The sequence below is a fragment of the Brucella sp. MAB-22 genome, from assembly GCF_025908475.1.
In the GTDB taxonomy this organism is placed as follows: Bacteria; Pseudomonadota; Alphaproteobacteria; order Rhizobiales; family Rhizobiaceae; genus Brucella; species Brucella anthropi.
The window spans coordinates 629,306-744,648 of record NZ_CP109782.1 but is presented as its reverse complement, the minus strand read 5'-3'; the positions used below and the strand labels follow the sequence as shown (position 1 = coordinate 744,648).

Below are 115,343 nucleotides of genomic sequence, written 5' to 3'. Positions count from 1 at the left end.
GCATGCCAAGCCCCGAATACTGTTTGCGAACAGCCGAACGGGTCGCTCGGCGAATGGCTGCGCGCGCCTTACCGGTTGCAACAAGCGACTCCCATGCCGCAGGGGGAACCTGCGCCTTGGAACGGATGATATCGACCTCATCGCCGTTCTTCAGTTCGGTCATCAACGGCATGATGCGCCCGTTGACCTTCGCACCGACGCAGCTGTCACCGATATCGGTGTGAACGGCATAGGCGAAATCGATCGGCGTCGCACCACGCGGCAGAGCAATGAGGCGGCCTTTGGGCGTGAAGCAGAAGACCTGATCCTGAAAGAGCTCAAGCTTGGTGTGTTCGAGGAACTCTTCCGGATTATCGCCTTCTGAAAGCTGTTCGATTGTCTGGCGCAGCCATGCATAAGCATTGGTCTCGGTCGACATTTTGTGCGGATTATTGGCGCTGCCACGATCCTTGTAGATCGAGTGGGCTGCGACACCAAATTCCGCAATCTCATCCATTTCGCGTGTGCGAATCTGCAGCTCGATACGCTGGCGCGACGGACCGATGATGGTGGTGTGGATCGACCGGTAATCGTTCTGTTTAGGCGTGGAAATATAATCCTTGAACCGGCCCGGAACCATCGACCACGTCGTATGAATGAGACCGAGCGCCCGATAGCAATCCTGCGTGGTGTCGACCATCACGCGGAAACCAAAAATGTCGGAAAGCTGCTCAAATGAGAGACCCTTGGTTTCCATCTTGCGGAAAACCGACCACGCTTTCTTTTGGCGGCTCTTCACACTGGCCTTGATGCCATGCTTCTCGAAAATCTCGGACAGGTCCTTTTCGATCTTCTGCAGCAGGCCGCGGTTCTTTTCCAGAAGCTCGGCCAGGCGATCCGTCACGGCGCGCCATGCATCCGGATTAATATAGCGGAAGGCCAGCTCTTCGAGCTCTTCCCGCATATCCTGCATACCCATGCGGCCAGCAAGCGGCGCATAGATATCCATCGTTTCCTCGGCAATACGCAGGCGCTTGTCTTCCCGCATCACGCCCAGTGTGCGCATATTGTGCAGACGATCCGCAAGCTTCACCAGAAGCACGCGGACATCTTCAGAAATCGCCAAAAGCAGCTTGCGCAGGTTTTCCGCCTGCACTGCTTTTTTTGAAACGAGGTCGAGCTTTTTGAGCTTGGTCAGTCCCTCGACGAGCTTGCCGATTTCAGGGCCGAAGAGCTGATCGATTTCCTGCCGGGTGGCTGTCGTATCTTCGATCGTGTCATGCAGGAGCGCGATTGCAATCGTCGCTTCATCCAGATGCATATCGGTGAGGATCGCAGCGACTTCGAGCGGATGGGAGAAATAGGGATCGCCGGAAGCACGTTTCTGACTGCCATGCTTTTGCATGGCATAGACATATGCCTTGTTGAGAAGCGCCTCGTTCACGTCAGGCTTGTATCGCTGAACACGCTCCACAAGCTCATATTGGCGCATCATCTACGAGAACTCCCTTTCGAAACCGATACTTGTACTTGCACACATATCGGGCATTGTGACCCAAAATCGCCGAAAATCGAATAGTTCTCGACGTTTAGGCTTAACTTTCTGCCGACAATATTAATTTCCGACAGAAATCGCTCGTCATCTGGCCGTTTCAATCAGCAACAAGCGTTCCAAACCGTCGCCACCGGTCAGCCGACAGGACCGTCGTCGGCGCATAAAAACATGCGCCGCGACTGGAAAGTCGCGACGCATGCAAAAGAGACATAATTCGAACGACGATTAGAAGTCGTCGTTCTTCTCTGGTGCGACGAGGCCTTCGATACCGGCGAGCAGCTCTTCTTCCGACATACGGTCGAAAGCAACCACGTCTTCCTCAGCAGCGTCTGCAATGCCTTCTGCAACTTCTTCCGAAGAAGAAGCAATCTGTGCAGGCGCAGCGGCTTCCGGCTCGTCGACTTCCACATGCTTCTGCAGCGAGTGGATGAGATCTTCCTTCAGATCATCTGGCGACAGGGTTTCATCAGCGATTTCGCGCAGCGCAACAACAGGATTCTTGTCGTTGTCGCGGTCGATGGTGATCTGTGCACCCTGGGAAATTTGGCGAGCACGGTGACCAGCCAGCAGAACCAGTTCAAAACGGTTCTCGACCTTATCTACGCAGTCCTCAACAGTGACGCGGGCCATGCGCGGTCCCTTTCATTTCTCGAACTTTATTGGATTTTTCCCCACATAACGCTTGTGGAGCCAAATTACAAGCAAAAGCGGAATTGCTCGTGCCTCACCTCATGAAATCTGCCAAAAGAACGTCAATTTCATGGATTCACCCGATAAAACACGGTGGCGCGTCAAAACGGCACAATATTTTGCAAGCCAGAACGGGATTACTGAGACAAGACTCACTTATAGGTAATTTAGTGCAGGCAAATAACAACCCATGGTTGCTTGTTTTTCTGTGATATATCCTTAGAAGGCAATAAACGCATTGGTAAAATTTGATACCACCCGCCGTTTAGAAAACAAACTGATAAGCGGTCGTCGGTCCACTCCCGTCCGGCCGTAGAGTGGATATATTGCACGATGTTCGATTCTCGTGAAAAAATTGCCCTTTTTATTGATGGCGCCAATTTATACGCCGCCTCGAAAACTCTGGGGTTCGATATTGATTATCGGAAGCTTTTGAAGGCATTTCAGAAGCGTGGCTATCTGCTTCGTGCATATTACTATACAGCATTGGTTGAAGATCAGGAATATTCCTCGATCCGCCCGCTGATCGACTGGCTGGATTATAACGGCTACAAGGTCGTCACCAAGGCTGCCAAGGAATTCACGGATTCCACCGGGCGTCGCAAGGTGAAGGGCAATATGGACATCGAACTGACAGTCGATGCCATGCAGCTCACCGATACAGTCGACCATTTTGTGATTTTCTCCGGCGACGGCGATTTCCGCTCACTTGCCGAAGCTCTTCAGCGCAAGGGCCGCAAGGTTTCGGTTGTCTCGACCCTCACCACCCAGCCGGCCATGATTTCCGATGAACTGCGCCGCCAGGCCGATCATTTCATCGATCTGGTCTCGCTCAAGGCTGAGATTGGCCGCGATCCGTCGGAACGCGCACCGCGCCGTCAGGATGACGATCTCGACGACAGCTATTGACGCCGTCGTCGAGCCGGTTCATGCAAGGGCATGATTTCCGAACCATCTCCCAACTGTGATATCTGCCCAAGGCTGCACGCATTCCTGCAGGAATGGCGCCGCAAGGAGCCTTCGTGGCATAATTCACCGGTTCCACCGTTTCTGCCAGCGCATGATGACGATGTTCGGCTCCTGATTGTGGGGCTGGCGCCAGGTTTGCGCGGCGCCAATAGAACCGGACGCCCCTTCACCGGCGACTATGCCGGTGATCTGCTCTACAGCACGCTGTGTGAATTCGGTTTTGCTACTGGCAAGTTCGAGGCTCGTCCTGACGATAGTTTGCGCCTGCTGGATGCCAGCATCGTCAATGCGGTGCGCTGCGTGCCGCCGGAAAACAAGCCCATCGGCGCCGAGATCAACAATTGCCGACAATTCCTGCTGCCGATGCTGACCCGGTTTCCGAACCTGCAGGCAATCGTCACACTGGGAACGATTGCGCATCAGTCGACGGTTCGTGCACTTGGTGCGCCGGTTGCGCGACATCCCTTCGGTCACGACCGGGCAAGCGACATTGGCAGCCTGCGCATTTTTTCCAGCTATCACTGCTCGCGCTATAACACGAATACCGGGCGGTTGACGGATACCATGTTCCGAACCGTATTCCGGAATGTACGCGACTATCTGAATCAAAAGAGCGCCTGAGGCGCTCTCATACTTTGCTGATCTTTATCCCTTATCCCGCATCAAGCGGGCCTTTTCACGATTCCAGTCGCGCTTCTTTTCCGTCTCGCGCTTGTCGTGAGTCTTCTTGCCTCGCGCCAGCGCCAGTTCCAGCTTCGCGCGACCCCGATCATTGAAGTAAAGCTTCAATGGCACCACGGTCATCCCGTCGCGTGATACCGAGTTGAACAGGCGGGACATTTCGCGTTTGCTGATGAGCAGTTTGCGCAAGCGCCGCGGCTCGTGGTTGAAACGATTGCCCTGCGTATATTCCGGGATATAGGAATTGATGAGCCAGAACTCGCCATTCTCAAAGCTCGCATAGCTCTCCGCTATGTTGGACTGATTGGCGCGCAGCGACTTGACCTCGGTGCCGGTCAGGACGAGACCGGCTTCGAGCGTATCTAGAATTTCAAAATTGAAGCGCGCCTTGCGGTTTTCCGCGATGATCTTGCGCACAGGAGAATTCTTGGGCTTGTTCATGATGGCACCATATAATGTGCAATGCCTGAAATGAAAACGCTCCCGAAGCTACGGGAGCGTAAAAATCAGCGAAAGCGGTAAACTTGACGGGTCAGTTGACCAGACCTGCATGCTTCATGGCCTGATCGATCTTCTCTGCCGTCGCGGCTTCCACAGTCACCATCGGCGAGCGCAACGCATTTTCCACGCGGCCGAGGCGCGACAGCGCATATTTCGGGCCTGATGGGTTTGGCTCGATGAAGAGTGCCTTGTGCAACGGCATGAGGCGATCCTGCAATTCGAGCGCCTTGGAGAAATCGCCGGCCTGACATGCATCCTGGAATTCGGCGCAAAGACGCGGCGCAATATTGGACGTCACCGAAATGCACCCCACCCCGCCATGGGCGTTGAAACCAAGAGCCGTTGCGTCTTCACCGGAAAGCTGGATGAAATCCTTACCGCAGGTTGCGCGCTGTTCGGATACGCGCTCGATCTTGCCAGTCGCATCCTTGACGCCCACGATGTTCTTGTGATCGCGAACGAGTGTGCCCATCGTTTCCGGTGTCATGTCGACGATTGAACGACCGGGAATATTGTAGATGATGAGCGGGATCGAAATGGAGCGGGCCACACGCGAAAAATGTTCGTAAAGACCACGCTGGTTCGGCTTGTTATAGTAAGGTGTGACGACGAGAACGGCATCAGCGCCAGCCTTTTCGGCATGTTGCGCCAGCTCGATCGCTTCCACAGTATTGTTGGAACCTGCACCCGCGATCACGGGAACGCGACCAGCTGCAACCTCAATGCAAACCTCGATGACGCGCTTGTGCTCGTCATGCGACAGGGTCGGTGTTTCACCAGTCGTGCCGACTGGGACGAGCCCTTTGGTGCCTTCTTCGATCTGCCAGTTTACAAATGCGCGAAAGGCTTTCTCGTCGAACGCTCCTTCGGAATCGAATGGCGTGACAAGCGCGGTAATTGAGCCCTTCAGCATTAGTGAACTCCTGAAAAAAGAAAGACTGAACCTCATTCCACCGACCAGCTTGGGATCACCCTGGGGCTTCTGACCGGGTTGAGGCGTTGCACAATAGTCTTGCCACACGAGTGGAGCAAGCGGGGTATACAGGCAAAACAAGGGCAATACGGCAGTTTTGCGACAAAATTTAAAGCGATCCCCAAGCTCCACCGGCTATTCGCTCGATTGCCTTTAGAAACATCGGCGGCCCGAAACAACCAAGATGCGGTAACACCGAAGCGATAACGCTTTATTAAGGATAGATTCATTCCTTGAGCCTATCCTCATCATTGAAATCGCCAGTCAAAAACCGGGCTAAGAAAAGCCGGATTTCAACAACATATTGCACATCAACCAAGTCTTTGTTCTAGTTAGCCAATGTCAAAACAAGTCGCAGCGATATCCCTGAAAAGAAAAGCTCTCCTCGCGAGTTGCTTTGTTGCGGTTGCTCTGCAGCCGGTGATTTCGCTCGCGCAATCCTCGCTGCCGTCCGGCGTTCCCACCCCGCTTGCGCGTCCCTTTGCACCGACGACGACACACCAGTCACCGATGAATCTGGTGACACCGAAACCGCGTCCGGCCACGCCTGATCCGGTCGTGACGTCAGCAGTCAGCCGCATGGAAAACCCGGCAGCAATTGGCGGAACGCTGAAAAGCGGGCTTGATGCCCTTTCCTCCCGCGACACTGCAAGTGCTATCGCATTCCGCAACGGGATGCCTCGTGGTTCGCTTGACCGCCAGATTCTGACGTGGGCTATCGCGACATCCGGTCTTGATGGTGTGCCGAGCGCTGAAATCGCAGCGGCGGCAACAGATTTGCGCGGCTGGCCGGGGACATCGGTTCTGCGCCGTAACTCTGAACGGGCCTTGTTCAAGGAAAATCCGGCTCCTGCGACCGTAATCGCAACATTCGGTAATACGCGCCCGCAGACTACAGAAGGCATGATTCTTCTTGCCCGCTCCTATGTCAGCACTGGAAATGCGGGCAAAGCGCGCGAACTGCTTTCACCATGGTGGGCTACACAGCGCTTATCAGCCGATGACGAGCAAAAGATCCTGAAAGAGTTCTCTGGCGTTCTGACGCGCGAAGATCATCAGCGCCGTATTCTGCGTTCTCTTTATAATGACCGTATGCAGTCCGCAAAACTGCTTGCAGGTCCGGCACAGGCCCAATCGCTTTACAACGCCTTTGCGGCAGTAGCACAGAAGTCTCCGAACGCCGCCAAGGCGATAGCGGACGTCGACCGCACGTGGCAAGGAAACGCCGCCTATCAGTTCCTGAAAGTTCGCTATCTGCGTCGTGCCGAACGCTATAACGAGGCGACGGACCTCATGCTCAAGGCACCACGTCAGGCGTCGGCGCTTGTCGATCCGGATGCTTGGTGGGTCGAACGCCGCATCCTGTCACGGGAACTGCTCGACCTTGGCAAACCGCAGCTCGCCTACAAGCTGGTTTCGGCCCACGCCGCCGAATCGCCCACAATGGCCGCCGAAGCGGAATTCCATGCCGGATGGTATGCGCTGCGCGCCCTGAACCAGCCGAAGACGGCTGCGCCACATTTTGCCAAGATCGCAGAAATCTCCTCGCGTCCAATTTCGGCGTCTCGTGCTTTCTACTGGCTCGGACGGTCGGCCGAAGCAGGTAGCGGTGGCGATGCGCGCGACTATTATCGCCGCTCCGCCCATTTCGGCACGACATTTTACGGACAGCTTTCGGCAGCCAAACTGAACGAGAAAGCACCCGAGCTTATCTATCCAAGACCAACGGAAGCGGATCGCTCGCGGTTTGCGGGCCGTCCCGCCGTGCAGGCAATCAAGCGGCTGGAACAAGTCGGATATAGCAGTCGTGCAACGACGCTCTACAATCAGCTTTCGCAGGAACTCGACAGTGTCGGCGAACTGGCTCTGCTGGCGGTCATGGCCGAGCGCAACGAGAACCACTATCTGGCGCTGCGCGTCGGCAAAAATGCTGCATTGCGAGGTCTTGATGTTGGTGCTCTCTCGCATCCGCTCGGCGCAATTCCCGCCAATGCCAATATAAGCGGATCAGGCAAGGCTCTAGCCTATGCTATTGCCCGGCAGGAAAGTGAATTCAACGTCGGCGCGGTTTCGAAAGCTGGCGCACGCGGTCTGCTGCAACTTATGCCAGCAACGGCCAAAAGCGTGGCGACCCGCAACGGCATGAGCTTCTCCGCGCCACGCCTCACGACGGATGCAGGGTATAATGCGACGCTTGGCGCCCATTTCCTCGGCGAGCAGCTTGACCGTTTCAATGGGTCTTACGTTCTTACCTTCGCCGGTTACAATGCAGGCCCTCGCCGCGCATCGGAATGGGTCGAGAAATATGGCGATCCACGTGGCAAGCCTATCGATCAGGTCGTCGACTGGATCGAACGTATCCCCTATTCCGAGACACGCAACTATGTTCAGCGCGTGATGGAAAACTACGAAGTCTATAAGGCCCGCCTGACCGGAAGTGCGGATATACAGACCGATCTGATTTACGGTCGCCGCTAGAGCGGTTCCGGTTAAAGCGGAGTCGCTAGAACCGCTCTATCTCTTTGTTTTCACGCATGTCTTTATCCCAAAACCGGTTCCCACTTTTGGGAGACATGTTCTAAAACATCTCTCGCTTATATTGAGATGGTGGAAATGCTCTGAAATGAAAAAGCAGGCTATTCGCCTGCTTTTTTTGTCCGTCGCGATTTTGGTTTAGCGGCTGTTTTGCCGGGCTTTTCCGATTTCCTTGCGCTGGCTTTATTTGCTGCATTCGCCAGTTTCGTGGCTTGTGCGATCCAATCCTCGCGCTCCACGCGGCGTGGAAAACCTATACTCCGTTCGATCCAGCGTGATTCGTCATCGTTCCAGCTGGCAATCTGGTCGTAGTGAAACACGCCGATCCCATTGAGCAGCCCCTGAACTGCCCCGCCAACGCCCTTGATGACTGTGAGATCATCAGGCTTTCCAAGGCGTGCAGCATCCAGAAGCTCTGGACGCCCCGGATCCTGATCCGGTTCCGTATTCACATCCGGCTTTTCCGTTTGCGAAGGCCAATTTCCGACGACTTCCGCGTCCGGCACGGCTTTCATTTGAGGCTTCTCTGGCTCGTTCGGCTGGGGCGAAGCCTTGGGTTCTGCAACCTTCTCCGGTATTTTGGTCTGCTTCACCGCTTCCGGCTTTTGATCGACAGGCAATGTAGCATGCGCCGCTGCAATGATCGTGCGCTCACGGTCTGGCATCGACGCACCTCTGCGCCGTACGAACCGGCCCAAAAGACAGCCTATAACGAAAGCGATGGCGACAAGAACAGCCAGTTGAACAATCAGCAACGGCATATGGTTTCCTCGTACTCCAAATTACTCAAACCCGACGAACATATTCGCCGCCAATTTTCCCCGCCCCAATTTGCCGCCAATACTTCGGACCGGTCAACCAGCCCACGCCCGCACCGATAAGAACCGCCGCAACGAGAACCGGCCAAAACGATATGGCTAGATAAAGCATTGTCAGGTCCGCCTTCTGTTCCGGAAACGGAAGATATGATCCGCTATGCCTATTCATAAAGAGAAAGGAAAGGCCCGAACAGGCGGACTGTCAATTCCGAACAGAAAACTAACGGGGGATGAGGATCCAAATCTGCTCGGCCCTCGCCGCGATTTAATCTACGGTTCGCGAATTTCGGCTCGTTCCAATTTCAGGCCAAAGGGCAGCGGCTGGGTCAATTGGGATTGTATCTTTCGATAGCCGGCATTGTCTGCAGCCTCGCCCTTGATCGAGATGCTGAGATCAGACATCTCGATCTCCCCATTCGTCAGCACAGATGCGAGCTGCAAAGCAAACCCCACCGAATCAACAAAGTTTGCGGGACTGCCTCGCCCTACGGCCATTTCGTCATCGAGCGGAATGCCCGGAGCCGCGCTTTCGGCCATTGTCATGATACGGTCTCTAACGTCGTTGTCCGGCACAGAACCGGACAGGACTATGCCGTCGGCACTCTTCTTTATCTGTAGCTGGTAGGGCGAAACGAGCGGCAGAACACTCGTCAGGTCGGTGATCTCCCGAATCCCTCTTACCTTTTCAAGCGCATCCCGCGCAGCGGATTGCGTCTCTGGATCGGGCGCTATGCCTTTCAGCGTGACGTCGCGACCATCGACGTCGAAGCCGGTCCATATAAAAGGAGTGAGTGCTTCGCCAGTACGTGTTGCGATGTCCGTCTCGACCCGGTCTGCACCAAACCAGAGCGCAAGCGCTGTCAGCGCTGCGGTCCACGTTACACCGGGCCAAAACCATTTGAACATATCGTGGCGTCTCCACGCTGGAAATCATCGGATGCAAGGCGGCGAACACGTCCCGCTTTCTATTCGTACAAAGACCGAGTTTCCCGCAAAGGCAAGATCACAAACGTAAAAATCGGCAAACAAAAAACCCGGCAGCGATGCTGCCGGGTTCTTTTTGAACAATCCCAGAGGGATTAGAACGAGCGCTGGAAGCGGATCATGCCCTGGAAAGCATCTTCGCCGTCGAGGCTGATGTTTTCGTCATCCCACTTGGTGTAGGAAACTTCCGGGGTGATCGTGAAGCCAGGAACCAGTTCGTAAGCAACGTTTGCGGTTGCTGCGAAGGTCTTGGTGTCGTCATAAGCGAGCTGCAGGTTGAAGGTAGCCTTTTCGGTTGCCTTGAATGCAGCGCCACCCCAGACAGCCCAGTCGCCGCCCCACGTGCCGTAGAACGAGTCGATTACGCGGTAGGAATAACCAGCGCCGTCAACTGCATAGGTGTCGTCGTTGGACTTGTAGCCGCCCTGTACCCAAACCGAGAAACGGTCCGTGATGTTAACGTCGCCGCGAACCTTACCGGCCCACTCTTCGTTACGAGCGTCGTAAGCTGCAACAGCTGCGATCGAGCCCCAGCCACCAGCGTACTTCAGACCGCCAACGATGTGCGGCGTGTAGTCGTTCAGCGTTACGTCAACGTCGGAGTCGCCGTTGCCGCCTTCTTCGAGCGACAGGATGGCCGAGAAGCCGTTGCCGCCGGTGAAGGTGTAGCTGATGAGGTTGGTGCGGTAGCCGCCAGCGAGGATCACGTCGTCGTTGATGACGTTGCCGAGGTAACCAGGGAAGGTTACGAAGGCCGATTCATCGAGACCAACGCGCAGGCCGCCGAGCTGGATGTAAGCATAACGCAGCGAGCTGTTTTCGCTCGAGCCGTATGCGTCTTCTTCGCCGTCGCCGCCGCCGTTCCAGTTGTAACGCAGTTCGGTGAAGGTCTTCAGAGTGCCGAGTTCGGTTTCCGAAGCGGTCGAGAAGCGGAGCGTTGCACGGGCGTTCTTGCCCCAGGTGTCACGGTCCAGATCGCCAGGCGTACGAGCGTAAACGCGATCACCGCCCGAAGCGTCGTAACGAACATAACCATGGATACGCAGGCAGGTTTCGGTGCCTGGGATGTAGAAGTAGCCAGCGCCGTAAGCATCGCAGACGCGGACATATTCAACGGCTTCTGGCTCTGGCGCGACGATTGCGTCGGCAGCCTGAGCGCCGGAAGCTGCAACCAGAGCTGCAGCGGAGCCAAGGAGAAGGCTCTTGATGTTCATTTCTGACCTCCAGTCAAAGTTAAAAATGGGTCTGGGCATTCTGATTTGGCTGAAGGACAACCTGTCCCCATCCCCTTTTGAAAAAGTCGCCCCGAAGCGCTCCTTCTTCTGGATGTGAAGATACTCGCCCGTTCCTTCGTTTCAACATCGAATACACTCTCCCAACCTTTCTGGTGCTTCTATGAGGGAGGGTTGTTGCAGAAAAGACACGAAATTGCCCGTTTCAGGGTGGGCTATTTAGGGTTTATTAACATGAGTGAACGCGAATTAACGGGTCTTAACGCTTGAAAACACGCGATATTTGGCATCGTCGCGGTTTTCAGCCCGCGAATCCATGACTTCCCGTGCTCCGAGTGGAGAATATGTCAAAGCACCGTCACGTACTGCCACATTAGCTGATTTGGGTGCGAATCTTTCTTGGTGTACAGCTCGAAATGAGGCTGCCGACGCCTGGTGAAAGCGGCCGATTCCACGCATATTCCTGATTGCGTATATATAAAGTGCGATAATTCGCAGGAAATTTTACCAGTTGGCGCGCAATTCGCTTGAAATGACAAAGCGTACCGGCTATCTCGCCCTTACCGGAGAGGTGGCCGAGTGGTCGAAGGCGCTCCCCTGCTAAGGGAGTAGACCTCATAAGGGTCTCGTGGGTTCGAATCCCATCCTCTCCGCCAGCTGCCTCAAGCAAATCTCTTCATAAAAATCAGATCCAGATTGCCTCGCGATGTGCGATTCCGTGCTTTTACGCACCGTATTCGACGCATGTCGGATCACTTCCGATTTGCTGACTTTTTGAGTTCTGAATCCAGAAATTCTATAACACATTGAAAATACTTATTTATTTCGAAATCCTCCGATTCTTGACTGGAGGTCAGAAATGAACATCAAGAGCCTTCTCCTTGGCTCCGCTGCAGCTCTGGTTGCAGCTTCCGGCGCTCAGGCTGCCGACGCAATCGTCGCGCCAGAGCCAGAAGCCGTTGAATATGTCCGCGTCTGCGATGCTTACGGCGCTGGCTACTTCTACATCCCAGGCACCGAAACCTGCCTGCGTATCCATGGTTATGTTCGTTACGACGCAGCTGCTGGCCGCGACGCCTACGACGGCTCGGATGCCAAGACCTGGCGTAAGAACACGCGCTTCACGCTGCGCACCTCGACCGCTTCGGAAACCGAATTCGGCACCCTCAAGACCTACACTGAAAACCGCTTCAACTTCACGGACGGTTTCCAGGGCGGTCACACGCTGAACTTCGCTTATATCCAGCTCGGTGGCCTGCGCCTCGGTCTCGATGAGTCGGCCTTCCACACCTTCACCGGTTACCTCGGCGACATCATCAACGACGACGTGGTTGCTGCTGGCGTCTACCGCACCAACCTCATCAGCTACACCTTCACCGGCGGCAACGGCTTCTCGGCTATCCTGTCGCTCGAACAGGGTGGCGACGCATACGTCAACCACGACGACTTCATCAATGAAGAAGACCGTCTCATCTCGAACCGCATCGACGACTACATGCCACACGTTGTTGGTGGTCTGAAGTTCGCTCAGGGCTGGGGTTCGGTCGCTGCTGTTGCAGCTTACGACGCCAACCTCGAAGAGTGGGCCGGCAAGGTTCGCCTCGACGTAAACGTTACGGACAAGGTTTCGGTCTGGGTACAGGGCGGCTACTCGTCTTATGAAGACGACATCGGCATGTACGGCAACTGGGGCGGCGATTGGGCTGTCTGGGGTGGCGCGAAGTTCGTCGCTTCCGAAAAGGCGACCATCAACGTTCAGGCTGCTTACGAAGACTGGGGCAAGACCGCAGTTGCTGCAAACGTAGCTTATCAGCTGGTTCCTGGTTTCACGATCACCCCGGAAATCAACTACACCCGTTGGGATAGCGATCATCCGGCTCGTCTGGCCGGTGGCAACAAGGATGCCTTCGGCGGCATCATCCGCTTCCAGCGCTCGTTCTAATCAGATCGACGCTTGAGCGAAATGCGCCAACGGGAAACCGTTGGCGCACATCCATTTGAAACATAGCTCACGAATGCGTGAATTTTGATCCTTCAGAAATGGGGATTTCGAAAAGGGTCAAGAACCGAGGGGAGTTGCGGGGGACGACAAAAAGCTGGGGGCAAACATTGGTCTTTTGAAAGGATCTAAACATGTCTCCGCATAAAGTTAGCTCACTTATCTTGTGTTCAGAGAATTATTTCATTAGTTGTGCGTCTCATATATCTATGGGGGGCGTGCAATGATCGTCGTTGGGGAAACGAAGATCGACATAGGCGACAAGTTTGCGCCGATAGTCGACTACAACTTACAGTACACATCCAGCAAAAGTCCGAACCACCGGCTTGTCGAACAATTTTCGGTGGCGGAACTGACGGGGAAATATATCAACATCCTGTGGGATGACGGGTCACACAAGTATAATGTGAAGTCGTTTCTCGGCGAAATTGACGAAATTCTGAAGGGTGAGCGCTTTTCAGGCTTCGATCAGGAAATGCTTGATTCCGTTATCGGTTCGCTTCGTGAGCGTGGCAACAGCAATGCAACCATCAATAGAAAGATGGCTGCGCTGAGCAAGCTGCTGCGAAAGGCGCACAAGATGGGAGATATCTTCAATCTACCGGAATTCATCCGGCAGAAGGAGCGAGTCGGACGCATTCGATTCCTTGAATATGAGGAAGAAAAGCGCCTGTTCGCCGCGATCAAGTCGCGCTGTGAAGATAGTTATCGGCTCTCTCTTTTCCTTGTTGACACGGGCTGCCGCCTCGGAGAAGCAATCGGCGTTACCTGGAACGATATTCAGGATCAGCGGGTTACGTTCTGGCTCACCAAATCGAATCGCAGCCGCACCGTCCCCCTCACCCGTCGCGCCCGAAAGGCAGCGCATATCTCGCACGAGAAGCTCAAAGGCCCCTTCTCCATGCTCAATCAGGTCCGGTTTCGCCAGATCTGGAATGATGCAAAGATGGAAGTTGGTCTTGGTACGGATGATCAGGTCGTTCCGCACATTCTGCGACATACATGCGCGTCCCGTCTGGTTCGTGGCGGGATCGATATCCGTCGTGTTCAGATGTGGCTGGGGCACCAGACACTCCAGATGACCATGCGTTACGCCCATTTAGCGACACACGATCTCGATTCATGCGTGAAAGTGCTCGAAGTCCACTAAAACGCGTCCCGAAACGGTAAACCGGTTTCGGACAAGATGCGCATTTGGATGAATGCTTGGAACGTCGATCTGATTCCGTCAGATCGAAAGGCGTTTTAAACGGCTTCGACACTGCGAATTGGGGGTTCTAATTGCAACCCACTGCCGGTGTGGCTGCGATTATGATGTTTGTCGATATTCGGGTCCAGGCCCGAATAGTCTCATTTTGCGTAACCCTATCGTTTAACTTGATTGACGGCCTCAAGTCGGATCGTTCGCTCACGTGGTTCAATCGACTAGAATCATTGTGATGGCACCAGTCGGTACAAGTTGCTATGCCTTTCCCAGCGGGACAGGCGTAGGTGGCTAAGATTTTCTCCAGCTCTTCGACTGCCCTCCTCACATGTTACTGGACTGAGAATCGACTGGAAATCGCCATGGGATCGCCTCGCCTTACACCACTCGTCGCAAGCTTGCCTTCCACTGTTCCTTTTACCGGCCCCGAAACACTGGAGCTACAGCGCGGAAAGCCTTTCAAGGCACGGGTCGGCGCGAATGAAAGCAGTTTTGGACCAGCCCCGTCTGTTCTGGAAGCCATTCAGACCGAGGCGAATGAAATCTGGAAATATGGCGACCCTGAAAATTACGAACTGCGTCAGGCTATCGCTGCGCATCACGGCGTAAAGCCGGAAAACATCATGCCGGGAGCAGGTGTCGATGCCTTGCTCGGGCTGATAGTCAGGCAATATGTTCAGGAAGGTGACAGGGTCATCAACTCGCTGGGCGGCTATCCGACCTTCAATTACCACGTTGCAGGTTATGGCGGAGAACTGGTCACTGTTCCTTATATCAACGACAAATCCGATCTCGATGGCCTGCTCGATGCCGCACGCAAAGAGAATGCTGCGATTTTGTATCTCGCCAATCCGGATAATCCGATGGGAACCTGGCATGCGGGTTCGGATATTCAATCTTTCATCGAGCGCGTTCCGGAAACCACCATGCTCATTCTGGATGAGGCCTATTGCGAAACAGGGCCTGCGTCCGCCTTCCCGCCTTTTGAAACCGACCGTCCGAACATTTTGCGGATGCGTACTTTCTCCAAGGCCTACGGTCTGGCAGGAATCCGGTGTGGTTATGTTGTCGGCAACGCCGAAGCCATCAAATCGTTCGACAAGATTCGCGATCATTTTGCAGTGAACCGTCTTGCGCAGGCAGCAGCTATTGCGGCCCTCAAGGATCAGGCATATCTGCACGATGTGGTCGCTAAAATAATTGCCGGGCGAGACCGCATTGTCGCAATCGCCGAAGCGAACGGCCTTACAACCGTCCCATCTGCCACGAATTTTGTTGCCGTCGATTGCGGTAAGGACGGAACATTCGCCACGGCAGTTCTCAACGGGCTGATCGCGCGTGACATCTTCGTGCGCAAACCCGGGGCACCGATTCTCGACCGCTGTATTCGCGTGAGCGTCGGCATCGATGATCAGCTCGATCTCTTTGAAGCTGCCCTACCCGCCGCTTTGGAGGATGCGCGCAAACACGCGGATACTCGCGAAACGGCCTGAACGGTGGAGCCTTAGATGCAGATTCGATCCGATAGCCGGTCTCACAACATTCTTTTCAGCACGCTTGCCGGACTATGCGGTGCGCTTGCAATCGCTGCCTATGCGGGAGCGGCCCATGGCGGTGACAATCATCTGGCCAACATTGCTCCGCTTCTTCTCGGCCATGCGCCTGCATTTCTGGTGTTGTCACTCATCGTACCGGCCAGCCGCATCGCTTATCTGGGCGGTGCATTAATTGCGGTCGGTCTCGCCTTGTTCTGCGGCGACCTCTTCATGCGTGACATGACAGGTGACCGACTGTTTCCGATGGCTGCACCGACAGGTGGATCGTTGATGATCCTCGGCTGGCTCTCAGTCGCGGTTACGGGCTGGTTCTCACGAACCAAATAAAAAGGGGCCGAAAGGCCCCTTCTCTTTAGAATTGTCCTGATTGGATCAGGAATTGCCCTTCAGGCGTGCATTGCAGAGGCTGTAGTAACCGCCACCCTTCTGCACCCACTTCAGGCCGCCCAGTGCATTGGCGTCCTTCAGAGCGTGGTACTGCTCGAGGCAGGTGTGCATACGAGCCTTGCCAGCCGACTCATTCGAGAACTTGGAGGAAACGGCGGTTGGGAACTTCATGCCTCTTGGCGCCGCAGCCGTTGGTGCTGCAGGTTCGCTATTGCCGTCCGTGCTAAGTGCTACCGGATCCGCACCCGCGCCGCACTCGGCTTTGCGGAAATCATTCCACTTAACGCCATTGTCCGTACCGGCATCCTTGGCGGCCTGATACTTCGCGCTACACTGCTTCATCGTCAGGCCTTTGGCGCTGTCATCTGCCGCGGGAGCAGCCGCAGTCTTGGCCGCTTTCTTGGCTGGAGCAGCAGGCGCTGGAGCCGCGGCGGCATCTGCATCATCACCGCATTGCGCCTTGCGGAAATCATTCCATTTCATGTCACCAAGCGTGCCAGCATCTTTGGCAGACTGATATTTTGCGCTACATTCTTTCATCGTCAGCGCATTGGCAGGCGATGAAAAGGCAAATGCAGCAGCACTCATGATGATGGCTGTGCCGGCCATGGCGGTGATGGTTCGAATTGACATCTTGTCACTCCCTATCGAATGCAGCTCTTTCGATCACTCGGCACCTTTTGCGCCTTGCGATCTTACTAATATAGAGGAACGGTAGATGTCATTGTTGCTCTGACCCGTTCCGTTTATACGCCAACATTGCGCTCCGCAAAGTTGACTGTCAATCATTTGGTCAATATTACCTTCAGCTCCAATACAAATTTTCTAACGGGCTTTCTTTGCTCGTTATGGTCATGCAGGTGCCATGAAGTAAAATTATAGTACTTCCTGCCTCATGTCCGATTTTTATTCGAACAGAGTTAAAAACCGGAGACGATGCAGGTGATAGAGCGGATCATGATCATAGGCGGCGCCGGTTCGGGAAAATCAAGCCTGGCACGTGCGCTCGGCGAGATTACCGGCTTACCGGTCATTCATATCGATACCCTCTACTGGCAGCCGGGCTGGACGATGCGCCCGCGTGACGAGATCGGCCGTCTCACCAACGAAGCAGCAGATCAGGACACATGGATATTCGAAGGCAATCATAGCGAAACTATGATTTATCGTGCATCGCGAGCCGATACGCTCGTTTTTCTCGATATATCGACCGTACGTCGCCTGTGGCGCGTACTCAAAAGAACCGCAATCCATTACGGACGCTCACGCCCTGATATGGCGGAAGGTTGTGTGGAGCGTTTCGACTGGGACTTCCTGAAATGGGTGGCAGGCTATCGCAAGAACGGTCGCATTCGCGCGCTGGCCTTTCTGGAAAGTGCGCCTCAGCATCTCGCCAAGCGTCATTTGCGCAGCCCGCATGACGTCAAACGCTTCCTCGCGCAGATGACGCACGAAATAAATCAAAACAAACAGCCTTCGCAATTGCGATAAATCTACAAACACGACCGTGAAATAACAATCTTTCAAGCCGTGCGAAGCGTCGAAACGGCTGTTATATTTAACCGTCTCCCAAGACTTGACGCCGCGTGCTTTGACCCAACCTCTGCACAGCGCGAATGCATGACAAGCCGGAATTCAGTCCGGCACCGTAATCTATTTGCCGGACTACCGGCTTCTCGCTGTTCTGGAGTTTCTACGTGGCCGATATCGCTGATAACGCCGCCCCGCTCATCGACGCGTCGAAAGCTGCCGCATTCGACCGTCACCGCCTCTACGAAGATGCGATGGCAATGCTGATCGGCACGTCCTTCATTGCGCTCGGCATTACGCTTTATAGTCAGGCTATGCTGATGACCGGCAGTACCGCTGGTATCGCCCTTCTCATCCAGTATGCAACGGGCACGGAATTCGGATTGCTCTATTTCCTGATCAATCTGCCATTCTATTATTTCGCCGTGCGTCGAATGGGTTGGGCGTTCACTATCAGAACCTTCGTCGCCGTGGCCATGATGTCGGGCTTTGCTCGACTGATGCCCATGAGTGTCGATTTCTCAAGCGTCAATCCGCTCTTCGCAGCACTCATGGGTGGCACCCTGATGGGTATGGGTGTGCTGGCACTTTTCCGGCACCGCTCCGGCGTCGGCGGTGTCAACATATTGGCGCTCTATCTGCAGGACGCTTATGGGATAAGAGCCGGCTGGTTTCAGCTCGGCCTCGATATCCTTATCATGCTGATCTCGCTGTTCTTTATCCCGTGGGAAAACATGGTGCTTTCCCTGATCGGGGCGATTGCCATGAACCTCATCATCGCAATCAACCACAAACCGGGCCGGTATCTCGGTATAAGCTGAGAAAACAAAAAAGCCGCCTTGAAGGCGGCTTTTTTCATAACGACTATCTTGCCAGTCAGTGGGCAGTCATCCACTCACGCGCACCGCGCAGCGCTGCTGCCAGTTCGCCCTTGCTCATCGTCGCTGCCACCTGATTGCGCATACGGGCGGCCTTCTCGCTGCCGCGGATGGCGGCAATGTTCAGCCACTTGTGGGCTTCCACCACGTCGATCTCGCAATCACGGCCGATGGCAAATTTCATGCCCATTTCCAGAAGAATGCGATCCTGTGCGACTGCGTTGTGCGTATTCGAGAAGCTCTGAAACTGTGCCATTTTTCTCTGTCCCTGTTAAATCCCGAGAACCGTCCGGTCTTTATTTTCAAAGCCTGATTTCACTGCTTTGAAACTGCCGTCTCTGTCGTTCCGTTCATGCTCTTAAATCTACGGGAAAGGGTTGAAATGCGCGTTAAACCAGATGCTTAACGAGCAACCAACAAAATCCGAACAAGGGGTAAACTTGGGATTTTGTTAAACATGCAAGTGCCGCCGATTGCTGGATTTTTGCAAAAATTCGATTCAAATCCGCGCGGTCGAACGAAACCAGTTGCTAACTATAGACAACATTCAAAAGCGGCTGTGTGTGTAAAAAGGGCAGTATTTCAGGTGCCAAGCGAGACACAAATATCCCTCTTCCGCTTCGCCAAAAACTGGTTTACGTTTACGTTTGCGTAAGTTTGACGGATGGTCGAGGAGGCTTCTGTCTCAAACTTCAAAGCGCATCACAGCGGTTTCATCGTTGCGACCGGCAAAGCCGGGACTGGCGGTGATTTGGGAGGAAAGAATGATCCGCACACTTATTCTTGGAATGACGCTTGCAGCCACTTTTGCCGCCCCTGCCCTTGCCGACGAAGGGATCGTCGGCACGTGGAAGCGCCCGAACGGCACGATCATCAGCTATGCGTCCTGCGGCGCCAACAAGTTCTGCGGTACGGTGCAGACCGGCGAGTACAAGGGCAAGTCCATCGGCACGATGTCAGGCACGGGCGGCAGCTACAAGGGCGAGGTCAATAAGCTCGACGAGGGCAAAACCTATACCGGCAAAGCCAGCGTCAAGGGCAATACGCTTTCACTCTCTGGCTGCGTGATGGGCGGCTTGATCTGCAAGAGCGAGAGCCTCACGCGCCAGTAATATCCAGTGGCATCCAGAATAAGAAAGGGCAGCCTCGAAGCTGCCCTTGCTTTTTAGCGTTTGTTCAACGTGCCTTTTGGCCAAAGAGAATTTTCTGGGCTTCCTTGTCCGTCGCCAGATTGGATTTTTCTCGCTCTTCTTTCCCGACAAGCAGACCACGCTGAACCGCCGGACGTGCATTCATTGTCTCATGCCAGCGCTTCAGGTTCGGGAAGTCATCCAGGTTCTGGTCGTAGTTCTTATGGGCATTGATCCAGCCGATCGAAGCCATGTCGGCAATTGAATATTCACCTGCAATGTATTCCTTGCCTTCAAGCTGCTTGTTCAACACACCATAGAGACGGTTGACCTCGTTGGTATAGCGGTCGATGCCGTACTGAACCTTTTCCGGCGCATAGACACGGAAATGCCCGGCCTGCCCGGACATCGGGCCGAGGCCACCCATCTGCCACATCAGCCATTCGTCAACTGCGACACGCTTGCGTTCGTCGGTCGGGTAGAACTTACCGAACTTCCGCCCGAGATACTGCAGGATTGCTCCAGACTCGAACACCGAAATCGGCTGGCCGCCCGGCCCTTCCGGATCGATGATGGCGGGCATACGGTTGTTAGGAGCAATCTTCAAAAAGTCCGGCTGAAACTGATCGCCCTTGCCGATATTGACATACTTGACCTCGTAGGGAACGCCCAGCTCTTCCAGCATGATGCTGATCTTGAAGCCATTCGGTGTCGGCCAATAATACAATTCGATGGGCTTGGTCTGTTCGGCCATGGGCTCTCTCCCGCTGATCCTGACGTTGAGCGGGACATGTTCCCGCATTCCAATGATGGGAAACATAAGTCCCTTTCGAGCAGGCACAAGAGCCACGCACCGCAATAAACGGAACATCAATATTTTTGAACGCCGCATGAACGACGCTCTCAGGGAGGGTTCAGGCGCAATGGCTAAATTGACGAGGGAGAACAGAAATCAGAACGGCTTTGGGGGCCAACCGGTATGCTTCGGCGTTTAACAATAGTCTGCCTGATGATCGCTGGCTTTGCCGCAGTCGCCAGCATTTTCGTTGACCAGAGGTATAACGTCTACCGGGACCAGCCGGTGATCGGGCCTGTCGCCGCATTCACCCAGAAGCCTGTCGGAGAGCGGCCATGAAAAGAACCCGGACTATCGCCGCAATTGCCCTTCGGGTTTTCCTTTTTACAGCCATTTTCACCGGCCCGGCAGCGACCTTTGCCTATACACAGATCGGCCAGCATTCCCAGATGAGCGGCGTCGGCCTCGTACTTTATGTAAGCCTGCAGCGCGCCGCATAAACTGGGTCATGTAACGGTTATCGGTTTTGCTATACTAGTGTCCTGATTCTGAAATTTGCATTGAGAATGATATCAAGCGAGATGCAAATTTCAGAATCAAAAGGACACTAGCAGCTTGGTTTCCTAGTGTCGTTTCGATCTCGAAGTTCGCTTACGACTACGATATCGAAACACAGGCGAACTTCGAGATCACGACACTAGGCCATGACACAGCGAATCGAACATCCATTTTTAACCGAGATCAAAACACCTCCCACCGTTGACCCGGAGGTTTTCAACGACGCCGAAGCGGCGGTTGCCGCCCTGCAAAAACTATATGATCGCAATACCGCCTTCCTGCGCGATGCGTTCGAGAAAGTTGCGCGCGGCGAAATTCCGCCGCAGCGTTACCGCGCTTATTACCCCGAAATCTGCCTGTCCACATCCAGCTTCGCGCATGTGGATTCACGGCTGGCCTATGGCCATGTCTCGACGCCCGGCGATTATTCCGCAAATATCACACGGCCCGACTTGTTCGATCATTATCTGAACGAGCAGATTCGTCTCCTCATGCGCAATCATGGTGTGACCGTGACGGTGAAAGAATCTTCGACCCCGATCCCGATCCATTTTGCCTTCAAGGAAGGCACTTATGTAGAGGCATCTGTCGCCAATGCCTTCACGCATCCCCTGCGTGACCTCTTCGACGTGCCCGATCTGGCGGCAACCGACGACAAGATCGTCAATGCCGACTTTGAGCCCGCACCAGGTGAACCGATGCCACTTGCGCCATTCACAGCCCAGCGCGTCGATTATTCGCTGCATCGGCTGGCGCACTACACGGCGACAAGCCCGGCGCATTTCCAGAACTTTGTGCTTTTCACCAACTACCAGTTTTATATGGACGAGTTCTGCGCCTATGCCCGCGATCTGATGGCAAAAGGCGGTGGCGGTTATGAACAGTTTGTGGAACCGGGCAATCTGATCACCCGCGCGGGCGAGACCGAGCCAAGCAGCGGCAGTCCTCTGCCACGCCTACCCCAGATGCCGGCCTATCACCTGCAGCGGGCCGACCATTCGGGCATCACGATGGTCAATATTGGCGTGGGACCGTCCAACGCCAAGACCATAACCGACCATATTGCGGTGCTTCGCCCCCACGCCTGGTTGATGCTTGGTCACTGTGCTGGCCTGCGCAACAGCCAGCAGCTCGGCGATTATGTTCTGGCGCACGCCTATATGCGCGAAGACCATGTTCTCGACGACGATCTGCCTGTCTGGGTGCCATTGCCAGCACTTGCGGAAATTCAGGTTGCGCTGGAAGAGGCCGTTGAGGAAATCACCGGTCTGGAAGGTTATGATTTGAAACAGATCATGCGTACCGGTACGGTCGCGACCATTGATAACCGCAACTGGGAACTGCGCGACCAGCGCGGCCCGGTGCAGCGCCTTTCGCAGGCGCGTGCTGTCGCACTTGATATGGAATCAGCGACAATTGCGGCCAATGGTTTCCGTTTCCGTGTGCCTTACGGCACCCTGCTCTGTGTTTCCGACAAGCCGCTGCACGGCGAACTGAAACTGCCGGGCATGGCTACCGAGTTTTACAAGAGGCAGGTGGCACAGCATCTGCGCATTGGCATCCGCGCGATGGAAAAGATCGCCGCCATGCCGGATGAGCGGCTGCATTCCCGCAAGCTTCGCAGCTTCTACGAGACGGCTTTCCAGTGATGTTAGGCGCATAGGGCAGTAAGGCAATCTGCCCTATTGCCTTCACCTCCATCATCGCGCCGCAATCAACACCTATGGGAAATTTCATGTCGAAAAGCCGTGAAAACCTTTCATTCCTGTTGCTGCTGGCTGCTGTCGCGCTGTCGGTTCCGCTCGTGCTGGGATTTCTTGGAGCGGTGCACCCGGCTCTCGATTCCTTTTCGCATTTTCGAACTCATCTATCCGTCCTGCTGGCAGTGCTGACCATTCCCTTGCTTTTCACCAAGATGCGGCGTGAGGCGGCGATGCTGCTACTCTTTGCCGTCATGGCTCTAAGCACGACTGTTGGTGCTGCACGCGATTTCCTGAGCGGCTCCACGGGCGCCCATGCGCAGGAACAAGGTGGCGCACGCTACCGTCTCGTCCAGATCAATTTGCGCGAAGACAATCCCGAACCGAAACGCATTCTCCAGATGATCGCGCGGGAGAAGCCGGACGTCATCACCTATGAGGAAGCAAGCGACCAATGGACCAAGTGGCTCACCATTCTCCAGGGCTCCTATCCCTACCATCTCAATTGTGCTGACGATCCCAACACATGGGGCGTGGGCATCCTGTCGAAGCGGCCTTTCAGCGAAGATGCACAGACGGCCTGTGTCGGCGATGGTTTGCTCGCAATTGCGCCGATCAATTTCGGCGGAACGACCGTGCATGTCGCAGCACTGCACTTTTCATGGCCATGGCCGCGCTGGCAGCCTTATCAACTCCGCTACATCGAGCCGGAACTACAGAAGCTGAAAGGTCCTCTGGTCGTCGCCGGTGATTTCAATGCGGCACCGTGGAGCAATGCCGTTCGTCGTGTCGAACATGCCTCCGGCACCCGTCATATGACCGGTATCGGCGGCACGTGGATGACGCACCTACTGCCTGTTAAGCTCGCTCCTTACATCGGCCTGCCGATTGATCAGATACTCGTAAGCCCTGAAATCGGAGGGGCGAAGGTTTCGGCTCGCGAAGATGCTGGCTCCGATCATCTGCCGGTGCGGCTCGATTTTTCCGTTCCGCCACCCGTTCGGCCAGATGAAGAAGAACCGGAAACCCAGTCCGTCATGCTTCAATAAAAAAAGGCGGTTCCAGACCGCCTTTTTCTTTTACATGTTCACGTAAACAGGTCCCTCGCCGCCTTGTGGCGGCACCCAGTTGATATTCTGGTTCGGGTCCTTGATGTCGCAAGTCTTGCAGTGCACGCAGTTCTGCGCGTTGATGACAAACCGCACATCCTTTGCCTGCGGATCGGCTGCGGAGTTGCCGTCGGCATCCACCCATTCATAAACACCCGCAGGGCAGTAACGCGTCGACGGACCAGCGAAGACGTCGTGTTCGGAAGTCTGCTGCAATTTCATGTCGCGAACCTGAAGATGCACAGGCTCGTTCTCGTCATGGTTCGTGTTCGACAGGAACACCGACGACAGACGATCAAAGGTCAGAACGCCATCCGGCCTCGGATAATCGATCTTCGCGTGTTTTGCAGCCGGCTCAAGCGACTGCGCATCAGTCTTGCCATGCTTCAGCGTCCCGAAGATGGAGAAGCCGAAAAGCTGGTTAGTCCACATATCGAGACCACCGAGCGCCACGCCGACAATTGTGCCGAACTTCGACCATAGCGGCTTGACGTTGCGCACGCGCTTCAAATCCGTGCCGATCAGGCTTGAACGCCAATTGTTCTCGATCTCGACCGGCTCGTCATTGGCGCGTCCTGCGGCAATTGCCTCGGCGATCTTGTCGGCGGCGAGAATGCCGGAAAGAACCGCATTGTGGCTGCCCTTGATGCGCGGCACGTTGACCAGACCAGCCGAGCAGCCGATGAGCGCTCCACCCGGGAACGACAGTTTTGGCACCGACTGGAAACCACCTTCGGTAATCGCACGAGCGCCATAAGAAAGACGCTTACCACCCTCGAAGACGTCCTTGATGGCCGGATGCGTCTTGAAACGCTGGAACTCTTCAAACGGCGACAGATACGGGTTCTTGTAGTTGAGATGCAGCACGAAGCCGACCGCAACCATATTGTCTTCCAGATGATAAAGGAACGAGCCGCCGCCAGTCTTCATATCGAGCGGCCAGCCGAAGGAGTGCTGGACCAGACCCGGTTTGTGCCTGGAAGGATCGACCTGCCATAGTTCCTTGAGGCCGATACCGTATTTCGCCGGTTCACGACCTTCGTCGAGCTTGAACTTGGTGATCAGTTGCTTGGCAAGCGAACCGCGCGCGCCTTCACCGACCAGCGTATATTTGCCGAGCAGCGCCATGCCGCGCGTGTAGTTCGGACCATGCGTTCCGTCGCGCTCGACGCCCATATCGCCAGTGGCAACACCAATGACCGCGCCCTCGTCATTGTAGAGCACTTCGGTTGCTGCAAAACCCGGATAGATTTCTACGCCAAGTTCTTCGGCTTTGGTGCCGAGCCAGCGACAGACATTGCCAAGGGACACAATGTAATTGCCATGATTGCTCATCAGAGGCGGCATCGCGAAATTCGGCAGGCGCACTGAACCTGCTGGCCCCAGTACGAGGAAATGATCGGCAGTAACCGGCGTCTTGAAAGGGTGCCCCTCTTCCTCACGCCAGCCCGGCAGAAGCTGGTCGATACCCACCGGATCAACGACAGCGCCGGAAAGAATATGCGCGCCGACTTCCCCGCCCTTTTCGAGGACGACGACGGACAGCTCGGGATTCGCCTGCTTCAAACGGATTGCCGCAGCAAGGCCAGCAGGGCCTGCGCCGACGATCACAACGTCGAATTCCATGCTCTCGCGTTCGGGAAGCTCCTGGTTTGCATATTCTGGGGCTTCAGACATTCATCCCTCCGTCCGGTGTAACATCGTCTTCTCACTAAGATAGCCCAGACGACGCATCCAATTGTTTTTGTGCATGATCTAATCGCGAATACCCATGAACCAACTGCCCGTCAGCACTGGCGGTACGAAAAGATCGCCGTTTCCCCGTATTCTGCCTTACCCTGTCGCAGAGTTGGAGACTGTCGCAAATGCGTCCAATTGTCCAAAACAGGCGTCCTACGTCCTCAAATTGATTTACCTTAACGTAAACGTCAAATTCATTCCATTCAAGAAGCCGCGATGAAGATTTGTTTGTGATGGTAGAAGCAGCACGTCCGCATGTCATGTCAGGACCATGTTCGCACCCTGCCAGGCTATATGCGCATCAAACAGGGTATGAACTGTCACTAACAGGCCAAACGAACCCTAAATCTAAACCGGGCTCTTGCATTCACCTGCAAAATTCGCCACCTCAGAGGTGAGGTAGATAATGGCTGATAATCGCGAAACGCTGGATATTGAAGGTTTGCTCCGCTTCTATGCGGAGGCAGGCATTGACATGCCGCTTTCCGAAACGCCGATAGACCGGTTTGCAGAGCCTCAACGCCCTGCCTCTTCGCAGCCAACGGCGCAGATGCCGAATTCGCCTGAGCGCGCCCGGCAGCAACAACCGCGCCCAGCGCCAGCCCCCGCCCCCACCAGCAAGCCTGTTCAAGCCGCAGCCGACCTTCCCGATACGGCGCAGATTGCGCTCGCACGCGAAGCGGCGGCACAGGCTTCAACGCTGGAAGAATTGCGGGAGAAGCTTGCGGCATTCGACGGCTGCAACCTGAAATTCACGGCGAAGAACCTTTGTTTCGCCGATGGTGATCCGTCATCCGACATCATGTTCATCGGTGAAGCGCCCGGACGGGATGAGGATATGGAAGGATTGCCGTTTGTCGGAAAATCCGGACAGCTTCTCAATCGCATGATCGAATCCATCGGCCTGAAGCGAGAAAGCGTCTACATCGCCAACACGATCCCGTGGCGTCCGCCCGGCAACCGCACGCCGACACCGCTTGAGACGGAACTTTGTCGGCCATTCATCGAACGACAGATCGAGCTTGCCTCACCGAAAGTTCTGGTTGCCCTGGGCGGTCCTGCGGGCAAGGCCCTCACCGGCGCGACGGAAGGCATCCTTCGCCTGCGCGGCAACTGGAAAATTCATCATACGCCCAACGGCCTCGAAATTCCTGTCATGCCGACCCTGCACCCGGCCTATCTTCTGCGAACGCCGGCACAAAAGCGTTTTGCATGGCGCGATTTTCTGGCTGTGAAGCTGAAATTGGCCGAATTGATGAGTTGAAATCTTTTTAGTTCAGTGGCATCGGCAGGCGACGCGGGCGGCATTGTCACCAACATGCCGCAAACTTGTTCTATTTCGCCGCTTGCCAAACCGCCTTTCGGCGACAAGTAGCCCTAAATTCAGTTTCCCCATGGGATTTCACTGTGGAGTTTTTCATGGCTGGCCAGCTCCTGCCCATAGCCGCTTTGCTTGCAAGCACCTTTCTGATGCTGCTCGCCGGTGGCCTCGCGGGTATTCTTCTGCCCCTGCGGGGCGGCATGGAAGGCTGGTCGACCACGACCATCGGCTGGATGGGTACGAGCTATTCCCTCGCCTTCACGATCGGCTGCATTGTGGTGCCGCATCTGGTGCGGCGCGTCGGGCATGTTCGCGTCTTCTCTTCGCTTGCGACGTTGCTTTCGATGGCGCTGCTTTTCCACGCACTGGTCGTCAATCCTGTCGCATGGATGATCTTCCGTGGCGTTGCGGGCTTTTCGCTCGCAGGCAGCTATATGATTATTGAAAGCTGGTTGAACGAGCGCGTAACCAATGAATCGCGCGGTCGCATCTTTTCGATCTATATGATCATCACCATGCTCGGCCTGCTCTGCGGGCAGTACATCCTGCCGTTCGGCGATGCGGGAACGCAGACGCTCTTCATCATTTGTGCCATCATCTATGCAAGCGCACTGCTTCCAACCGCCCTTTCAAGCGCGCAGTCACCCAATCCGCTGACGCAGGTTTCGCTCGATTTGAAGGGACTTTATCGACGGTCACCTGCTGCGGCTGTCGGCTCGTTGATTGCAGGTATCGTTGCAGGTACCTGGAACTTCCTCGCCGCGATTTACGGTGAGATGAACGGCCTCTCCACCTTCGGCATCGCCACAATGCTTGCCTGCGCCATGATCGGTGGCGCTATCTTCCAGTACCCGCTCGGACGGGGATCGGACTTTGTCGATCGTCGCTATGTCATGGTGATCGCCGGTGTCATCGGCTTTGCCTTGTCGATGGTGATGGTGCTGTTCCACCCCACCTCGCCCTATGCGCTTTACGCGATGATGTTTCTGTTCGGTTCGGTGATTTATCCGATCTACAGCCTCAACGTCGCTCACGCCAATGACTACGCAGATGCCAGCGAATTCGTGAAGGTCTCCGGCGGGTTGCTGATTATTTACGGCGTGGGCAGTGTCATCGGGCCTGCCCTTTCCGGCCCGTTGATGGATCTGATTGGCGCATCGGGTTTCTTCGTAACCATGGCCATCGCCTACGGCTTATACGGCCTGCATGCCTTCTGGCGTATCCGCCGCTTCGAGCGCCCGGCGATCAGCGACCAGAAGACCGAGTACAAATTCCATACGCCGGACGGCCAGTCCACGCCGGAGACCATGCAGCTCGATCCCCGTGCAGAAGGCACACCCGGTCAAAACTGAATTCATTGCGTCTGTGGTGCGTTGACCTTGTGGGGCGCAATCGAAAGCTTGTGCTCGCGGTAAATGATGAAACCGCCTGCCGCCATGACGATGGCGCTACCGGCCAGCATTTCGAAGGTCGGAATATCGCCGAACAGCAGAAAGCCGATGGCTAGTCCCAGCAGCATCGACGTGTATTCGAATGGAGCAATCGTCGACATCGGCGCATGGCGATAGCACTCGGTCAGAAGAATCTGGCCGACGCCCCCGGCAAAACCAGCACCGACCAGCATGGCAAGCTGCGACCAGTTCGGCACGATCCAGCCAAAAGGAAAGCTCACCAAGGAAATGACGCTCGCGGATATGGAAAAGTAGATCACGATGGTCGAGGTGCGTTCCGTCTGCACGAGGCGACGTACAAGCATCATCGCCACCGCAGACAAGATAGCCGCACCAAGAGCGGCGAACGCACCCATAGCCTCGTCATGCCCCATGTTACCGCCGGAAAACACTGTCAACCGCGGCCAGATGATAACCATCACGCCACCAAGCCCGATGAGAACCGCGCTCCAGCGATAAAACCGCACGACTTCATGCAGGATGACCGCGCCAAGAATGACGGTAATCAGTGGTGAAGCGTAGTTGATCGCGATTGCTTCGGGCAGCGGCAGCTTGGTGAGAGCGAAAAAGCTCATCGACATGGAACAGACACCCACCAGTCCGCGCCAGAAATGGCTGAAACCGTTCTGGGTGCGGAACACGCCAGAAAGCTGCCCGCGCCACCCCAGATAGAGCAATATAGCGAAGATTGCGAAGAACGACCGGAAGAAGATCAACTGTCCGACAGGCACGCCTTCAGCCGCCTTCAACAAGGTGGACATGGCGACAAAAACGGCAACAGAAGCGATTTTGAGACCGATGCCGAGCATCGGGTTGGTTTCAAGATGGGCAGCCTCGACAGGCGCGCTCGCATGAGCGTTCACAACGCAATTCCTTAAAAACACAAAGCGCAGTTCGCCCAAAATATTCGAGCGCCTGTTTTCTTATTCCTGTTTGTGAGACAGCACCAGTAGCACAAAGGTCCCGCTGAAAATTATTTGGCAAAGCGCCTGTCGTTTGTTTGTCGCATTATCCGACGCATCGAAGCGGGAATAGAAATCAATCCAGTGAACTGATTTCCCCGCGCAGACGCTTCGCAGTTTTGCTGGAAATGCTCCGGTCATAAAAGGCCAGTTGGTTGTTCTGGAATTGAGTTTCCCTTGGCGGCAATTTTAGGTACGAATCCAACATCGTGAGTTCAATGAGAGTTCAGGGAGAGAGTTTCGCTATGCGTACTGAAACCGGCCAGACATTTCGTCTCGAAGATTACCGTCCGACCCCTTACGCCATACCCGAGACGAAACTGGACTTCTCCCTGGAACCGGAAAAAACCATCGTCCGTGCGACCCTCACGATTGAGCGTCGCGATGGCACTGCAGCTGGTACGCCATTGATTCTCGATGGTGACGAACTGAAACTCGTCAGCATCGCCATCGACGGGAAGCAGCTCGCCGACAACAGCTATATCGCAACGCCCGATCAGCTCGAAATCAGCGACCTGCCGGAAGGCAAGCGCTTCACGCTTGAAGTCGTGACGGAAATCAATCCAACTACCAACCGCCAGCTATCCGGCCTCTATCGTTCAAGCGGAATCTATTGCACGCAGTGCGAGGCAGAAGGTTTCCGCCGCATTACCTATTATTATGATCGCCCGGATGTTCTGTCAGTCTATACCGTACGGGTTGACGCCAACGAACAAGCCGCTCCTATTCTTCTGTCCAACGGCAATCCGGTCGAGAGCGGATCGGTCGAAGGCACGCCGGACCGGCATTTCGCCATCTGGCATGATCCGCACCCAAAACCATCCTATCTCTTCGCGCTCGTTGCCGGATCGCTCGGCGTCGTGAAGGATCACTTCACCACGAAGTCAGGACAACCGGTCGATCTGGCGATCTATGTCGAGCATGGCAAGGAAGGCCGCGCCCTCTACGCGATGGATGCATTGAAACGCTCCATGCGCTGGGACGAAGAGAAGTTCGGCCGCGAATATGATCTCGACGTCTTCAACATCGTTGCCGTTTCCGATTTCAACATGGGCGCGATGGAGAACAAGGGGCTCAACGTCTTCAACGACAAATATGTGCTGGCCGACCCTGAAACCGCTACCGACGTTGACTATGCGGGCATCGAAGCGGTCATCGCACATGAATATTTCCATAACTGGACCGGAAACCGCATCACCTGTCGCGACTGGTTCCAGCTCTGCCTCAAGGAAGGCCTGACAGTCTATCGCGATCACGAATTCTCCGCCGATGAGCGCTCGCGCCCGGTTAAGCGCATCGCCGAAGTGAAAATTCTCAAGGCGCAGCAATTCCCGGAAGATGCCGGACCACTCGCTCATCCCGTGCGCCCGCGCGAATATCGCGAGATCAACAATTTCTATACGGCGACCGTCTATGAAAAAGGTTCGGAAGTCGTGCGCATGATCCGCACGATCATTGGGCCTGAGCTGTTCCGCAAGGGTATGGACCTCTATTTCGAGCGCCATGACGGGGAAGCAGCCACTATCGAGGATTTCGTCAAGGTTTTCGCCGATGTTTCCGGCCAGGATTTTTCACAGTTCGCGCTCTGGTACGATCAGGCAGGAACGCCGAAAGTAGAAGCTGCTTTCTCCTACGATGCTGCGAAGGAAACCTTCTCGATTGAACTGGCACAGTCGCTGGGGGCAACGCCCGGACAATCGGTCAAGAAACCGATGCATATCCCGATTACCTACGGTCTTATTGGGTCAGACGGCGAGGATATGGTTCCAACATCCGTCGAAGGTGGGGACGTGCGCGGCGACGTCATTCATCTGCATCGTCCGTCCGAAACGATCACCTTTCATGGCATCAAGGAACGCCCTGTTCCGTCGCTGTTGCGCGGGTTCTCTGCTCCCGTAAACCTGTCGGCGCCCCTATCGGACGATGATCGCGCATTCCTGGCCCTGAACGACAGCGATCCGGTGGCGCGCTGGCAAGCATTGACCGGAATTTTCAACCAGGTTCTGCTCGAAGGCGCCAAGCGTATTCGCGGCGGTCATGCACCGGCGGTTGACGATAAAATCATCGAACTTGCCGGAAACGTTGCTTCCGACGAAACGCTTGATCCAGCCTTCCGCGCGCTCTGCCTCACGCTACCGAGCGAAAGCGACATCGCGCGCGAAATGGGCAGCAATGTCGATCCGGATGCGATTCTCGCCAGCCGAAACCACTTCGTGGACGCCATTGCCGCCCGTTATGCTGGCGATTTCACCAAGCTCTACGATGCCCTGAAACAGGACGGCGCCTTCTCGCCAGATGCAGGCGCGGCAGGCAAACGTGCCTTGCGGAACGTGCTGCTCGATTATCTGAGCCGTCACGAGAAAAGCCAGAAACGAGCCACCAGCCAGTTCGCCAATGCGGATAATATGACCGACCGCTTCGCGGCCCTGGCCGTGCTGGTACACCGCTTTGGTGATACGAACGAGGCAAAGGACGCACTGGCAAGTTTCGAACACCAGTTTGGTAAGGATGGTCTTGTGATGGACAAGTGGTTCAGCGTGCAGGCGAGCCGTCCCGGCGACGAAGCCTTGCAGGCCGTGCGCGATCTTACGAAACACGCCCTCTTCTCGCTCGACAATCCAAACCGCGTCCGCTCCGTGATCGGCTCGTTCTCCGCATCCAATCCAACCGGCTTCAACCGCAAGGATGGTGCAGCCTACGATTTCTTTGCAGATACGATCCTGTCCATCGATCCGGAAAATCCACAGCTTGCCGCACGGCTTCTGACGGCGCTTCGCTCCTGGCGTTCGCTTGAAGATACCCGCCGCGAACATGCAAGGGCAGCGCTGGCGCGTATTTCGGGCGCGGGCAAACTGTCTACCGACCTGCGCGATATCGTGGACCGCACTCTCGCCTGATTCGCGACCTATCCTGATCGACGTGATGATTTGCTCGTTCTGGATGCTTTACCGGCAATCGGAACGAGCCTTTTCATGCTGATGAACGCAGAGGCAGTGGATGGTCAGCTTTCATGAGTCTTTTCATGCCTTTAGGCGAATCAGATGCAATATCGATTCTACTTAAGAGCTTGAGATTCATGAATAAATCGGCTGATAAAAACCCCGATTTTTACGCCTCGTTAACGAATTCGCTGGACAGCGCGAATCACTTTTGATTCATTGATGACATTCGGAGGTGGCGTATTCCGAATCACTTCACTCGCAGGGAATTCACGAGGGACCATTATATGGCGAGCACCGACGCGTATGGCGCGCCGGCGGGGACGCATTGCGAATCCGGTCGGAAAAGAAGGAAAGGCAAGCTTTCGGGCCATGTCAGTCTTCTTGCTGGTCCGGCCTATGGCAAGTTCATCTCAATCGAGCCTATCCTGCGACGCCTCGTTCCAGCGCTCATCATTATCTTTCTGATTATTCTCGGCGTAGCGCGCGTCTTTTCGATGCTGGCGTGGCGGGAAGATATCGAGCAACAGCATAAGGCATTTCTGTCGGCTGCAACCGCCAATCTTGCACAGATGATCGAACGTGTTGCCAACGGCACCGACGCGGGCGCACAGATCGCCGCGAAGGATATTCAGGACACAATGGCGGAGTTTCGCTCGCGTGGGCTGTCCTCGTCCGGCATGACGCTTGCCGTCATCGACCCGCAATCCTCCGTGGTCGCAATATCCGGCCCGATATCCGATCTGTCCGGCAAGCCGGTCGATACGATCCTTACCGAAGTGCAGCCGTTATTCCTGTTTGCAGAACGTGCAGGCGTGCTGAAAGTCATGCTGCAAGGTGAACCGGCTTTCGGCGCCTTGTCCAAGCCGATGACCCTGCCCTATTCCGTTATCGCCGTCGAACCGGAAAGCACGATCTTTGCGGAATGGCGCCGGGCAGTGTCGCTCAATGTGACACTCTTCGCAGGCACGACCGGCGTGATGTTCGCCATCCTTTACGCCTATTTCAGCCAAGCGGCGCGAGCTCGCGAGGCCGACGACCTTTCCGGCCAGATCCAGCGCCGTATCGATCTGGCGCTGGGGCGCGGTCGCTGCGGCCTGTGGGATTGGGACATGGCACGCGGTCGCATTTACTGGTCGCGCTCCATGTATGAGATGCTGGGCTACGAAGCGCAGGATGCAGTGCTGCCTTTCGGCGATGTGGCTGCAATCATCAACACGGAAGATGGCGACCTCTATTCCATCGCCGAACAGGCCGCCGCGGGCGATATCTCGCACGTTGACCGCGTCTTCCGCATGCGCCATGCCGATGGTTCATGGGTGTGGATGCGCGTTCGCGCCGAAATCGCCAGCGAAGGCGATCTTCATCTGGTCGGCATTGCTTTCGATGTCAGCGAACAGCACCGCTTTGCGCAGCAGACGGCCGAAGCCGACATGCGCATCCGCGAAGCCATCGAGAACATTTCTGAGGCCTTCATCCTGTGGGATTCCAACAATCGCCTCGTCATGGCGAATTCCAAGTTCAGTGAATATGCTGGCCTTCCCGTCTGGACGCTGAAACCCGGCGTGCCGCGCAATGAAGTTGATGCCCATACGCGCCCGTTCACCTTCGAGCGTCGCATGGCCAATGAACACAATCGCGCCGGTGGCCAGACCTTCGAACGTCAGCTCAGCGACGGACGCTGGCTTCAGGTCAACGAACGCCGCACGCAAGATGGCGGGCTTGTTTCCATCGGCACCGACATTACCCAGCTCAAGCTGCATCAGGAACGTCTGGTCGACAGCGAACGCCGCCTGATGGCGACTATTCACGACCTGTCGATTGCGCGCAAAGGCGAACGGGACCGCGTGCGCGAGCTGTCCGAACTTGCCCGCAAATACGGTCAGGAAAAGGAACGCGCCGAGGCTGCGAACCGTGCCAAGTCAGAATTCCTCGCCAATATGTCCCATGAGCTGCGTACGCCGCTCAACGCGATCATTGGTTTCTCGGAAATGATTCAGGCAGGCACATTCGGTCCGCTCGGTTCCGACCGCTATGAGGAGTATATCAACGACATCCATACGAGCGGCAACTTCCTGCTCAACGTCATCAATGATATTCTCGACATGTCGAAGATCGAGGCCGGCCATTTCTCGCTGGACCGTGAGCAGATCGATCTCTGCCCGCTCATAAATGAAACGGTACGTATGATTTCGCTGCAGGCGGATGAGAAGAACATTGCGGTCAATACGCGCATTGAAGAAGCAATGCAGCTCTATGCAGACCGACGTGCGATCAAGCAGGTGCTGATCAACCTTCTCTCCAATGCGGTGAAGTTCACATCCTATGGCGGGCAGATCACGGTGCGGGCACGCAAGACCGGCTCGGCTCTTTTCATGACGATTCAGGATACCGGCGTCGGCATCCCGAAATCGGCAATCAAGAAGATCGGCCAGCCCTTCGAGCAGGTGGAAAACCAGTTCACCAAGACCCATACCGGTTCCGGCCTCGGGCTTGCCATCACCCGTTCACTGGCTGAGCTTCACGGCGGCTGGCTTCGCATTCGCTCGACCGAAGGCGTTGGCACTGTGGTTTCGGTCTGCATCCCTGATCGCAAGCGCGGTCACGTTGGACATGGTGCGGAAATCCACGCGGCCTGATTAGAGCTGCTCCAGTTAAAACTGAGTAGCCGGAACTGCTCTAAATATTCAAAAGCTTCTCGAAACTTGTCCGCACTTCAACGGCGACTTCCGCCAGGTGATGCTCGACACGTTTTATATCGGGCATGTCAGCCGCACGGCATAGCAGGTCGATCATGCCAGGTATGAATTCTTCACGCTTGGCATCGCCTCCAAGACACAGACGGATCGTCTGGCTCAGATTGGTATAAAGGCGATGGGCGCCGACAAGATTATCGGCGAGCGCCGGATCAGCAAAGGACGGGTCGAGGGCTGACAGGATTTCTTCTGTACCCAAGGGACGCGGCTTCCGGTCGAGCTTGTTGGCCAGCACGGCAAACTGAGCGATGAATTCCAGATCGACAATGCCACCGGGCTTCAGCTTGAAATCCCAATCATCGGCAGGTGGCTTTTCCTGATAGATGAGGTCGCGCATCTCGCGCACATCCTTGGCAATCTTCTTCACATCGCGTGGTGCTGAAAGAACCTCATCAATCTCGCTTTTGATATGCCGTATAAAGGATTCGTCGCCGTGGATCGGGCGCGCGCGGGTCAGGGCCATATGTTCCCATGTCCATGCTTCGCTGCGCTGATATTTGCCAAAGGATTCGATATGGGTCGCAACCGGCCCCTTGTTGCCGGAAGGGCGCAGGCGCATATCGACTTCGTAGAGCACGCCTTCCGCCGTTGGTGCGGAAAGTGCCGCAATGAGCCGCTGGGTCAAGCGGATATAATATTGCGAGGGAGCCAGTGGCTTTTCGCCATCGGATTCGTCCGTCTCCTTGTCGTGATCGTAAAGCAGGATCAGATCCACATCGGAACCCGCAGTGAGTTCACGACTGCCGAGCTTGCCCATAGCCAGAAGAGCCACCTTAGCGCCCTTAACCTTGCCGTGGCGTCGCTCCAGTTCGGCTTCGACAACCTCGAATGCCCTGCCGATCATCAGTTCGGCCAGATCGGAAAATGCGCGACCAGCGCGAACACCGTCAATGGCGCTTGTCAGCAAGCGGATACCGATCAGGAAGCGATGCTCGGCAGCGAAGATGCGCAGCCGGTCCAGCACTTCCTCATAATCGGTCGCAGGTCCCAGAAACACGCGAAGGCGTTCTTCCAGATAGGCGCGTGTCGGCATTTCCGAGAAAATCGCCGGATCAAGCAAACCGTCAAAAACATGCGGGTTACGGGTGATGATTTCAGCAAGCCGAGGTGCGGCGCTCATGATCATAACCAGGAGGCTCAGGAGACGGGGATTGGATTGCAACAGGCTGAAAAGCTGGATGCCCGCGGGCAAGCCCTTTAGAAAACCATCGAAACGCAAGAGTGCTTCATCCGCACGCTTGGTTTCGGCAAAGGCTTTGAGCAGAGCGGGCGTAAGCTCGGTCAGACGCTCGCGCGCTTCTGCCGATTGTGTGGCACGATAACGCCCGAAGTGCCACGTGCGGATCACGCGACATATATCGCTCGGGCGTTCATAGCCCATGGCTGCAAGCGTCTCCAGCGTGCCCGGATCATCCACATCGCCGGTAAAGACCAGATTGCCGGATGAGCTTCCAAGTTCGGGAGCCTGCTCGAACAGGGCCGCATAGTGCTTTTCAACGACCTTGAGCGCATCGAGAAAAACATCGGAAAAGGCCGCCGGATCGGCATAACCCATCATATGGGCAACACGCGCAAAGCCCTCATCGTCTTCCGGCAGAATATGCGTCTGCTCATCGGCAATCATCTGGATGCGATGCTCGACGTCACGAAGAAAATAATATTCCTTTGCCAAGGCATCGCGCGCCTTCTCGGTGATCCAGCCCCGCTCCGCCAGTCTTGCGAGCATCGGCACCGTCTGGTTGCCGCGCAATTCGGGAAATCGTCCGCCAGCGATGAGCTGCTGCGTCTGAACGAAGAATTCGATTTCGCGGATGCCGCCGCGTCCGAGCTTCACATTATGCCCGCGCACGGCAATATCGCCATGGCCCTTGTGGGCGTGAATCTGGCGCTTGATCGAGTGCACGTCTGCAATGGCCGCATAATCGAGATACTTGCGCCAGACATAGGGGGAGAGCTCCGCCAGCACCTGCTTTCCGGATTCGCGATCTCCGGCAACGGGCCGCGCCTTGATCATGGCTGCGCGTTCCCAGTTCTGGCCGCGCCCTTCGTAATAATGAAGTGCTGCACCGACAGGAATGGCCAGCGGCGTGGAACCGGGGTCGGGACGCAGGCGAAGATCGACGCGGAAGACATAGCCATCGCCGGTACGGTCCTGCAGGATGCGGACAAGGCGGCGCGTCAGCCGTGAAAAAGTTTCGACGCATTCATACGGATCACCGATAGCCGGTCTAGTTTCATCGATGAAGACGATCAGATCAATATCGGACGAGTAATTGAGTTCCCGCGCGCCAAACTTGCCCATGCCGAGAACAATCCAGCCACTGTCCTTGTCGGGCTGGTTTCGGTCAGGAAGTTTGATCTTGCCCACACTATCCGCATCGAGCAGCAGAAACCGGATGGCAGCGCCGGTGCAGGCCTCGGCCAGATCGGTGAGCCAGCCTGTCGTTGCTTCCGTATTGAAAATGCCAGCGAGATCGCAAAGTGCGATCAGGACATGCGCCTCGCGTTTCAAAACGCGCAGGCTCGTCATGAGGGAGGCTTCCGTCACGTCCGCGCTTGCAGCACTGGCGGAGATTTCCGCCAGAATATCCTGTAGTGCAGCCTCCGGCGCTTTGGCGACGATGCGATCAAGAATACGCGGATGACGGATCAGCGCTTCGCGAATGAATGGAGAAAGATCGAGAACGGCGGAGAAGAAACTTACAGCTTCCGCCTTTTTCAACAAGGCTACGACACCTTTAAGTTCCTCTTCTCCGGCGCGCGCCGCAAGGTCGGCCAGGAAAATTTCCGCCCTTGCGGGATCAAGCGGCGTCAAAGCACGAATCTCTCTCTCGAAGAATAGTGCCGTTGCGTTTTCTGCCGCCATGATCCCCTCTTAAGTCACGCCATTATTCGACCTTGCCCGATGGCAATGGAAACTCCAGCACAGCGCGCAGGCCCGGATCATTGCCTTCAAGACGAAGTGCGCCACCGTGCAATTTCATCACAGCCTTGGCAAGACTTAAACCGAGTCCCGAGCCGGGCTGTGTGCGGCTTTCCTCAAGACGGACAAAACGTTCCGTTGCCTGTTCGCGTTTTTCTTCAGGAATACCGGGACCGTTGTCGGCAACGATGATGCGGGCCCAGTTCGGATCACGTTCCATCGAAAGACTCACGGTCGCGGTCCGCTCATCGCCACCGGCATATTTAATTGCATTGTCCACGAGATTGGAAATCGTCTGCCCGACCAGTTCGCGATTGATATGAAGCGCAACTTCATCGAGATCGCCAAGTGTCAGGTTCACGCCCACGTCCTCGGCAACAGGTTCATACATTTCGGCCACGTCGCGAAGGATCGGCGCTACCGGCATATTCTCTAGGCTTTCGGACGAATAACCTGCTTCAAGACGCGAAATCATCAGGATCGCGTTGAAGGTCCGGATCAGTTGATCCGACTCGCCAATGATATCTTCAAGCGCTTCACGATATTCAGGCCCCGCCTTCTTGCCGGAAAGAGCTTCTTCCGCGCGGTTACGCAGACGCGTCAGCGGCGTTTTAAGATCATGTGCGATGTTATCGGAGACCTGTTTCAGCCCCTCGTTCAATTCCAGAATTTTGCCGAGCATGACGTTGAGATTGCTTGACAGGCGATCGAACTCGTCACCGGAGCCATTGACCGGAAGCCTCCCGGTCAAATCACCATCCATAATGCGCTGCGACGCCCGCGAAACCTCATCAATGCGCTTCAATGCACGGCGCCCGACTACCAGCCAGATCAAAAGCGCGCCAACGCCCATGATGCCCAGCGCCAGCATCAGCGACCGGCGAATAACATCGCGGAACCGTTCTGGTTCACCCAGATCGCGACCGACCAGAAGCCGCATGCCGTTCGGCAATGCAATCACGACTGCAATGGCGCGATGTTCCGTTTCCGTGCCCTGCTCGCCATAGCGCCGATATTTGAACCCGCGCTCGATAACGCCATCGGTGTCCAGAACACCGGGTTCTACGCTTTCCACATTGCCTGCAAGGATGCGGCCTGTCGGGTCGGCCACCAGATAGAGGTAAGCGCCTGGCTGGCGTGAACGATAGTCGATTGTGCGCACGAGCTGCGGGATGCCGCCTCGCGCATAGCTTTTGCCGATGCTGCCGACTTCTTCGCCCAGCGACTGCTGGGTCTGCGCTGCCAGCATGGAGGCAGATAAATTGGTCATGTAGAAAACCAACGCTATCGCACCCACGATGAAGAGCAGCAGATAGAGCGTTGATAGTCGAACAGCGGTTGTGCGCATGAGCGCTGAGAAGCGGCTCATCAATCCACCTTGGCGGCTGCAGATTGTTTCGCTCGCCCTGCCTTCAGCATGTAACCGGCGCCACGCACAGTATGAAGCAGCGGACCGTCAAAGCCCTTCTCGATTTTCGAACGCAGCCGCGAGATATGCACGTCGATCACATTGGTCTGCGGATCGAAGTGATAATCCCAGACGTTTTCAAGCAACATCGTGCGCGTGACGACCTGTCCGGCATGGCGCATCAGATATTCGAGAAGACGAAACTCGCGGGGCTGAAGCGTGATATCTACATCCTGACGGCGCGCAGTATGCGCAAGCCGGTCAAGCTCCAGATCACCGACGCGGTAGATCGTGTCCGCCTCACGCGGGCTGGAACGACGTTGCAAAACCTCGACACGGGCCAGAAGCTCGGAAAATGCATAGGGTTTGGTCAGGTAGTCGTCACCACCGGCGCGCAAGCCCGTGACGCGGTCATCCACTTCGCCGAGCGCGGAAAGGATCAGGACCGGGGTTTCCATACCCCTGGCGCGCAGACCAGCCACGACGGACAAGCCATCGCGCTTTGGCAGCATACGGTCGACTACGAGGACATCGTAGCTTCCATTCTCGGCCAGCGTATAGCCGGTTTCGCCGTCTCCGGCGATATCGGCGGAATGTCCGGCCTCGGTGAAGGCCTTCTCCAGATAGCGGGCCGCTTCGCGGTCATCTTCAATAACGAGAATCTTCATGGCGCTACTTATAATACCGTTTGATGATAAGGCGATGCCAGGCGGAGAACCGCCTGGCATCGAATTGCTCAGAGCCTTAAGGGGCTGCCGGTCATCATCCCTGATCGATCGGCAGGGCCACGAAGCGGCTCTGATCGTTGCTCTGCAATTGCAGCAGCACTGCCTTGCGACCCGACTTGGCGGCTTCGCTGATGGCGTTGTTGATATCCTTGGCGCTCTTTACCGTCTGGTTATTGACGCTCATGATGATATCGCCGGAACGGATACCGCGATCGGAGGCATCGCTGTCGGGATCGACATCGGTTACCACCACGCCGTTACCGTCTTCGGACGGGGTCACGGTCAGGCCATAGGAGTCGAGGGTCTCGTTCTGACCGCCGCCATTGTCGCCCAAGGCGCTGGCCGCCTTGCCAAGATCGCCCGGCATCGCTTCAATGGTGATATCGACTTCCTCGGCCTTGTTCTTGCGCCAGACGGTGAGTGCCGCCTTTTCGCCAGGAACAATGCCAGCAACCTTGCGTGCCAGATCGCGCGGATCCTGCACGGTTTCGCCGTTGACAGCCGTGATCACATCACCGGACTGGATGCCCGCCTTGGCAGCAGGACCGTCCTTCTGCGGCGACGCAACGATTGCACCCTTCTCTTCGGCAAGGCCGAGCGAAGCAGCAATATCCTTCGTCACCGGCTGAATCTGGACACCGATCCAGCCACGTTCCACCGAGCCCTTCTTGATGAGCTGATCAACAACCTGCTTCGCGGTCGAGGCCGGGATTGCGAAGGCAATGCCCACGCTGCCGCCCGAAGGCGAGAAGATGGCGGTGTTGATGCCGATCACCTGACCAGACAGGTTGAAGGCCGGACCACCGGAGTTACCCTTGTTCACAGCCGCGTCGATCTGGATGAAGTCATCGTAAGGGCCGGCGCCGATATCACGGCCACGAGCCGATACAATACCCGATGTCACCGTGCCGCCAAGGCCGAACGGGTTGCCGACAGCGACGACCCAGTCACCGACGCGAATCTTGTTGTCATCGCCGAATGCAACATAGGTGAACTTCTGCTTCGGATCGTTGACCTTCAGCACGGCCAGATCTGTGCGCGGATCGGTGCCGATCAGCTTCGCGTCGAGTTCCGTGCCGTCATCCATGACAACGCTATATGCATCGCCATCGGAAACGACGTGATTGTTGGTTACGACATAGCCGTCTTCGGAAATGAAGAAGCCGGAACCCTGAGCGACCGGACGTTCATGACCGGGGCGCGGGCCACGCTTGCCGGGGCCGCGGCGATCCGGGCGAGCGTCGGGACGTGCATCGCCTCGCGGGTCCATGCCGAAATCACGGAAGAAGCGCTTCAGCGGATGATCGTCCGGAAGCTGATCAAATCCGGGAGGGCCCGAGAACTGGCCACTGCCACCGCGATCAGCAGTTTGCTGCACGTCCTTCTTTACACGAACGCTGACGACAGCCGGACGAACCTTCTCAACAAGATCGGCAAAACCCGCAGCCTGCGGTGGTGGCGTTACCTGCACGGCTTCCGCGCGGGCGTCATTGAGCGCACCGAGCGGGCCGGTCGCGACAAAACCACCGGCGAGAACAGCCGATAGTGCAATCGCGGCAACGCCTTTGCGATAGTTGGAAATCCTGGCTCTGGACATTTATTTCTCCTTACGAGCAGCAATCCGGACGTCCCTGATCCTTCAGGAAACGTGGACCTGTGAAACCTTTATAGAGCGTAAGATAGTCAGGGCTACCTTACCGCTCCGTTTCCACAACATGAAAGTTTCGTAAGGTTACGAATAACAACGGCAGGCGACCAGCGCTTATTTTCCGTCCAGCAGACGCGCGAGTTCCGCCTTTTCGCTTTCGGTCAGCGGTTTAGGCGCTTCGCCTGCCTGTTTGCGTCCGCGAAAGGCAACGGCCAGCGCGACCGCTCCGATCAGAAGCACGACGACAGGAAAGCCCCACAGAAGCACTGTGCGCGCATTAAGACGCGGCTTCAGAAGCACGAATTCGCCGTAGCGGTCGACGATGAAATCCATGACCTGTTCGTCGCTATCGCCTTCTTTCAGCCGGTCACGGACGAGAACGCGAAGATCGCGGGCAAGCTCGGCATTGGAATCGTCGATGGATTCGTTCTGGCAGACCATGCAGCGCAGTTCGCCGGAAATGGTTCGGGCGCGCTTTTCAAGCGCCGGATCGGACAGGACTTCATCCGGATTGACTGCGAGCGCCGCCGTCCCTTGAATAGCCAGAGCAGCACCGAGCAGGAGCGCCGCAAATGCCGAGCGCTTTCTCATGCTGTGGCCTCCGCTTCTTTCGACGCGGACTTGCGACTGCGCGAAGGTGCGCCAACCCGCAGGCGACGATCTGCAAGGGAAAACAGCGCCCCCACCATCATCACGAGAGCGCCATACCAGATGAGTGTCACGTCAGGCTTCCACCAGATGCGAACGACGGCCGATCCATCGCCCGGTTCATCACCAAGCGCGACATAGACCTGACTGAACCACAGGGTTTTGATACCCGATTCAGTTGTTGGCATCTGGCGTGCTGGGAAAAAGCGCTTGGACGGCTCAATCTGCCCGAGACTGCGCGAACTGGAATCGAGCAGCGTGAAAGTGCCGCGATTTTCGGTGAAGTTCGAACCGGTCAGCGGGCGCAGACCCTCGAAGCGAAGTGTGTAATTCTGCACCTTGGCCGTGTCGCCCGGACGCATGATCAACACATTCTCAGTGCCAAACGTAGTCACGCTCACAATGCCCAGCAGCGTTACGCCAAGCCCGATATGGGCGAGCGCCGTGCCGAAGACCGAACGTGGCAAACCCTTGAAGCGCGCAACTGCCTTGCCAGCGGACACCTTGCCGATGCCGGCCTTGAGAACAAGATCCGTCAGACTGCCGAAAATCAGCCATACGGCAAGTCCGATTCCACAGGCAGCGAGAACAGATTTCGCCGATGTGCTCCACAATACGATTGCCGCCGCCACTAGCGAGAGCGCGAAAGCTGTCATCAGCCGCTGCGACACGCCGTAAAGATCACCGCGTTTCCAGGCGAGCAGCGGGCCGAAGGGAACCGCAAAAAGAAGCGGGATCATCAGCGGACCGAACGTCATGTTGAAGAACGGTGCACCGACGGAAATCTTGTCGCCGGTCATCACTTCCAGCAGCAGCGGGTAGAGCGTACCGATCAGCACAGTTGCGGCAGCGGTCGTCAGAAACAGATTGTTGAAGACGAGCGCGCCTTCGCGCGAAATCGGGTGGAAGATGCCGCCTGCCGTCAGGCTCTGCACGCGAAATGCGAAAAGCGACAGCGATCCGCCAATGAAAATTGCAAGGATCGCCAGAATGAAAAGACCGCGCCCCGGATCGGTGGCGAAGCTGTGAACCGAGGTCAGAACACCGGAGCGGACAAGGAATGTACCAAGCAGCGACAGCGAGAAAGTGAGGATCGCAAGCAGCACGGTCCAGATTTTCAGCGCCGAGCGTTTTTCCATCACGAGAGCCGAATGAAGCAATGCGGTGCCGACCAGCCATGGCATGAACGAAGCGTTTTCAACCGGGTCCCAGAACCACCAGCCGCCCCAGCCAAGCTCGTAATAGGCCCAGTAAGAACCCATGGCGATGCCACCAGTCAGGAACATCCAGGCCACGAGGGCCCACGGACGTACCCAGCGCGCCCATGCAGCATCGAGACGCCCCTCGAGCAGTGCCGCTACGGCAAAGGAAAAGCATACCGAAAAACCGACATAGCCGAGATAGAGCAGCGGCGGATGGATCGCGAGGCCGATATCCTGAAGGATCGGATTGAGATCGCCGCCCTCCATCGGAGCCGGAAAAATGCGGGTGAACGGGTTCGAAGTGAACACAATGAATGCCAGAAATGCGACACCGATCCAGCCCTGCACGGCAAGGACATTGGCGCGCAATGTTTCAGGCAGATTGCCAGAAAATGCAGCGACCAGCGCACTGAAAAAGGTGAGAATGAACACCCACAGCAGCATTGAGCCTTCGTGATTGCCCCAGACGCCCGTGATTTTGTAGAGGAGCGGCTTTTGCGAATGCGAGTTCTCAACCACGTTCAGGACCGAGAAATCCGACACGACATAGGCATGGACAAGCACCGCCGATGCAAGGCAGATCAATGCGAAGACTGCAATTGCCGTCGGCGCCGCGACTGACATGAGCTGCGTATCCCGGCGATGCGCACCAACCACCGGCACGATCGATTGGACAATCGACAGGGCCAGTGCCAGAACCAGAGCGAAATGGCCGATCTCGACACTCATCTGCAGTCTCCATCAAGCATCTGCCAGACCACCGGTCCGATACGAAATGCCCTAGTTTTTATTTGCCTTCCCAGACGCCCTTTTCCTTCAGGCTGTCGGCAAGGTCCTTGGGAACGTAATTCTCATCGTGCTTCGCCAGCACATTATCGGCGCGGAACACGCCATCGTCTCCGAAGCGCCCTTCAGCAACGACGCCCTGCCCTTCGCGGAAGAGATCGGGCGGAATACCCTCGAACACGACCTTCACGGTCTTGATCGTGTCGGTCACCGTAAAGCGCAGCTCGCTGCCCTCGCGGCTGACGGACCCTTCCTCGACAAGGCCACCGAGACGGAACCGCGAGCCGGAGGCCATATCCTGTTCCGTCAGGTCGGCAGGTGTACGGAAGAAGCGAATGTCCTGACTGAAGGCCATCAGCATCAATCCAACCGCTATGGCCAGAACTGCCAGTGCGCCGCCGATCAGGAACAGGCGCTTGCGCTTTCTCTGGCTGACGGTTCGGGCAAAATTACCCGCCGGTTTGGCACCACGTGCGTTGTCTTCTGCGGTCGCGCTCATTTTTGTGCGTTCCCTGTCTCCAGTCCAAGACCGGCTGCGAAACTCTGCAAGTTCGTCCGGCTTTCGCCCTGAAGGGCTGTCATGCCGCGATTGAGAGCGTCCAGCGCTGCATCGCGACGGTTGAGGATCATATAGGAGCGCACGAGACGCTTCCAGCCTTCGACATCCCCACTATTCTGGCGAAGACTTTCATCAAGACGTTGAACCATGCCTTCGATCATCGCCTGCCGGTCCTCCGGGCTGAGCGACGAAGCAGCGTCGACATCGTCCGCCGTTGGCCCTTTCGGCTGCTGTTCACCGCTGGAAGCAGGGTTACGAAGCCGGGCGATAGCCTGTTCGATCTGACCGCGCCACGGCGCATCGGCCGGCGCCTTGTCGAGGAACGCCTGCAGGCGATTGGCGGCCATATCCATACGACCGTCCTGCATCTCGCCTTGTGCGAGGTAGAACTGCGGGCGAACATCATTCGGTTCGAGATCGGCAGCTTTCTTGAAAAAGCCTTCAGCCTCGGCGGTCACGGTGCCGCCCGAAGCGGTTGCCAGTGCTTCACCCAATCCCAGAACGCGTGGGAAATTCTCACCGGCGATGCGAATGGAGCTGCGATAGGCATTGACGGCATCAGCGGCGCGACCAAGCCGCAGATAGATCGGCGCCAGCACGTCCCATCCACGCACATCGCCCGGATTTTGCGCCAGATGCGCTTCGGCACGCGCTACCAGTTCATCGACAGAGCCGCGATCCGCACTGGCCGAAAGCCGTTCGGCGAGCGGCATGGAAGGCATGTCCGGTTTGCCGAAAAGCGGATAGATGCCCCAGGCGATCAGCGGGACTGCAAGCACGGCGATGAAAGCCAGCATTCGGCCCGGCACTGCCTTGCCCGCGGCTTCCGCAGCTTCCTTGCCGGACTTTTCAGCATTCAAAATGCGACGCGAGATTTCGATGCGTGCCTGTTCGGCGCTCTGCGGGTCGATCATGCCGCGTGCAGCGTCGGCTTCGACCTCGCGCAACTGATCCCGATAGACCTCAAGATCGTTCTTTTCAGCGGGCAAGAATACCTGCTTGCGCCGCGTGAGAGGCAACAAAACAGCCAGAGTGGCTGCCAATGTCAGTAATGCTGCAATAAGCCAGAATCCCATGGCTACGACTTAAGCGCAGCCAAGGGAAAAACCAACTACTACCTGCAGTAAGTTGCTACCTAGGGCAATTCGCCGCAAAGGTAGGACGCGGGAGTTAAGTCAGAGGCGTCCAGCTGCCGTCTGGATTGCGACATGCTGTTCCACGGGAAGTCTGCTGCGACCCGCCGATGGTGAAACTGTGCGAATACTGGCGGCAATTCTGAGAGCCAACCTGATAAGGCTGCGCCGCCGTCACATCGCCGGAATTCGATCCGCTCCCGCTCCACGATACTGCCTTACCCGCCGGTGAATATTCAAGCGCACGATATTCAGCCTCAAGGGCCTTCTTGCGGTCGGCTGCGTTCAGCTGATTTGCGGCGCTGCCAAGGAGACCGTTTCCAAGAGACGTCAACAGGCTGGTTTCGGGCTTCTGTGCCGTAGAACCACCGCCCAGCGAAGCAAGACCAGTGCCCTTGCCGGTCGTGCCACAGGCTGACAATGCAAGCGCCACGGCAAGCATCATCGAAGCGACTGAAACTGGGTGAGAAAACCTGGATACCATCATCATAACAACCGGCCTTCATAAACAATTAGCATGCATACTATATCGGCATGTGACTTTTTCAATTTAACTTCTAGTTGGCTTTCGGCCAAAAACAACCGTCAATCTTCCGTCAGCGGCAACACGACCCGGACACTCAATCCACCGAATGAACTCTGGCCCAGATGCAGGCTGCCGCCATATTCGCGAACGGTATCCTGCACGATTGCCAGCCCAAGCCCGGTTCCCGGCTTCGTTTCATCGACACGGCTGCCGCGCTTCAGCGCCGCTTCGATCTTGTCCGGTGCCAGACCCGGGCCATCATCTTCTATCAGGACTTCGAACTGTCGTTGCTCCCCAGAAATAGGGGCGAGCCTGATATTGATATGTTTGCGTCCCCATTTGCCCGCATTCTCCAGCAAGTTGCCGACGATCTCTTCAAGATCTTCCCGCTCTCCGGCAAAGACGGCGTTGGGCAGGTCATTCCTGAAGTTAACGCTGAAAGCCGGATTGAGTTTCGCCGTCACGCGCTGCATGCGTTCGAGAACCGGCGTCACAGGTGTTCGGAACACCACACTGTCACGCTGCGCGGCAATGCGCGCGCGCTGCAGATAGTGCTGTATCTGCACCTGCATCGCCTCGCTCTGTTCCTGAACGATGCGTCCGTGTTCACCACCCATGCTCCGTGCTTCATTGACCAGCACGGAAAGCGGGGTTTTGAGAGAATGGGCGAGATTGCCGACCTGTGTTCGCGACCGTTCGACAATACGGCGATTGTTTTCGATCAGCGCATTCATTTCACTGGCGAGCGGCGCAATTTCGACGGGCAGCGATGCGTCGAGCTTTGACGAGCGCCCCTCGCGAATATCGGCCAGCGCCTGACGCACCTTGTCGAGCGGACGCAGGCCGAACAGGATCACAGCCGCATTGATGAGGATACTACCGATGCCGAAGATCGCCAGATAGGTCGCAAGACTGGTTCTGAAATCGGATATCTCCTTCAGAACCTCGCTGAGATTGCCCATGACGCGAAAACGCGCAACGCGATTGGCAGTATCCAGAACCACTTCGGTTTCAACGATGAAAAGCTCCTCGCCGTTGAGGCCGGGCAAGGTGTAGCTGCGCATGAAGGAACTGTCGAAGGGTACCTGCGAGACCGGCATTTCCGGCACGATGCGCCCGATCAGCGATGGCGATTGCAATTTTCCGGTCAGGTTCGGCGTGACGGGATCGACGGACCAGTACCAGCCGGAGAGCGGGCTCGAATAACGCAATTCGCCCAGCTCCGGGCGCCCCTGCAAGGAGCCCTCGCCCGACGTGCTGACGGCACCGACCAGACTGAACAGGTGGGCGGTCAGCAGGCGTTCAAAATTGCTGCGCGCAGCTTCGCCATAAAGTGAGCCGATGAAAGTCGCCACCACCACAAGTGCTACGATGACCCAGATCGTTGAAAGGGTAACGACGCGGACCGCGAGCGAACGCAGGGGAGGAAAGACGCGAAGAAGCTTCAGCTGTCGTCGCCTTTCGTTTCATTCCCGCCCTCTTCGGAGCGGATACGGTAGCCCATGCCGCGCACGGTCTCGATCAGGTCAACGCCCATCTTCTTGCGAAGGCGACCGACAAAGACTTCAATCGTATTGGAATCGCGGTCGAAATCCTGATCGTAGAGATGTTCGACCAGTTCGGTACGCGAGACCACCTCGTCCATATGGTGCATCAGATAGGACAGAAGCCGATATTCGTGCGAGGTGAGCTTGAGCGCGACGCCGTTAACGCTCGCCTTCGACGTTTTCGTATCGAGATAGAGCGGCCCGCAGGCGAGTTCGGACGAAGCGTGTCCCGCAGCACGGCGGATCAGGGCGCGCAGCCGCGCCAGCACTTCCTCGATATGGAAAGGTTTAGCCACATAGTCGTCGGCCCCGGCGTCGATACCGGCAACCTTGTCGCTCCAGCGATCGCGAGCGGTAAGCATAAGAACGGGCATAGTGCGCCCGCTGCGCCGCCAGCGTTCAACGACGCTGATACCGTCAATACGCGGCAGGCCAATGTCGAGCACCACGGCATCATATGGCTCGGTATCGCCGAGATAATGCCCTTCTTCGCCGTCATAGGCGCGGTCGACCACATAACCGGCAGCAGCCATTGCTTCGGAAAGCTGCCGGTTCAGGTCCTTGTCGTCTTCAACGATCAGGATACGCAAGCGGACATTCTCCCTCAATTCATGAAAAACAGCAGCAAAAAGCCGTTGTTATTGAGCGGGAACGGCCACTTCAACGCGGCGCGGACGCTCGCCATCGCGGCCCGGCACAAGCACCACGACCACACACATGGGGCGACCGTTCTGAGTCGTGGCAGTTGCCTTGGCAAGCTGGCCACCCTGCTGGGCAGCCACCTGTTCGCCGACCGCCGCGCAATCTCCGGCGGCAGCGACTATGAGATTGGACTTCTGCGGCGCAGTTATCGGCAGGGCACCGGCATCGACCGGCAGCAAGCCAATACTAACCGCGAGAAGCGCGAAAACTTTGAGTGCAGAATTTTGTTTCATCATGCCGCCTTATATAGCGCCCCACAGCTGAACGATGCATGAACAACCATTCCTCTTCCGGGCCCAAAGGAAAATTCAGCCTCTGACTATCACGCTTTGTGAAATTATGAAATGCGTGAAGTTGCCCCGATACGCCCGATTATCGTAACAATTCCGGCAATTGCAGTCGCCAGTTGTAGCAGAACATCCGTTAAGGCACCCTGATCGATCAGGTCGGTCGCCACGCCAAAAACGCCCGCAAGCGACAGAAAAAGCGCAACCAGACCGGCCCAGACCGTTCGCGAAAGATACCATGATTTATCGATGTTCATATTTTTTCCTTTCAGTTGATTATTGCCGGGACATCGAGACGCGCAAAATCACCCGGCCCGCTTTTTGCTCCGATCATTGCAACGCGAAACAGGAATTCCGCCTCGCCAATATCGGCCTGTCTTTCGGATGATCCATATGTCCATGACGCCACCGACGTCTGGTTGCTTCGTACCAACGTTCCATCCCGCCAGATTTCGATGCGATAAGCCTCACGCTCCTCGCCAAGCGGGATATCTTCGCCAAGCCAGTCATCGGGCCAGTCATCCGCATCGATCCGCCCGCGCCTGATCCAGTTGAAGGAAAGATCGCCATTCGCCAACCGCACCACCTTCGGATGAACCGGGCTGAGTGGACGTAAGCCGCGCATACCGCCGCTCGACCGGATCGTATCGAAAAACTCGTCTGAAAAGGCCTTGCCTGCCGTTCCAACGCGCCAGTTGAGTTCGAGTCCGATTTCCGACGCCTGCAGGCCGACGGGAGCAATGGAACCATCCAGCAATATGAAAGGCGTCTCGACTGCCTTCAGGACAGATGCGGCCTGCTCGGTCCCCAACTGCCCACGTAGAAGGCGGCTAAGCTTCCAGCGGTTGAGACCGATTTCCTCCGCGTCCAGAAACTGCAACACTTCCCATTCGCCATCAGGCAAACGCAACAGAGCCGTGTTGGCTCCGTTCAGTATCTGCGCCATTGGCCGTGATTGCAGCTCACCCGAATAAAGCACAACCTCAACCGACTGCCCCTCGATCACGCGTCCGCTCGGAGCGCCTTCAAGTGGGGCGGTCAGTTCACCCATGATTGCCCGGTCCTGCACGATGGTGCGTTCCGCAAAGCCATCCTCTGAAGGTGACGAGAAAACCGCTGCTCCGCGCCATGGCTTTGCATGACAGGCGATGCGGAATTGACCGACAGGCTCTTCTGCACCGGGCCAGAGCGGCAAATCGATGAGGTGGAAGATCGGCTTCATATCGAGAGCCGGACCGCCACCGGGGCTGGTCGGCGTTTTGCCGTGGTCGGCAAAGGCGATGTTCGGTGCCAGCGCGATTGCGCGGACAGTGCGGATTTCTCCGTCTTCCAGTCCAGTGACAACATAGTTGCGTTCACCGCCCAAAATGCCAAGCCGCACGCGGTCTCCGACATGAAGTGCAGCCATCGACCATGGCAGTGCGAAATCCACCGAGCGCCGCTCCGCATAACGCCGTGCCATCCATGCTTCAGCAAGCACCGTTGCCTGCCCCTGTTCCATAACGCCAGAAAGGCTCAGCGTTTCCGTGCCCTGCCCCTCCTCGCGACGGACCGAAGCGCCCGAGATCTGGAAATCCCGCAGCGGATCGTTGCAATAAAGCTCGGCCACGGATGGCAGATCGCCTCGATCTTCGATAGTAACCGTGAGAGCTTCCCGGTCATCCGGCTGAACGAAATCGGGCAATTCGAGCACTGACCCTGCGCGCATAATGCTTTTGAACACGAAGCGCCCGGCCTGTTCATAACCATGAACGCCAAAGATATTCAGCAGTGGCTCCAGCACGCCCCGCGCGCTCGATGGCTCACCTATTACAAAACCGGAAAGATAACCGTCCACTCCGGTACAATCGGCTTCCGGTAAGCCGAAATCCTTGAGGATGCTTGCAATCAGCTCATCCAGCGACACGCCGCTGATGCGTCCGTTCAGCCAATGACCGAGACGCCAGTTTTCCGTATCGCCCCAGGTATCGGCAGCAAGCGGAAATTCCGGAAACGGCCTCGTATCCCACGACCAGAGATAGATGCGATCCATATCCAGCATCGGCCCGCTATAGAGCGGGGAAACGGGATTATTGTTTTGCCAGTGGCGATAATGGGCGCGCAGAAAGCGGTCCATGCCGATATCCGCGCGCGACCCATTTGAAAAATACGGCGTCGCATTTTCCGACGATTTCGGGTCCGGGAAAACATTCGGCTGGTTCGGCCCCTTGTCGACCGCTGGACAACCAAGTTCCGTGAACCAGAACGGCTTCGACTGCGGTATCCATGCCGTCGGCTGCGCAGCTTCAGCCCCTGCGATGCGGTTATAATGCTGGTTACTCCACCAACCTTCGAGGTCCTTGTAGCGATAGACCCACGGCTTACCTGAAAGACCGTCCGTAATAAGCGAACGCCTGCGAGCCTCACGGTCTTTAGCGTTTGCGTAATACCAGTCATAGCCCTCGCCCGACGCCACATGGTCTGTGAGGCCATCCAGATCATAGGCCGTCTCGAACCCATCCAGATTGCCATCGTCGAGATCATGATCGCGCCAGTCGGCAAGCGGCATGTAATTGTCGATCCCGATGGCATCGATGGCCGGATGCGACCATAACGGATCGAGATTGAAATAGAGGGCGCCGCTGCCATCCTGCGCCTGATAGCCGAAATATTCCGACCAATCGGCGCCATAGGTGATCTTGCAGCCGTTGCCGAGCTTTGCCCGCATTTCGGCAGCGAGCGTGCAAAGATGCGCGACGAAGGGAAAGCTCTCCTGTCCATCGCGAATGCCGGTCAGTCCGCGCAACTCCGATCCGAGTAGAAACGCATCCACACCACCGGCCCGCTGCGCCAGATCGGCGCAATGGTTGAGAAAACGGCGATAGCCCCATTGTCCATCAACAAAAGCCTGCACCTGTTCGCCTGCAGCAATCGTCTTGTCCGGCGACCCGGTGACCCCGATGGCGGGGTGGCAGGTGATGCGCCCGCGCCATGGATAGGCAGGCTGGCCAAGGCCGCCATAAGGCGATGGCAACTGATTGCCCTCCGGCACATCCATCATGATGAAAGGGTATAAAGTTACCTTGAGCCCACGCACCTTCGCATCGCGAATGGCAGCAATCACAGTTTGATCGGATGGCGTTCCGCCATAGGCTGCACCCTCTCCGCTTGTGGAAATGAGATGCGCGTCGGCTCGCACCATATTTTCCACTTTCCAGACATGGCTTGGCTTGCGCGCTGAAAGCGCGGCAACACCGGGGCGAATACGGCAGGAACCGGCGCGCAGATCGTCGCCAAACCATGGCAGCACAATCGCAACGTGGTGCAGATCAGGACAAAGCGCCTGCAACTCGTCCATCGAAGCGGTCCAGTCGCTGCGCGCACGCAGAATATTGCGATTGATCCAGCGGTTCTGACCGGCGAGCGGTTCGTCATTCACCGGATCAGGCGACAGTCCGAACTCCGTCGAACCGGGGATCAGTGCCACCGCCCGGACAGATTGCGCAACCTTGCCGAGGGGACGCATCACTTCGAACTGGAACTGCGGCAGACGATTGCCGAACCTGTCGAGCGGGATGCGCTCGAACACCACATGGGCGGTGCCGCGATAGGCGGGCGCGTTGCCGGCTCCCTGCTTCGCTTCGATCAGCGGATCGGGAGCTTGCGTGTCCGTACCGCGATAGATACGCATTTCAATCTCGGTGAGATCCAGTTCCTGCCCATCGGCCCATATGCGGCGAATACCGGCTATCGAACCTTCCGCGACGGCATAGGCGGCGTTGCCGAAATAGCTGTAACTGGTGACTTTCGGCCCGCCCTTGCCGCCCTGACGTTCAGTGGTCTTGTGTTCCTCGAAGCGTGTCGCCCAGATGAGCGTGCCGGAAACCCGGACCGTACCGTAGACAAAGGGCAGAGCCGCACCTTCTTCGGCAGTGGCGACGCGCCCGCCGTTCAGTCGCGCACCTTCGACATGACGTGTGGAATTGATGAGCGCATTGTCGATGGCATAGCCGCCCATCGCGCCAAGACTGGCACCAATAGCGGCACCAACAGGCCCGAAGATGCCGCCGACCGCAGCACCCACCGCCTGCAAAACGATTGTGGCCATGAATCAGATTTTCCGTTCGGGAAAGATGAAAATTCCGACGATACGATTTCGCCATTGCGGCACCAGCGCCGATGCCATCACGCTATGCCCCTGATAGGCATGGATGAAACGGTTATCATGCGCCATGATCCCGAGATGCTTGGCCGCAAGACCAGCCCGCCAGCGAAAAACGACAAGGTCGCCGGGCATTGGCACAGGAGAACCTCGCCGGTTCATATGGCGGGATGCGGCCTCCAGCATGGGATCGCCGGTCGAGACTTCGGCCCAGTCGGGCGCATAGACGCCGGGTGCTTCCGGTTCGTCCCCGTAAAGCGCTCGCCACACACCGCGCACCAGACCGAGGCAATCGCAACTGACGCCGCGCGTGGAAGCACCATGGCGATAGGGCGTACCAAGCCACCGTTCCGCCTCGGACAGAACTTCCTCGGCGATCATCATGGAACGAGCGCGCTCCCGTCATATTCATTGCCGCCGTTGACATAGGCATAGGCCGCGTCATTGCCCGGCAGATGCGGGAAACCACGAAAATTCGCACCATTCGCGAATCTGGCCTTGCAGGTCGCAAAACTCTTGTCGCAACCGGCAATGATGCGAAACGCATCGCCTTGCGCGACAGGCAGCACCGGCGGTTCGCCAAGTTTGAGAACCTGCCCGGCATGAGCTGTCACACGGATGGACAGACCGGCATTCGCACCGCCAATCCAATTCAGCATTCCGCCTGAAAACCAGCCCGACGCAAAGCCGTCCAGACCTGCCACGGTCAGGCTTAGACCGTCCGCCGCCAGCACCGTGCTTTCGGCAAAGTAACGCGGATCACCGACATCGACGCCGCAACGGCTGTCACCCAGACTGGCATCGCAATGGCGCAGAACGCGACGTCCGCGAACAGCATCAAACGCTGCCGCAGCCCCTTTCAGTTCCATCACAAACCGGCTGCCAGACCTGCTGATCTTGCCAGCCGTCCAACGACGCAGGAGCATTTGTTGTGCCGGTGCCGACCAGTTCATCAAATAGGCCTCGATGGAGGCGCCGTCATAGCGACCCTGCTCGATATCCATATCGCTGATCTTCGCTGACGACAGAACACCCTCGACCTCGCCGCCTGCCACTGAAAGACCAAGCGCAGTCGAGGCTTCGCTGCTGTTGAGGCCGGTCAAAGGTTCGCAGGCAATTCCGCCCACCTGCACCGGGCGATCATGATCAGTAAAGCCCAGAACAATGCCATCGCTTCGCCTGATAAGCCAGGCGAAGCAATGACTTGTCACCTCGCCCTGCAAATGTGATTCAAGTTCTGCCGGAACCGGGATCATATCTTCACCTCTATGATCGGGATCGAGGGAATTTCACCCGCCTGAAACGAGGCAATGCTTGCCGTCAGGCGATCCGTGTCGAAACGAACCGGCACATCGAACAGGAATCCGGCAGTGATGATTGCACCCGGCGCTGGCACGTAATCCAGTGAAAGTGTCACCGTTCCAGTTCCATGATCGACCGTGAAAGATTCGCCTTCCGGCAAGGTCACGCCATTTGTCGCCACCAGCACGGAACCGGCAACCGGACGTGTAATCGGGCGGTCATAGCTTTCATAGTGTTTGACGAGCTGAAAGCTGACCTTCGCCCCATCGCCGACACCGATCCGCTGATCGGTCGCCTTGGGCGGTGCGCTGCCGATAGCAGACGAAAAATCGAACGGGTCGCGAAACCGGAATGCATGAAGCGATCCGCGCCGCGCTTCGAAGAAGGCCAGCACCTGCCTCAGATCATCCAGCGAACGCAAACCGGTTCCGGCATCGAAATGACGGCGCGAATGCGCCCAGCGGGCATTACGCTTTTCCATGCCGGAGGTGAGCGTCACGATTTCGTTGCGCCATTCCGGCCCGCCCGTCGAACCGAAGGAAACGCCGAGCGGGAAGCGTACATCATGAAAGGCTTCTATCATGGTCTTGTTTCCTCACGCATGATCAGGTCTGGAAACCGGTTCCCACTTTTCAGGATCATGCTTAAAGCCTCCGTGCGCCGCGGCGCACCGCGCCTGCCAACATCGTCGAAAGCTGCGCTTCCGACTTGCGGAAAGACGACGCATCCGGCGACGTCATGTTGAAGACAACCTGCACCGGCTTGCCGCCGCCACCCGTCGCAACACCCAGGCGACCATCCGCGCCCCGCGCGAGCGGCAAAATGGCTTCGGCACCTGCCTCGCCGGTCAGGCCAAGCGAGCCGTTGCCCATGCCGAAATAGGTGGGGCTCGACACAACGCCGCCCTTGGCAAACGGCATGATGCCGCGAATGCCGCTGAAAAGTCCGCCCATCATGGATGAGGTAAGACTTTGCAATGGCTGCATGCCTGCTGAAAGTGCAGTTCCGGCCAGATTGCTGGCGAGGCCGCGCAGCACGTCCTCCAGCCCCTTGCCGGACGTGATTGCGCCTTTCAAAGCCGAGGTCAGGCTGTTGCCGAAGCTCGACGAGCGCTTTTCGAGATCGGTCAAAGCGCGATCGAAGGCGCTCGTATCCGCATTGACGGATACGGTAACGGTTTCATCTGTCATAATTCACCTGTCGGGAAAGGCGCGCATCAGTGTTTCGAGTGACTGGCGCGAAGGCGCGTCGAAAACTGGCGCGGCGGAGCCGAGCGCGGCGTTCAGTTCACGCGGCGTCATCGACCAGAATGCCTGTGGGGAAAGCCGCAGCAGACCGAACCCCGCCCGCATTGCCTCATCCCAGGGAAATGGTCCGGGAAAACGCTTTTGCGGCGGAGGTTTCGATTCAACTGCGGCACTCAAGGGTTTGGCGCGGAATCCTTTTCAGGCGATCCGAAAGTAACTGTCAGCAGCGAGGCGACAATGCGGGCAAAGCCCGCGGCCCCGCCTTCTGCGCGCATGTCGGCCACGTCGTCCACGCTGACCGTATGCCCCCCGCCTCGAAGCCCGGCGCAGAGAATGCGCTGCATGTCGCGCGCCGACAGCCGCCCCGTTGAAAAGCGCGCTGTCAGGTCCGACAGGTTATCGACTTCAAATGCCGATTCCAGTTCCGCCAGCGCGCCCAGCGTCAGGCAGAGCGTCCAGTCGCGATCATCCAATCGGGCCGCGACTTCGCCGCGATAGCGATTGACCATCATAGCGCCTCACCGAAGGTGATAAGGCTCGCAGATTCCAGTGCGATCTCGAAAGTCACTTCCGCATCGTGATTGCCGCCATATTCCAGCGCCGTTATCTGGAACGGCCCGCTGATCGTGCCGAAATCCGGCAGGACGATCTGCCAGTCGCGGATTTCGCCGTCGAAGAATATCCGGCGGATCAGTGCGTCGGACGCGGCATCCTTGAAGATGCCCGATCCGCTGACCGATGCACGCTGAACCCCGCTACCAGCCAGCAATTGCCGCCAGCGCCCGGCAGCGTCGGCGTCCGTTACATCCACGGTTTCGGCGTTGAACGCGATACGCTTGGTGCGCAAGCCCGCGCAGGTTTCAAACGTGCCGTCATCGCGCGCCGTCTTGAGCAAGATGTCCTTGCCTCTCTGTGCTACCATTCAAATCTCCCTGAGTTTCAATCTGCGGGTTCGGTCACGGCGCGATAGCGCATGGTGCCAAGATAACTTCCCAGTCCGTCGGTATTGCGCGCCAGAACTTCGGTCAGCATCAGATTCACCAGACGATGTCCGTTCACCTCGACCGGCTTTTCGTCGAGCACCGTTGCGATCTTGGCGGCAATGTCGAGCACGCGTTTACGCCCGCTTTCCTTCGCCCAAATCTGAATGTTGAGAAAATGCTCGCCGCCCTTTTCGGTCGACGTATCCCAGTCGCGGCTGGCGGTCTCGCCGAGCGTCACATAGGGAAAGGGTGTCTTCGGCGGAACATGGTCGTAGATGCGCTCCCCGCCAATCGATTCAATGAGTTCGTCATCCTTCTTCAGAGTCTCAAACAGAGCCTTCTGCAATGCTGCCGCGCCATTCCTCATGCTTGCCCCCGCCCGCATTTCTGGTTGTACGAATGCCGGTATCGCCCGATGCCGACGCCTGTTGAACCGCGATGGTTTCCCGGACCGACAACGCTTTCCAGCGTAGCGCCCGGACAAGACCATCGAATGTAAGTTGCATTGAGATATTCATCGCCCCTGCTCGCTCGCCAGACAGACGAGATAGCGTTCGCTTTCATCGGGATCGTGGATCGAGCGGAGCGAAAAGACCCGTCCTGCCTTGCGCAGTCGCATGGCGGTCGAAACATCGGAACGGAACCGCAGCAGGATGCGATGCGTCACTTCCGCTTGCGGGCGTGTGCCGAAATCCTTCTGCGATGTGGAAAGCGGTTCGATCCGCCCCCAGACCATGCCGATCTCGGACCAGCTTTCGGCATAGCCGCCCATGCTGTCCGCCACCGGTTGCATCGCCTCCAGCACCAGCTCGGAAGTGAGCTGACCCGGATCGATGAAAAGCACGTTGTTCATAGAGAAACCCTCTTCCAGCTGTCGATCATCTGGTTGATGACCGGCGGGAAAGAGCCCGATGCGGCATCTGCATCGACACCGGCGCGCGACTCGTAAAGATGCGCGACGAGCGTCAGAATTGCATGTTTGAGCGCATCCGGAACCTCGACGCCGCTTTCCCCAAAACCGGCGACGAAATCGACTTCGAGGCCGATGAATTCCGCCGCATCCGGATATTGCGCCATATAGAGACGCTGTGGTCTGCGGCCATGATGGAGGACGAATTCTTCCGGCGAGAAGCTGATTGCGGTTCCGTCCTGCCTGTATGCCACCACAGCCGCCACCGATTTGACGGGATATTTGAACAGGGCAAGACGGCCCGAGCGCGGCCAGCGATCGACACGCAGACGCCATGTCTGATCGATCAGCGACAGGCCGGTCTCGGCTTCGATGATCTCGCGGGCAGTCGCGATGAGACGACGCAGGATATCGTCTTCGCTATCGGTGGAAATTCGTAAAAATGCGCGCACGTCTGCTATCGTCACCGGCTCCAGCACCGGTGGCGTGACAAGAAACATTGTCATGGATTTTCCTCTAAATGATAACTTTCAAATCAGACAGTTAAACACGAACTCCGTACGGAGCTTCACTTGCTTTGGAGCAGGAAACTACCTGCCAAAACCGGCAGGATAGCTCCGAAATTCCCAGAGAAAATTGACAGGTTCAAAGTGATCGAAGGCGTCAGGCAGAGAATTTCAGCAATTTGATTGCCTCGAAATCCTGCACGCCGCCCCCGACGCGTTTCGTGGTGTAGAAGAGCACGTAAGGCTTGGCGGAATAAGGATCGCGCAGCACACGCACGCCGATGCGGTCCACCACCAGATAGCCGCGTCCGAAATCACCGAAGGCGATGGCCGGGCTGTCGGCTGCGATGTCCGGCATATGTTCGGCCTCGACCAGACCGAAGCCCATCAGTGAGGCCTTTTCGCCGACAGCGGATGGCGGCTGCCAGAGATAATTGCCATCCTTGTCCTTGAGCTTGCGCAACACGCTCTGCGTCTTGCGGTTCATGACGAAGTTGGCATTCTGGCGATAGCCAGCACGCAGACCATAGATAAGCTCGATCAACTTGTCCGATGGGTCTTCTTCCGGCAACGCACCCGCAACACCGGTTGCGATATGGCCGATCTTGCCCCACACCCAGGCATTATCCGCAACGCTCTCATAGTTCAGAAAACCGCGCGGCTTGTTGACGCCATCACCATTGACGAAGGCAGCACCTTCCTGTTCGGCGAAGGCTGCTTCCACTTCCTCGGCAATCCACTGTTCGACATTGATCGCCGCATCGTCGAGGAGCGAGGAAGTCGCTGCCGGCATGGCGTAGATTTCCATGGTCGGAAACTGCAGTTCGGCCAGCTTTGCCGATGCGGTCTGAGGACGTGCATCGGTTTCACCAACCCAGCCCGTGGCCGGGCCACTGACCGAAAACGGCTTTTTCAGAACAGCACCGGAAACCTGGCGCACGCTGGAGATGCCGCGGATCGGCGACAGGATGGCAAGCCTGCGTCCAATCTCGGTTTCCAGTTCTGCAGGCACCAGATAGCCGCCATCCGGACCGGATGCGTAGGAATGTGCCTTCTGCTCGATCCCGCGCAGCGTCTGTTCGTCGCCACGGCGAACATAACCGTCGAAAGCCTGCTTGTGTTCCATATTGGCAAGCGGTGCGCCGCCGCCCAGCGGCGGACGCGCCTGCTTGAGAACATACTGGTCGAGCGCTGTCTTCTGCTCGTCAAGCGCGCGGTTGATGCGGTCAACCTTGTCGCGCAGCAGCACATCGGCATCCGCACCCTTTTCGACCTTCTTCAGCCGTTCGTCATTGGCCTCGCGGAACGCCGAGAAGGCCGTCATGAACTCGTCGAAAGCCTCGGATACATCGCCATCATTGTGGCCAAGCGCCTTCGTTTCCACGCTCTTGATTTCGAGCGGGATGGTCTGGTTTTCTTCCATTTAGGTCCTGTGGTTTTCGTTGTTTCAGATCATTTTTGCAGCCGCGCGCATACGCTGCGCGAGGCCTTCATCCTGAGACGACAGGTGAGCGTCCCGCCCCTGCCCCTTCCCTTGGCCTTGCCCCTGAGCGGCAAGTGCTGCAAAGCCCTTGGCTATGACCTTCTTCGCAGCAGTTCGGCTCAGCCCCGCATCCCGCGTGAGCCAGCGTTCGAATTCGCGGATCGTCGGCAGTGTCGCCTTGACGCTGCTGACACGCGCCTGCGGCAGCATCGGAAAGGTGACGACCGAGATTTCCCAAAGATCGGCTTCGATGATATGACGCAGACCGGTGCGCGCATCCTTGCGCGCCTTGACGGTGCGAAAGCCGATGGACAGGCCATCCAGCCCACCGCCGCGCATCAGTTCCAGCGCATCGCGTGCCCGCGCCACACCCTTGGCCAGCCTGCCTTCGACATAAAGGCCACGCGCATCCTCGCGGATCGCGGTCCAGACACCAATCGGCTCGCTCGCATCATGCTGCCAGAGCATACGCACGCCCGACACGCCGCCCTTGGCGAGCGAACGGGCGAAAGCGCCCCGCTCAATGACGTCATTGCCAAGATCGGGCAAACCAAAGACACTTGCATAGCCGGAAAAGCTTCCGTCCAGCTCCACATCTTCGATGGCAAGAGCGGCCTGTTTCGTTTCCAGCCGCATATCATGCATCGCCATTGCGCCCCCTTTCCTCTGGAAGAATTCCGGGGATGGGTGCGTGCTTCAGCCGCTCGGAAAAACGCTTGAAGATGCCGAGCGCCGACCAGGCGGCAAGGCTTGCCGCTGCCGATCCCATCAACATCAGTTCCGCCCGACCGAGCAATCCGCCAAGGGCCAGTGTTTCGGAAATCTTGACGCCTGCAGCGCCACCGAAAACCATGCCGCAGATGATACCGACAGCGAAGCGGATTGCCGCCTCGCGCTTTCCGTATGGCAGCATATAGGCAAGCGATACGGCTGAGCCGGCCACCGCGCCTGCCATCTTGGCGAACCATATCCATGTCGCCTCAGAGGCAAATACTGCATCGTTGAGGTTGGTCATGACGGTCTCCTTCCTGAATGGGGCTGATAGCCCACCGCATCACGCTTTTCTTCGTCGGTGAGAAACGACGCATCGGAAATGCGCCGCCACAACGATTCCCGTTCGGAAGACAGCCCGTCTATGCGGTCGATATCGTGATCGAGCCGAAGATCGTCGCCAAAATGCGGGCCCAGCCATCCGGAGAAGGCCTTGGCGGCACGGCCTATCAGCGGCAGCACCGTCAGCCGATAGAAGGCGCGATTGGCCTCCGCATAGTTGGCGTAGGTATTGTCGCCCGGAATGCCGAGCAGCATCGGCGGCACACCGAAGGCAAGCGCGATGTCACGGGCGGCACCGTTCTTGGCTTCGATGAAATCCATGTCTTGCGGGCTGTAGCCCATCGCCTTCCAGTCCAGACCGCCTTCCAGAAGCAGCGGACGCCCGGCACCGGAAGCGCCGGTATAGCCCTCCTCCAATTCCTCCTTCAGGCGGGCGAACTGCTCTTCCGTCAGATTGCCGCCATCCTTTGGCGCATAGACCAGCGCTCCGGAAGGCCGGGCTGAATTGTCGAGCAGCGCCTTGTTCCAGGCGCCTGCCGCATTGTGAAGATCAAGCGCCATCAGGGCTGCTTCCAGCGGCGGAAACCCGTAATGGTCATCCAGCGGATGAAACAGCTTGAGTTGCAAGGCAGCCGCGCCATCGCTTCCAAGCGACAGCCGCCTGCCCGCATTTCCGGAGCGATAGACCAGCCCCTGTGGCCAGCCGTCCGTGTCGGTTTCGACACTCACCCGCTCCGGGCGCAGAAGATGCAGTTCCATGCGACCGCTCGGCAGATCGACGCGCTCGACATAGGCATTGCCGGAAATCAGCAGATGCCCATAAAGCCGCTCGAAGAATGTCGCCCCGTCCAGCCCGCACTGGGGGCGGGCAACCAGCGCAAGCAGCGGATGCGTTTCATGTTCGGTCGTGCCTTCATACAGCAGCCAAGGCACGCTGCTTGCCGCTTCCGCAATCATGCGCACACAGCGATGGGCGACCGGATTGCGCATGAAGCCTTCGCGCGCCAGCGACGTATAATCCCGCGCAATCCACGATGCGCCGTGATCCATATGCAGCGCGACAAAGCCGTTCGCCATTTTGGTCTGACGCGGGGCGTCGGACTTTATGGCAGATACGGGCGTGCTTCGTCGCCCCGGCCATTTTCGGACCCAGTTCCATGCCATTTGGTGGCTTCTCCAATTACTTATAGTTGTTCAGCCGAAGCGGCGGATACGCGGTTTGCGTTCAGCGCCCAGCAACAGTTCGCCCAGCGCCCAGACAAGTGCGTCGAGCCGGTCCGGCGACCGCCCGCTGGAAAGACCGCCCGGTGCGAAGTCGCACATTTCGTCCTCCAGCGCCGGGAATCGTCCGGCATGACGGATGCGCCCCTGTTCATAAAGTGCGGCCACAGGCTCGGCCCGCAGCCATTTGCCTCTGGACGCATGGCGCTTGAGAACCGGCACGCTTGCATCTTCCGCAGCCAGCACCGCCGCCACCATCTCGCCGCCCTGATTGACCTCGGCGATAATCGCATCGGCCTGATGCGCATGGAAAAGCGCAATGGCCTTTCGTGCCCATTGATGCGGCTTCGCGGCGCTCATGCTGGCATCTGCCAGCACGTGGCCGTTTCCTTCATCATCGATACCGGCAACCACAATGCCACAGGCATCCGACGCCTTCCCCGACGAGGCAGGCGGGTCGATGGCCACGACAATGCGCACCAGTTCCGGCATTTTGGTCTCGAAACATCGCTCGATGAGGTCACGCGACCATAGGGCATCGGCACGCTCCTCGATCAGTTCACCGTCAAGCTCCTGCCTTCCGAGACGCGTACCGGCATAACGATGGTTGATCATCTGCATGAAACCTTGTGCCAGATTTGCCGCGTTTTCGTCCGTCCGCATATGCGTCATCGAAACCGAGGCATCGCCGATCAGCGCTTTCAAAAGCGGAACCGCGCGTGGCGTCGTGGTCACGACCTGCCTTGGAAAAGTTCCCAGACGCAGGCCGAATTGCAGCATATCCCAGGTTTCCTGCGGGTTTTTCCATTTTGCCAGCTCGTCGCACCATGCCGCATCGAATTGCGGGCCGCGCAGACTGTCGGGGTCTTCGGAAGAATAAAGCGACGCTACCGCGCCGTTCTCCCATAAAAGCCTGCGGCGGGTCGCTTCATAGCGGGGGCGCGCCAGCCGCGACACCGCCAGAATGCCGGATGGTCCGTCCACCATCACTTCGCGCGCATCGCTGAAAGTTTCGCCGACCAGCGCGATATGCCCGCAGGCTGTCTTGGCAAAGGGCGGCAGCCCCAGCGCCATGCCGGAAGCCCATTCCGCCCCTGCCCGCGTCTTGCCGGAGCCGCGTCCGCCCATGATGAGCCATGTGCGCCAGTCACCATAAGGCGGCAATTGCGCGTCACGCGCCTGAAATAGCCACTCCGCCTCTGCTGCTTCCACGTGCTGCGGCGTCAGGCCTGCTGTCCATGATCTCCCGCGCCCGACTTTCTGCAAGTTCGTCGATCCTCCTGCTTATACGCATTAGCGCCTTGCGTGTTTCGCCCAACGAAGCGACGGCGATGCCCGAAGGCGGCTGGCTGACCGGCTTCTCCTCGGCGGTCAGTTCGCCGACGGATTTCACCGCGCGGGCAAGCGCCATCAGCGCTTCCGACTTGCTTTTGTCAGGCAGATCCTCGCCATCGAGCAGTCGTTTCAACTCGGCCTGCAGACGCTCCAGAATGGCATCGCGTGTTCTCTTCTCCGAATCAGCCGCTACGGATGAACAGGCCAAATTCAGGCGATTCAAACGGTTGAGATATTGGCTTATCGAAACAGACAGCAATTCCGCCATATCCGCGGGGTCGATGCCGTGTGCAATCTGCAATTGATGCGCCAGGCGAATGCGCGCTTCTCCGCGCGGCAGTTTTTCCACAATTTTAGGGTGTGATTTCACAATCTTCACAATTGCTTTGAAAGACATAACCCTGAAAGACCGCTATAGCCTTTCAGGGTTATGCACACCGGCATCGGCTGGGGGTATATAGCGTAACCGGTGACAGTCACAATTTTTCGACTGTACATAAACCTAGCAAAGCACCGTTACGCAGTCAAGGACTATTTTCCTATTGTCTGATTTTTTTCCTACAATCAAAAAGCTATCTGCGTCTTAACCATTTCACATGAGCTGTGGCTTATTTATCTGCTATGATGAACAGGCAAGTTCCGCCTGTCTCCGAAATCAACCGTGCCGAAGTCAGTGTTCATGCGTAAAACGGCAGATAAAGAACCCGGAAGCGAGAAGCGCAAACCCTTCAGGGCGTCGCGCCTGATCGGACTCGACGCGTGGATCGATTCCACTCTCTACAGCCTGCGCTACAATCTCGGCGAGTGGTGGGAAAACATCACCATTTTCTCACGGCGTTTTCGCGTGCGCGGCTTCCGGCGTTTCGTGGTCGAAGTTCTCGATGAAGGGTTTACGCTCGGCGTTGGCGGTGCGGTGCTGATGCTCGTCCTGGCCCTGCCCGCCTTCGAGGAAACCAAGAAGGACTGGCGCGCGCAGGACGATTATGCCGTTACCTTCCTCGATCGCTACGGCAATGAAATCGGCCAGCGCGGCATTCTGCATCGCCAGGCAGTGCCAATTGATGAATTGCCGGATCACGTCATCAAGGCTGTGCTCGGCACCGAGGACCGGCGCTTTTTCGACCATTACGGCATCGATTTCTGGGGCCTGACCCGTGCACTCAGCCAGAACATGCGCGCCAATGGTGTCGTGCAAGGCGGCTCGACCATAACCCAGCAGCTTGCCAAGAACCTTTTCCTCTCCAACGAGCGCACCATCGAGCGCAAGATCAAGGAAGCCTTCCTCGCACTCTGGCTGGAAAGCAATCTCAGCAAGAAGGAGATCCTGCAGCTATACCTCGACCGCGCCTATATGGGCGGCGGAACCTTCGGTATCGCTGCCGCTTCGGAATTCTATTTCGGCAAAAGCGTGAAGGATGTCTCGCTGGCAGAAGCCGCGATGCTGGCCGGCCTTTTCAAGGCGCCCGCCAAGTTTGCGCCGCATGTCAATCTGCCCGCAGCGCGTGCGCGTGCCAATGTCGTGCTTTCCAACATGGTTGAAAGCGGCTTCCTGAGCGACGGACAAGTGGCCGTTGCACGCCGTCATCCAGCAAGCGTCATCGACCGCGCCAAGAATGAAAGTCCCGATTACTTCCTAGACTGGGCTTTCGAGGAGGTGAAAAAGGTCGCCGCCAAAATTCCACAGCACACATTGATCGTGCGCACGACGCTCGACCGCAACCTGCAGAAGGCGGCAGAGGAATCACTGGAGTATCATCTGCGCCAGTTCGGCAAGGATTATAATGCTGCAGAAGCTGCGACCGTGGTCATTGCCAATGACGGATCCGTCCGTGCACTGGTCGGCGGGCGAGACTACGGCGAAAGCCAGTTCAACCGCGCCACCAAGGCATTGCGGCAGGCCGGTTCGTCCTTCAAGCCCTATGTCTACGCGGCAGCGATGGAAAAGGGCCTGACGCCCAGCACCATCGTTTCGGATGGTCCGATCAGCTGGGGTAACTGGTCACCGCGTAATTATGGCCGCAGTTTTGCCGGTCGTGTGGACCTGACGACCGCACTTGTCCGCTCATTGAACAGCGTACCGGTGCGGCTGGCGCGCGATTATCTGACCACAGCACCCATCGTAGCCCTCACCAAGGCGATGGGCGTGGAATCGCCGATCTCGTCACACAAGACCATGGTACTCGGCACATCGGAAATGACGGTGATGGATCAGGCCACCGGCTTCAACGTGTTTCCGAATGCGGGCATGGCCGGTAACCGTCATGCATTTACGCAGATCGTTTCGTCGGAAGGCAAGGTTTTGTGGGACTTTGGTCGCGATGCACCGAAGCCGCACAGGGCGCTGTCGGAAAAGGCCGCACTCGAAATGAATTCCATGCTGGTGCAGGTGCCCGAACGCGGCACCGGACGCCGGGCGGCATTGCCGATGACGCGGGTGGGCGGCAAGACCGGCACGACACAGAACTATCGCGATGCATGGTTCGTCGGCTTCACCGGCAATTTCACGGCGGCTGTCTGGTTCGGCAATGATAATTTCACGCCGATGAAAGACCTGACCGGCGGCATCCTGCCAGCCATGGCCTGGCAGCGCATGATGGCCTATGCGCACCAGAATATCGAGCTGAAGCCAATACCCGGCGTTACTCCACCTTTCCCGGCGCCGCCCAAGAAGAGCGAGCCGCAAGTGGCAAATGCCAAGCCGGAAGAAACCATGGCAGCACCGCCGCGCGTACTCTCGCCCATGTCGACAAAAGTTATCAAAGAACTGCATGACCGCTTCCTTGCGGCTCCGCCTCTGCCTAAGATCGCCGAACGCACGAAAATATCGGTACTCTGAGGGGCGATGTTCAAAAGGATATTCAACACGGCGATTGTGCTTGTGCTGGCGCTTGGCGGCGGCATCTGGAGCGTCGATAAGGTTCTCGACCGGTTTGAGGGTTTCGGAGAACTTCGTGTCGGGGTCTGGAGCGCCTATCCGGCGGCAGGCACCCCCGATGCCGACCCCTATTCCAAGGCTCGGGCTGCTCGCAAAGCCTATCTGGCGCTTGGAACGGCTGAAGGCCTGCCCTTCTATGCGCGCAGCGACAATAGCGGGCGCACCCTCCGGCGCGGCTGCACCTATCGCCTGAGCGGCTTGACGCCACCAGCCCGATTCTGGACCGTCTTTCCTGCCTCGCCTGATCTCGAGCCGATCACGCCGCGCGAAGGACTGCAGGCAGCGTTGCATTCCCGCGAAGTGCTTTATGACGATGACGGCAGCGTCACGATCACCATCGGCCCGGACGCAGCTTCCGGCAACTGGTTGCCAGTGGAAGGAAGCGGCGATTTCGTTCTTGTCATGACGCTCTATGATACGCCTGCGGCATCATCCTCCGGCCTCTCCGATCTGGTGATGCCGGGTCTCGCCCGTGTTCCGGGTGCAAACAAGGGGGCGTGCCGTGGCTAGAATTCTCCACCTCGTTCTCCTCGGCATCGTCGGTGCCGCGATTGTGCATATCGCAGTTCTCTTCCTCGTTCCCTTCTATTCCGACAAGAACGCCTGGTCGCGGATCGAAACCGGAAGCGAGCCATACCGTTTCCACAGGCTGGACGAAAAGACCGGCCCGGTCAGCGACAGCGACCCGCTGGTACAGGAAGCCACCTGTCGCTTCGATCTTGCCGATGGTCCCGTGCACATCACGACCGGGGCAAATGTGCCTTATTGGTCGCTCTCGATCTATGCGCCCAACGGAGACAATCTCTATAGCCTCAACGACAGCGTTTCCAACGAACGCAAGCTCGATCTGATCCTTGCCGATCCCATCGGCATGGCAAGTCTGCGCTCGGATGGTTCGCAAGCCGATGCCCGTTCGATCCTGATTGAGCAGAATATCGGCGAAGGTGCCGCCGTGCTGCGTGTTTTCGTGCCTGACGCGACGTGGAACACGGAAGTGCGGCGCTTCTTTGCGGAGGCGGAATGCGCTCCGTTTGAAGGGCTCTAATTGCCTGCCCCAAAAGTCGTCAGGCATTACCCCAGCCAAATGCTGTTTCTTTATGGCACGGTTAATGAGTTGCTAAGGCTTCAACGCTACTATCCGGAATACCGATCCATGCGGGGAGCACTTCCGCATTAACCGGCTGCTGCCGGATGCGCGATCTGCAATTTGGACGGGTGAGTTGTGTGCCTACCGGAGTATTCTGCGTGACAAATGATCAGTTCCGCGCCCTGGAGGATATTTCAGGCCACCGGAGCCCGTCGAATTCAAAAGCGGGGAGCAGCAAGGCGGACGACCTTCTGGCGGCCGCGATTTCGGCGTTCGCGGGTATCACGCGCCCCGGACGGCAGGACATGCAACAGCTTGAAGATCTCGCCATGCCGCTACTGCAATGCGCGTCCACCCGCGGCAAGCGTCATGCAGCCAATGCGCTGGCACAATTGGAAGACGCACCGCGCCGCCTTATTCTGACGCTGGCCGACGACCCCGTCGAAATCTCCGCACCGATCCTGTTGCGCTCTCCCCTTCTGCGCCCTTCCGACCTCATCGAGATCATCGGCAAGAACGGTCTTGCCCATGCGCGCGCCATTGCGCGACGCCAGTCCGGTGACGTTCTTTTGCAAGGCGTGCTGCGCAGTTTCGCCGATCCGGTCATCGATCGCACGCTGACCCTTCAGGAAAATCTCGCCAATATCGAGGCCGAACCGCTCGAAAGGCCGGATGTACCTGACCTTTCTGCGGCCAGAGCGCCGCTGATGAAGGAAGACAGTTCCGAACGACTGGCGCGCGCGCTGCAACAGCCTTTCTTCGAGGCTGGCGCAACTACCGGCTCACAGCATCTCATCGATACCGCACTGCTGATCGACAGCCAGTTTTTCCGCAATGCGCTGGCCGATACGCTCGACCTGTCCTTTGAACGGTCCGACGCGATCATCGGACAGTGGCCGGATTCGCACCTGCCGATTGCACTCAAGGCGCTCGGATTGTCGCCTGCAGAATGCTATCTCGTCATGACTGCCATTCTGGGGCCTATCGACACCAACCGCGACAGCCTGCGTGAGTTTGTGCATATTTATCGCTCCATCGACCGCGAAAAAGCGATGGCGCTCGTGCGGCGCTGGAAGGCGGAAGACATGTCGGCCATGCTGCGTGGGAAATTGCGTGAAATGGCCGAGGACGACACGCCACTCGCCGACGCCGCCAATTCCGATCACCCGTCGCTTCAGCGATTGGTGAAATAGAGTTCATCAGGAAGAAGTTTTAGAAGGCTTCTCCGTCCTGCGAAATCGAGAACAGTGCCGACGCATCGGCTATATCTTCCAGTTCGACCAGCCATAGGTCCGGGTCGAAGCGGGTTTCCCGCGCCATACGGTCACTTGCCGCCATGTCATCGGCATCGTGCAGAATGCGCAGAAACATGCGCTCGCCGTCATTATCCTCTTCATAAGAAGTTTGCGGCGCAGGCGAATATAGATCGCAGGTGCCGAAGCGTGAGCTTACCTTGATGAAGATTGCGCCCGCCTCCGGCGATCCGCGACGGGCAAGATAGGCAAAGCCGCCCTCGCCCTGAACCTTGCGGATCAAAGCCGAAACCCAGAAGTCGGATGTCAGGCGCATCGGAAACCCATCAGCTTATCAGGCCGATCTCGCGCATCTTGGTGATGAGCGTCGCATCGATTTCGCCGGTTACCGGCATACTGAACAGTTTCTGGAATTCGCGCACCGCTTCCTGTGTCGTCTTGCCCGGCTGTCCGTTCACCGGCACGGTGTCATTGCCGAATGCTTTCAACCCGGCCTGTACGCGGATGATATCCTGCGAACTCACTTTCACCGATTGCACGGCGGGCGTTGCCGCCACCTGCTTTTTCGGTGCGGGCTTTTCATAGGAAGCGAGAGCGGGTTTCGGTTTTGAAACCGTTTCCGTCTTCAAAACGGCGGGCTGCGGGCGCGGCGTCGGAACCGCTACCTCGATGACTTTGGCAACATCGTCCTGAGCCGGGGCACTGTTTTGGGCATCGGCCTGCAACTGCGCCGGAATATTTGCTTCCTGCACGCCGAGCTTCTGCTGCAAAGCGCGCCAGCGTTCCACCGCTTCGCGGGTCTGCGGCCCGGTGAAACCATCCACCGGTCCCTTGTAAATTCCAAGCGTCGAAAGACGTTGCTGCAGCCGTGCGATTTCGAGATCGGCGTTGGGCGCAAGTGCCGGCAGCATATCGTCAACCGATGCGCTCATGTTCAGCCGGTCCGCCGACAGGCTGGCGGCTTCCAGCGGCTGGGCAGTCTCATTGTTTGCAGGTTCGGCAGAGGCGGTCTCGGTGGGCTTCGGGGCATTGTCACTTGCCGCCGCCGTGCCCGGCAGGACTGCACGTGGAGTCGGCTTGAACACAAAGTCCGGTCTTGTGCTGAAGAAAACGGCCTTGTGCGCCTCCGGCTGATACCAGAGCGCGTTAGCCGAGACGAAACTCATCACCACCAGAAACGCAGTTGCCCCGCCAGTCAGGACGGGGTTGCGCACGATGAAATCTCCGGCAGCAATTGCAAGTGCCGAAGCCGATGTGAAGAAAAAGTGGAGGAGCCGCGAGCCGAGACTACGCCGTTTTGCGGGTTTGCGCATCTTTCTGCTCCCGGATTTGGCTGTTGTCTTCGTCGTTCTGCCAGTCATTACGCCTTTCCCCCTGGTGACGGTGCATGTCGATCACCATGCCAAGCTCTGGGCCAAGTTCCTGATATTCGTCTTCTCCCATGACAACCTGCGGGCCTGCCACCGGAAGGCGGATCGTGACGATCGTGCCTTCGCCGGGGCAACTCTTGAGTTGCATGCTACCCTGATGCAGTTCCACCAGCCCCTTGACCACAGAAAGTCCGAGGCCACTTCCCTCCTGCGCGCGCGTATAGTTATTGTCGGCGCGCACGAATGGCGTGCCGATGCGCTGCATATCTTCCGGCTCTATGCCGATGCCCGTATCCGACACACTGATTTCCAGCATCGCGCGTCCGCTCGCCATCACGCGGGTTGCATCGATGGTGACGCAGCCGCCGCTTTGTGTGAACTTCACCGCATTACCGGCGAGATTGAGCAGAATCTGCTGGATGGCGCGGCGATCCGCCACCAGCTCACCAATGCCTGCGCCGACGCGGTGGCAGAAGGCAACGCCTTTCTTTTCAGCCTGCGGCAGCATGACAGCGGTGCACATTTCAGCCGCGTCACGGAAAGCGAAATTCTGCGGGTCGATGCTGTAATTGCCGGTTTCCAGACGCGAATTGTCGAGAACAGCATTCACGAGTTCCAGCAGATAATGACCGGACTGGTGAATGAGGCCCGCATATTCGCGCTGCTTCTCATTGGCCAGCTTGCCGCCCATTTCATGCGACAGCATATCGGAAAAGCCGATGATCGAATTGAGCGGCGTGCGCAGCTCATGGCTGACGGCTGCAAGCAGACGGCCCTTGCCGATGCGCTCCGATTCCAGCTCCGCTTTCAATGTTGCAATCTCGTCCAAAAGCTTCTGCTCGCCTTCGAGCGAGCGGCCAACCAGCGTGATAGCGCGAGCGCTTGCGGCACCTTCGAGACGATAAGTGCGGAAGACCGTATCGCCATTTTCGATGGAACGCAGGCGCACATCGATCTTGCTGGAAGCGGAACCAGCGCGAAGATCGGCCAGAAGCGAAAGATATTCTACACGGTCGGCGACATGAACACGGTCGATGAACGCCGTGCCTTCCAGCATTTTGGACTGTACGCCCAGAAGCTTTGCCGAATTCATATCGACCGAGGCAACCACGCCATCCGAATCGAGGCTGAACTGCACATCGCCTGCAGCAACGGCGACTTGCGGCGCGGTGACCTTGATCTGCGCGGGCTTGGAGGCGCTCGCATAACCACGTGCAACAAGGCTTGCCGCATAAAGTACCAGAACGGCGACGGACATATAGCTGCCGCCGGAAATTGCGCCACCGCTTGCCGTCGCAAAATAGCCGAGAATCATGGCCGCGAATGCAGCGCCTGCTGCTGCGGCGGCAGGCTTGCGGGTCGCAAACCAGACTTCAAGCGGCAGACCAGCTGCCATCAACCACAAAACCGCATTGCCATGAGAAAAAGCGCCAATGGCAGCAAGACCCGCGCCATAGGCAGCGAAGTTCAGGCCAGCCAGAACAGGTGCGGCGACGCCCATCAGCGACAGCGCGCAAAAGATCATGGCGACGCCTGCAAAGCTTGCTGCAAGAATCGCAAATTCCGTAAAGCCCGGTGTCACACCCGAAGCGAGCACGGCCGCACAAAGCAGGACCGGCGCGGTGATGACCGAACCGATAACACGTATGGAGACCGCATCGGGACTGGATACCCAACGGCGGCAGAAACGTTCGTAAAAACGGCTGATCGCCTGCACATTCATGCGGACGGTCTCGGCTGTTTTCAAAAGAATGGCGTTCAACGTGCCGTACTCACTCAATACTCTTGCATTGTCAAAACCGGAAAACCGTTCGCCGTGACGACGCTCTCCCAGCCAGCAACAGATTGCAGCCGAGGCTTTAAAGAAACGATAAAACGAGACCGCCCAAAGCCGATAAGTGACGCGCCGGGTCTGCTTTTCTGCCTATGGTAAACAGAGAGTAGCGATCAGGTGGCGAAACCACAGCCGCGGCACAATTTTGACGTTCAAATGCTTTACCATGACGCGCATCTTGTCCGAAAACCGTTTCACACTTTTCGCGATGCGCTCCAATAAACCGAACAGTTACGGAATCTTTTCCAATTCATCCGACATTGACGCAAACCGAAGGCACGCAACCGCAAGAAGGCAATGATCCGTTTTCTCATCAAATCCGTTTTCTGGTTGTCGTTGGCATTCATCGTGATGCCGCGCTTCTTCCCTGCGGATGAGCAAAACAAGCCGCAGGAGAAGCCAGCCATTGCCGAGACGAAGCGGGAGCCGGATTCAATCGATCAGCTTCTCGCCAATGGCAAAACCGCCGTGGAACTGGGCAAGCTGTGCATCGACAACCCATCCTTCTGCCAGAACGGTACCTCGCTTGTTTCCAGCGCCGGGAGCGGCCTTCTGGAAGGAAGCCGCGCCGCGCTCGAATATCTGAGCGACCGTTTCGGCACCAAGCCGCAACCGCCTGCAAAAGTGGAACCGGCAGTCGCCGCACCTGCACAGGCCGCAATCGGCATTCCCATCCCGACATCGCGCGAAGAAGCCTTGCGTGCACTGGACCGTCGCCCGACTGGTTCAGTTCAACGCTAGTTTTCCGTGACCTTGCAGCGTTTCATGACTATATAAGCGGCAAGAAACTTCTTTCAGGCGAGTATTATGACCACGACCATCGATAGCATCATGTCCGATTTCGAATTTCTCGACGATTGGGAAGACCGCTATCGCTATGTCATCGACCTCGGCAAGGAATTGCCGCCCTATCCCGACGATGCACGCGATGCTGCGCACAAGGTTCAGGGCTGCGTCAGCCAGGTCTGGCTGAAAACGCTTCCGCAAGACGGCAACGATCCGGTCATTGAGTTTCTCGGCGATTCCGATGCGCATATCGTGCGTGGTCTGGTGGCCATCGTGCTGGCACTTTATTCCGGCCACAAGGCTTCAGAAATTCTCGCAGTGGACCCGGAAGCCATTCTGAAAAAGCTCGGCCTCGATGAACATCTGACGCCGCAGCGCTCCAACGGCCTGCGCGCCATGGTGGCACGCATCCGTCGCGAAGCAGAGCTCGCGAAAGAATCAGCCTAAGAGCCCGTTCCCAAAGTCGCCCTGTGCGGCTGCAAATGGCAATTTACCTGCGTTCCGGTGCTCATGTAGCTTTCTCTGGTGCATAGTCTTATCCGAAAAGTCTGCAACTTTTCGGGACTATGCTCAAAAGTACATTGCGCTCCGGTACTCGAAAATTACCATTCTCGCACTCACATGCCGCTTTTTGATTCAGGCTCTAAAAGTTTCTCAACCGACAAGGCTGCGGCGAGCAGCCTTTTATCCGTGCCGCCGCGCGCGCTGAGCATGAAGCCGGTCGGCAGTGTCATGTCCGGCATGGGCACGGTGATGCTGCACAGGTCGAACTGGTTTCCGACCTGCGTGTCACGCAGCAGCAGCCCTTCCACACGGTCATATTCAGCCTCGTCATTGCTGACCGAAGCAATCGTCGGCGCAACAATCGGCGTGGTTGGCGTTACGAACATATCGAAGTCGCTCAGGCGCTCGTCCATTTCCCCAACCAGCTTTGCGCGTGTTTCCATGATCCCGCGATAGGTTTCCATCGGAACCTTGACGCGGACGGACAGCGGTTGCTTCACGCGGATATCGACATTGGCATCAGGATCGCCAAGCCAGGTCGACGCATGGATATGACTTGCTTCGATCCCGGCGATGGAGCCGACGCGGGTTGCCTCACGCAGACGCTGGATCAGATCGTCGACTTCCAGATCGGCGATGATCGCTCCTGCCTTTTCAAGAATCGCAACCGTTGCCTCGAAGTGTTTTGCAACGTCCGGCTCCATATCGGCCAGAAGGTAGCCTTTCGGCAGAGCAACACGCAGGCCCTTCAGCGGCAAGCCGTCCGGCAACACGTGCGTTTCACCTGCCATAATCGCATCGGTTATAATGGCGTCGGCCACTGTCCTGGTCAGCGGACCAACGGAATCGAGCGACGGCGCCAGCGGAAACGCACCGTCGAGCGGAATGCGCCGGGCGGTCGGCTTGAAGCCGACGATGCCGTTCAGCGCTGCTGGAATGCGCACCGATCCCCCGGTATCCGAACCGATAGCGATCTCGCTTGTTCCTTCCGCTGCCGAAACTGCAGCACCCGACGACGATCCACCCGGAACACGCGTCGGATCAATCGCATTGCCCGGCTCGCCGTAATGCGGATTGAGGCCGACCGGCGTGAAGGCGAATTCCGTCATGTGGGTCTTGCCGACGATGACCCCACCCGCATCACGCAGGCGCTGGACAATCTTGGCATCCTGTGTCGCCGGGGCAGCATCGCGACGAATAACCGAACCGGCAAGCGTCGGCTCTCCGGCAACATCGAAGAGATCCTTGATCGAAACAATGCGCCCGTCGAGCGGCCCAAGGGCGCGCCCGTCACGAAGACGCGCATCGGCGGCGTCAGCCTCAGCGCGCGCCTGCTGTGCATAGACCTTGCTGAAAACGTGTTCGCTTGCTGTCCGCGCTTCCAGACGCGACAGGATGCTTTCCAGCCGATCCCGTACCGAATTCATGTGATTTCTCCCCACTTCCCCAACGGGCACAAAGTCCCTTTGAGAAAGAGGCGATAGCCCCGCCCTGGAAAGGTGTCAATGAGGGCGTCACCTCACATATTCTGCGGACGCATTTGCGGCCGGTAGTCGTCTGTTCCCCAATGCAGGACAGCGGCTCTGCCCCGCTCCTTTTCGAGTTGAGGATTGTAGTGCCGGTGCAGCGCGGCCAGACCGACCTTGAGCAGCATCTTGGCAGAGCGAACGGGCCATTGCCGCTCACGTTCCACGGTTTCAAGCCCTTTCAGGAAGCAGCAGACATCAACCAGAACGCCGTTCAGTTCAGGCCCGACCGCTTCCAGTGCCCGTTCGACACGGATGCGGCTGGCCAGCGCGATATCGGTCAGCTCTGCCATGCCGCCCGGCCCGCTGCGCCCACCGCCAACACTGGTGTCCCAGCGCATCGTGACGGACGGCATCAGCGATCCGCGTGTGAAGTCGGCCCGGAGCCTTTCACCGGCAAGGAACTCGCTCTCCGATATAAAGGAGGAACCATTCGCATTCTTGCGTCTGTAGAGCATGGAAAGCGGCGATTCCTCTGGATTGATCTCAATCTTTTCGCCCTGCTCATAGTCAATGGTCTGCAAGGTTCCTGCCGGGTTGCGCAACGGCTTGCCGCCTTCCTTTGCGCGCTTGATAGCGGGCTGCGATGAAACAAGCCGTTCCTCATTCCAATGCAGCAATCCCTTTTTCTGCATGGCCTCCAGTTCGGCGCGGGAAGCAGCGATGGTCCCCTGATCCGTTGCAAGCAAGACATGCGAAGCGCGAATGGAATCCTGAACCTCGCAGCCGCCATTTTTCAGAAAGCGCATAATTCTCGCTTCGGACGCTGACAATTGGGTGGTCATGCCGCCATCCTCCAGGCCGTAAAAGCACTTTGCGCAATGCGTTCGAATGTCGAGACGATCGCATCGAACTCTGTATCGTCGCGCATGTCCTCCACCAGATGGCAGGCATGCATCACGGTTGTCCGGTCTCGCGCAAATCCGGCAGCCACTTCACGCATGGCCAGCCCGAAAGCCGTGTGCGCGACATACATGCCAATCTGCCGCACACGCGCCACCTCTCGCCTGCACCGCAGCGGTGACCGCAATTCAGCGCCGGAAACACCGAACATAGTCACCAGCAGATCAATAAGGGCATCGCACAGCGCTATGTTCTGCTGCTCCCGCGACCGGTCGGCGCCACCCTCCACCCTTCCAAGGTTAAGGCTTCGCCCATGCCGCACCGCAAGCAACTTCAATGCTTCGAAAGCTTCCGCCCGTGTATGAATGACATCCGATAGTTCCAAAGACATTCATCTTTCCTCGCCAGAATAGGAATATCTTCTTATACGGAGAAAATTGCAAGTGTGGATAAGTTTCGTAGAAGCAATTGCTGTCTGTGGTTAGTTTCGACAGCCCTAACATAGGCTAAAGCCTTGCCAACACGGCATTAACGCGTTTGAATCCATCGCGTTTGATGGCCATCTTACAGAAAAATCAGAAAAAGTCTAGGAATATTATCCAACGACATTTTGCGTGGCTCATGCTCATTCGCATCAAGAAATGAGGAATGATCGCCATGGACGCGGATCTGAAGCAAGCCCGCACACTATTTTTTGCCCGGCAAAAACAGAATCAACTGACCGCGATGCAACGCATTGCCTTGCAGATCATCGCCGGCATCGATCTCGATGAAGTTCTCAAGGCCCCGCTGGAAGAGAAGGAACGGACCAAACGGCGTCTGACGCGCCTCATGGAAAGGGAGCGCCTGAAAGGAATGTGCGGTCACTGGAGTTATGACCTGAACAGGCACATTGCACTAAAACAAGCATTCGACCGGATTGGTTGAAAAGACCATGCGCTTCCGGACGTGCTCAAATCCAAAACAAAATGGCCAGCATCAAGGAGCGTAAGCTCAACGATACTGGCCATTTCAATAAAGCTCTCAGAACAGACACTGCAAGCGCGGTCCGCTCGAAAGTCGGAGCGATTAAGCGTCCTTAGGCTTGCGGCCCAGGCCCATCTTCTTAGCCAGGCGCGAGCGAGCAGCAGCGTAGTTCGGAGCGACCATCGGATAGTTCGGGTCGAGATCCCACTTTTCGCGGTACTGTTCCGGCGTCATGTTGTAATGGGTCATCAGGTGACGCTTCAGCGACTTGAACTTCTTGCCGTCTTCGAGGCAGATGATGTAGTCGTCGTGAACCGACTTCTTCGGATTGACGGCAGGCTTCGGCTTCTCGACAACGACAGGCGCTTCTTCGCGTTCGACGTGACGCTTGAAAGCAGCGTGCACTTCAGCGATCAGCAGCGGCAGTTCACCAGCGCGAATCGAATTATTGCCGACATATGCGGCGACAACATCTGCAGTAAGGCTCAGAAGCAGTTCTGCGCTTTCGTCGTGCGTGTCCAGATTTTCCATTGTATTTCCTTTTTACTTCTTATTGTTGCGTAATCGACGACTGGAGATCCCCGCCTGCCATCGTCGTTACGTATTCCTAAACCCTGCCCCATCCGTTCCCGACTGCGAATACCAGTTGATAATGTCATTTGCAATAGAATTGTCAAACCACATTACATTAACAACAAGTCTTTCTTCTTGAATCATCAAATAGAAAAACTCGAACTCAACCTTACTAAGATGGGGAAACTTTGAATCGCGATGTGTTCGCGTTGCCGCCCCTGCCGTTTATTGGAGGATATGGATGAAGCTGCAGTTCACAGCCGTGCTTCCTTTAATTTGCTCGACCTGCGTTAGCAATAGTTTTCTCCCTCAAGTTTTCTTGTACGAAGTCCAAGACTAACATGTTTCCGCTTGGTAGCTTTTGGCGGCAGAATCGGGCCTCAAAAAGGCATTGCTCAAATATATTTCAACGAAATCAACTCGCTTTCGCCACTTCGGCCAACTATATAAATATCACTATCACCCGCCAGAAGGCACGGCTTACCGGCCTTGCAGCAAATTGAAACAGTTTTCATCGGAATTGTGGATGTCTCAAAGCTCCTCCCAACTTCAACCACCGCATGCAGCCAAGCATCCGGTCAATGACACTCGTCACGGGATCACACGCACCGACGATTATGCTTGGTTGCGCGCAGATAACTGGCAGGAAGTATTCAGGGATCCATCGGTGCTGGCCCCCGAAATCCGCACGCATCTGGAAGCAGAGAATGCCTATCAAGCAGCGTTGATGAAGGACACGGAAGCGCTGCAGAAAGGCCTGTTTGCCGAAATGCGCGGGCGCATCAAGGAAGACGACTCCTCCGTTCCTTCCAAGGATGGCCCTTTCGCCTATGGCGTGTCCTATCGCACCGGTGGCGAGCAGCCCTATTTCATTCGCACACCGCGCGATGGTGGCGCGGAAACCATCCTTCTCGACGGCGATGTCGAGGGCAAGGACAAGGCCTATTTCCGCCTTGCATCAGCCGATCATGCACCGGATCACAAGCTTTTGATCTGGGGATATGACGACAAGGGATCGGAATTCTACAAGCTGAAAGTCCGTGACCTGTCTTCCATGAAAGACCTTGAAGACATTGTCACCGATACGAATGGCGGCGGCGCGTGGGACGCGGAGAGCAAGGGCTTCTTCTATACGCGTCTCGACGAGAACCACCGTCCATCCAAGGTATTCTATCACAAGGTCGGCACGGACCAGTCGGATGATCCGCTGATCTATGAAGAGAAAGATCCAGGCTTTTTCCTCGGCGTCGGCGGCTCGGCGCTGGACGACTATATCTTTATCGACATTCACGATCATGAAACATCGGAATGCTGGCTCCTTCCCGCCAACGATCCGGCGGCAAAGCCGCAGCTCGTCATGGAGCGCAAGACCGGCACGGAATATGACATCGCGCCGGGCGGTGACGTCTTCTACATCCTGACCAATGCAGGCGGCGCCAAGGATTTCAAGATTTGTCAGGCGCCTGCCGCCTCGCCGCAGCCGGAAAACTGGGTAGAGATTGTGGCGGAAAAGCCGGGACGGCTGATCCTGTCGCACTCCGCCTACAAGCATCATCTAGTTTGGATGGAACGCGATAACGGCCTGCCGCGCATCGTGATCCGCGATCGCGAAACCGGCGAGGAACATGCCATCGCATTCGATGAGGAGGCCTATTCGCTCGGCCTTCATGGCAGCGCCGAATATGATACGGATGTGATCCGTTTCTCCTATTCGTCCATGACAACGCCGGAACAGCTCTTCGACTACAATATGCGGACACGGGAGCGGAAGCTCTTGAAGACGCAGGAAGTTCCTTCCGGCCACAACGCCCAGGACTATGTTACGCGCCGGGTCTTTGCCACAGCGTCGGACGGCGAACTGGTGCCGGTGTCCCTGCTATACCACAAGGACACGACGCTCGACGGCTCGGCGCCCTGCCTGCTCTATGGCTATGGTTCCTATGGCATCACCATTCCCGCAAGCTTCAGCACGTCACGACTGTCGCTCGTGGATCGCGGCTTCGTCTATGCCATCGCCCATATCCGCGGCGGCAAGGACAAGGGTTTTGCCTGGTACGAAAACGGCAAGCGCGACAAGAAGGTGAACACGTTCACCGATTTCATCGCCGCTGCAAACCACCTCGTCGCCGAAGGCTTCACCAGTCATGACCGCATCGTTGCCCATGGCGGTTCCGCAGGCGGCATGCTGATGGGCGCGATTGCCAATATGGCGCCCGACGCATTCGGCGGCATCATTGCCGAAGTCCCGTTCGTAGACGTGCTGAACACGATGCTGGACGACACCCTGCCGCTGACCCCGCCGGAATGGCCCGAGTGGGGAAATCCGATCACATCGGAAGCGGATTACCGAACGATTGCCGGCTATTCGCCCTACGACAATGTCAGCCGCCAGGCTTATCCGGCCATTCTGGCCGTGGCAGGACTTACCGATCCGCGCGTCACGTACTGGGAGCCTGCCAAGTGGGTCGCCAGACTGCGTGAACTGAAGACCGATAGCCATCCGGTTCTGTTCCGTATCAATATGGATGCGGGTCATGCCGGCGCGTCGGGTCGCTTCTCGCGACTGGAAGAAGTCGCCTATACCTATGCCTTCGCACTCAAGGTGGCAGGCAAGGCGGGCAGCGTACTCTGATCCTTTACAACAAGCATCGCATCCAGGTTTTAAGGGTGCGATGCTTCCTTCTTTTTACGTATGTCTTTATCCCGAAACCGGTTCCCACTTTCGGGAGACATGCTCTGGAAGAACGCGCTATTTCACTTATAATATTGTTTTACATCTATTCTTCTTAAGGAGAGACCGATGTTGCGTCAGGTCATTGCTGTTTGCCTCACTTCCGCATCGCTTGCGGTTTCCGGTCTTGTCGCACTGCCGATGCCGGCTGAAGCGCAGGTACGCAAGGATGTCAGCGAATATGCAGGCCAGCGCTGCAACGTGCCGAGACGAGGCAGCGGCATCATCGTCGGCCAGTTCAGCGGCGTGGACGACTCGCCCTTCATCACTGGCGGTGACGGTCTGGTCGCGATCGACCGCGTCCGGTGCTTCAGCAGCATGTCGGAATGCAAGGGATGGCTCTATACGATGCAGAGCAAATACACCAATGCCGGTGCTGCCACTCTGGTGCGCTGCACCAAGCGCTGAACCTCAACATAAAAACTGCGGTTTTCACGAAGCTCTGCGGATGGCATCCTCCCACCACTTGATGCATCGCCTTCGGGCGTCATCTTCGGTTTGGGAGGATCGGAAATGCAGCAGGCCAGTTATGTACATGGTGCGAGCGACAAGCTTCTCATTGGTAATACGATCGGTCGGCATCTTGACCAGATCGCGGAAAAATATCCCGAACGTCCTGCCGTCATTGTCCGGCACCAGAGTATCCGGCTGACCTATTCTGAACTCAGACAACTGACCGACCAGCTGGCTGAAGGCTTCCTCGCCATCGGGCTCCGCCCCGGCGAGCGTCTCGGCATCTGGTCGCCAAACAATCTCGAATGGATTCTCACCCAGTTTGCCAGCGCAAAAGCGGGACTGATCCTTGTCAACATCAACCCGGCCTATCGGGCACATGAACTGGAATATGTGCTGGGGAAAGTCGAATGCGCGGCGCTGATCCTCGCGCCATCGCTGAGAACCAGCAACTATATCGATATTCTGCGCAGCATCGTGCCTGAACTTGATGAAGCCCGGCCCGGTCATGTGATGTCCGAGCGGCTTCCCAATCTGCGATGCGTGATCCGGCTCGGTGCGGAACAGACGCCGGGCATGTTGAATTTCGACGATGTCACCCAATCCGGCGACGAGGTTACGCGGGAAGAACTGGCGCAGCTTTCCGAAGAACTGCAATTTGACGATCCCATCAATATCCAGTTCACCAGCGGCACAACCGGCAGCCCGAAGGGTGCGACACTCTCCCACCATAATATCCTCAATAACGGGTTTTTCGTCGGCGAGGCGATGCAACTTTCCGAACAGGATCGGCTCTGCATCCCGGTGCCGTTCTATCATTGCTTCGGCATGGTACTGGGCAATCTTGCCTGTGTGACCCATGGTTCCTGCATGGTGATCCCGAATGACAGTTTCGATCCGCTTCTGACGCTCCAGACCGTTGAAGAGGAGCAATGCACCGGCCTCCATGGCGTGCCGACAATGTTCATTGCGATGCTCGATCACCCGGAATTCAACCGTTTCAACCTCACCAGCCTGCGCACCGGCATCATGGCCGGATCGCCCTGCCCCATCGAAGTGATGCGGCGGGTGGTGAGCGAGATGCACCAGAGCGAAATCACCATCGCCTATGGCATGACGGAAACCAGCCCGGTCAGTTTCCAGAGCTCGACGACTGACCCTGTGGAGCGGCGCGTTTCCACCGTCGGGCGCATCCATCCGCATCTGGAGGTGAAGATCGTCGATGCGGATGGCAAGGTGGTACCGCGTGGCGAAAAGGGTGAATTGCTGACGCGTGGCTATAGCGTCATGCGCGGCTACTGGAACGATGCGGAAAGTTCCGCTGGCGCCATCGACGATGCGGGCTGGATGCACACGGGAGACCTCGCCACGATAGACGACGAAGGCTATTGCAACATTGTCGGGCGCATTAAGGATCTCATCATTCGCGGCGGCGAGAACATCTATCCCCGCGAGATAGAAGAGTTCCTCTTCACCCATCCAGCGATCAGCGATGTCCAGATATTCGGTATTCCCGACCGCAAGTTCGGCGAAATCATCTGTGCCTGGGTCAAGCTGCACAAGGATGGCGAACTTTCCGAAGAAGAACTGATTGAATATTGCCGGCAGCGCATCGCGCATTACAAGGTTCCGGCCCATATCCGCTTCGTGGATCAGTTTCCGATGACCGTGACCGGCAAAATCCAGAAATTCGTCATGCGGCAGGTCATGATCGAGGAACTCGAATTGCAGGAAATTCGAACAGCGTAATTATCCCGTCACATCACGAGACATATTCTCCAAGAGCGGGATGTTTGTAAGTGTATCGTCGTTTCGCTCCAAGTTTTTGTTTGAGCATGATTTTATCCGAAAACCGGTTCCCACTTTTCGGAATCATGCTCTAATATTTTCGCTCATGGCGGCTTGCAAAGCGAAGGCGAGAATGCATATTACGTAAACGTAAGATTTTTGGGAGAGTTTCCATGGAAGAACTGATCGCACGCATCACCTCCAAAGTTGGCATCGATGCGGCAACGGCAGAAAAGGCAGTCGGCATGATCCTCGCCTTCCTGCAGAAGGAAGGCCCGGCAGCGGAAGTCCAGAAGCTTCTGGCAGCATTTCCCGGCGCTGAAGAAGCAATCGCGCAGGTCAAGGGCGGTGGCTTCCTGTCCGGCCTGATGGGCGGCGTGATGGGTCTCGGCTCCCAGCTCATGGGCGCTGGTCTCGGCATGGGTGAAATTTCCGGCGTTGCCACGGAAACCATCCGCTTTGCCAAGGAAAAGGCTGGTGACGAACCAGTTGATGCCGTCATCGGCGCAATTCCGGGCCTCGGCCAGTTCGTCTGATCAAACTTTACATGCTCGAAAAGGCCCCGGTTTCCGGGGCCTTTTTGTTTTGGGCTACCCAACCGAATATACCGGCACAAATAATGACACCGCCCAGTATAAAACAATAGTATTTAAGTCATGTTTTTCACGATAACGTGAAGCCGATGTAATAATCCCTATAAATTCAGGATGATACTTGCTGCACTGGGGATTTAACCGACGCAATGATTGCAATGCCCCGGATTGTATCGGATATTTGAACCAAGGGACGAAGTCTGTTCAATTTTTAAATGCGGAGGATCGCATGCGTTTGTTTTTCCTGACTATCAGCTCTGCAGCTGTATTGATCGCCGGCGCAGCACAGGCTGACGTCACCGCAGATCGTCAGGCAATCATGAAGGACCTTGGACGCTCAGTCGGGTCAATTGCTCCGATGATCAAGGGTGAGAAGCCATTCGACGCCACCACAGCACTTGCTGCGCTGGAAAAGATCGATGCCGATGCCAAGAAGCTGGATGTGGATGCGTTGTTCCCGGCCGGTTCGGATCAGGGCGATACTGAAGCTTCGCCGAAAATCTGGGAAACCAAAGACGACTTCGTCAAGCACGTCGAAAAATTCCGGACCGACGCCGCTACGGCACTGGCTGCCAAACCGCAGGATCTTGATGCGCTGAAGCCAGCCTTCCAGCAGGTCGCCGCCAATTGTGGTTCCTGCCATCAAGCCTATCGCGTCAAGAAGAACTGATCTTCGCTGTTGACACAGAGCACACCGAACGGAAACACTCGGTGTGCAAAAAATTTGCAGCAAAAGTGCGGTGCAATTCCAGTGCATCCGTACTTGGGAACTGTCACGCTGAATAACGGTCATAAGAGCGGCCTGGCTCGTCCTGGAACCGCCTCACGGGAACAGATGGAATGGTCCGAAAACTGGCATATGCCGCAGGCGCCGTGGTCGTCCTTGGAGCCGCTGCCTTCTGGATTCTGACCGCTCCGCAGAAGGTGGACGCGACCGTGCTGGACGCGATGAAGCCGGGCGATCCCGTCAAGGGCGAACAGGTTTTCTGGGCAGGCGGCTGTGCCTCCTGCCATGCCGCGCCAGGTGCCTCCGGCGATGCACGCAAGGTTCTGGCAGGCGGACATGAACTGGTTTCAGATTTCGGGACATTCATCGCGCCCAATATTTCCCCGTCAGAGCAAGGTATCGGCACATGGACCATACAGGACTTCGCCAATGCGATGCTGAAGGGGGTGGGCAAGCAGGACGAACATCTTTATCCATCGTTCCCCTACACTTCTTATACCAAAATGCAGCCGCAGGATGTGGCCGATCTCTTTGCGTTTATGAAAACATTGCCGCCCTCCGATAATGTCGCAGCGCCGCACAAGCTTTCCTTCCCCTTCACGGTCCGACGGGGGCTCGGCCTCTGGAAACAGCTTTACCTGTCCGACCAGCCTGCGGTGGAAATCGCAAATGCTTCCGACCAGGTGAAGCGCGGCCAATATCTGACCGAAGCCCTTGGCCATTGCGGCGAATGTCACACACCGCGCAATGCGATTGGGGGGGTAGACACAAGCAAATGGCTCGCCGGAGCATTGTCGCCTGAAACCGGCAGTGACGGGAAAAAAGGCGTCGTGCCGAACATCACGCCGGATGAAGCGGGCATCGGCAGCTGGAGCGAAAAAGACATCTCCTACGCGCTGCAGAGCGGCTTTACGCCGGATTTCGATTCGCTCGGCGGATCGATGACCGATGTGGTTGCGAATATGGCTCACCTTGCCGACGCCGACCGCAATGCCATTGCCGCCTATCTGGAAGCTATTCCGGCGCACCCGAACGGCTATCCTGCGCGTTAGGACGCGCTTCGATCTCATAGAAGCAAGATCAGGAATCTGTCTACCGGACCGATTCCCTTTCCTAACGTTTCACACTTTTCGGGGTGTGGTATCGTAGCCGTGTATCGCTTCTCTACACCAGTGAATTGTCTGGTGGGCCAATCCTCCGGCTTCGTCAGCCGCTTGATTGAGCATTACAGTAGGTATTTCCTTCACTGGACTAAAACGATTTACTATCTTATCAATATATTTCGGTTCGTATCACAATTATACGATGTATTGACTAAATTTCTAATCAATAAATTACTTTAGGAGACATCTATGAATAAAGAATATGAGCAGTTTGTTTGGGATCCGGAAGTAGACCAAAATTACGACCCGGAAGTATATGTATATAATAATGTAGTAAAAAACGGTCTCTATAATGGGATATATAAGTCGAAATGTGCTTTTACCACGAAAGCAAACTCGCAACGAAATAGATTATTTGATCTAAAAATTATAGAATCAGAAGCTCCACTCTCTAATCAATGGGGCGGCGCATACGACGAATATAGTATTGAGGTCGTTAATGGAAACGTGACGTTTGACTATGCTGGCACGAATGAAGAGGGTATAACCTTTTTGGGATATGGTCGTGTCGACCACAGTACTGGCTATATGGAGCCACAGTACCATATTGAAGGAGGGTCCTTAACCATCAAGAACTTGGGCGGATGGGGCGAGTCCGAGGGGCCATGGCAAACGACAATTTCCAACGGTTCATTGATATTTGAAAATGTCAAAGGTGTAGCATTAAATTGTTCTGATTTTCAGATCAAAAACCTAAAGCCCGCACATACCGATCAAATTGAAAACGGACTGAGGATCGTAGGAGCTCAATGGGCGGCTCTCTTCAAAGTATATTCCAATTCATCCAAAATAGAAATCGACGTTAGCGGTGAATTTACACTTAATAACAGTAGTCCATTTGGAGTAGGAACTATTCCTTCTCAACTAAACCTTGTCGGCTCTATTGCGACTATTCGCGCGTCGAGCATGACCTTAAGAGGAGCCATAATAATCTCACAAGCGACTGAAGCTACACTCACCGCTAACAAAATTAAGCCCAGTGATCTGCTCCTCGACATTCATGATAATTCAACGATAGCATTTCATAGCGACAGTGGTTGCCCGATCGATTTTTCAGGCGACAATAAGCCGGTTCAAGGATTCATCAACTTTATTTCCAGCGGGTATGTCGGCGGTAGCGTCACGATTTCCGGCATGAATAAGGATCGATTGCAGGCTCTGCAGAACGGCGGATTTGTCGCTATCGATGGCAAGCCGCTCGATGCTAACGAATTTCTCGCTTATGTTGACTGCACGCTGGAGCCTAACGTCACCATATCGATCAAACAGATGCCGTCTAAGGTTCCAGCTATCTCGGGACCATACCCGTTGCCTGTGAACCAGTTTCCGCAGATCAACAGCCTGGCGGTATTCTCGAGCCAAGGATACTACATTCCGAACGGTCAAACGTTAGAAGAAACTAGTGCCGATTACGCTATCGCCGTTGTTAAAAACTTCCAGCCAGGCCCGACGCCAAAGGTGATCGAATTTCCAGTAACTGATAACAACGCCATTGGCGTCATGTGCGGAAATCCAGAGCTAAGTGTGTCTTTCAACGGGTCTTTTCCTAAGAATCTATCGCAAGACTATAATGGGCAGATCACATACTCGACGCTTTTCAATCAAGGCTTTAGCAGCCCCACACCTATCAATGGACTGCCCTATCAATATAAAACGTATTATTTCGACGCACAGTATGATGCGTTCAATGACACCGTATTCTTTGCGGGTCGGCAGGGGGATAGAGAGGGGCTGATTTTCTCCTTGGTTAATGCTGGTCAGAAAGAATTCATCACGACGATCACCATGCCCGATAACACCAACTGGAATGTCGAGGATTCCTCTTTCGGCGTCAGCAGCAATCCACGACGAATCTACGTCTGTGGAGAAAACGCCGTCACTTACTGCGATATCGATAAGGGCAATCTGATCGGATCAGTATCCGTACCCAAGGTGGACGGGAAACAGGCGACGGCACTAACCTATATCTGTGTCGACAATGCCAATGGTGTAGTTTACGTGAGCGCTCTCTATGGCGAGGGCGGTCAGCAGGAAACTGTCATTCACAAATTCTCTGCCGTTACCAATGACTATATTGGTATTGTCATTCGGCAACAGGGCTTGTTCTCAAATATGCTGGTGGACGATACGGGGACTTATCTCTATTCGGCTGGTGGTTTGCGAATCAACGTCATTGAAACCAATGGTTCCTTTGTCGCCAACACGATCATGCTGGATAAGCAGGCAGACGGTGAAGAGATTGCGGCTATGGGGTGGAACCGCTTATCCCTTACCCTGGTTGTTGGTATCAGCGATTATTCCAGTGCTGGAACGCCGACGCCCTCCCGAGTTTATACGATTAATAAGCCTTACAACGCAGCTTAAGCGACAAACGGTTGTGATTAGATCACTCACACCCCACTGTGGTGGGGTGTGAGATTGTTACCGAAATCGCTTTCGTCAATCTCATCCAGTCAAGCTATATCGGCGGTGTGCATGTAGTGGCCCCCTAAATCCCCGGACACGATCTCCCACTTGTTAAGTGTTAGGAGTAATGTGCCCATTATGATCAGTCATATCCCTAAGATAGAAGTGCTGTCCGGCCCTGAGCGCCGCCGTCGCTGGTCGACAGCGGAGAAGCTCGCGATAGTCCAGGAGACCTACGAGCCTGACGTTACGGTCAGCATCGTTGCGCGACGGCATGGCATTCAGCCGAACCAGTTGTTCGCCTGGCGCAAACTTGCGGCGCAGGGTGCGCTGACGGCCACCGCATCGCAGGAAGAGGTCGTGCCGGCATCCGAATACAGGGCACTTCAGAACCAGGTGAAAGAGCTACAGCGCCTCCTCGGCAAAAAGACTATGGAAGGCGAAATCCTGAAAGAAGCGCTTGAGATAGCATCAGGGTCAAAAAAACACCTGTTGCGCTCGCTCTCGTTGCCGAAGGACGGTTCGCGATGATGGCGGTGTGCGAGACCCTGGGTGTCGCCCGATCCAGCATAGCGGAACGTGTGAGGCAGCGTCCTTCCAGAGCCAGAGGGCGGCCGCCGCTCGCCGATCAGGAGCTGGTGGATGAGATCAAGACAATCATCGACGACATGCCGACCTACGGATATCGCCGGGTTCACGCGATCCTGCGCCGTAAAGCCCGCAACGAAGACCGTCCATGGCCGAATGCCAAGCGCGTCTACCGGGTGATGAAGGTCCACGGCATGCTCCTTCAGCGCCACACCGGTGCGATCGATACGCGCCGTCACGATGGTCGTGTGTCTGTTGAGCAATCGAACCTGCGTTGGTGTTCAGACGGCTTCGAAATCGGCTGCGACAACAAGGAGAAGGTGCGCGTTTGCCTTCGCTCTCGATTGCTGTGATCGCGAGGCTATCGCCCATGTCGCGACAACCGAGGGCATCAAGAGCGAGGACGTCCAGGACCTTGTCATCACCGCTGTCGAGAACCGCTTCGGTCTCATCAACACCCTTCCAAAGCCAATCGAATGGCTGACGGACAACGGCTCCTGCTTCATTGCAAAGGACACCAGATCGCTGCTTATGGATATCGGCATGGAGCCGTGTTCGACGCCCGTTCGCAGCCCCCAGTCCAACGGAATGGCCGAAGCCTTCGTCAAAACCTTCAAGCGCGATTACGTCTCGGTGAACCCATTGCCGGACGCCATAACCGTCATCGCGCAACTGCCCTCATGGTTCGAACACTATAATGCCCTTCACCCGCATAAGGCATTGGGGTATCGCTCGCCTCGTGAGTTCTTAAACCGTCAAACCGAAACCTGATCCTGTCCGGTTTTTAAGGGGCAACTCCAGTGCATCCCATTCGATTCATTCATTCGGGTCTGCCCCGCTTTTCGCTCAGGTATTTTAGTTGCACGGAGCAGGCCAGAACGCCATTCGATCTGATTAAATCAGATCGGCACTCTAACGATTTGTTTGACGCGCATTTAGCCTCATCAAAGCAGAATGAGAATTCGTCCAGTGGACAGATTTCCTTGCGAATGCGCTCTAAGGGCGAATTATTCGAGTTACGGCATCCACCTTCACCCTAGGCTTTTCCTTGTCGGGACGAAAAGCGGTGTTTATATCGGCACTCTATCGGTTTGTTTTAGCGCGCATCTTGTTCGAAAACCGTTGCACAGTTTTCGAGATGCGTTCTAAGTATTTGTTTCGTCGCATTTGCCTCACGCAAAACCGCTTCGCACTTTTGCTGGAAATGCTCTAGATATAGTTGAACAGAGGGAGCAAGCTGCCTGATGACTGCCGAAGACGCTATTTTTCTTGGCGCGAGCCGCAAGCCTGACGACTCCTACCAGCAGCCGGAATATCTAGCGCTGAAATACGGCAACCGGCACGGTCTCGTCACCGGCGCGACCGGCACGGGTAAAACGGTCACGCTGCAGGTTCTTGCCGAAAGCTTTTCAGCGGCTGGCGTTCCGGTTTTCTGCGCCGACATCAAGGGCGATCTTTCCGGCATTGGCGCGATCGGCGTTCAAAATGACGGCCTTCTCAAGCGTGCAGCGGAAGTGAAGCTTGATCCGTATGAAATGCGCGCCACGCCTGTGATCTTCTGGGATATTTTCGGCGAACAGGGACACCCTGTCCGCGCCACCATTTCCGAAATGGGGCCGCTCCTCCTGTCGCGCCTGATGAGCCTGACCGAGGCGCAGGAAGGTGTGCTGAACATCGCCTTCCGCCTGGCGGACGAAGAAGGCTTGCTGCTTCTGGACCTGAAGGACTTGCAGGCCATCCTCGCCGAAATGGCGGAGCGCTCGGCAGAACTTTCGGGCAAGTACGGCAATGTGAACAAGGCTTCGGTGGGTGCGATCCAGCGTTCGCTTCTGGTCCTCGACCAGCAGGGCGGCTCGAAATTCTTCGGGGAACCGGCGCTCAAGATTTCAGACCTGATGCGCACCACGACCGACGGGCGCGGTGTGGTGAGCGTGCTTGCTGCCGACAAGCTGATGATGAGCCCGCGGCTCTATTCCACTTTCCTGCTTTGGCTGATGTCTGAACTGTTCGAGGAACTGCCGGAAGTCGGCGATCCCGATAAGCCGCGGCTCGTCTTCTTCTTCGATGAAGCCCATCTTCTCTTCGATGAAGCGCCGAAGGCTCTGGTCGACCGTGTCGAACAGGTGGTGCGCCTGATCCGCTCCAAGGGCGTCGGCGTTTATTTCGTGACGCAGAACCCGCTCGATGTGCCGGAAACCGTTCTGGCGCAGCTCGGCAATCGCGTGCAGCACGCGCTTCGCGCCTATACGCCGCGCGAAACCAATGCCGTGAAGACGGCAGCCGATACATTCCGTCCGAACCCGGATTTCAACACGTTTCAGGCGATCACCAATCTCGCCACTGGCGAAGCGCTGGTGTCGACGCTGCAAGCCAAGGGGGTGCCTTCAATCGTGCAGCGCACGCTTATGCGACCGCCTTCATCGCGTATCGGCCCGCTGACGCCGGAAGAACGTGCGAAGATCATCGCCGCAAGCCCGGTTGCCGGGCAGTACGATCAGGTACTGGATCGTGATTCCGCTTTCGAAATGCTGGCCCGCAAGGCGCAGAATGCTGCAGCAGCCCAGCAAAAGACCAAGGAAGAGGAAGAAGGCGGCGGTAGTATCCTTGGCGACCTCGTCGGCACTGCACTTGGTACTGGTCGTCGCTCCGGTCGCCAGACGGTCGCGGAAACGGCCATGAAGTCTGTTGTCCGCTCGGTCGGCAATTCGCTTGGCCGTGCGCTCGTACGCGGCATTCTCGGCGGCTTCAAACGGTAGAGCATTCCCGGCAAAACTGGGTGTCAGGTTGCGTCCATACGTAGCCGGATGGAAACATCGGGCTACGTATGGACGCCTAAAAAAATAGAGGCAGGCGGGAACTGGAGACGGCAGGCGCGCGGCATCTTACTGCCTCGTACCACCATCGAAAAGCGCGGCCGAATAGATCCAGCCCGGCACCGACCGACTGAGATCGTCGTATCTGTCAGCCGAATAGGTGCGGCAGACGTCGTCGGTAAAGCGGCTGACGGGCAGTTTCATTCCATAATAGAGATCGGCGATGACCGGTGCGTAGCAATAGAACGGCTTGTCGCTTAGAGCCTGGCGGACAGTCTGCGCGCGCTCTTTGTCCGGATCGAACAAAAGCACTGGAACGTCGCCGATGCTGTGTTTGTCGTTGCCGTGGACATCGACCAGCGCCTCCAGGGCGGGCTTATGGTCGCCATAAACGAGCACCACGGCCTGCGGATACCGCTTTCTGACGGCGGTCACGAAACCGGCGATATCCTCGACAGTTGCGTCGATTTTGCGCAGATAGTGCGCTCTACCACCATCGTCCTCCTCACTCACATAGGGTCCATGATTGTGGACTGTGGCAAGCTGGACAAATTGCGGTCGGCTGGACCCGTCCAGCTTGCCGAGTGTGAAATCGAACAGGATATTGTCGCGGGGAAAATCGCCATCCGGGCTTTCGGGCGGGTTCATGTCTTCAATTCCGTAGAACGTCGCGAAACCGAGTTTCGGCTCCACCACGTTGCGGAACCAGAACTGGCGCTGGAAATTATGCGCAGACAGCGTTTCGAGGCCGTTCCGAGCGAGATGCGATGGCAAACTTGACGTGTGATCGGCAAAGAAATCGCGATACTCCTGATAAAGAATGCCAGCCACGGCCGCGTTGTGCGTCGGCAAACCGGTCAGCATCTCGAAACTGGCATTCACGGTACCGCCGCCGAAAATCGGTGAGATGCCGCGCATTTCAACCGCATCCAGATTGACGAGCGGCGCGAAATTGTCGCGAAAAAGCGCGCTGTCATACCAGCAGGACTCGCACAGCACTTCGATGAAGAGCGGCGGTGCCTTGCCGGGCTGCACGGTCGCGCTCTCCTCATAGGCCGCAAACTGCGCTTTCTGCGCATCCGTCAGATGGCCGGGTGCCGGGCGCACGCTCGTCTGGGCCAAATGGACCAGCAGGCCATTTTGCCGCCCGTTTGTCGGCCAATCCCACGACAAGTACTGGACACCAAGCTGCGCTCCATACTGGCCAAAAAGCCCGATGCCTCCCGCAACAGCGGATGCCATCAGCAGCAGACCGACCGGCGCGCGCATCAGTTTCCTCCGGCTGATACGCGCATTGAACGCGACATAACCGACAAGCAAGAAAAAGACGACCAGAACCGCCAGTCCTGCCCCGGACAGCTTCGCATAGCGCAGCGCGACGGATATGTTGTGGAGATGGGTTATGTCGCCGAAAATCAGCGGTTCGCCTGTCAGAAGCTCCTTTTTGCGCGAAGCGAAGCTGAGCAGCGCGGTCGGCGCGACAAGCAGAAGAAAACAGAAGACAGAAGAGAATACCAACGACAGGATGATGAAAAGCGAAATGTAAAACAGTGCCGTCAACAGAAGGGCTTTATTGTCGAAGGAGGAAAATTCGCCGGGGCCGGCAAAGAACGTGAGCCAGACGGCGACAATTGTCGTCAGACAGAGAAAGAACGCCAGCCGACCGGCTCGCTTTGCAGAGGGAGACCGGTCGGGAGAGGACGAAAAGAACAAAGAAAGACTGCGCATCCTCTGCGATTGTCACAAAACTGTCACAATAAGGATGAAGCATTTTGCCGCATGAGGACCGCAGGACGGAGCCCGCGGTCTGCTGTGGCGGATTTACATCACCAATATAGGCGATTTCGCCGGAACGCGATCGTAGAGGTCGATGATGTCCTGGTTCAGGAAGCGTACGCAGCCCGAAGAGACTGCCTTGCCGATGGACCACCATTCCGGATTGCCGTGCAGGCGGTACAGCGTGTCCTTGCCATCCTGGAAAATATAGAGGGCGCGGGCGCCGAGCGGGTTCTTGAGGCCCGGAGCCATGCCGCCGTTCCTGGCGCTGTATTGCACCAGTTCCGGCTGGCGGGCGACCATTTCATCCGGTGGGGTCCAGCGCGGCCACTGGCGCTTGTACTGGATCACAGCGCGACCCGACCACGCGAAACCTTCGCGGCCGATGCCCACGCCGTAGCGCATTGCCTGTCCGTTTTCGAGGACCAGATAGCAGAAGCGGTTGGCCGTATCGATGACCAATGTACCGGGCAGTTCGCCGGTTGGATCCTGCACAACCTGACGCAGGAAGCGCTTGTCCATTTTCTGGATCGGAATTGCCGGAAGCTGGAAGCCGCCATCCTCGACGGCGGCGTACATCTGCGCCCATCCGCCATACGAAGAGTCGACATTAGCCTGCGGGGTGCGGTTGATCGGGTTGCCCGACTGATCCACATCAATGATTGGAACATTCTGCCCCAACTGAGCGCAACCGGCCAGACCGGCGGCCGCTGTTGCTGTCATTGCCGTCAGAAAGGAACGGCGGGTAAGGGTCGTTTGCATATGAAAACCAGTTTAGTGACGGGAGGAGTTACAGATACACATTCAGGGTTAACGAATTGCGACCCGGCCAATTGTGGCAGATACGCGGTGAGCTGTCGAAACGGCCTCAAACGGCTGTTTCCGGTGTTCGGTTGCACGGAAAACGCCCGAGAAATGTGGCGTACGCCCGTTCGCAATGCGGCCTAAACGTGGCGAAAGCCCACCAGCGCGGCTCGTGTTGCAGCCGCGACACAATTTTGGGCGCAGGAGCCTGCTTTCCATAAACCGGGAAAGTTCAAATTTTAGTGATTACTCAATCAAGCAATTGGAGGTTTGGCAGAATCAGTGCCGGAGCAAACTGTTTATATTCGTCGGGCTGGTTGGTCCGATTGATCCAGACCCCGCGCATGCCGAACCGCACCGCCCCTGCCACGTCCCAGCGGTTCGAGGACTGGAACGAGATCGCGGAAGGATAAAGCCGCCATTGCAGGGTGATGAGCTCATAGACCGCCGGGGCAGTCTTGTATTTCCTGACTTCATCAACCGAAATCACGTCGTCCAGCAGGACGTCGAGCGCTGCCGAACGCACTGCGGATTCGAGCATGGCGGGCGAACCATTGGAAAGGATCGCAAGCCGTGCGCCCTTCTCCTTCAGGCTTTTGAGAGCAGCGGGCACTTCCGGATAGCAATCGAGCTTCCAATAGGCATCGAGCAAATCATTGCGCAGTGCGGGATCAACGGACGGGTAACGCGCGAATGCGAAATCGAGCGACTCCTCGGTGAGTTTCCAGAAATCGCTATAGGCACCCATCAGGCTGAGCACCCAGGAATATTCGAGCTGCTTGGCCCGCCACAGTTCGGAAAATGCCCGACCGTCCGGCCCGGCTTTGTCTGCATGTCGCCGCACCGCCGAATGGACATCGAATAATGTGCCATAAGCGTCGAAGACATAAGAACTGTGGGACACCGTTTCCTCCTGTGAGGGTCCGCCACGCATCGCGAAGCATAAAATCTAGAATTGCGCCATCCTACTGTGATTTCAATAATAATTCATTGTCTTGAAGCTGAATTGCTCATTCACGCCATTGCCGCCCGCACCGATGCGGCCTATGTAGATTCCGCACGCAAGTTTTGAGGCAGCATCTGCTCGGCCCGCCGCAAGCTGCCCATGTAAGCTCAAAGAAAAGAGGAGAGTTTCCAATGGCTTTCGAACTGCCCGCCCTGCCGTATGACTATGACGCCCTTGCGCCTTTCATGTCGCGCGAGACGCTTGAACTTCATCACGACAAGCACCATCAGGCCTATGTCACCAACGGCAACAAGCTGCTCGAAGGCTCCGGCCTCGAAGGCAAGAGCCTGGAAGAGATCGTCAAGGAAAGCTACGGCAAGAACCAGGGCCTCTTCAACAATGCCGGCCAGCACTACAACCACATCCTGTTCTGGAAGTGGATGAAGAAGAACGGTGGCGGCAAGAAGCTGCCGGGCAAGCTTGAAAAGGCAATCGAGTCCGATCTTGGCGGCTACGACAAGTTCCGTGCGGATTTCATCGCTGCCGGCGTCGGCCAGTTCGGTTCAGGCTGGGCCTGGCTGTCGGTCAAGGACGGCAAGCTTGAAATTTCCAAGACCCCGAATGGCGAAAACCCGCTGGTTCACGGCGCAACGCCGATCCTCGGCGTCGACGTGTGGGAACACTCCTACTATGTCGATTATCGCAATCTGCGTCCGAAGTACCTCGAAGCCTTTGTCGACAGCCTCATCAATTGGGAATTCGTCGAAGAACTGTACGAAAAGGCCTGATCCTTCATACAACAATAAAGAAAAACCCCGGTTTTGCCGGGGTTTTTTGTTGCTGCTATTCCTTGATTACCTGCACACCCACATGTTGCGCGCGCCCGGCTCCCCATCCGGCGATGGCAGCCCCCAGCCCCAACACAGCGAAGAAAAGACCACAGGCGGTAAAGCTGCCCGTTGCGCTGTGGATCAGCCCGACGATGAGCGGGCCGATTGCGGCAAGCGTATAGCCGACGCACTGCGCCATGCCGGACAGATGCGCCGCCGTGTGTGAGTCCGGCGCCCGCAGCACGATCACCATCATGGCGGCGGCGATGAGACCGCCCTGCCCGATGCCCTGAATGACCGCCAGTCCCCAATAGGTCCATAGCGGCAAATAGAGAAAGCCGATCAGCGGCAAGGCCGCACAAGCGCAGAGAATGACATTGAGCAGGCTCTGGTTCTTCTGGCGGGTAGCAATGGAAGGCACTGCGAGACAGGTGATGACCTGAGCCAGGATCGAAAAAGAGACCAGGCCGCCTGCCGCTGCCGGGCTCAGGCCCTGTTCGCGCAGGATCGGCGCCAGCCATCCGAAAACGATGTAGGCGGTGGAGGATTGCAGGCCCATGAACAGGGTTACCTGCCATGCCAGTTTGTCCTTCCACAAGCCGATCACCTTGAAACCCGAATGGGCGACATTGTGTTTCGCACGCATGGCCTGCGGCAGCCACAACAGCAGAACGATTGCCGCCGGAACAGCCCAGAAAGCCAAGGCAAGGTTCCAGGAACCACCGAGCATCCCCTTGATGGGAATGGTGAACCCGGCTGCGGAGGCAGCGCCGCCGCATAGCGCCATCGTATAAAGGCCGGTCATGATGGCCGCAGTTTTCGGGAAATCACGCTTGACGACGCCCGGAAGCAGCACGTTGCCCGTCGCAATTGCGGCACCGGCCAATGCTGCGCCAATATAAAGCGAATAGAACGAACCGAAGCCGCGAATGGCGGTGCCGACAGTCAGCACGACCAGCACGAAAAGCAGAACACGTTCAGCGCCGAAACGCTGCGCCAGCCGTGGTGCGAATGGCGCGAAAACACCGAGACAGACGACTGGCAGGGTGGTCAATATACCGGCTGCTACGGATGACATGCCGGTGGCATCGATGATTTCCGGCAAAAGCACGGAAACGCTGGAAAATACCGGTCGCAGATTGGCGGCGATCAGCACGAGGCTCAGACCCAGCAAAATGCGCATCGCCTTGCTTGGCGGTTGCTGGACTGGCGGCGGCGGAACGCTGTCCGCCTCAGCGTCGACCAGCGCCTCGGGCTGAAATATCGCCTCGCCTTCTGCCGCTTCCGACAGGCCTGTGTTCGTGTGGCTCATGATGCCAGCAACCTTTCAAGTTCTTCAATCAGGGGCGCCATGAAGCGGCGAACCGTTGCACCGGCCTGGTCAGGATCTCCCGAAGCGATGGCTTCGACGATCTGGCGGTGCGCCTCATGGTTTGGCTCGGGCAGTTCGCCGTCGAGCGTAGCTTCTATGGATTCGCGGATGGAGGCGGAGAAAAAAGCATAGACCTCAATCAGTGCGCTGTTGCCCGAGGCAGCGACGATGGCCTCATGAAAGGCAAAGTCTCGGGCCACGAAAGTTGCCCGGTCGAGTTCATCGCGATTGCCGCGCTGTGCCAGCATTTTCTCCAGATGCACAATCCCCTTCGGCTTGATGCGTAAGGCGGCCAGACGTGCGGCTTCCGTTTCGAGAACTGCCCGGGTCTCAAAGCGGTCGCGCAGGCTGGTATGGCGGATGCGGTCGAGGCTGCGTGCCGTGTCGGCAGTGGAACGGACATAGGTTCCCGAACCCTGCCGGGTTTCCAGCATTCCCTGTGCCACCAGCGCACGCACGGCTTCCCGTACCGTACCGCGGCTGACATTGAGCGTTGCAGAAAGCGCGGCTTCATTTGGCAACTGGTCGCCTATCGACCAGCGTCCCGACGTGATTTCGCCTCGCAATGCCTGCGTAGCCGAATCCGTCAAAGTCTTGCGGGATATCGCCTTCATATCTTCACCAAAGTCATCTGATGACTTGATGAATTAGACCTATGTAATGGAGCTGTCAACCGTCATGAAGAAAGCTGATTGCGGGCTGGAAACCACTGCCGCATTCCGTTAACAATTTTCGCGCACAGTGCCCCATAATCCAGCCGCTCGAGATTTCGGGCCAGACTTCAGGTGCCAGTATGATCACACTTTACAGCCTTTCCGGAGACCACCTCGAACAAGTGGAAGTCGAGCCCGGCACTCCGCTGCCCGAAAATGTTATCTGGATCGACCTGTTTGCTCCTGGCGTCAATGAAGACAGTATCGTCGAGGCTTGGATGGGCATTTCAATCCCGACCCGCGAAGACATGACGGAAATCGAGGAATCGAGCCGATTCTACATGGAAACCGGCGCGCAATATCTCACGGTGCCGATCCTGCACGCGGTCGATCTCGACCATCGCGAGCTGGCGCCCGTCACCTTCATCCTGCATGGTTCGCGGCTGATCACTGTTCGTTACGCCAACCCGAAATCGTTCAGCACCTATATCCTGCGCTCCACCAAACCGGGCAACGGGTTGATATCACCCAAATGCTCGGGCCTGTCGATCATGCTTGGCATTACCGAAGCCACGACGAACCGCCTCGCCGATATTCTGGAAGGTGTCGCGGGCAAGATCGATGCAGCTTCGCATTCCATCTATCGCCGTCAACCGAAAGCCCGCCCGATGACGACGGAGGATTTCCGGCACATACTGACCCAGATCGGTGGACAGGGAACCTTCCTCTCGCGAATGCGCGAAAGTCTGGCGGGTATCAGCCGCATGCTGGTCTATCTGTCGGCCATCAACAATCCCGCAGCCGGCAAGAAGGAAACGCGCAGCTGGATCAAGTCGCTGGAACGCGACACGCAATCCCTGACCGCCTATGTGGATTTTCTGTCCAACAAGGTCACGTTCCTGCTGGATACGATCGTTGGTCTGATTTCGGTAGAACAGAACGCCATCATCAAGATTTTCTCTGTGGCAGCGGTCGGTTTCATGCCACCAACACTGGTGGCTTCCATCTATGGCATGAACTTTTCCTTCATGCCGGAGCTGCAATCGCCATGGGGTTATCCGATGGCGCTGGGCCTGATGGTCGCTTCCGCTCTGCTGCCTCTCTATTATTTCCGCCGAAAGGGCTGGCTGTAACTTGTAGTGACGAGAGAAACGTACCATGTTATATCATGCGTTATAACATAGGAGAACAGCCATGAACGTAACCCTGCGCAAGATCGGCAATTCCGACGGAGTGATCATCCCAAAGGAAATGCTGGAGCAGTTGAACGTGCAAACTGGCGACACTCTGGTCCTGACCGCAGACAAGGATGGGCTGAGACTGACCAGGAGCACGGAAGATCCAGAAGTCTTCGAGAAGAAAATGAAGATTGCCCGCGAGCGGATGAAAAAATATGAGACCGCTTATCGCGTGCTCGCTCAATGATCGACTTTCATTCACGGACTTTCATAGAAGCGCTGCATCAGGAGCAGTTGCGTCTGCATGGTGGTGCAGCGGGTATTCGCGATTCCGGTTTGCTTGATTCAGCGCTTGCGCGTCCGTTGCAAAAGGAAGCCTATGGCGATCCGGATATCTTCGATCTGGCGGCGGCCTATCTGTTCGGTGTGCTGAAGAACCACCCTTTCGTGGACGGCAACAAGAGAACTGGACTGGCTGCCGCTGACTTGTTTCTTTATTTCAACGGCTTCAGTCTTGAAGCCGGACAGGAAGACATTATCCAGCTCGTCCTGATGGTTTCGACGAGTGAAATCGATGAAACCGGCGCAGCAGCGTTTTTCCGTGACCATACCGTCGCGATAGAAGAAGATTAAACAACCTTCAGCGACACGATTTCCCATTCGACATTATTGATTTTCACGACATCGCCAACCGGTTTACCAAACAGCAGGATGGCGACGGGTGCCACATGGGAAATCTTGCCGTTTGATGGGTCGGCCTCATCCTCGCCCACGATGGTCCAGCGGCGAACCTTGCCGTCGTTCAGATTTTCCAGTTCCACCGTCATGCCGAAACGCACGACATCACTGTCGGGAGCGGGAACCGAAAGCTCGGCGTTTTCGCGCCGCGCGGTCCAGTAGCGCAGATCGCGCGAGATACGCGCAATCGCCGAACGCTCGCCCGCCACATTGGCATCCGCCAGCTCGCGCTGCAGCCGTGCGATTTCATCCTCGATCATCTTCAGGCCAGCTGGCGTGACGAGATTGCGATGCGGGCTGACCGGACGCTCGCCGAGGTCGGTCGGCGCATCGTCCTGTTCTTTGGTGAAAGCTCTGCTCATCAGTTGAATGTAAGCAGTCGGTACATCCCCGACAAGCCTCCCCGTCATGCAAGCCGCCCGCTGCTGCGCCGGTAAATGCATGATTTGCATATCTGGTTTTTATTGATTGATGAGTCAATCAACGTTAAACTGACCGCTCGTTAGCCTGAGAACGGACCAAGATTATGCCCAAGATCGGGATGGAGCCCTTGCGGCGGCGCGAACTAATCGATGCCGCCATTCGTACTATCGGCCAGCGTGGTTCGCTGGACGTGACCGTCGCGCAGATCGCGCATGAGGCGGGCGTTTCGCCTGCGCTCGCGCATCATTATTTCGGCGGCAAGGACAAGCTCATTCTCGCCACGATGCGCCATCTGCTGCGCGAACTGGGACAGGACCTCAACGCCGCCATCGGACGGACCGAGACACCGCAGGAACGTATCGCAGCCATCATTGCGGTCAATTTTTCCGCATCACAGTTCACCCAGGAAACCATTGCCGCCTGGCTTACCTTCTATGTGCATGCGCAGCAGTCGGAGGATACGCGCCGGCTCCTGCGCATCTATGCACGCCGCCTGCATTCGAACCTCGTTTTCGCGCTTGAACAGCTGACATCGCGCGAGCGGGCCAGCCGCATTGCCGAGGGTGCAGGTGCCATGATCGACGGCCTCTACATTCGTCACGCACTTGGCGCCGATGCGCCCAATGCCGCCTCAGCCATTGCGCTGGTGGAAGATTACATCGCTGTTCAGCTTATGGGGGAGAAATGAGTATGGAAGCGGATTTCGTCATCATCGGCTCCGGCTCCGCCGGATCGGCCATGGCCTATCGCCTGTCGGAAGACGGTCGCTATTCGGTGATCGTCATCGAATATGGCGTTCCGGACGTTGGCCCGCTGATCCAGATGCCGGCTGCCCTCTCCTTCCCCATGAATATGGAAACCTATGACTGGGGCTTTTCTACAGAACCGGAACCGCATATTGGCGGACGCAGCCTTGTGACGCCACGCGGCAAGGTGCTGGGCGGCTCATCCTCCATCAATGGCATGGTCTATGTGCGCGGCCATGCCCGCGACTACGACCACTGGTCGGAAAGCGGTGCGCGCGGCTGGGCCTATGCCGATGTTCTCCCCTATTTCAAGCGGATGGAAAATTCGAGCGGTGGCCAGGAAGGCTGGCGCGGCACCAATGGCCCGCTTTATATCCAGCGCGGCAAACGCGACAATCCGCTGTTCCATGCCTTTGTAGAGGCTGGCCACGAAGCGGGCTTTGAAGTCACCGAAGACTATAATGGCGAGAAGCAGGAAGGCTTCGGCCCGATGGAGCAGACGATCCACAACGGTCGTCGCTGGTCTGCCGCCAATGCTTATCTGAAACCGGCTCTCAAGCGCCCGAATGTCAAGCTGGTCAAGGGCCTTGCACGCAAGATCGTGCTGGAAGGCAAGCGTGCCGTCGGCGTGGAAATCGAGGCGGGCCGCAGTTTTTCGACCATCCGCGCGCGGCGTGAAGTCATCATTGCCGCCTCGTCGATCAATTCGCCGAAGCTCCTGATGCTCTCTGGCATTGGCCCTGCCGCACAACTGAAAGAACACGGAATTGAAGTGGTCGCCGATCGCCCCGGCGTAGGCCAGAACCTGCAGGACCATCTGGAAGTCTATATCCAGCAGGAATGCACACAGCCAATCACGCTCTACTCCAAACTGAACCTGTTTTCGAAAGCGAAGATCGGTGCGGAATGGCTGTTCTTCAAGACCGGCGACGGTGCCACCAACCATTTCGAATCCGCAGCATTCCTGCGCTCGAAAGCTGGTGTGGAATATCCAGATATCCAGTATCACTTCCTACCGGTCGCCATCCGCTATGACGGCAAGGCGGCAGCGCAGTCGCACGGCTTTCAAGCCCATGTCGGCCCGATGCGGTCGAAATCGCGTGGCAGCGTGACGCTTCGCTCGGCCAATCCACGTGAAAAGCCTGTCATCAAGTTCAATTATATGTCGCATGAAGACGACTGGGCCGACTTCCGCCATTGTGTGCGACTGACCCGTGAAATCTTCGGACAGGCCGCATTTGATGCTTATCGTGGCGCGGAAATCCAGCCTGGCGCGAATGTGCAGTCTGATGACGAGATCGACAATTTCATTCGCGAGCATGTGGAAAGTGCATTCCACCCTTGCGGAACTTGTAAAATGGGATCAGTTGACGATCCAATGGCAGTGGTTGATCCAGAATGCCGAGTGATTGGCGTTGAAGGATTGCGGGTTGCGGATTCATCCATCTTCCCGCGCATCACCAACGGTAATCTCAACGGCCCGTCGATCATGGTCGGCGAAAAGGCTTCCGATCATATTCTCGGCCGTACGCCGCTGGCGCGCTCCAATCAGGAGCCTTGGATCAATCCGCGCTGGCAAGTTTCCGACCGCTGATAAAATTTAAGGGATAACAATGAAAGCACAACCCAAAGCCTCGCATTTCATCGGCGGCACATTCATGGAAGACAAGGCGGGCAAGCCGTTGCCGGTCATCTATCCGGCAACCGGTGAGGAAATTGCCAAGCTCTATTCGGCGACACCCGATGTAATCGAGGCGGCTTATGCAGCAGCGCTGAAAGCGCAAGGCGAATGGGCTGCGCTTAAGCCCGTCGAACGCGGACGCATCCTGCGCCGCACTGCAGAAATCCTGCGCGAGAAGAACAAGAAGCTGTCGAAGCTCGAAACGCTCGATACCGGCAAGGCGCTTCAGGAAACACTGGTGGCGGATGCAGCTTCGGCGGCGGATGCACTGGAATTTTTCGGCGGCATCATTTCAGGCTTCAACGGCGAGTTCGTGGAGCTTGGTGGTTCGTTCGCCTATACGCGCCGCGAAGCGCTCGGCATCTGCGTCGGTATCGGCGCATGGAACTATCCAATCCAGATCGCCGCGTGGAAATCCGCGCCTGCACTCGCGATGGGGAATGCCTTCATCTTCAAGCCGTCCGAAAACACGCCGCTTTCAGCGCTTGCATTGGCAGAAGCCTATAAGGAAGCTGGCCTCCCAGACGGCTTGTTCAACGTCGTGCAAGGTTTCGGCGACGTCGGGGCTGCACTCGTCAATCATCGCATGACCGCCAAGGTTTCACTGACAGGTTCTGTGCCGACAGGTCAGCGCATCATGGCGCAGGCGGGCGAACACCTGAAGCACGTCACCATGGAGCTTGGTGGCAAGTCGCCGATCATCGTGTTCGATGACGCCGACCTTGAAAGCGCTATCGGCGGCGCGATGCTCGGTAACTTCTATTCGACCGGGCAGGTCTGCTCGAACGGCACCCGCGTCTTCGTTCACAAGAAGGTGCGCGAACGCTTTGTCGAACGACTGGTCGAACGTACACGCAAGATCCGCATCGGCGATCCGCTGGATGAGGCGACCCAGATGGGGCCGCTCGTCAATGGAGCCCAGCGCGACAAGGTTCTGTCCTATATCGAAAAGGGCAAGGCAGAAGGCGCGAAGCTTGCCTGCGGCGGCGGGGTGCCGAAACTGCAGGGCTTCGACAAGGGCTTCTTCATCGAGCCTACCGTCTTCACGGATGTGACCGACGACATGACCATCGCTCGCGAGGAAATCTTCGGACCGGTGATGAGCGTTCTGGAGTTCTCCGACGAAGACGAAGTGATCGCACGCGCCAACGATACCGAGTTCGGTCTGGCGGCAGGTGTGTTCACCGCCGACATTGCACGCGGCCATCGCGTGATCGGCCAGATCAAGGCCGGTACGTGCTGGATCAATGCTTATAACCTGACGCCGGTAGAAGTCCCCTTCGGCGGTTACAAGCAATCCGGCATCGGGCGGGAGAACGGTATTGCCGCGCTGGCTCATTACAGCCAGATCAAGACCGTCTATGTCGAGATGGGTAAAGTCGACAGCCCTTACTGACCGCTGAAATCGGCCCGCGGAACAGCATTCGGTTCTGCGGGCGTCGGCGTGCAGTCATAGCGATAAAGCTGCGGCGACGGCACCGCCTGCGGATAAACAATAGCACGCTGTGACCGTTGACTGGCGGGAACTGACGGTGAATTCCATAAGGGCATTGCCCAGGACGGTCTCGTCACTGTATCCGAAGAGCCTGTCCCCTGGACAGGAATGCGCTGGCACGCCGTCCCAAGATTGCCGTTCAGCCCTGCGGCAGCTGCCACACTCGTGTAGCTGACCAGGGCAAGCGCCAAAGCGGTAAAAAACAGTCTCATATCGGAACACTTTTCAAACAACGTCGCCACGGGCCCAGAGCCAGCCATGCTTGGAATGACTGTAGAGCCGCCCCGCACACCTGAGTGATGCGTGCCGACAAGCTCAATTGGACCTATTCAAGTCTGCCAACCAAAAGATAGAGAATTTGTCGAGGCGTTCAACCACAAGCCGCGCACTGCATGCTCAAACTTACGCGAGGAGTCAGTTCTTCGCTACGATCGACGCCGAGCCATTCCGTTTTCCAGCAAACCAGCATTGAGGGTCAGATTGAACCTTCACCTTACTCATATTAGAAACATGCAATATATTGAACCAGTATAAAATAATATCAGCATACCCCATCAAAAAAGATGCCTTCAAAACAAGAATTATCTATCAACTTATTGAAGCAAGAAACCGATAACGTCACAAGAAACTAACATATTGTTGATTTTTCATACATAATCAACTCCTCTATCAGTCACCTCAATTGGGTTGGGCGCTTTGCGATGGTTAGGTAATCCCCCCGTTTTTAACGGGGCTCGTCAGTAGAATTCACGCGGCCATTTTCAGTTTCTGTGCGGGCGTTACGCCGCCGATGCCCATATTGGGACGTTCGTTGTTGTAGGTCCATAGCCACTGCGTGGCAAATTCCTGCGCCTCCTCAATGCTTTCGATGATATATTGGTCGAGCCATTCATTCCGAACGGTGCGATTGTAGCGCTCAACATACGCATTCTGTTGTGGCTTGCCGGGTTGGATATGGCTCAAGGCGATGCCTTGGTTGGCAGCCCATTCCATCAGTTTGCCACTGACGTATTCCGGCCCATTATCAACACGAATTGCGAATGGTTTGCCGCGCCATTCGATGATCTGGTTGAGGCTGCGGATGACGCGTTCGGCAGGCAGCGAGAAGTCTACCTCAATGCCCAGACCTTCGCGGTTGAAGTCGTCCAGGACGTTCAGCAGCCGGAATTGCCTTCCATCCTCCAGCCGGTCGGCCATGAAATCCATGGACCAGACCATGTTCGGCGCATCTGGCACGGTCAGAGCATCGGGCTTGTCCCGCTTCAACCGCTTGCGCGGCTTGATCCTGAGGTTCAATTCAAGCTCACGATAGATGCGGTAAACGCGTTTATGGTTCCAGTGATGCCCCCGGACATTGCGCAGATAAAGGAAACACAGACCGAAGCCCCAGGTCTTCTTTGCCCGCGTCAGTCCGATCAGGAGATCGGCAATCTGCCCGTTCTCGTCGTTCAGCCTGGCGCTGTAACGATAGCATGTCTCGCTGACCTCGAAGGTGCGGCAGGCAAGCGCAACGCTCACCCCTCGCAACGCCACTGCTTTCCCGGCCATCTCCCGGCGTTGAGATGGCCGTGTCACTTTTTTCCAAGAGCCTCTTTAAGCAGTTCCGCCTGCATGCTCATCTCCGCATACATCTTCTTCAGGCGACGGTTTTCGTCTTCCAGAGCCTTCATCTGACTGATCATCGAGGCATCCATGCCACCGTATTTGGATCGCCATTTGTAGAATGACGCAGTGCTCATTCCATGTTCCCGGCATAACTCGGGTACAGGAACGCCGCCTTCCGCCTGGCGAAGGATGGCAAGGATTTGTGGTTCGCTGAATCTGCTCGTCTTCATTAAAATCTCCTCGATCATATAGCCCGAGAAAATTCTACTTTTGAAGCCCGTTATTTGGTGGGGGGATTACCGTTATAGAGACTTCAATTTCGACGGACATGATAGAGGACAAGCTTCGCAATGAATTTTGGCGAGCTGTGCTCAAACCGATGTATGAAATTACGGACGAGAACGGAAACTATCAGTTCTCTGGATCGGTTGTCGCGCGTTCTCTCGGATCGATTCAGATTGGAGCGACTTCGTTCAACAGCCAGAACTACAAACGCGCACCAAAACTCATCGCTCAGGGTGGCCTGAACCAATATGTCCTGCAACTTATCACCGGTGGTGATCTGATAGGCGATTTCAACGGCGTTGAGGTCGTCGCAAAGAAGGGCGATGTCGTTGTTATCGACCTGACCCAAACGGTCGAGAGCCGGGCGTCCAGTGGCTCACGCATCACGGTGATGATTCCGCGCGAAGAGTTGGAGAAGGTCGTCGGCTGGCGCAACTTGCATGGCCTCGTCATGCCTGGAGACGCTCCTATGACGCGCCTGTTTTTCACCTATCTCCAAAGCCTCCAATCGTTGAGCGGCGAACTGGACAGGGCCGAAGCACAATCGGCGCAGGATGCAATGCTGACGCTGCTCGGCGCGGGCATGAATGGCGCGGAAGGCGGCGCGATCGAAAGCCTTCCAATCAATCTGCCCATGCGCAAACGCATCCTTGCCTATATCGATGACAATCTGTCCGATCCGTTGCTCGGACCACACCTTATCGTCCAGAACCTTCGCATATCCCGTTCGGGTCTTTACCGGGCGTTCGATATGGATGGTGGCATTGCCAAGATTATCCGCGACAAGCGGCTGGATCATGCCTATCGCATTCTCATCGATGAACGCGGACGGCATGTGTCATTCAAGGAAATCGCCTATCGCTGCGGCTTTCATGATGGCACGCAGTTTACCAAGGCATTCAAGGTCCGTTACGGCATATCGCCACGGGAAGCTCGCGAAACTGATGCGCGGCTGTTGTCTTCAGATACAACCAATTTCGACTATACGACCCATCTATCGGAGGAAGCGGCCAAACGCGGTATTGTCAAACCGTGAAAAGCCGATCAGCTGTTGGGTGAAAGGCGGCTGAGAAAGTCGTCACACCAACGGTTGACGTCATGCGTGGTCAGAAAAGCCATCATGCTTTCAAACCGCTCCTTGCGCTCCTCTAGCGGCATGGCTAGCGCACGCGACATCGCATAGGCCATGGCCTCGGTATCATAGGGATTGACCAGAAGCGCGCCGTCCAGTTCCTGCGCTGCGCCTGCAAAGCGGGACAGGACAAGCACACCGGGATTTTCAGGATCCTGTGCGGCAACGTATTCCTTTGCAACAAGGTTCATGCCGTCACGCAACGGCGTAACCAGCCCGACGGCGGCCAGCCGATAAAGCCCTGCCAGCACCTCGCGATTGAGCGAGCGATTGATGTAGCGGATCGGCGTCCAGTCGACGGTTGCGTTCGCGCCGTTCACCCGCCCGGCAAGTTCGGCCACCGCGCGTTGCATGTCCTTGTACTCCGGCACCTCGGAACGGGATTTCGGCGTGACCTGCAGGAACGTGACCTTGCCGCGATTGCCCGCATCGACCTTCAGGAAATGTTCGAAAGCTTCCATTCGGTTGGTGATGCCTTTGGAATAATCCAGCCGATCGACACCGATGATAAGATCGCGGTCCAGCATGCTATCGCGCATGCGCTTTACCGTCGGGTGGCGTTGCGCCTTGTCGGCTATCTCGGCGAACGCGGCTGTCTCGATACCGATGCCGAAGCGCTCGGCACGGAACTGATGTCCGAAAGCCTCGAACAACCCGTCATCATCCAGAGGCTTGCCGATTTTCTCCCGCCGCAGGCAGCCGATGAAATTATCGACGTCGTTCTCGGTCTGGAAGCCCACCACATCATAGGAAGCAAGGCCACGCATGATGGTTTCATGCACGGGGAGCGTGAACAGGATATCGGCGGGTGGCCAGGGAATATGCAGGAAGAAGCCGATGCGGTTGGTGACACCGAGATTGCGCAGTTCGGCGGCCAGCGGAATGAGATGATAATCATGAATCCAGATCACATCCTCTGGCTCGATCATCGGCAGAAGATGCTTTGCAAACAGGCGATTGACCCGGAAATATCCCGCCATGTCCTTGCGCGTGTAATCGATCAAATCAAGGCGATAGTGACAGAGCGGCCAGAGCATGCGGTTGGCGAAGCCCGCATAATATTCATCGATATCCTTCTTGTGGAGATCGAGCAGTGCGTAGCGAATGGCCCCCACATCACGGATCGCCAGTTCCTGAGTCTGGCGATTGGGAAGGGTCTTGCCGGACCAGCCCAGCCATATGCCACCGCGTTCGCTGAGCGCGGCCTGCAATGCCACTGCCAGCCCGCCTGCAGGCGCCTTGCCCTTATCATCAGGCACAGGCACACGATTGGAGACCACGATCAGCCGTCCCATACATCAAGTCCTTTCAGTATTATGTTCGCCCGCGATACCGAGCAGCCACTGTCGCAGCTCTTCAGGATTTGCGAATCTTGCAGCGCCCGAACGGTCGATTGCACGACCGATCACGGCGGATATACCGCCAAGATCCTCTGCAGCGACAAGCATTGATAAATCTGTCAGGTCGTCGCCGAATGCGACCGGTGCCCTCCCCGCAAATGGCTCTTCTTCCATGAAACGACGCAAGGCCGCGCCCTTGTCGCTGATTGCCGGACGCAGCTCGAAAACCATCTTGCCCGATTGCACGACCCAATCTGGCCCGGCGAGCTTCTGCGCCTTCCCGACGAGATCGTGCGCCAGATCGGCTTTTTCTGGCGCGGCTCGATAGTGAAGGGCAACCGCACTCCCCTTGTCTTCGGCGAAAAAGCCGCTAACGCGAAGAGCAGCCTGCCGTAGAAAATCCTTGGAAATCAGAAAGTGTTCGTCCGGCTCGATCAGCTCAACCAACCCGGATGCATGCCGGAACTCTGCACCATGCAACGCGGCTATGGGGCCGCGATAATCGGGAAAGCGTTCTTCGATGAACGCAATTGCCCGCCCCGTGACCAGCGCCATTGCGCCGGACAGCCGCTCGGAAATGATCGAAAGCGATTTTTGCAGACCAACTGGAACGATAACGCCGTCAGGATCGGCCGCAATATCGAGCAGGGTTCCGTCCACATCGAAGAAAAGGGCGTGTTTTTGAAAGTCGATGACCGGCATACCGATCAGATCGGTAGCCGGGTCCTGTTCCTTGCTGGGCATGTTAAGGCAAACATCCGCGACGGCGAATGGTTCCCGAATTAGTTCAGCCCGCTCCTATTTCATACCGGTCAGACGGCCCTATGTGCGCCCGTAGACATCATCGAAACGCACGATATCGTCTTCACCCAGATATTCTCCGCTTTGCACCTCGATGAGAACGAGCGGCAGAATGCCCGGATTTTCCAGCCGGTGGCGGAAGCCGCAAGGGATATAGGTCGACTGATTGGTCGTGAGCAGAATCTCGCGATCGCCATTGGTGACCTTCGCCGTTCCGGAAACGACGATCCAGTGTTCGGAACGATGATGATGTGCCTGAAGGCTCAAGCGACGTCCGGGCTTCACCTCGATCCGCTTGATCTTGAAGCCATCACCTTCTTCGAGAACCGTATAGGTGCCCCATGGGCGATGGGCCGTGCGGTGGAGCTTGGCTGCTTCATGGCCGTTTGCCCGCAGCTTGTTGAAGACCTTGCGCACTTCCTGCGCCTTGTCGCGATGGGCGACAAGCAGCGCATCAGGCGTGTCCACGACAAGCAGATCATGAACACCGACAAGGCTGACCAGCCGGGTTTCGGACAAGACAAAGCTGTCGGTTGTGTCCTCTATAACCGTTTCGCCACGCAGACGATTACCCTCATCGTCCGGCGCGATGAGATCGGCCATCGCTGCCCAGGAACCGATATCAGACCAGCCGCAGGACACCGGAATGCAGGCAATGTTTTCGGCCTTTTCCATGATCGCGTAATCGATGGAAATAGCAGGAGCCGCCGCAAAATCGTCCTTTGCAATCTCGACGGTCTTGGTCTCACCGTTGACGCCGCGCCGGGCATGTTCGAGCGAAGCCTGCACGGCATTGAAGATTTCCGGCGCAAAATGCTGCATCGCTGCCAGCATGGTTCCAGCCGTGAAGCAGAACATGCCAGAATTCCAGAAGTAACGGCCGCTTTCGACATAGGCCTGCGCGGTCTCGACATCAGGTTTTTCGACAAAGCGCAGCACGTCCGTGCCTTCAGCTTCAATATAGCCGAAGCCGGTTTCCGGATGATCGGGCACAATACCGAATGTGACGATACGACCGGTTTCAGCAAGCTGCCGTGCCTTTGACACAGCCTCGGCAAAAGCAGCCTCATCCTCGATCAGGTGATCGGCGGGCATGACAAGCAATGTCGCGTCCGGGCCGTAAGTCGCTGCGGCATGGAGCGCGGCGACGGCAACAGCGGGTGCTGTATCGCGTCCGAGCGGCTCCAGCAGAAACACGTTGTCAACCTTGGGCGCCTTCGCGTCTGCATAGGCATCAAGCGTCAGGAACAGGAAATCGCGATTGGTCACGGTGAGGATATGGTCCACACCGTCGAGTTGAGCCGCGCGCTTGTAGGTTTTGCCGATCAGGGTGCTGCCATCGGGCAGCTCGATGAATGGCTTCGGATGCGCATCGCGCGAAAGCGGCCACAATCTGGAACCTGAACCGCCGCTGATAATGACAGGAATAAAGCTCATTGCTCAGTTGTCCTTCGTTGCGTTGCGGGCGATGGCAAGTCCCGTTTCCAGAAGCTTCGCTGCCTGGTTCTCATCTGAAGCTTCCACATAGCATCGCAGTTCCGGCGCGTTACCGGAAGCGCGATAATGGATTGCGTTGCCTGAATGAAAGAAGAGTTTCACGCCGTCAATCGTCTCGGAACGAACAATCGGATCGTCCATTTGAAACAGTGCACTTCGTGTCGCCTCGTTCTTCAGCAAGGACAAAAAAGCGAGGCTCTTTTCCTGCGGGACGTTCTGTAACCTGTCGCTCAGCGCAAAACGGAAATGGAAGCCAGCTGCGATTTCAGACAATGGCTTGCCAAGCTCCTTGATGGAGCCAAGGCAGCCAAGAATTGGCAGCAATGCATCGCGGGTCGGCAAGGCAGTCAACTTACGATCGCCGCGACTGATATCCGTACCGAGCAACACACCGCCATTGGCCTCAAAGCCGACCACTGCCTGCGTATCCTTGGCGATGGCCTGCGTCATACCTTCAATGACATAGGGCGAACCCACACGGGTTCTGATGACGCGATCAAAACGCTCCTCGAGAGCAGAATTGGATGTAACCGGCGTTACGATCGTTTTGATGCCAAGCCAGCTCGCGGTAATCGCCCCCACCAGATCGCCCCGAACGAAACGCCCTTTCTCGTCCGCGATCAACGGACGGTCGGCATCCCCATCGGTAGAAACGATAGCGTCGAAGCGGCTTTCCTTCGCCCACTGGTCGAGAAGCTCGATGTCTTCCAAACGAAGGGCTTCTGTATCGACTGGCACGAACACATCGGATCGACCGAGCGGCATCGCTTCGGCGCCAAGCTCGGTCAGGATGCGGACAATGAGATCGCGTGCGACAGACGAGTGCTGATAGACACCAACCCGCAACCCCTGAAGGCTCTCAAGCCCTAGGAAACCGACATAGCGCTTCACATAGCTGTCGGTCGCATCATCACTATGGGGCGCATTATGCAGATGACGAAAGGCAAGGTTTTCAGGCAGAGCGGCATAGACGGCACTGATTGCACCCTCGTCGTTTTTGTCGATTTCTCCGTCGCCGCGATAGAATTTGAGCCCGTTGCGATCGTCCGGGATATGGCTGCCAGTGACCATGATGCTCGGCGCTTGCTGAGCGATCGCATAATAGCTCAGTGCCGGGGTCGGCAGAACGCCACAGTCCACTGGCTGGAATCCGGCATCTTCGATTGCTGCCATGCAGAGTGCTGCAATAGCCGGACTGGACGGGCGAAGATCGCGACCGACGAAGACCCTGGCGCCCTTCTGCAGCTTTCTGGCTTCCGACAACATTCCGACGAAAGCAAGGGAATAGGCATAAGCGGGCAAACCATTCAGTTCGTCCGCCAGTCCCCTAAGACCGCTTGTGCCAAATTTAAGCGATGTGCCGCTCATGCTTTCCGCCAGATCTTTTCCAATGTCGAAGAGACCGCCCCTGCGAGCGCCCCCGGCTCAAAAGTTTTGTCATCTTATAATGTGAACATGAAAACTATCATCCCCACAATGGTGCAATCATATGCACCTTATTGCTGGTGATAATCCGTATATGCAGGCAATTTCAAATCCTTAACGTCGTCTGCGTTAACAATTACTGTTTTGTGCCCGTTGGCGGGAACTATTGCCACCCGAAACGAAAAACGCGACACCGATCACTGAACGATGCCGCGTTAAAAAGTTTGCTTGCCAGAATGCTATACGAGTCTGGTCACGACATCCCGCAATGACGATTGCCAATGCGGTGCAGACCAATTGAACACCTTCTGGAATTTGGCAGTCGACAGGCGCGAATTGGCAGGCCGTGCGGCCTTGGTTGGATAATCGGCTGTCGCGATATCCGTAACAGTCGCAGTCGGTCCACCAAGCCTCGCACTCTCGTCAAAGATCGCGCGCGCGAAACCGCTCCAGTTCGTGTCACCTGTACCAACCAGATGATAAACACCATAAGCGGAGAAGTCCGGCGTTACCGCCAGATGATCCGCCACCTGAATAATCGCGTCAGCAATATCAAGCGCGCTGGTCGGATTGCCCTTCTGGTCAGAGACGACCGAGAGAGTATCGCGGGTTTCTGCCAGCTTCAGCATCGTCTTGACGAAATTCTTGCCGAAGGGGCTGTAGACCCATGCCGTCCGCAAAATGATGTGCCGTGGATTGGCTTGCACAACGAGACGCTCGCCTTCAAGCTTGGAGCTTCCATAAACGCTCCGAGGTCCGGTTTTATCCGCTTCGACATAGGGTTCTCCGGCATCACCCGCAAAAACATAATCCGTCGACAGTTGGATGATGGGAACACCGCAAGCCTTTGCTGCTTCGGCAACCGCTTCGGCTCCCGTTGCATTCACTGCGAAGGCCAGTTCGCGCTCATCTTCAGCCAGATCCACTGCCGTATAGGCCGCAGCGGAAACGACGAGGTCGGGCTTGATCGCGGCAATAGCCCTATGCACAGTTTCCGGCTTTGCCAGATCCAGTTCCGGACGGCCCAGCGCGATCACTTGCAGATCCGGACGTTGAGAAGCCTTCTCAAGAAGGCTCTGGACAACCTGCCCTTCCCGCCCGGTTACCAGGATTTTCATGCCTTGACCTCTTTGGCAGGCGTGCTGCCAAGACGCTCACCCGCATAGGTGCCGCTGCGGATCGGCTCCCACCACCAGCCATTGTCGAGATACCACTGAATGGTTTTCTCCAAACCGGTCTCGAAAGTTTCCTGTGGTTTCCAGCCCAGCTCACGCTCGATCTTTGAGGCATCGATCGCATAACGACGGTCATGACCCGGACGATCCGTCACGAAGGTGATGAGGTCAGCATAGCTCTTGCCGTTTGCGCGAGGCCGCTTCTTGTCGAGAATAGCGCAGATCGTTTCGACCACATTCAGATTGGTACGTTCTGCGCGCCCACCAATATTGTAGCTTTCACCCAGCTTGCCTGTGGTTGCGACCAGTGCCAGAGCACGGGCGTGGTCCTCGACATAGAGCCAGTCACGCACATTCGCCCCTGCGCCATAAACCGGCAGCGGCTTTTCATCGAGCGCGTTGAGAATAACAAGCGGGATCAGCTTTTCGGGGAAATGGAACGGCCCATAATTGTTCGAGCAATTGGTCAGAACGACCGGCAGGCCATAGGTTTCATGCCATGCGCGCACCAGATGATCGGACGCAGCTTTCGAAGCCGAATAAGGCGACGACGGCTGATACGGAGTTTCTTCCGTGAAAATGCCGCTGTCGAACGGCAGATCGCCAAACACTTCATCCGTCGAAATATGATGAAACCGGAAAGCCGACTTGCGCGGCTCAGGCAGTTCCCGCCAATAGGCGAGTGCAGCATTGAGCAGGCGGAACGTTCCCACAATATTCGTTTCGATGAATGCGCCCGGACCGTCGATGGAACGGTCAACGTGGCTTTCCGCAGCCAAATGCATGACGACGTCGATTTCATTGGCGCGCAAGGCTTCCAGAACACCGGTATCATCGCAGATGTCAGCCTGAAGAAAGCTGTAATTCGGATGGTTTTCGATCTGACGAAGGGAGGCCAGATTGCCTGCATAGGTCAGCTTGTCAAGATTGACGACATTGACCTTGGGATCTGACGCCAGATGACGGCACACTGCAGAACCAATGAAGCCTGCGCCACCCGTAACAAGAATATTCATATCATTCCTCAAGCAAAAACTTCAGCATCAGCGAAAAGCGGGGCTTTCTGATCCTTGTCAGAAAGCTGTACGCCTGAAGAAGGCAGCGGCCAGTCTATGCCTATCGCCGGGTCATCAAATCGGATCGAACGGTCATGTTCAGGGGAGTAATAGTCCGTCACTTTGTAGATAACTTCGGTGTTCTCAACCAGCGTCATGAAGCCATGTGCAAAGCCTTTTGGCACTAAAATCTGGTTCCACTTTTCAGCGGAGACTTCCAGCGCCACCCACTTGCCAAAAGTCGGCGAGCTTTTGCGAATATCGACCGCAACATCAAGGATCACTCCCCGGATCACGCGGACCAGCTTATCCTGTGCAAATGGTGGCAACTGGTAATGAAGCCCACGCACAACGCCCTTGGCGGCCGAATAGGAATGATTATCCTGAACAAAAGTCAGATCAATACCGGCTTCGGCGAATGATTTCGCATTGTAGGTTTCGGAGAAAAAGCCACGGTCATCGCCAAATTTACGCGGGCTGATTTCAAAAACACCGTCTAAACCCAAAGGACGAATCTGCATCAATCTTTTCCCAACTCAGCGACACGGCGGCGAAGATACGCAGCATATTCAGTTTTACCAAGCTTGGCTGCGCGCTCAAGCACTGCCTCACTGCTCAGCCAGCCCTTATCCAGCCCGATTTCCTCCGGGCAAGCGATCTTGATGCCCTGGCGCTTTTCAATTGTTTGAACAAAAGAGGAGGCCTCATGAAGGCTGTCATGCGTCCCTGTGTCCAGCCAGGCATAGCCACGGCCGAAGCGCTGAACGTTTAATTCTCCACGTTCCAGATACACGTTATTGACGGTGGTGATCTCCAGCTCGCCACGGGCGGATGGCTTGATCGAACGCGCTATATCGACGACCTGATTGTCGTAGAAATAGAGACCCGTGACGGCCCAATGGGACTTCGGATTCTCAGGCTTCTCTTCTATCGATATTGCTTGGCCGGTCTTGTTATCAAATTCGACAACACCGTAACGCTGCGGATCGTCCACGCGATAGGCGAAAACAGTTCCGCCCTTCATGGGCTGGGAGGAGAGCTGGGACAGTTTCGAAAGACCGTCACCAAAGTAGATATTGTCGCCAAGAATCATGGCCACGCTATCGTTGCCGATAAACTCCCTGCCGATAATGAATGCTTCAGCCAGACCATTGGGATGCGCCTGCTCAGCGTATGAAAAATTCACTCCCAACTCACTGCCGTCACCGAGCAATTTCTGAAACAGAGGCAAGTCGTGCGGTGTCGAAATGATCAGGATATCCTGAATGCCCGCCAGCATGAGCACGCTCAGCGGGTAATAGATCATCGGCTTGTCATAAATCGGGAGAATCTGTTTTGAGACCGCGATTGTAAGGGGGTACAACCTCGTACCACTACCACCGGCGAGAATAATCCCCTTCATGCGATTTCACTTCCTATCATCTTACTTCTTCCGTTTCATTCATATAAGCACGTAGTATGCCCAACATGATGGCTTCGTTTTGACGACGGCCGGGCCTACCGAGCGAACCGAGAATTTAAAGAATGACCTATAGTGTTTCAGCTGCGGATCCTCAAATCAATAAGCAGCCATTGCTAACGATTTCAATCGTTACATTTAATCCTGATTTTGATGAACTTAAAAAAACCCTGAACAGCCTGAAAATCGCATTGAACGGATTGGCGTCGGATACCTTCTCAATCACAATCGCAGACAATTCCCTCGACAATGAAGTTGCCTCGTTTTTGCTGCGCAGCTATCCGGGATTGCCCATTAAACTGATCCATGGACAAGGAAACATCGGCTTTGGACGTGCCCATAACCTAGCCATGAAGCAGATAGGTGAATTTCACCTCATTCTCAATCCAGACATACAGTTCGATGCCGATGCTCTCATAAATGCGCTTGCTTTTATGAGAGCCAATGAACGTTGCGGACTGTTAAGCCCCTACGCAGCCTGGCCGAACGGGCAAAGGCAATATCTATGCAAACGTTATCCGGCAGTCTTTGATTTAATACTGAGAGGGTTTGCCCCCAAAATAATCCGCTCATTCTTCTCTGCGCGCTTAGCGCAATACGAGATGCAAGCTGAAACACAAAACGATGTCTTTTGGAATCCTCCCATCGTAAGCGGATGCTTTATGTTCTTTAGAAGCTGTATTTTAAAGAATACGCATGGCTTCAGTGATAAATTCTTCTTGTATTTTGAGGATTTTGATCTTTCCTTACGGTCACGTAAGATTGCAGACACGGCTT

Annotated in this window: 107 protein-coding genes, 1 tRNA gene and 1 pseudogene (2 of these 109 running past the window's edge); 43 read left to right on the top strand and 66 right to left on the bottom strand. The window is 56.6% G+C overall.

Annotation, left to right across the window (positions count from 1 at the left end; all coding sequences use genetic code 11):
* On the bottom strand, positions 1–1,474 hold the 5' portion of the coding sequence (locus OHI65_RS13025; protein ID WP_012092417.1) for a RelA/SpoT family protein. It extends 773 nt beyond the left edge of the window; 1,474 of the gene's 2,247 nt are visible here — the first part of the coding sequence; it begins with the start codon at positions 1,472–1,474; its stop codon lies beyond the left edge, outside the window.
* A 285-nt stretch (positions 1,475–1,759) separates the two neighbouring features.
* Entirely contained in the window at positions 1,760–2,164 is a 405-nt protein-coding gene (gene rpoZ / locus OHI65_RS13020) for a DNA-directed RNA polymerase subunit omega (protein ID WP_010661630.1), read from the bottom strand.
* Positions 2,165–2,557: 393 nt separating this feature from the next.
* On the opposite strand from rpoZ, the gene OHI65_RS13015 reads away from it, so the two are divergent.
* Together OHI65_RS13015 and OHI65_RS13010 are read left to right on the top strand one after the other, a co-directional pair.
* Positions 2,558–3,133, top strand: coding sequence for an NYN domain-containing protein (locus OHI65_RS13015; protein ID WP_012092419.1), 576 nt, complete (start codon positions 2,558–2,560; stop codon positions 3,131–3,133).
* 30 nt (positions 3,134–3,163) lie between these two features.
* Positions 3,164–3,814 carry a uracil-DNA glycosylase gene (locus OHI65_RS13010; protein ID WP_029925262.1) on the top strand — a complete coding sequence of 217 codons (651 nt, stop codon included), beginning with the start codon at positions 3,164–3,166 and terminating at the stop codon, positions 3,812–3,814.
* Positions 3,815–3,838: 24 nt separating this feature from the next.
* On the opposite strand, the gene smpB is transcribed toward OHI65_RS13010, so the two are convergent.
* Positions 3,839–4,315 (bottom strand): SsrA-binding protein SmpB, encoded by a 477-nt coding sequence (smpB, locus tag OHI65_RS13005; RefSeq protein WP_010661627.1) that lies wholly within the window; start codon positions 4,313–4,315, stop codon positions 3,839–3,841.
* Positions 4,316–4,406: 91 nt separating this feature from the next.
* Positions 4,407–5,288: a 4-hydroxy-tetrahydrodipicolinate synthase gene (dapA, locus tag OHI65_RS13000; RefSeq protein WP_029925264.1), complete on the bottom strand. Its 882-nt coding sequence runs from the start codon at positions 5,286–5,288 to the stop codon at positions 4,407–4,409.
* A gap of 399 nt (positions 5,289–5,687) precedes the next feature.
* Between dapA and OHI65_RS12995 the strand changes: the two genes are divergently transcribed.
* Positions 5,688–7,826 (top strand): lytic transglycosylase domain-containing protein, encoded by a 2,139-nt coding sequence (locus OHI65_RS12995; RefSeq protein ID WP_264358977.1) that lies wholly within the window; start codon positions 5,688–5,690, stop codon positions 7,824–7,826.
* Between the two features lie 158 nt (positions 7,827–7,984).
* On the opposite strand, the gene OHI65_RS12990 is transcribed toward OHI65_RS12995, so the two are convergent.
* The 3 genes from OHI65_RS12990 to OHI65_RS12980 all read right to left on the bottom strand — a co-directional run bounded on the left by OHI65_RS12990 (position 7,985) and on the right by OHI65_RS12980 (position 10,899).
* Positions 7,985–8,644, bottom strand: coding sequence for a 50S ribosomal protein L21 (locus OHI65_RS12990; protein ID WP_125335042.1), 660 nt, complete (start codon positions 8,642–8,644; stop codon positions 7,985–7,987).
* A 327-nt stretch (positions 8,645–8,971) separates the two neighbouring features.
* Positions 8,972–9,607 carry a BON domain-containing protein gene (locus tag OHI65_RS12985; protein ID WP_125335044.1) on the bottom strand — a complete coding sequence of 212 codons (636 nt, stop codon included), beginning with the start codon at positions 9,605–9,607 and terminating at the stop codon, positions 8,972–8,974.
* 173 nt (positions 9,608–9,780) lie between these two features.
* A complete protein-coding gene (locus OHI65_RS12980) occupies positions 9,781–10,899 on the bottom strand; it encodes a porin (RefSeq protein WP_029925272.1) in 1,119 nt (372 codons plus the stop codon).
* Between the two features lie 583 nt (positions 10,900–11,482).
* Between OHI65_RS12980 and OHI65_RS12975 the strand changes: the two genes are divergently transcribed.
* From OHI65_RS12975 to OHI65_RS12955, 5 genes are all read left to right on the top strand, one after another.
* Positions 11,483–11,573: transfer RNA gene (locus OHI65_RS12975), tRNA-Ser, on the top strand.
* Positions 11,574–11,776: 203 nt separating this feature from the next.
* The gene (locus tag OHI65_RS12970) at positions 11,777–12,859 is read left to right on the top strand and encodes a porin (protein ID WP_151689687.1); all 1,083 of its coding nucleotides are present in this window, start codon (positions 11,777–11,779) and stop codon (positions 12,857–12,859) included.
* A 280-nt stretch (positions 12,860–13,139) separates the two neighbouring features.
* Positions 13,140–14,066 (top strand): tyrosine-type recombinase/integrase, encoded by a 927-nt coding sequence (locus OHI65_RS12965; RefSeq protein ID WP_151689686.1) that lies wholly within the window; start codon positions 13,140–13,142, stop codon positions 14,064–14,066.
* A 416-nt stretch (positions 14,067–14,482) separates the two neighbouring features.
* Positions 14,483–15,613 (top strand): pyridoxal phosphate-dependent aminotransferase, encoded by a 1,131-nt coding sequence (locus OHI65_RS12960; RefSeq protein WP_151689685.1) that lies wholly within the window; start codon positions 14,483–14,485, stop codon positions 15,611–15,613.
* 15 nt (positions 15,614–15,628) lie between these two features.
* A complete protein-coding gene (locus OHI65_RS12955) occupies positions 15,629–16,003 on the top strand; it encodes a DUF423 domain-containing protein (protein ID WP_151689684.1) in 375 nt (124 codons plus the stop codon).
* 45 nt (positions 16,004–16,048) lie between these two features.
* On the opposite strand, the gene OHI65_RS12950 is transcribed toward OHI65_RS12955, so the two are convergent.
* Positions 16,049–16,696: an antifreeze protein gene (locus OHI65_RS12950; RefSeq protein WP_125335052.1), complete on the bottom strand. Its 648-nt coding sequence runs from the start codon at positions 16,694–16,696 to the stop codon at positions 16,049–16,051.
* Positions 16,697–17,020: 324 nt separating this feature from the next.
* On the opposite strand from OHI65_RS12950, the gene OHI65_RS12945 reads away from it, so the two are divergent.
* Positions 17,021–17,554, top strand: a complete 534-nt coding sequence (locus tag OHI65_RS12945; protein ID WP_231771368.1) for a DNA topology modulation protein FlaR — start codon at positions 17,021–17,023, stop codon at positions 17,552–17,554.
* A 206-nt stretch (positions 17,555–17,760) separates the two neighbouring features.
* Positions 17,761–18,414, top strand: a complete 654-nt coding sequence (locus OHI65_RS12940; protein WP_094513291.1) for a YitT family protein — start codon at positions 17,761–17,763, stop codon at positions 18,412–18,414.
* A gap of 55 nt (positions 18,415–18,469) precedes the next feature.
* Here OHI65_RS12940 and OHI65_RS12935 read toward each other — a convergent pair whose 3' ends face one another.
* Positions 18,470–18,727: a hypothetical protein gene (locus OHI65_RS12935; protein ID WP_010661614.1), complete on the bottom strand. Its 258-nt coding sequence runs from the start codon at positions 18,725–18,727 to the stop codon at positions 18,470–18,472.
* Between the two features lie 508 nt (positions 18,728–19,235).
* On the opposite strand from OHI65_RS12935, the gene OHI65_RS12930 reads away from it, so the two are divergent.
* On the top strand, positions 19,236–19,583 hold the full coding sequence (locus OHI65_RS12930) for a DUF2147 domain-containing protein (protein WP_010661613.1): 348 nt from the start codon (positions 19,236–19,238) through the stop codon (positions 19,581–19,583).
* A 64-nt stretch (positions 19,584–19,647) separates the two neighbouring features.
* On the opposite strand, the gene OHI65_RS12925 is transcribed toward OHI65_RS12930, so the two are convergent.
* Positions 19,648–20,355 carry a glutathione binding-like protein gene (locus tag OHI65_RS12925; RefSeq protein ID WP_151689682.1) on the bottom strand — a complete coding sequence of 236 codons (708 nt, stop codon included), beginning with the start codon at positions 20,353–20,355 and terminating at the stop codon, positions 19,648–19,650.
* A 377-nt stretch (positions 20,356–20,732) separates the two neighbouring features.
* Between OHI65_RS12925 and OHI65_RS12920 the strand changes: the two genes are divergently transcribed.
* The 3 genes from OHI65_RS12920 to OHI65_RS12910 all read left to right on the top strand — a co-directional run bounded on the left by OHI65_RS12920 (position 20,733) and on the right by OHI65_RS12910 (position 23,704).
* Positions 20,733–20,897, top strand: a complete 165-nt coding sequence (locus tag OHI65_RS12920; protein ID WP_167394052.1) for a hypothetical protein — start codon at positions 20,733–20,735, stop codon at positions 20,895–20,897.
* Between the two features lie 204 nt (positions 20,898–21,101).
* A complete protein-coding gene (locus OHI65_RS12915) occupies positions 21,102–22,604 on the top strand; it encodes an AMP nucleosidase (RefSeq protein ID WP_264358976.1) in 1,503 nt (500 codons plus the stop codon).
* 86 nt (positions 22,605–22,690) lie between these two features.
* Positions 22,691–23,704, top strand: a complete 1,014-nt coding sequence (locus OHI65_RS12910; protein WP_264358975.1) for an endonuclease/exonuclease/phosphatase family protein — start codon at positions 22,691–22,693, stop codon at positions 23,702–23,704.
* Positions 23,705–23,734: 30 nt separating this feature from the next.
* Here the strand turns inward: OHI65_RS12910 and OHI65_RS12905 are convergent, their stop codons facing one another.
* Entirely contained in the window at positions 23,735–25,441 is a 1,707-nt protein-coding gene (locus OHI65_RS12905) for an electron transfer flavoprotein-ubiquinone oxidoreductase (RefSeq protein ID WP_264358974.1), read from the bottom strand.
* Between the two features lie 469 nt (positions 25,442–25,910).
* Between OHI65_RS12905 and OHI65_RS12900 the strand changes: the two genes are divergently transcribed.
* Together OHI65_RS12900 and OHI65_RS12895 are read left to right on the top strand one after the other, a co-directional pair.
* On the top strand, positions 25,911–26,768 hold the full coding sequence (locus tag OHI65_RS12900) for a uracil-DNA glycosylase (protein WP_094513285.1): 858 nt from the start codon (positions 25,911–25,913) through the stop codon (positions 26,766–26,768).
* Between the two features lie 155 nt (positions 26,769–26,923).
* Positions 26,924–28,177 carry an MFS transporter gene (locus OHI65_RS12895; protein WP_125335066.1) on the top strand — a complete coding sequence of 418 codons (1,254 nt, stop codon included), beginning with the start codon at positions 26,924–26,926 and terminating at the stop codon, positions 28,175–28,177.
* Positions 28,178–28,179: 2 nt separating this feature from the next.
* On the opposite strand, the gene OHI65_RS12890 is transcribed toward OHI65_RS12895, so the two are convergent.
* Positions 28,180–29,085, bottom strand: coding sequence for a DMT family transporter (locus tag OHI65_RS12890; RefSeq protein ID WP_413541933.1), 906 nt, complete (start codon positions 29,083–29,085; stop codon positions 28,180–28,182).
* 398 nt (positions 29,086–29,483) lie between these two features.
* On the opposite strand from OHI65_RS12890, the gene pepN reads away from it, so the two are divergent.
* Positions 29,484–32,135 (top strand): aminopeptidase N, encoded by a 2,652-nt coding sequence (pepN, locus tag OHI65_RS12885; RefSeq protein ID WP_264358973.1) that lies wholly within the window; start codon positions 29,484–29,486, stop codon positions 32,133–32,135.
* Between the two features lie 329 nt (positions 32,136–32,464).
* The gene (locus OHI65_RS12880; protein WP_264358972.1) at positions 32,465–34,816 is read left to right on the top strand and encodes a PAS domain-containing sensor histidine kinase; all 2,352 of its coding nucleotides are present in this window, start codon (positions 32,465–32,467) and stop codon (positions 34,814–34,816) included.
* Between the two features lie 40 nt (positions 34,817–34,856).
* Here the strand turns inward: OHI65_RS12880 and OHI65_RS12875 are convergent, their stop codons facing one another.
* From OHI65_RS12875 to OHI65_RS12725, 31 genes are all read right to left on the bottom strand, one after another.
* On the bottom strand, positions 34,857–37,799 hold the full coding sequence (locus tag OHI65_RS12875; RefSeq protein ID WP_264358971.1) for a bifunctional [glutamine synthetase] adenylyltransferase/[glutamine synthetase]-adenylyl-L-tyrosine phosphorylase: 2,943 nt from the start codon (positions 37,797–37,799) through the stop codon (positions 34,857–34,859).
* Positions 37,800–37,821: 22 nt separating this feature from the next.
* The gene (locus OHI65_RS12870) at positions 37,822–39,228 is read right to left on the bottom strand and encodes a sensor histidine kinase (RefSeq protein WP_264358970.1); all 1,407 of its coding nucleotides are present in this window, start codon (positions 39,226–39,228) and stop codon (positions 37,822–37,824) included.
* Complete coding sequence (locus tag OHI65_RS12865; RefSeq protein ID WP_010661601.1) at positions 39,225–39,932, bottom strand: response regulator transcription factor; 708 nt, start codon at positions 39,930–39,932, stop codon at positions 39,225–39,227. The genes OHI65_RS12870 and OHI65_RS12865 overlap by 4 nt, the downstream gene beginning before the upstream one ends.
* A 94-nt stretch (positions 39,933–40,026) precedes the next feature.
* The gene (locus OHI65_RS12860) at positions 40,027–41,589 is read right to left on the bottom strand and encodes a Do family serine endopeptidase (protein ID WP_029925303.1); all 1,563 of its coding nucleotides are present in this window, start codon (positions 41,587–41,589) and stop codon (positions 40,027–40,029) included.
* A 165-nt stretch (positions 41,590–41,754) separates the two neighbouring features.
* Positions 41,755–42,231 (bottom strand): cytochrome c-type biogenesis protein, encoded by a 477-nt coding sequence (locus tag OHI65_RS12855; protein ID WP_264358969.1) that lies wholly within the window; start codon positions 42,229–42,231, stop codon positions 41,755–41,757.
* Positions 42,228–44,219 carry a heme lyase CcmF/NrfE family subunit gene (locus OHI65_RS12850; RefSeq protein WP_151690356.1) on the bottom strand — a complete coding sequence of 664 codons (1,992 nt, stop codon included), beginning with the start codon at positions 44,217–44,219 and terminating at the stop codon, positions 42,228–42,230. The genes OHI65_RS12855 and OHI65_RS12850 overlap by 4 nt, the downstream gene beginning before the upstream one ends.
* Before the next feature lie 58 nt (positions 44,220–44,277).
* On the bottom strand, positions 44,278–44,775 hold the full coding sequence (ccmE, locus tag OHI65_RS12845) for a cytochrome c maturation protein CcmE (RefSeq protein ID WP_125335082.1): 498 nt from the start codon (positions 44,773–44,775) through the stop codon (positions 44,278–44,280).
* A complete protein-coding gene (gene ccmI / locus OHI65_RS12840; RefSeq protein WP_125335084.1) occupies positions 44,772–45,911 on the bottom strand; it encodes a c-type cytochrome biogenesis protein CcmI in 1,140 nt (379 codons plus the stop codon). Before ccmI ends, ccmE begins: the two co-directional genes overlap by 4 nt.
* Positions 45,912–46,005: 94 nt before the next feature.
* On the bottom strand, positions 46,006–46,458 hold the full coding sequence (locus tag OHI65_RS12835) for a hypothetical protein (protein WP_125335086.1): 453 nt from the start codon (positions 46,456–46,458) through the stop codon (positions 46,006–46,008).
* 95 nt (positions 46,459–46,553) lie between these two features.
* Complete coding sequence (locus tag OHI65_RS12830) at positions 46,554–47,852, bottom strand: ATP-binding protein (RefSeq protein ID WP_264358968.1); 1,299 nt, start codon at positions 47,850–47,852, stop codon at positions 46,554–46,556.
* An 86-nt stretch (positions 47,853–47,938) separates the two neighbouring features.
* Positions 47,939–48,631, bottom strand: a complete 693-nt coding sequence (locus OHI65_RS12825; RefSeq protein ID WP_125335090.1) for a response regulator transcription factor — start codon at positions 48,629–48,631, stop codon at positions 47,939–47,941.
* A gap of 48 nt (positions 48,632–48,679) precedes the next feature.
* The gene (locus tag OHI65_RS12820) at positions 48,680–48,976 is read right to left on the bottom strand and encodes a hypothetical protein (RefSeq protein ID WP_125335221.1); all 297 of its coding nucleotides are present in this window, start codon (positions 48,974–48,976) and stop codon (positions 48,680–48,682) included.
* A gap of 104 nt (positions 48,977–49,080) precedes the next feature.
* Positions 49,081–49,287, bottom strand: coding sequence for a hypothetical protein (locus OHI65_RS12815; protein ID WP_061347241.1), 207 nt, complete (start codon positions 49,285–49,287; stop codon positions 49,081–49,083).
* 11 nt (positions 49,288–49,298) lie between these two features.
* Entirely contained in the window at positions 49,299–53,117 is a 3,819-nt protein-coding gene (locus tag OHI65_RS12810) for a baseplate megatron protein TIM-barrel domain-containing protein (RefSeq protein ID WP_264358967.1), read from the bottom strand.
* 3 nt (positions 53,118–53,120) lie between these two features.
* The gene (locus OHI65_RS12805; protein ID WP_264358966.1) at positions 53,121–53,555 is read right to left on the bottom strand and encodes an NlpC/P60 family protein; all 435 of its coding nucleotides are present in this window, start codon (positions 53,553–53,555) and stop codon (positions 53,121–53,123) included.
* Complete coding sequence (locus tag OHI65_RS12800; RefSeq protein WP_264358965.1) at positions 53,552–54,427, bottom strand: DUF2163 domain-containing protein; 876 nt, start codon at positions 54,425–54,427, stop codon at positions 53,552–53,554. The genes OHI65_RS12805 and OHI65_RS12800 overlap by 4 nt, the downstream gene beginning before the upstream one ends.
* The gene (locus tag OHI65_RS12795) at positions 54,424–55,056 is read right to left on the bottom strand and encodes a TIGR02217 family protein (RefSeq protein ID WP_264358964.1); all 633 of its coding nucleotides are present in this window, start codon (positions 55,054–55,056) and stop codon (positions 54,424–54,426) included. The genes OHI65_RS12800 and OHI65_RS12795 overlap by 4 nt, the downstream gene beginning before the upstream one ends.
* Before the next feature lie 61 nt (positions 55,057–55,117).
* On the bottom strand, positions 55,118–55,663 hold the full coding sequence (locus OHI65_RS12790) for a phage tail tape measure protein (protein WP_151689669.1): 546 nt from the start codon (positions 55,661–55,663) through the stop codon (positions 55,118–55,120).
* A gap of 3 nt (positions 55,664–55,666) precedes the next feature.
* Positions 55,667–55,825 carry a rcc01693 family protein gene (locus OHI65_RS12785; RefSeq protein WP_319636896.1) on the bottom strand — a complete coding sequence of 53 codons (159 nt, stop codon included), beginning with the start codon at positions 55,823–55,825 and terminating at the stop codon, positions 55,667–55,669.
* A 68-nt stretch (positions 55,826–55,893) separates the two neighbouring features.
* A complete protein-coding gene (locus OHI65_RS12780; protein WP_264358962.1) occupies positions 55,894–56,232 on the bottom strand; it encodes a gene transfer agent family protein in 339 nt (112 codons plus the stop codon).
* Positions 56,229–56,642 (bottom strand): phage major tail protein, TP901-1 family, encoded by a 414-nt coding sequence (locus OHI65_RS12775; protein WP_151689668.1) that lies wholly within the window; start codon positions 56,640–56,642, stop codon positions 56,229–56,231. The genes OHI65_RS12780 and OHI65_RS12775 overlap by 4 nt, the downstream gene beginning before the upstream one ends.
* 17 nt (positions 56,643–56,659) lie before the next feature.
* Positions 56,660–57,070, bottom strand: a complete 411-nt coding sequence (locus OHI65_RS12770) for a DUF3168 domain-containing protein (protein WP_125335106.1) — start codon at positions 57,068–57,070, stop codon at positions 56,660–56,662.
* The gene (locus tag OHI65_RS12765) at positions 57,030–57,209 is read right to left on the bottom strand and encodes a hypothetical protein (RefSeq protein ID WP_231771363.1); all 180 of its coding nucleotides are present in this window, start codon (positions 57,207–57,209) and stop codon (positions 57,030–57,032) included. The genes OHI65_RS12770 and OHI65_RS12765 overlap by 41 nt, the downstream gene beginning before the upstream one ends.
* An 8-nt stretch (positions 57,210–57,217) precedes the next feature.
* Positions 57,218–57,556, bottom strand: a complete 339-nt coding sequence (locus tag OHI65_RS12760; RefSeq protein WP_125335110.1) for a phage head closure protein — start codon at positions 57,554–57,556, stop codon at positions 57,218–57,220.
* Positions 57,553–58,119 carry a head-tail connector protein gene (locus OHI65_RS12755; RefSeq protein ID WP_264358961.1) on the bottom strand — a complete coding sequence of 189 codons (567 nt, stop codon included), beginning with the start codon at positions 58,117–58,119 and terminating at the stop codon, positions 57,553–57,555. The genes OHI65_RS12760 and OHI65_RS12755 overlap by 4 nt, the downstream gene beginning before the upstream one ends.
* A 157-nt stretch (positions 58,120–58,276) precedes the next feature.
* Positions 58,277–59,542, bottom strand: a complete 1,266-nt coding sequence (locus OHI65_RS12750; RefSeq protein ID WP_125335114.1) for a phage major capsid protein — start codon at positions 59,540–59,542, stop codon at positions 58,277–58,279.
* Between the two features lie 24 nt (positions 59,543–59,566).
* The gene (locus OHI65_RS12745; protein WP_264358960.1) at positions 59,567–60,253 is read right to left on the bottom strand and encodes an HK97 family phage prohead protease; all 687 of its coding nucleotides are present in this window, start codon (positions 60,251–60,253) and stop codon (positions 59,567–59,569) included.
* Complete coding sequence (locus OHI65_RS12740; RefSeq protein WP_125335118.1) at positions 60,240–60,617, bottom strand: DUF6107 family protein; 378 nt, start codon at positions 60,615–60,617, stop codon at positions 60,240–60,242. Before OHI65_RS12740 ends, OHI65_RS12745 begins: the two co-directional genes overlap by 14 nt.
* Positions 60,614–61,819 carry a phage portal protein gene (locus OHI65_RS12735; protein ID WP_264358959.1) on the bottom strand — a complete coding sequence of 402 codons (1,206 nt, stop codon included), beginning with the start codon at positions 61,817–61,819 and terminating at the stop codon, positions 60,614–60,616. Before OHI65_RS12735 ends, OHI65_RS12740 begins: the two co-directional genes overlap by 4 nt.
* Positions 61,820–61,849: 30 nt before the next feature.
* The gene (locus tag OHI65_RS12730) at positions 61,850–63,142 is read right to left on the bottom strand and encodes a DNA-packaging protein (RefSeq protein WP_264358958.1); all 1,293 of its coding nucleotides are present in this window, start codon (positions 63,140–63,142) and stop codon (positions 61,850–61,852) included.
* On the bottom strand, positions 63,048–63,608 hold the full coding sequence (locus tag OHI65_RS12725; RefSeq protein ID WP_264358957.1) for a hypothetical protein: 561 nt from the start codon (positions 63,606–63,608) through the stop codon (positions 63,048–63,050). The genes OHI65_RS12730 and OHI65_RS12725 overlap by 95 nt, the downstream gene beginning before the upstream one ends.
* 282 nt (positions 63,609–63,890) lie before the next feature.
* On the opposite strand from OHI65_RS12725, the gene OHI65_RS12720 reads away from it, so the two are divergent.
* The 4 genes from OHI65_RS12720 (at position 63,891) to OHI65_RS12705 (ending at position 68,426) form a co-directional block, all read left to right on the top strand.
* Positions 63,891–66,047 carry a penicillin-binding protein 1A gene (locus OHI65_RS12720; RefSeq protein ID WP_264358956.1) on the top strand — a complete coding sequence of 719 codons (2,157 nt, stop codon included), beginning with the start codon at positions 63,891–63,893 and terminating at the stop codon, positions 66,045–66,047.
* 6 nt (positions 66,048–66,053) lie between these two features.
* Positions 66,054–66,656: a DUF1214 domain-containing protein gene (locus OHI65_RS12715; protein ID WP_264358955.1), complete on the top strand. Its 603-nt coding sequence runs from the start codon at positions 66,054–66,056 to the stop codon at positions 66,654–66,656.
* Positions 66,649–67,191, top strand: a complete 543-nt coding sequence (locus OHI65_RS12710) for a hypothetical protein (protein ID WP_012092451.1) — start codon at positions 66,649–66,651, stop codon at positions 67,189–67,191. Before OHI65_RS12715 ends, OHI65_RS12710 begins: the two co-directional genes overlap by 8 nt.
* A gap of 200 nt (positions 67,192–67,391) precedes the next feature.
* A complete protein-coding gene (locus OHI65_RS12705) occupies positions 67,392–68,426 on the top strand; it encodes a DUF2336 domain-containing protein (RefSeq protein WP_010661586.1) in 1,035 nt (344 codons plus the stop codon).
* Between the two features lie 19 nt (positions 68,427–68,445).
* Here the strand turns inward: OHI65_RS12705 and OHI65_RS12700 are convergent, their stop codons facing one another.
* The 3 genes from OHI65_RS12700 to OHI65_RS12690 are packed head-to-tail and all read right to left on the bottom strand — an operon-like array spanning position 68,446 to position 71,618.
* The gene (locus OHI65_RS12700; protein ID WP_006472705.1) at positions 68,446–68,802 is read right to left on the bottom strand and encodes a DUF1491 family protein; all 357 of its coding nucleotides are present in this window, start codon (positions 68,800–68,802) and stop codon (positions 68,446–68,448) included.
* 10 nt (positions 68,803–68,812) lie between these two features.
* Complete coding sequence (locus tag OHI65_RS12695) at positions 68,813–69,799, bottom strand: peptidoglycan-binding protein (protein ID WP_125335134.1); 987 nt, start codon at positions 69,797–69,799, stop codon at positions 68,813–68,815.
* Positions 69,774–71,618 carry a sensor histidine kinase gene (locus OHI65_RS12690; RefSeq protein ID WP_264358954.1) on the bottom strand — a complete coding sequence of 615 codons (1,845 nt, stop codon included), beginning with the start codon at positions 71,616–71,618 and terminating at the stop codon, positions 69,774–69,776. Before OHI65_RS12690 ends, OHI65_RS12695 begins: the two co-directional genes overlap by 26 nt.
* A gap of 369 nt (positions 71,619–71,987) precedes the next feature.
* Here OHI65_RS12690 and OHI65_RS12685 point away from each other — a divergent pair, with 369 nt between their 5' ends.
* Together OHI65_RS12685 and OHI65_RS12680 are read left to right on the top strand one after the other, a co-directional pair.
* Positions 71,988–72,431, top strand: a complete 444-nt coding sequence (locus tag OHI65_RS12685; protein ID WP_264358953.1) for a hypothetical protein — start codon at positions 71,988–71,990, stop codon at positions 72,429–72,431.
* Positions 72,432–72,497: 66 nt separating this feature from the next.
* Entirely contained in the window at positions 72,498–72,923 is a 426-nt protein-coding gene (locus OHI65_RS12680; protein WP_012092456.1) for a SufE family protein, read from the top strand.
* Between the two features lie 170 nt (positions 72,924–73,093).
* Here OHI65_RS12680 and OHI65_RS12675 read toward each other — a convergent pair whose 3' ends face one another.
* The 3 genes from OHI65_RS12675 to OHI65_RS12665 all read right to left on the bottom strand — a co-directional run bounded on the left by OHI65_RS12675 (position 73,094) and on the right by OHI65_RS12665 (position 75,734).
* The gene (locus OHI65_RS12675) at positions 73,094–74,407 is read right to left on the bottom strand and encodes an amidase (protein WP_264358952.1); all 1,314 of its coding nucleotides are present in this window, start codon (positions 74,405–74,407) and stop codon (positions 73,094–73,096) included.
* Positions 74,408–74,499: 92 nt separating this feature from the next.
* Positions 74,500–75,291, bottom strand: a complete 792-nt coding sequence (locus OHI65_RS12670; RefSeq protein ID WP_264358951.1) for a DUF6456 domain-containing protein — start codon at positions 75,289–75,291, stop codon at positions 74,500–74,502.
* Positions 75,288–75,734 (bottom strand): helix-turn-helix domain-containing protein, encoded by a 447-nt coding sequence (locus OHI65_RS12665; protein ID WP_151689809.1) that lies wholly within the window; start codon positions 75,732–75,734, stop codon positions 75,288–75,290. Before OHI65_RS12665 ends, OHI65_RS12670 begins: the two co-directional genes overlap by 4 nt.
* A gap of 272 nt (positions 75,735–76,006) precedes the next feature.
* On the opposite strand from OHI65_RS12665, the gene OHI65_RS12660 reads away from it, so the two are divergent.
* Entirely contained in the window at positions 76,007–76,276 is a 270-nt protein-coding gene (locus OHI65_RS12660; protein ID WP_043062656.1) for a hypothetical protein, read from the top strand.
* Between the two features lie 141 nt (positions 76,277–76,417).
* Here the strand turns inward: OHI65_RS12660 and OHI65_RS12655 are convergent, their stop codons facing one another.
* Complete coding sequence (locus tag OHI65_RS12655; RefSeq protein ID WP_010661576.1) at positions 76,418–76,846, bottom strand: MucR family transcriptional regulator; 429 nt, start codon at positions 76,844–76,846, stop codon at positions 76,418–76,420.
* Positions 76,847–77,414: 568 nt separating this feature from the next.
* On the opposite strand from OHI65_RS12655, the gene OHI65_RS12650 reads away from it, so the two are divergent.
* From OHI65_RS12650 to OHI65_RS12610, 9 genes and pseudogenes are all read left to right on the top strand, one after another.
* The gene (locus OHI65_RS12650) at positions 77,415–79,520 is read left to right on the top strand and encodes a S9 family peptidase (protein WP_264358950.1); all 2,106 of its coding nucleotides are present in this window, start codon (positions 77,415–77,417) and stop codon (positions 79,518–79,520) included.
* A 240-nt stretch (positions 79,521–79,760) separates the two neighbouring features.
* Positions 79,761–80,027: a hypothetical protein gene (locus OHI65_RS12645; RefSeq protein ID WP_413541932.1), complete on the top strand. Its 267-nt coding sequence runs from the start codon at positions 79,761–79,763 to the stop codon at positions 80,025–80,027.
* Positions 80,028–80,132: 105 nt separating this feature from the next.
* A complete protein-coding gene (locus tag OHI65_RS12640) occupies positions 80,133–81,821 on the top strand; it encodes an AMP-binding protein (protein WP_264358948.1) in 1,689 nt (562 codons plus the stop codon).
* A gap of 212 nt (positions 81,822–82,033) precedes the next feature.
* A complete protein-coding gene (locus OHI65_RS12635; RefSeq protein WP_264358947.1) occupies positions 82,034–82,396 on the top strand; it encodes a DUF2267 domain-containing protein in 363 nt (120 codons plus the stop codon).
* A gap of 286 nt (positions 82,397–82,682) precedes the next feature.
* Positions 82,683–83,123, top strand: coding sequence for a c-type cytochrome (locus OHI65_RS12630; RefSeq protein WP_010661571.1), 441 nt, complete (start codon positions 82,683–82,685; stop codon positions 83,121–83,123).
* Between the two features lie 170 nt (positions 83,124–83,293).
* On the top strand, positions 83,294–84,232 hold the full coding sequence (locus OHI65_RS12625) for a c-type cytochrome (RefSeq protein ID WP_264358946.1): 939 nt from the start codon (positions 83,294–83,296) through the stop codon (positions 84,230–84,232).
* Positions 84,233–84,532: 300 nt separating this feature from the next.
* Positions 84,533–86,707: a hypothetical protein gene (locus OHI65_RS12620; RefSeq protein WP_264358945.1), complete on the top strand. Its 2,175-nt coding sequence runs from the start codon at positions 84,533–84,535 to the stop codon at positions 86,705–86,707.
* 180 nt (positions 86,708–86,887) lie between these two features.
* A pseudogene (locus OHI65_RS12615) lies at positions 86,888–88,108 on the top strand (IS3 family transposase).
* Between the two features lie 473 nt (positions 88,109–88,581).
* On the top strand, positions 88,582–90,093 hold the full coding sequence (locus OHI65_RS12610; protein ID WP_264358944.1) for a helicase HerA-like C-terminal domain-containing protein: 1,512 nt from the start codon (positions 88,582–88,584) through the stop codon (positions 90,091–90,093).
* Positions 90,094–90,219: 126 nt separating this feature from the next.
* Here the strand turns inward: OHI65_RS12610 and OHI65_RS12605 are convergent, their stop codons facing one another.
* The 3 genes from OHI65_RS12605 to OHI65_RS12595 form a co-directional block, all read right to left on the bottom strand.
* Positions 90,220–91,878: a sulfatase-like hydrolase/transferase gene (locus tag OHI65_RS12605; RefSeq protein ID WP_264358943.1), complete on the bottom strand. Its 1,659-nt coding sequence runs from the start codon at positions 91,876–91,878 to the stop codon at positions 90,220–90,222.
* 93 nt (positions 91,879–91,971) lie between these two features.
* The gene (locus OHI65_RS12600; protein WP_010661567.1) at positions 91,972–92,688 is read right to left on the bottom strand and encodes a L,D-transpeptidase; all 717 of its coding nucleotides are present in this window, start codon (positions 92,686–92,688) and stop codon (positions 91,972–91,974) included.
* A 292-nt stretch (positions 92,689–92,980) separates the two neighbouring features.
* A complete protein-coding gene (locus OHI65_RS12595; RefSeq protein ID WP_191192389.1) occupies positions 92,981–93,634 on the bottom strand; it encodes a haloacid dehalogenase type II in 654 nt (217 codons plus the stop codon).
* Positions 93,635–93,867: 233 nt separating this feature from the next.
* Between OHI65_RS12595 and OHI65_RS12590 the strand changes: the two genes are divergently transcribed.
* Positions 93,868–94,464, top strand: a complete 597-nt coding sequence (locus tag OHI65_RS12590; RefSeq protein ID WP_012092469.1) for a superoxide dismutase — start codon at positions 93,868–93,870, stop codon at positions 94,462–94,464.
* A gap of 55 nt (positions 94,465–94,519) precedes the next feature.
* Here the strand turns inward: OHI65_RS12590 and OHI65_RS12585 are convergent, their stop codons facing one another.
* Positions 94,520–95,818 carry a CynX/NimT family MFS transporter gene (locus OHI65_RS12585; protein WP_125335158.1) on the bottom strand — a complete coding sequence of 433 codons (1,299 nt, stop codon included), beginning with the start codon at positions 95,816–95,818 and terminating at the stop codon, positions 94,520–94,522.
* Positions 95,815–96,492 carry a FadR/GntR family transcriptional regulator gene (locus tag OHI65_RS12580; protein ID WP_151689652.1) on the bottom strand — a complete coding sequence of 226 codons (678 nt, stop codon included), beginning with the start codon at positions 96,490–96,492 and terminating at the stop codon, positions 95,815–95,817. The genes OHI65_RS12585 and OHI65_RS12580 overlap by 4 nt, the downstream gene beginning before the upstream one ends.
* Before the next feature lie 179 nt (positions 96,493–96,671).
* Here OHI65_RS12580 and OHI65_RS12575 point away from each other — a divergent pair, with 179 nt between their 5' ends.
* The 3 genes from OHI65_RS12575 (at position 96,672) to OHI65_RS12565 (ending at position 98,342) form a co-directional block, all read left to right on the top strand.
* Positions 96,672–97,664, top strand: a complete 993-nt coding sequence (locus OHI65_RS12575; RefSeq protein ID WP_036581183.1) for a magnesium transporter CorA family protein — start codon at positions 96,672–96,674, stop codon at positions 97,662–97,664.
* A gap of 61 nt (positions 97,665–97,725) precedes the next feature.
* The gene (locus OHI65_RS12570; RefSeq protein WP_010661561.1) at positions 97,726–97,956 is read left to right on the top strand and encodes an AbrB/MazE/SpoVT family DNA-binding domain-containing protein; all 231 of its coding nucleotides are present in this window, start codon (positions 97,726–97,728) and stop codon (positions 97,954–97,956) included.
* Complete coding sequence (locus OHI65_RS12565) at positions 97,953–98,342, top strand: type II toxin-antitoxin system death-on-curing family toxin (RefSeq protein WP_125335160.1); 390 nt, start codon at positions 97,953–97,955, stop codon at positions 98,340–98,342. Before OHI65_RS12570 ends, OHI65_RS12565 begins: the two co-directional genes overlap by 4 nt.
* On the opposite strand, the gene OHI65_RS12560 is transcribed toward OHI65_RS12565, so the two are convergent.
* On the bottom strand, positions 98,339–98,809 hold the full coding sequence (locus OHI65_RS12560) for a GreA/GreB family elongation factor (RefSeq protein WP_125335229.1): 471 nt from the start codon (positions 98,807–98,809) through the stop codon (positions 98,339–98,341). The two genes, OHI65_RS12565 and OHI65_RS12560, sit on opposite strands and share 4 nt — an antisense overlap.
* A 164-nt stretch (positions 98,810–98,973) precedes the next feature.
* On the opposite strand from OHI65_RS12560, the gene betI reads away from it, so the two are divergent.
* From betI to betB, 3 genes are read left to right on the top strand one after another with little or no spacing between them, the layout of a single operon-like run.
* Complete coding sequence (betI, locus tag OHI65_RS12555; protein WP_043061636.1) at positions 98,974–99,558, top strand: transcriptional regulator BetI; 585 nt, start codon at positions 98,974–98,976, stop codon at positions 99,556–99,558.
* A gap of 2 nt (positions 99,559–99,560) precedes the next feature.
* The gene (betA, locus tag OHI65_RS12550) at positions 99,561–101,210 is read left to right on the top strand and encodes a choline dehydrogenase (RefSeq protein WP_125335231.1); all 1,650 of its coding nucleotides are present in this window, start codon (positions 99,561–99,563) and stop codon (positions 101,208–101,210) included.
* A 19-nt stretch (positions 101,211–101,229) separates the two neighbouring features.
* Positions 101,230–102,693, top strand: a complete 1,464-nt coding sequence (betB, locus tag OHI65_RS12545) for a betaine-aldehyde dehydrogenase (RefSeq protein WP_264358942.1) — start codon at positions 101,230–101,232, stop codon at positions 102,691–102,693.
* On the opposite strand, the gene OHI65_RS12540 is transcribed toward betB, so the two are convergent.
* Positions 102,687–103,004 carry a hypothetical protein gene (locus tag OHI65_RS12540; protein WP_125335164.1) on the bottom strand — a complete coding sequence of 106 codons (318 nt, stop codon included), beginning with the start codon at positions 103,002–103,004 and terminating at the stop codon, positions 102,687–102,689. The genes betB and OHI65_RS12540 overlap by 7 nt on opposite strands.
* A 535-nt stretch (positions 103,005–103,539) precedes the next feature.
* Positions 103,540–104,627, bottom strand: a protein-coding gene (locus OHI65_RS12535; RefSeq protein ID WP_086000475.1) for an IS3 family transposase whose coding sequence is annotated in 2 segments (ribosomal slippage) — positions 103,540–104,366 and positions 104,366–104,627 — 1,089 coding nt in all. Because the reading frame shifts where the segments join, the coding sequence is not laid out codon by codon here.
* Between the two features lie 98 nt (positions 104,628–104,725).
* Between OHI65_RS12535 and OHI65_RS12530 the strand changes: the two genes are divergently transcribed.
* Positions 104,726–105,718: a helix-turn-helix domain-containing protein gene (locus tag OHI65_RS12530; RefSeq protein ID WP_151689805.1), complete on the top strand. Its 993-nt coding sequence runs from the start codon at positions 104,726–104,728 to the stop codon at positions 105,716–105,718.
* Between the two features lie 8 nt (positions 105,719–105,726).
* On the opposite strand, the gene otsA is transcribed toward OHI65_RS12530, so the two are convergent.
* From otsA to rfbA, 8 genes are all read right to left on the bottom strand, one after another.
* On the bottom strand, positions 105,727–107,109 hold the full coding sequence (otsA, locus tag OHI65_RS12525) for an alpha,alpha-trehalose-phosphate synthase (UDP-forming) (RefSeq protein WP_264358941.1): 1,383 nt from the start codon (positions 107,107–107,109) through the stop codon (positions 105,727–105,729).
* A 3-nt stretch (positions 107,110–107,112) separates the two neighbouring features.
* Complete coding sequence (gene otsB / locus OHI65_RS12520) at positions 107,113–107,898, bottom strand: trehalose-phosphatase (protein WP_264358940.1); 786 nt, start codon at positions 107,896–107,898, stop codon at positions 107,113–107,115.
* 78 nt (positions 107,899–107,976) lie between these two features.
* Positions 107,977–109,392 (bottom strand): mannose-1-phosphate guanylyltransferase/mannose-6-phosphate isomerase, encoded by a 1,416-nt coding sequence (locus OHI65_RS12515; RefSeq protein WP_264358939.1) that lies wholly within the window; start codon positions 109,390–109,392, stop codon positions 107,977–107,979.
* A 3-nt stretch (positions 109,393–109,395) separates the two neighbouring features.
* Entirely contained in the window at positions 109,396–110,820 is a 1,425-nt protein-coding gene (locus OHI65_RS12510; RefSeq protein WP_264358938.1) for a phosphomannomutase, read from the bottom strand.
* Positions 110,821–111,116: 296 nt separating this feature from the next.
* Positions 111,117–111,995, bottom strand: coding sequence for a dTDP-4-dehydrorhamnose reductase (gene rfbD, locus OHI65_RS12505; RefSeq protein ID WP_264358937.1), 879 nt, complete (start codon positions 111,993–111,995; stop codon positions 111,117–111,119).
* A complete protein-coding gene (gene rfbB / locus OHI65_RS12500; RefSeq protein ID WP_125335176.1) occupies positions 111,992–113,068 on the bottom strand; it encodes a dTDP-glucose 4,6-dehydratase in 1,077 nt (358 codons plus the stop codon). Before rfbB ends, rfbD begins: the two co-directional genes overlap by 4 nt.
* Positions 113,069–113,076: 8 nt before the next feature.
* Positions 113,077–113,628 carry a dTDP-4-dehydrorhamnose 3,5-epimerase gene (rfbC, locus tag OHI65_RS12495; protein WP_231771353.1) on the bottom strand — a complete coding sequence of 184 codons (552 nt, stop codon included), beginning with the start codon at positions 113,626–113,628 and terminating at the stop codon, positions 113,077–113,079.
* On the bottom strand, positions 113,628–114,509 hold the full coding sequence (gene rfbA, locus OHI65_RS12490) for a glucose-1-phosphate thymidylyltransferase RfbA (RefSeq protein WP_125335180.1): 882 nt from the start codon (positions 114,507–114,509) through the stop codon (positions 113,628–113,630). Before rfbA ends, rfbC begins: the two co-directional genes overlap by 1 nt.
* Before the next feature lie 122 nt (positions 114,510–114,631).
* Here rfbA and OHI65_RS12485 point away from each other — a divergent pair, with 122 nt between their 5' ends.
* Positions 114,632–115,343, top strand: partial view of a glycosyltransferase family 2 protein gene (locus tag OHI65_RS12485; RefSeq protein ID WP_264358936.1) — the 5' portion only. It continues 125 nt past the right edge of the window; 712 of the gene's 837 nt are visible here — the first part of the coding sequence; it begins with the start codon at positions 114,632–114,634; the stop codon falls past the right edge of the window.

Bases quoted from the DNA above. Each gene is read 5' to 3' on its own strand.
- rpoZ (WP_010661630.1), bottom strand. From the start codon at position 2,164: ATGGCCCGCGTCACTGTTGAGGACTGCGTAGATAAGGTCGAGAACCGT.
- OHI65_RS13015 (WP_012092419.1), top strand. From the start codon at position 2,558: ATGTTCGATTCTCGTGAAAAAATTGCCCTTTTTATTGATGGCGCCAAT.
- OHI65_RS13010 (WP_029925262.1), top strand. From the start codon at position 3,164: ATGATTTCCGAACCATCTCCCAACTGTGATATCTGCCCAAGGCTGCAC.
- smpB (WP_010661627.1), bottom strand. From the start codon at position 4,315: ATGAACAAGCCCAAGAATTCTCCTGTGCGCAAGATCATCGCGGAAAAC.
- dapA (WP_029925264.1), bottom strand. From the start codon at position 5,288: ATGCTGAAGGGCTCAATTACCGCGCTTGTCACGCCATTCGATTCCGAA.
- OHI65_RS12995 (WP_264358977.1), top strand. From the start codon at position 5,688: ATGTCAAAACAAGTCGCAGCGATATCCCTGAAAAGAAAAGCTCTCCTC.
- OHI65_RS12990 (WP_125335042.1), bottom strand. From the start codon at position 8,644: ATGCCGTTGCTGATTGTTCAACTGGCTGTTCTTGTCGCCATCGCTTTC.
- OHI65_RS12985 (WP_125335044.1), bottom strand. From the start codon at position 9,607: ATGTTCAAATGGTTTTGGCCCGGTGTAACGTGGACCGCAGCGCTGACA.
- OHI65_RS12980 (WP_029925272.1), bottom strand. From the start codon at position 10,899: ATGAACATCAAGAGCCTTCTCCTTGGCTCCGCTGCAGCTCTGGTTGCA.
- OHI65_RS12970 (WP_151689687.1), top strand. From the start codon at position 11,777: ATGAACATCAAGAGCCTTCTCCTTGGCTCCGCTGCAGCTCTGGTTGCA.
- OHI65_RS12965 (WP_151689686.1), top strand. From the start codon at position 13,140: ATGATCGTCGTTGGGGAAACGAAGATCGACATAGGCGACAAGTTTGCG.
- OHI65_RS12960 (WP_151689685.1), top strand. From the start codon at position 14,483: ATGGGATCGCCTCGCCTTACACCACTCGTCGCAAGCTTGCCTTCCACT.
- OHI65_RS12955 (WP_151689684.1), top strand. From the start codon at position 15,629: ATGCAGATTCGATCCGATAGCCGGTCTCACAACATTCTTTTCAGCACG.
- OHI65_RS12950 (WP_125335052.1), bottom strand. From the start codon at position 16,696: ATGTCAATTCGAACCATCACCGCCATGGCCGGCACAGCCATCATCATG.
- OHI65_RS12945 (WP_231771368.1), top strand. From the start codon at position 17,021: ATGATCATAGGCGGCGCCGGTTCGGGAAAATCAAGCCTGGCACGTGCG.
- OHI65_RS12935 (WP_010661614.1), bottom strand. From the start codon at position 18,727: ATGGCACAGTTTCAGAGCTTCTCGAATACGCACAACGCAGTCGCACAG.
- OHI65_RS12930 (WP_010661613.1), top strand. From the start codon at position 19,236: ATGATCCGCACACTTATTCTTGGAATGACGCTTGCAGCCACTTTTGCC.
- OHI65_RS12925 (WP_151689682.1), bottom strand. From the start codon at position 20,355: ATGGCCGAACAGACCAAGCCCATCGAATTGTATTATTGGCCGACACCG.
- OHI65_RS12920 (WP_167394052.1), top strand. From the start codon at position 20,733: ATGAAAAGAACCCGGACTATCGCCGCAATTGCCCTTCGGGTTTTCCTT.
- OHI65_RS12915 (WP_264358976.1), top strand. From the start codon at position 21,102: ATGACACAGCGAATCGAACATCCATTTTTAACCGAGATCAAAACACCT.
- OHI65_RS12910 (WP_264358975.1), top strand. From the start codon at position 22,691: ATGTCGAAAAGCCGTGAAAACCTTTCATTCCTGTTGCTGCTGGCTGCT.
- OHI65_RS12905 (WP_264358974.1), bottom strand. From the start codon at position 25,441: ATGTCTGAAGCCCCAGAATATGCAAACCAGGAGCTTCCCGAACGCGAG.
- OHI65_RS12900 (WP_094513285.1), top strand. From the start codon at position 25,911: ATGGCTGATAATCGCGAAACGCTGGATATTGAAGGTTTGCTCCGCTTC.
- OHI65_RS12895 (WP_125335066.1), top strand. From the start codon at position 26,924: ATGGCTGGCCAGCTCCTGCCCATAGCCGCTTTGCTTGCAAGCACCTTT.
- OHI65_RS12890 (WP_413541933.1), bottom strand. From the start codon at position 29,085: ATGCTCGGCATCGGTCTCAAAATCGCTTCTGTTGCCGTTTTTGTCGCC.
- pepN (WP_264358973.1), top strand. From the start codon at position 29,484: ATGCGTACTGAAACCGGCCAGACATTTCGTCTCGAAGATTACCGTCCG.
- OHI65_RS12880 (WP_264358972.1), top strand. From the start codon at position 32,465: ATGGCGAGCACCGACGCGTATGGCGCGCCGGCGGGGACGCATTGCGAA.
- OHI65_RS12875 (WP_264358971.1), bottom strand. From the start codon at position 37,799: ATGGCGGCAGAAAACGCAACGGCACTATTCTTCGAGAGAGAGATTCGT.
- OHI65_RS12865 (WP_010661601.1), bottom strand. From the start codon at position 39,932: ATGAAGATTCTCGTTATTGAAGATGACCGCGAAGCGGCCCGCTATCTG.
- OHI65_RS12860 (WP_029925303.1), bottom strand. From the start codon at position 41,589: ATGTCCAGAGCCAGGATTTCCAACTATCGCAAAGGCGTTGCCGCGATT.
- OHI65_RS12855 (WP_264358969.1), bottom strand. From the start codon at position 42,231: ATGAGAAAGCGCTCGGCATTTGCGGCGCTCCTGCTCGGTGCTGCTCTG.
- OHI65_RS12850 (WP_151690356.1), bottom strand. From the start codon at position 44,219: ATGAGTGTCGAGATCGGCCATTTCGCTCTGGTTCTGGCACTGGCCCTG.
- ccmE (WP_125335082.1), bottom strand. From the start codon at position 44,775: ATGAGCGCGACCGCAGAAGACAACGCACGTGGTGCCAAACCGGCGGGT.
- ccmI (WP_125335084.1), bottom strand. From the start codon at position 45,911: ATGGGATTCTGGCTTATTGCAGCATTACTGACATTGGCAGCCACTCTG.
- OHI65_RS12835 (WP_125335086.1), bottom strand. From the start codon at position 46,458: ATGATGATGGTATCCAGGTTTTCTCACCCAGTTTCAGTCGCTTCGATG.
- OHI65_RS12820 (WP_125335221.1), bottom strand. From the start codon at position 48,976: ATGAAACAAAATTCTGCACTCAAAGTTTTCGCGCTTCTCGCGGTTAGT.
- OHI65_RS12815 (WP_061347241.1), bottom strand. From the start codon at position 49,287: ATGAACATCGATAAATCATGGTATCTTTCGCGAACGGTCTGGGCCGGT.
- OHI65_RS12810 (WP_264358967.1), bottom strand. From the start codon at position 53,117: ATGGCCACAATCGTTTTGCAGGCGGTGGGTGCTGCGGTCGGCGGCATC.
- OHI65_RS12805 (WP_264358966.1), bottom strand. From the start codon at position 53,555: ATGATGATCGCCGAGGAAGTTCTGTCCGAGGCGGAACGGTGGCTTGGT.
- OHI65_RS12800 (WP_264358965.1), bottom strand. From the start codon at position 54,427: ATGATCCCGGTTCCGGCAGAACTTGAATCACATTTGCAGGGCGAGGTG.
- OHI65_RS12795 (WP_264358964.1), bottom strand. From the start codon at position 55,056: ATGATAGAAGCCTTTCATGATGTACGCTTCCCGCTCGGCGTTTCCTTC.
- OHI65_RS12790 (WP_151689669.1), bottom strand. From the start codon at position 55,663: ATGACAGATGAAACCGTTACCGTATCCGTCAATGCGGATACGAGCGCC.
- OHI65_RS12785 (WP_319636896.1), bottom strand. From the start codon at position 55,825: ATGCGGGCGGGGTTCGGTCTGCTGCGGCTTTCCCCACAGGCATTCTGG.
- OHI65_RS12780 (WP_264358962.1), bottom strand. From the start codon at position 56,232: ATGATGGTCAATCGCTATCGCGGCGAAGTCGCGGCCCGATTGGATGAT.
- OHI65_RS12775 (WP_151689668.1), bottom strand. From the start codon at position 56,642: ATGGTAGCACAGAGAGGCAAGGACATCTTGCTCAAGACGGCGCGCGAT.
- OHI65_RS12770 (WP_125335106.1), bottom strand. From the start codon at position 57,070: ATGAGGAATGGCGCGGCAGCATTGCAGAAGGCTCTGTTTGAGACTCTG.
- OHI65_RS12765 (WP_231771363.1), bottom strand. From the start codon at position 57,209: ATGCAACTTACATTCGATGGTCTTGTCCGGGCGCTACGCTGGAAAGCG.
- OHI65_RS12760 (WP_125335110.1), bottom strand. From the start codon at position 57,556: ATGAACAACGTGCTTTTCATCGATCCGGGTCAGCTCACTTCCGAGCTG.
- OHI65_RS12755 (WP_264358961.1), bottom strand. From the start codon at position 58,119: ATGACAATGTTTCTTGTCACGCCACCGGTGCTGGAGCCGGTGACGATA.
- OHI65_RS12750 (WP_125335114.1), bottom strand. From the start codon at position 59,542: ATGGAAGAAAACCAGACCATCCCGCTCGAAATCAAGAGCGTGGAAACG.
- OHI65_RS12745 (WP_264358960.1), bottom strand. From the start codon at position 60,253: ATGGCGATGCATGATATGCGGCTGGAAACGAAACAGGCCGCTCTTGCC.
- OHI65_RS12740 (WP_125335118.1), bottom strand. From the start codon at position 60,617: ATGACCAACCTCAACGATGCAGTATTTGCCTCTGAGGCGACATGGATA.
- OHI65_RS12735 (WP_264358959.1), bottom strand. From the start codon at position 61,819: ATGGCATGGAACTGGGTCCGAAAATGGCCGGGGCGACGAAGCACGCCC.
- OHI65_RS12725 (WP_264358957.1), bottom strand. From the start codon at position 63,608: ATGTCTTTCAAAGCAATTGTGAAGATTGTGAAATCACACCCTAAAATT.
- OHI65_RS12720 (WP_264358956.1), top strand. From the start codon at position 63,891: ATGCGTAAAACGGCAGATAAAGAACCCGGAAGCGAGAAGCGCAAACCC.
- OHI65_RS12715 (WP_264358955.1), top strand. From the start codon at position 66,054: ATGTTCAAAAGGATATTCAACACGGCGATTGTGCTTGTGCTGGCGCTT.
- OHI65_RS12700 (WP_006472705.1), bottom strand. From the start codon at position 68,802: ATGCGCCTGACATCCGACTTCTGGGTTTCGGCTTTGATCCGCAAGGTT.
- OHI65_RS12695 (WP_125335134.1), bottom strand. From the start codon at position 69,799: ATGCGCAAACCCGCAAAACGGCGTAGTCTCGGCTCGCGGCTCCTCCAC.
- OHI65_RS12685 (WP_264358953.1), top strand. From the start codon at position 71,988: ATGATCCGTTTTCTCATCAAATCCGTTTTCTGGTTGTCGTTGGCATTC.
- OHI65_RS12680 (WP_012092456.1), top strand. From the start codon at position 72,498: ATGACCACGACCATCGATAGCATCATGTCCGATTTCGAATTTCTCGAC.
- OHI65_RS12675 (WP_264358952.1), bottom strand. From the start codon at position 74,407: ATGAATTCGGTACGGGATCGGCTGGAAAGCATCCTGTCGCGTCTGGAA.
- OHI65_RS12670 (WP_264358951.1), bottom strand. From the start codon at position 75,291: ATGACCACCCAATTGTCAGCGTCCGAAGCGAGAATTATGCGCTTTCTG.
- OHI65_RS12660 (WP_043062656.1), top strand. From the start codon at position 76,007: ATGGACGCGGATCTGAAGCAAGCCCGCACACTATTTTTTGCCCGGCAA.
- OHI65_RS12655 (WP_010661576.1), bottom strand. From the start codon at position 76,846: ATGGAAAATCTGGACACGCACGACGAAAGCGCAGAACTGCTTCTGAGC.
- OHI65_RS12650 (WP_264358950.1), top strand. From the start codon at position 77,415: ATGTCTCAAAGCTCCTCCCAACTTCAACCACCGCATGCAGCCAAGCAT.
- OHI65_RS12645 (WP_413541932.1), top strand. From the start codon at position 79,761: ATGCCGGCTGAAGCGCAGGTACGCAAGGATGTCAGCGAATATGCAGGC.
- OHI65_RS12640 (WP_264358948.1), top strand. From the start codon at position 80,133: ATGCAGCAGGCCAGTTATGTACATGGTGCGAGCGACAAGCTTCTCATT.
- OHI65_RS12635 (WP_264358947.1), top strand. From the start codon at position 82,034: ATGGAAGAACTGATCGCACGCATCACCTCCAAAGTTGGCATCGATGCG.
- OHI65_RS12630 (WP_010661571.1), top strand. From the start codon at position 82,683: ATGCGTTTGTTTTTCCTGACTATCAGCTCTGCAGCTGTATTGATCGCC.
- OHI65_RS12625 (WP_264358946.1), top strand. From the start codon at position 83,294: ATGGTCCGAAAACTGGCATATGCCGCAGGCGCCGTGGTCGTCCTTGGA.
- OHI65_RS12620 (WP_264358945.1), top strand. From the start codon at position 84,533: ATGAATAAAGAATATGAGCAGTTTGTTTGGGATCCGGAAGTAGACCAA.
- OHI65_RS12610 (WP_264358944.1), top strand. From the start codon at position 88,582: ATGACTGCCGAAGACGCTATTTTTCTTGGCGCGAGCCGCAAGCCTGAC.
- OHI65_RS12605 (WP_264358943.1), bottom strand. From the start codon at position 91,878: ATGCGCAGTCTTTCTTTGTTCTTTTCGTCCTCTCCCGACCGGTCTCCC.
- OHI65_RS12600 (WP_010661567.1), bottom strand. From the start codon at position 92,688: ATGCAAACGACCCTTACCCGCCGTTCCTTTCTGACGGCAATGACAGCA.
- OHI65_RS12590 (WP_012092469.1), top strand. From the start codon at position 93,868: ATGGCTTTCGAACTGCCCGCCCTGCCGTATGACTATGACGCCCTTGCG.
- OHI65_RS12585 (WP_125335158.1), bottom strand. From the start codon at position 95,818: ATGAGCCACACGAACACAGGCCTGTCGGAAGCGGCAGAAGGCGAGGCG.
- OHI65_RS12580 (WP_151689652.1), bottom strand. From the start codon at position 96,492: ATGAAGGCGATATCCCGCAAGACTTTGACGGATTCGGCTACGCAGGCA.
- OHI65_RS12575 (WP_036581183.1), top strand. From the start codon at position 96,672: ATGATCACACTTTACAGCCTTTCCGGAGACCACCTCGAACAAGTGGAA.
- OHI65_RS12570 (WP_010661561.1), top strand. From the start codon at position 97,726: ATGAACGTAACCCTGCGCAAGATCGGCAATTCCGACGGAGTGATCATC.
- OHI65_RS12565 (WP_125335160.1), top strand. From the start codon at position 97,953: ATGATCGACTTTCATTCACGGACTTTCATAGAAGCGCTGCATCAGGAG.
- OHI65_RS12560 (WP_125335229.1), bottom strand. From the start codon at position 98,809: ATGAGCAGAGCTTTCACCAAAGAACAGGACGATGCGCCGACCGACCTC.
- betI (WP_043061636.1), top strand. From the start codon at position 98,974: ATGCCCAAGATCGGGATGGAGCCCTTGCGGCGGCGCGAACTAATCGAT.
- betA (WP_125335231.1), top strand. From the start codon at position 99,561: ATGGAAGCGGATTTCGTCATCATCGGCTCCGGCTCCGCCGGATCGGCC.
- betB (WP_264358942.1), top strand. From the start codon at position 101,230: ATGAAAGCACAACCCAAAGCCTCGCATTTCATCGGCGGCACATTCATG.
- OHI65_RS12540 (WP_125335164.1), bottom strand. From the start codon at position 103,004: ATGAGACTGTTTTTTACCGCTTTGGCGCTTGCCCTGGTCAGCTACACG.
- OHI65_RS12530 (WP_151689805.1), top strand. From the start codon at position 104,726: ATGATAGAGGACAAGCTTCGCAATGAATTTTGGCGAGCTGTGCTCAAA.
- otsA (WP_264358941.1), bottom strand. From the start codon at position 107,109: ATGGGACGGCTGATCGTGGTCTCCAATCGTGTGCCTGTGCCTGATGAT.
- otsB (WP_264358940.1), bottom strand. From the start codon at position 107,898: ATGCCCAGCAAGGAACAGGACCCGGCTACCGATCTGATCGGTATGCCG.
- OHI65_RS12515 (WP_264358939.1), bottom strand. From the start codon at position 109,392: ATGAGCTTTATTCCTGTCATTATCAGCGGCGGTTCAGGTTCCAGATTG.
- OHI65_RS12510 (WP_264358938.1), bottom strand. From the start codon at position 110,820: ATGAGCGGCACATCGCTTAAATTTGGCACAAGCGGTCTTAGGGGACTG.
- rfbD (WP_264358937.1), bottom strand. From the start codon at position 111,995: ATGAAAATCCTGGTAACCGGGCGGGAAGGGCAGGTTGTCCAGAGCCTT.
- rfbB (WP_125335176.1), bottom strand. From the start codon at position 113,068: ATGAATATTCTTGTTACGGGTGGCGCAGGCTTCATTGGTTCTGCAGTG.
- rfbC (WP_231771353.1), bottom strand. From the start codon at position 113,628: ATGCAGATTCGTCCTTTGGGTTTAGACGGTGTTTTTGAAATCAGCCCG.
- rfbA (WP_125335180.1), bottom strand. From the start codon at position 114,509: ATGAAGGGGATTATTCTCGCCGGTGGTAGTGGTACGAGGTTGTACCCC.